The sequence below is a fragment of the Roseovarius salis genome (assembly GCF_044472985.1).
Classification (GTDB): Bacteria; Pseudomonadota; Alphaproteobacteria; order Rhodobacterales; family Rhodobacteraceae; genus Roseovarius; species Roseovarius salis.
In genome coordinates this window covers 55,279-147,905 of sequence record NZ_JBISDG010000001.1, presented here as the reverse complement: position 1 = coordinate 147,905, position 92,627 = coordinate 55,279, and the positions used below count along the sequence as shown (strand labels likewise).

95 protein-coding genes, 2 tRNA genes, 1 other RNA gene, 3 pseudogenes and 1 riboswitch (1 of these 102 running past the window's edge) are annotated in these 92,627 nt (G+C 65.9%); of the genes and pseudogenes, 64 read left to right on the top strand and 37 right to left on the bottom strand.

Annotated elements, in window-relative coordinates; genetic code table 11:
- Nucleotides 1-224 (bottom strand): hypothetical protein (locus tag ACH13J_RS00765; RefSeq protein ID WP_397541395.1); only part of this gene is annotated, 224 nt, incomplete at its 3' end.
- Between the two features lie 16 nt (nt 225-240).
- On the opposite strand from ACH13J_RS00765, the gene ACH13J_RS00760 reads away from it, so the two are divergent.
- From ACH13J_RS00760 to ACH13J_RS00740, 5 genes are all read left to right on the top strand, one after another.
- Entirely contained in the window at nt 241-1,410 is a 1,170-nt protein-coding gene (locus tag ACH13J_RS00760; protein WP_397541390.1) for a 2OG-Fe(II) oxygenase, read from the top strand.
- Between the two features lie 29 nt (nt 1,411-1,439).
- Nucleotides 1,440-1,982 carry a sigma-70 family RNA polymerase sigma factor gene (locus ACH13J_RS00755; RefSeq protein ID WP_397541389.1) on the top strand — a complete coding sequence of 181 codons (543 nt, stop codon included), beginning with the start codon at nt 1,440-1,442 and terminating at the stop codon, nt 1,980-1,982.
- The gene (locus ACH13J_RS00750) at nt 1,966-2,733 is read left to right on the top strand and encodes a hypothetical protein (protein WP_397541388.1); all 768 of its coding nucleotides are present in this window, start codon (nt 1,966-1,968) and stop codon (nt 2,731-2,733) included. Before ACH13J_RS00755 ends, ACH13J_RS00750 begins: the two co-directional genes overlap by 17 nt.
- A 96-nt stretch (nt 2,734-2,829) precedes the next feature.
- A complete protein-coding gene (locus ACH13J_RS00745) occupies nt 2,830-3,339 on the top strand; it encodes a hypothetical protein (protein ID WP_397541387.1) in 510 nt (169 codons plus the stop codon).
- Between the two features lie 70 nt (nt 3,340-3,409).
- Entirely contained in the window at nt 3,410-3,880 is a 471-nt protein-coding gene (locus ACH13J_RS00740; RefSeq protein ID WP_397541386.1) for a hypothetical protein, read from the top strand.
- A gap of 315 nt (nt 3,881-4,195) precedes the next feature.
- On the opposite strand, the pseudogene ACH13J_RS00735 reads toward ACH13J_RS00740, so the two are convergent.
- A pseudogene (locus ACH13J_RS00735) lies at nt 4,196-4,360 on the bottom strand (transposase domain-containing protein); the annotation flags it as partial.
- Between the two features lie 91 nt (nt 4,361-4,451).
- Here ACH13J_RS00735 and tnpA point away from each other — a divergent pair.
- The 12 genes and pseudogenes from tnpA (at nt 4,452) to ACH13J_RS00675 (ending at nt 16,737) form a co-directional block, all read left to right on the top strand.
- The gene (gene tnpA / locus ACH13J_RS00730) at nt 4,452-4,856 is read left to right on the top strand and encodes an IS66-like element accessory protein TnpA (protein WP_397541385.1); all 405 of its coding nucleotides are present in this window, start codon (nt 4,452-4,454) and stop codon (nt 4,854-4,856) included.
- Nucleotides 4,853-5,206 (top strand): IS66 family insertion sequence element accessory protein TnpB, encoded by a 354-nt coding sequence (gene tnpB, locus ACH13J_RS00725; protein WP_397541384.1) that lies wholly within the window; start codon nt 4,853-4,855, stop codon nt 5,204-5,206. The genes tnpA and tnpB overlap by 4 nt, the downstream gene beginning before the upstream one ends.
- 54 nt (nt 5,207-5,260) lie before the next feature.
- Nucleotides 5,261-6,604: pseudogene (gene tnpC / locus ACH13J_RS00720) on the top strand (IS66 family transposase); the annotation flags it as partial.
- A gap of 52 nt (nt 6,605-6,656) precedes the next feature.
- A pseudogene (locus ACH13J_RS00715) lies at nt 6,657-6,755 on the top strand (DUF2924 domain-containing protein); the annotation flags it as partial.
- A complete protein-coding gene (locus ACH13J_RS00710) occupies nt 6,752-8,062 on the top strand; it encodes a recombinase family protein (RefSeq protein WP_397541394.1) in 1,311 nt (436 codons plus the stop codon). The pseudogene ACH13J_RS00715 and the gene ACH13J_RS00710, both read left to right, overlap by 4 nt.
- The gene (locus tag ACH13J_RS00705; RefSeq protein ID WP_397541383.1) at nt 8,059-8,466 is read left to right on the top strand and encodes a hypothetical protein; all 408 of its coding nucleotides are present in this window, start codon (nt 8,059-8,061) and stop codon (nt 8,464-8,466) included. The genes ACH13J_RS00710 and ACH13J_RS00705 overlap by 4 nt, the downstream gene beginning before the upstream one ends.
- A gap of 261 nt (nt 8,467-8,727) precedes the next feature.
- Nucleotides 8,728-10,101, top strand: coding sequence for a hypothetical protein (locus ACH13J_RS00700; RefSeq protein WP_397541382.1), 1,374 nt, complete (start codon nt 8,728-8,730; stop codon nt 10,099-10,101).
- Nucleotides 10,102-10,332: 231 nt separating this feature from the next.
- Entirely contained in the window at nt 10,333-10,479 is a 147-nt protein-coding gene (locus ACH13J_RS18560) for a hypothetical protein (RefSeq protein ID WP_449619221.1), read from the top strand.
- A gap of 216 nt (nt 10,480-10,695) precedes the next feature.
- Entirely contained in the window at nt 10,696-12,000 is a 1,305-nt protein-coding gene (locus ACH13J_RS00690; RefSeq protein ID WP_397541381.1) for a DNA (cytosine-5-)-methyltransferase, read from the top strand.
- A complete protein-coding gene (locus ACH13J_RS00685) occupies nt 12,000-13,577 on the top strand; it encodes an ATP-binding protein (protein WP_397541380.1) in 1,578 nt (525 codons plus the stop codon). Before ACH13J_RS00690 ends, ACH13J_RS00685 begins: the two co-directional genes overlap by 1 nt.
- Nucleotides 13,567-15,768, top strand: coding sequence for a Z1 domain-containing protein (locus tag ACH13J_RS00680; RefSeq protein ID WP_397541379.1), 2,202 nt, complete (start codon nt 13,567-13,569; stop codon nt 15,766-15,768). Before ACH13J_RS00685 ends, ACH13J_RS00680 begins: the two co-directional genes overlap by 11 nt.
- Before the next feature lie 6 nt (nt 15,769-15,774).
- The gene (locus ACH13J_RS00675) at nt 15,775-16,737 is read left to right on the top strand and encodes a PD-(D/E)XK motif protein (RefSeq protein WP_397541378.1); all 963 of its coding nucleotides are present in this window, start codon (nt 15,775-15,777) and stop codon (nt 16,735-16,737) included.
- 704 nt (nt 16,738-17,441) lie between these two features.
- Here the strand turns inward: ACH13J_RS00675 and ACH13J_RS00670 are convergent.
- Nucleotides 17,442-17,531 (bottom strand) — tRNA-Ser (locus tag ACH13J_RS00670).
- 209 nt (nt 17,532-17,740) lie between these two features.
- On the opposite strand from ACH13J_RS00670, the gene ACH13J_RS00665 reads away from it, so the two are divergent.
- Genes ACH13J_RS00665 through ACH13J_RS00635 form a run of 7 tightly spaced genes read left to right on the top strand, consistent with a single transcriptional unit; the run spans nt 17,741 to nt 24,118 of the window.
- Nucleotides 17,741-18,634 (top strand): SPOR domain-containing protein, encoded by an 894-nt coding sequence (locus ACH13J_RS00665; RefSeq protein WP_397541377.1) that lies wholly within the window; start codon nt 17,741-17,743, stop codon nt 18,632-18,634.
- A 13-nt stretch (nt 18,635-18,647) separates the two neighbouring features.
- Nucleotides 18,648-19,817: a serine hydrolase gene (locus ACH13J_RS00660; protein WP_397541376.1), complete on the top strand. Its 1,170-nt coding sequence runs from the start codon at nt 18,648-18,650 to the stop codon at nt 19,815-19,817.
- The gene (gene tmk / locus ACH13J_RS00655; RefSeq protein WP_397541375.1) at nt 19,814-20,440 is read left to right on the top strand and encodes a dTMP kinase; all 627 of its coding nucleotides are present in this window, start codon (nt 19,814-19,816) and stop codon (nt 20,438-20,440) included. Before ACH13J_RS00660 ends, tmk begins: the two co-directional genes overlap by 4 nt.
- Nucleotides 20,437-21,588, top strand: coding sequence for a DNA polymerase III subunit delta' (locus ACH13J_RS00650; protein ID WP_397541374.1), 1,152 nt, complete (start codon nt 20,437-20,439; stop codon nt 21,586-21,588). The genes tmk and ACH13J_RS00650 overlap by 4 nt, the downstream gene beginning before the upstream one ends.
- 6 nt (nt 21,589-21,594) lie before the next feature.
- Nucleotides 21,595-22,386: a TatD family hydrolase gene (locus tag ACH13J_RS00645; protein ID WP_397541373.1), complete on the top strand. Its 792-nt coding sequence runs from the start codon at nt 21,595-21,597 to the stop codon at nt 22,384-22,386.
- Nucleotides 22,386-23,183, top strand: a complete 798-nt coding sequence (locus ACH13J_RS00640) for an MBL fold metallo-hydrolase (protein ID WP_397541372.1) — start codon at nt 22,386-22,388, stop codon at nt 23,181-23,183. The genes ACH13J_RS00645 and ACH13J_RS00640 overlap by 1 nt, the downstream gene beginning before the upstream one ends.
- A 5-nt stretch (nt 23,184-23,188) precedes the next feature.
- Complete coding sequence (locus tag ACH13J_RS00635; RefSeq protein WP_397541371.1) at nt 23,189-24,118, top strand: AEC family transporter; 930 nt, start codon at nt 23,189-23,191, stop codon at nt 24,116-24,118.
- A gap of 34 nt (nt 24,119-24,152) precedes the next feature.
- Here the strand turns inward: ACH13J_RS00635 and ACH13J_RS00630 are convergent, their stop codons facing one another.
- The 7 genes from ACH13J_RS00630 to ACH13J_RS00600 form a co-directional block, all read right to left on the bottom strand.
- Nucleotides 24,153-25,385 (bottom strand): enolase C-terminal domain-like protein, encoded by a 1,233-nt coding sequence (locus ACH13J_RS00630; protein WP_397541370.1) that lies wholly within the window; start codon nt 25,383-25,385, stop codon nt 24,153-24,155.
- A gap of 40 nt (nt 25,386-25,425) precedes the next feature.
- Entirely contained in the window at nt 25,426-26,511 is a 1,086-nt protein-coding gene (locus tag ACH13J_RS00625; RefSeq protein ID WP_397541369.1) for a Zn-dependent alcohol dehydrogenase, read from the bottom strand.
- A 143-nt stretch (nt 26,512-26,654) separates the two neighbouring features.
- Entirely contained in the window at nt 26,655-27,443 is a 789-nt protein-coding gene (pcaD, locus tag ACH13J_RS00620; protein WP_397541368.1) for a 3-oxoadipate enol-lactonase, read from the bottom strand.
- A gap of 75 nt (nt 27,444-27,518) precedes the next feature.
- On the bottom strand, nt 27,519-28,688 hold the full coding sequence (gene pobA / locus ACH13J_RS00615; protein ID WP_397541367.1) for a 4-hydroxybenzoate 3-monooxygenase: 1,170 nt from the start codon (nt 28,686-28,688) through the stop codon (nt 27,519-27,521).
- Nucleotides 28,689-28,963: 275 nt separating this feature from the next.
- Nucleotides 28,964-29,950, bottom strand: a complete 987-nt coding sequence (locus ACH13J_RS00610; protein ID WP_397541366.1) for a pyridoxal-phosphate dependent enzyme — start codon at nt 29,948-29,950, stop codon at nt 28,964-28,966.
- Entirely contained in the window at nt 29,947-30,780 is an 834-nt protein-coding gene (locus ACH13J_RS00605) for an alpha/beta fold hydrolase (protein ID WP_397541365.1), read from the bottom strand. Before ACH13J_RS00605 ends, ACH13J_RS00610 begins: the two co-directional genes overlap by 4 nt.
- Nucleotides 30,780-31,463, bottom strand: coding sequence for a haloacid dehalogenase type II (locus ACH13J_RS00600; protein ID WP_397541364.1), 684 nt, complete (start codon nt 31,461-31,463; stop codon nt 30,780-30,782). Before ACH13J_RS00600 ends, ACH13J_RS00605 begins: the two co-directional genes overlap by 1 nt.
- A 184-nt stretch (nt 31,464-31,647) precedes the next feature.
- Here ACH13J_RS00600 and ACH13J_RS00595 point away from each other — a divergent pair, with 184 nt between their 5' ends.
- Both ACH13J_RS00595 and ACH13J_RS00590 read left to right on the top strand, forming a co-directional pair.
- Nucleotides 31,648-32,076, top strand: a complete 429-nt coding sequence (locus tag ACH13J_RS00595) for an FKBP-type peptidyl-prolyl cis-trans isomerase (RefSeq protein WP_397541363.1) — start codon at nt 31,648-31,650, stop codon at nt 32,074-32,076.
- A gap of 45 nt (nt 32,077-32,121) precedes the next feature.
- Nucleotides 32,122-32,706 (top strand): hypothetical protein, encoded by a 585-nt coding sequence (locus ACH13J_RS00590; protein ID WP_397541362.1) that lies wholly within the window; start codon nt 32,122-32,124, stop codon nt 32,704-32,706.
- Between the two features lie 126 nt (nt 32,707-32,832).
- On the opposite strand, the gene ACH13J_RS00585 is transcribed toward ACH13J_RS00590, so the two are convergent.
- Together ACH13J_RS00585 and irrA are read right to left on the bottom strand one after the other, a co-directional pair.
- Complete coding sequence (locus ACH13J_RS00585) at nt 32,833-33,822, bottom strand: zinc-binding dehydrogenase (protein ID WP_397541361.1); 990 nt, start codon at nt 33,820-33,822, stop codon at nt 32,833-32,835.
- A gap of 43 nt (nt 33,823-33,865) precedes the next feature.
- Complete coding sequence (irrA, locus tag ACH13J_RS00580) at nt 33,866-34,333, bottom strand: iron response transcriptional regulator IrrA (RefSeq protein WP_397541360.1); 468 nt, start codon at nt 34,331-34,333, stop codon at nt 33,866-33,868.
- A 169-nt stretch (nt 34,334-34,502) separates the two neighbouring features.
- Between irrA and fabA the strand changes: the two genes are divergently transcribed.
- From fabA to ACH13J_RS00555, 5 genes are all read left to right on the top strand, one after another.
- Nucleotides 34,503-35,012 carry a bifunctional 3-hydroxydecanoyl-ACP dehydratase/trans-2-decenoyl-ACP isomerase gene (gene fabA, locus ACH13J_RS00575; protein ID WP_397541359.1) on the top strand — a complete coding sequence of 170 codons (510 nt, stop codon included), beginning with the start codon at nt 34,503-34,505 and terminating at the stop codon, nt 35,010-35,012.
- Nucleotides 35,013-35,041: 29 nt separating this feature from the next.
- Entirely contained in the window at nt 35,042-36,271 is a 1,230-nt protein-coding gene (fabB, locus tag ACH13J_RS00570) for a beta-ketoacyl-ACP synthase I (protein WP_397541358.1), read from the top strand.
- 7 nt (nt 36,272-36,278) lie between these two features.
- Nucleotides 36,279-37,070, top strand: coding sequence for an SDR family oxidoreductase (locus tag ACH13J_RS00565; RefSeq protein ID WP_397541357.1), 792 nt, complete (start codon nt 36,279-36,281; stop codon nt 37,068-37,070).
- Between the two features lie 65 nt (nt 37,071-37,135).
- Nucleotides 37,136-37,456: a hypothetical protein gene (locus tag ACH13J_RS00560; protein ID WP_397541356.1), complete on the top strand. Its 321-nt coding sequence runs from the start codon at nt 37,136-37,138 to the stop codon at nt 37,454-37,456.
- A 106-nt stretch (nt 37,457-37,562) separates the two neighbouring features.
- On the top strand, nt 37,563-38,822 hold the full coding sequence (locus tag ACH13J_RS00555; protein WP_397541355.1) for a glycine cleavage T C-terminal barrel domain-containing protein: 1,260 nt from the start codon (nt 37,563-37,565) through the stop codon (nt 38,820-38,822).
- Between the two features lie 37 nt (nt 38,823-38,859).
- Here the strand turns inward: ACH13J_RS00555 and ACH13J_RS00550 are convergent, their stop codons facing one another.
- Nucleotides 38,860-39,729: a hypothetical protein gene (locus tag ACH13J_RS00550; RefSeq protein WP_397541354.1), complete on the bottom strand. Its 870-nt coding sequence runs from the start codon at nt 39,727-39,729 to the stop codon at nt 38,860-38,862.
- A 116-nt stretch (nt 39,730-39,845) separates the two neighbouring features.
- Here ACH13J_RS00550 and miaB point away from each other — a divergent pair, with 116 nt between their 5' ends.
- The 9 genes from miaB to ACH13J_RS00505 all read left to right on the top strand — a co-directional run bounded on the left by miaB (nt 39,846) and on the right by ACH13J_RS00505 (nt 48,611).
- Nucleotides 39,846-41,174, top strand: a complete 1,329-nt coding sequence (gene miaB, locus ACH13J_RS00545; protein WP_397541353.1) for a tRNA (N6-isopentenyl adenosine(37)-C2)-methylthiotransferase MiaB — start codon at nt 39,846-39,848, stop codon at nt 41,172-41,174.
- A 223-nt stretch (nt 41,175-41,397) separates the two neighbouring features.
- Nucleotides 41,398-41,976, top strand: a complete 579-nt coding sequence (locus tag ACH13J_RS00540) for an OmpA family protein (RefSeq protein ID WP_397541352.1) — start codon at nt 41,398-41,400, stop codon at nt 41,974-41,976.
- Nucleotides 41,977-41,986: 10 nt separating this feature from the next.
- The gene (locus tag ACH13J_RS00535) at nt 41,987-42,286 is read left to right on the top strand and encodes a hypothetical protein (RefSeq protein ID WP_397541351.1); all 300 of its coding nucleotides are present in this window, start codon (nt 41,987-41,989) and stop codon (nt 42,284-42,286) included.
- A gap of 145 nt (nt 42,287-42,431) precedes the next feature.
- Nucleotides 42,432-43,445: a PhoH family protein gene (locus ACH13J_RS00530; protein ID WP_397541350.1), complete on the top strand. Its 1,014-nt coding sequence runs from the start codon at nt 42,432-42,434 to the stop codon at nt 43,443-43,445.
- A gap of 21 nt (nt 43,446-43,466) precedes the next feature.
- A complete protein-coding gene (gene ybeY, locus ACH13J_RS00525) occupies nt 43,467-43,955 on the top strand; it encodes an rRNA maturation RNase YbeY (RefSeq protein WP_397541349.1) in 489 nt (162 codons plus the stop codon).
- 53 nt (nt 43,956-44,008) lie between these two features.
- On the top strand, nt 44,009-44,893 hold the full coding sequence (locus tag ACH13J_RS00520) for a transporter associated domain-containing protein (protein WP_397541348.1): 885 nt from the start codon (nt 44,009-44,011) through the stop codon (nt 44,891-44,893).
- A 5-nt stretch (nt 44,894-44,898) separates the two neighbouring features.
- Nucleotides 44,899-46,413 carry an apolipoprotein N-acyltransferase gene (gene lnt / locus ACH13J_RS00515; RefSeq protein ID WP_397541347.1) on the top strand — a complete coding sequence of 505 codons (1,515 nt, stop codon included), beginning with the start codon at nt 44,899-44,901 and terminating at the stop codon, nt 46,411-46,413.
- Between the two features lie 30 nt (nt 46,414-46,443).
- Nucleotides 46,444-46,493, top strand: a riboswitch (SAM-SAH riboswitch).
- Nucleotides 46,494-46,499: 6 nt separating this feature from the next.
- Nucleotides 46,500-47,681: a methionine adenosyltransferase gene (gene metK / locus ACH13J_RS00510; protein ID WP_397541346.1), complete on the top strand. Its 1,182-nt coding sequence runs from the start codon at nt 46,500-46,502 to the stop codon at nt 47,679-47,681.
- A gap of 192 nt (nt 47,682-47,873) precedes the next feature.
- The gene (locus tag ACH13J_RS00505; RefSeq protein WP_397541345.1) at nt 47,874-48,611 is read left to right on the top strand and encodes a tRNA (guanine(46)-N(7))-methyltransferase TrmB; all 738 of its coding nucleotides are present in this window, start codon (nt 47,874-47,876) and stop codon (nt 48,609-48,611) included.
- Nucleotides 48,612-48,626: 15 nt separating this feature from the next.
- Here the strand turns inward: ACH13J_RS00505 and argE are convergent, their stop codons facing one another.
- A complete protein-coding gene (gene argE / locus ACH13J_RS00500; RefSeq protein WP_397541344.1) occupies nt 48,627-49,790 on the bottom strand; it encodes an acetylornithine deacetylase in 1,164 nt (387 codons plus the stop codon).
- Between the two features lie 299 nt (nt 49,791-50,089).
- Here argE and ACH13J_RS00495 point away from each other — a divergent pair, with 299 nt between their 5' ends.
- Nucleotides 50,090-51,346, top strand: a complete 1,257-nt coding sequence (locus ACH13J_RS00495; protein ID WP_397541343.1) for a M24 family metallopeptidase — start codon at nt 50,090-50,092, stop codon at nt 51,344-51,346.
- Nucleotide 51,347: 1 nt separating this feature from the next.
- On the opposite strand, the gene rnpB is transcribed toward ACH13J_RS00495, so the two are convergent.
- The 6 genes from rnpB to ACH13J_RS00465 form a co-directional block, all read right to left on the bottom strand.
- Nucleotides 51,348-51,709: RNase P RNA component class A (rnpB, locus tag ACH13J_RS00490), an RNA gene on the bottom strand.
- Between the two features lie 11 nt (nt 51,710-51,720).
- Nucleotides 51,721-52,335 carry an N-acetylmuramoyl-L-alanine amidase gene (locus ACH13J_RS00485; protein WP_397541393.1) on the bottom strand — a complete coding sequence of 205 codons (615 nt, stop codon included), beginning with the start codon at nt 52,333-52,335 and terminating at the stop codon, nt 51,721-51,723.
- Between the two features lie 82 nt (nt 52,336-52,417).
- Nucleotides 52,418-53,134: a hypothetical protein gene (locus tag ACH13J_RS00480; protein ID WP_397541342.1), complete on the bottom strand. Its 717-nt coding sequence runs from the start codon at nt 53,132-53,134 to the stop codon at nt 52,418-52,420.
- A gap of 35 nt (nt 53,135-53,169) precedes the next feature.
- Nucleotides 53,170-54,657, bottom strand: a complete 1,488-nt coding sequence (gene gatA, locus ACH13J_RS00475; RefSeq protein WP_397541341.1) for an Asp-tRNA(Asn)/Glu-tRNA(Gln) amidotransferase subunit GatA — start codon at nt 54,655-54,657, stop codon at nt 53,170-53,172.
- A 4-nt stretch (nt 54,658-54,661) separates the two neighbouring features.
- A complete protein-coding gene (gatC, locus tag ACH13J_RS00470; protein ID WP_397541340.1) occupies nt 54,662-54,949 on the bottom strand; it encodes an Asp-tRNA(Asn)/Glu-tRNA(Gln) amidotransferase subunit GatC in 288 nt (95 codons plus the stop codon).
- Between the two features lie 41 nt (nt 54,950-54,990).
- On the bottom strand, nt 54,991-55,653 hold the full coding sequence (locus ACH13J_RS00465) for a ceramidase domain-containing protein (protein WP_397541339.1): 663 nt from the start codon (nt 55,651-55,653) through the stop codon (nt 54,991-54,993).
- A 56-nt stretch (nt 55,654-55,709) separates the two neighbouring features.
- On the opposite strand from ACH13J_RS00465, the gene ACH13J_RS00460 reads away from it, so the two are divergent.
- Nucleotides 55,710-56,402, top strand: a complete 693-nt coding sequence (locus ACH13J_RS00460; protein WP_397541338.1) for a metal-dependent hydrolase — start codon at nt 55,710-55,712, stop codon at nt 56,400-56,402.
- A 13-nt stretch (nt 56,403-56,415) separates the two neighbouring features.
- Here the strand turns inward: ACH13J_RS00460 and ACH13J_RS00455 are convergent, their stop codons facing one another.
- Entirely contained in the window at nt 56,416-56,865 is a 450-nt protein-coding gene (locus ACH13J_RS00455; protein WP_397541392.1) for a deaminase, read from the bottom strand.
- Between the two features lie 62 nt (nt 56,866-56,927).
- Here ACH13J_RS00455 and ACH13J_RS00450 point away from each other — a divergent pair, with 62 nt between their 5' ends.
- Nucleotides 56,928-57,722: a pseudouridine synthase gene (locus tag ACH13J_RS00450; protein WP_397541337.1), complete on the top strand. Its 795-nt coding sequence runs from the start codon at nt 56,928-56,930 to the stop codon at nt 57,720-57,722.
- On the opposite strand, the gene ACH13J_RS00445 is transcribed toward ACH13J_RS00450, so the two are convergent.
- Nucleotides 57,709-58,731 carry a helix-turn-helix domain-containing protein gene (locus ACH13J_RS00445; RefSeq protein WP_397541336.1) on the bottom strand — a complete coding sequence of 341 codons (1,023 nt, stop codon included), beginning with the start codon at nt 58,729-58,731 and terminating at the stop codon, nt 57,709-57,711. The genes ACH13J_RS00450 and ACH13J_RS00445 overlap by 14 nt on opposite strands.
- Nucleotides 58,732-58,829: 98 nt before the next feature.
- Between ACH13J_RS00445 and dtd the strand changes: the two genes are divergently transcribed.
- The 4 genes from dtd (at nt 58,830) to ACH13J_RS00425 (ending at nt 62,252) form a co-directional block, all read left to right on the top strand.
- Nucleotides 58,830-59,267 (top strand): D-aminoacyl-tRNA deacylase, encoded by a 438-nt coding sequence (dtd, locus tag ACH13J_RS00440; protein ID WP_397541335.1) that lies wholly within the window; start codon nt 58,830-58,832, stop codon nt 59,265-59,267.
- A gap of 842 nt (nt 59,268-60,109) precedes the next feature.
- Complete coding sequence (locus ACH13J_RS00435) at nt 60,110-60,475, top strand: helix-turn-helix domain-containing protein (RefSeq protein ID WP_397541391.1); 366 nt, start codon at nt 60,110-60,112, stop codon at nt 60,473-60,475.
- Nucleotides 60,476-60,878: 403 nt separating this feature from the next.
- Nucleotides 60,879-61,517: a hypothetical protein gene (locus tag ACH13J_RS00430; protein WP_397541334.1), complete on the top strand. Its 639-nt coding sequence runs from the start codon at nt 60,879-60,881 to the stop codon at nt 61,515-61,517.
- Nucleotides 61,518-61,739: 222 nt separating this feature from the next.
- Nucleotides 61,740-62,252, top strand: a complete 513-nt coding sequence (locus ACH13J_RS00425; RefSeq protein WP_397541333.1) for a DUF2244 domain-containing protein — start codon at nt 61,740-61,742, stop codon at nt 62,250-62,252.
- 3 nt (nt 62,253-62,255) lie between these two features.
- Here ACH13J_RS00425 and ACH13J_RS00420 read toward each other — a convergent pair whose 3' ends face one another.
- Nucleotides 62,256-62,714, bottom strand: coding sequence for a GatB/YqeY domain-containing protein (locus ACH13J_RS00420; RefSeq protein WP_397541332.1), 459 nt, complete (start codon nt 62,712-62,714; stop codon nt 62,256-62,258).
- 173 nt (nt 62,715-62,887) lie between these two features.
- Between ACH13J_RS00420 and carA the strand changes: the two genes are divergently transcribed.
- Together carA and ACH13J_RS00410 are read left to right on the top strand one after the other, a co-directional pair.
- Nucleotides 62,888-64,036: a glutamine-hydrolyzing carbamoyl-phosphate synthase small subunit gene (carA, locus tag ACH13J_RS00415; RefSeq protein ID WP_397541331.1), complete on the top strand. Its 1,149-nt coding sequence runs from the start codon at nt 62,888-62,890 to the stop codon at nt 64,034-64,036.
- Between the two features lie 93 nt (nt 64,037-64,129).
- Nucleotides 64,130-66,070, top strand: coding sequence for a glycosyltransferase family 2 protein (locus ACH13J_RS00410; protein ID WP_397541330.1), 1,941 nt, complete (start codon nt 64,130-64,132; stop codon nt 66,068-66,070).
- On the opposite strand, the gene ACH13J_RS00405 is transcribed toward ACH13J_RS00410, so the two are convergent.
- Nucleotides 66,011-66,655, bottom strand: a complete 645-nt coding sequence (locus tag ACH13J_RS00405; protein WP_397541329.1) for an FCD domain-containing protein — start codon at nt 66,653-66,655, stop codon at nt 66,011-66,013. The two genes, ACH13J_RS00410 and ACH13J_RS00405, sit on opposite strands and share 60 nt — an antisense overlap.
- A gap of 113 nt (nt 66,656-66,768) precedes the next feature.
- On the opposite strand from ACH13J_RS00405, the gene ACH13J_RS00400 reads away from it, so the two are divergent.
- The 3 genes from ACH13J_RS00400 to ACH13J_RS00390 all read left to right on the top strand — a co-directional run bounded on the left by ACH13J_RS00400 (nt 66,769) and on the right by ACH13J_RS00390 (nt 68,992).
- Nucleotides 66,769-67,413 carry a pyrimidine 5'-nucleotidase gene (locus tag ACH13J_RS00400; protein ID WP_397541328.1) on the top strand — a complete coding sequence of 215 codons (645 nt, stop codon included), beginning with the start codon at nt 66,769-66,771 and terminating at the stop codon, nt 67,411-67,413.
- Between the two features lie 93 nt (nt 67,414-67,506).
- A complete protein-coding gene (locus tag ACH13J_RS00395) occupies nt 67,507-67,728 on the top strand; it encodes a hypothetical protein (protein WP_397541327.1) in 222 nt (73 codons plus the stop codon).
- Nucleotides 67,729-67,789: 61 nt separating this feature from the next.
- Nucleotides 67,790-68,992, top strand: coding sequence for a UbiH/UbiF family hydroxylase (locus tag ACH13J_RS00390; RefSeq protein WP_397541326.1), 1,203 nt, complete (start codon nt 67,790-67,792; stop codon nt 68,990-68,992).
- A gap of 55 nt (nt 68,993-69,047) precedes the next feature.
- Here ACH13J_RS00390 and ACH13J_RS00385 read toward each other — a convergent pair whose 3' ends face one another.
- From ACH13J_RS00385 to ACH13J_RS00375, 3 genes are all read right to left on the bottom strand, one after another.
- Nucleotides 69,048-70,175 carry an aminotransferase class V-fold PLP-dependent enzyme gene (locus ACH13J_RS00385; RefSeq protein WP_397541325.1) on the bottom strand — a complete coding sequence of 376 codons (1,128 nt, stop codon included), beginning with the start codon at nt 70,173-70,175 and terminating at the stop codon, nt 69,048-69,050.
- 76 nt (nt 70,176-70,251) lie between these two features.
- The gene (locus tag ACH13J_RS00380; protein ID WP_397541324.1) at nt 70,252-70,710 is read right to left on the bottom strand and encodes an Lrp/AsnC ligand binding domain-containing protein; all 459 of its coding nucleotides are present in this window, start codon (nt 70,708-70,710) and stop codon (nt 70,252-70,254) included.
- A complete protein-coding gene (locus ACH13J_RS00375) occupies nt 70,707-71,162 on the bottom strand; it encodes an AsnC family transcriptional regulator (protein ID WP_397541323.1) in 456 nt (151 codons plus the stop codon). The genes ACH13J_RS00380 and ACH13J_RS00375 overlap by 4 nt, the downstream gene beginning before the upstream one ends.
- A 130-nt stretch (nt 71,163-71,292) precedes the next feature.
- Here ACH13J_RS00375 and ilvC point away from each other — a divergent pair, with 130 nt between their 5' ends.
- Both ilvC and ACH13J_RS00365 read left to right on the top strand, forming a co-directional pair.
- Nucleotides 71,293-72,315 carry a ketol-acid reductoisomerase gene (ilvC, locus tag ACH13J_RS00370; protein ID WP_397541322.1) on the top strand — a complete coding sequence of 341 codons (1,023 nt, stop codon included), beginning with the start codon at nt 71,293-71,295 and terminating at the stop codon, nt 72,313-72,315.
- An 85-nt stretch (nt 72,316-72,400) separates the two neighbouring features.
- A complete protein-coding gene (locus tag ACH13J_RS00365; RefSeq protein WP_397541321.1) occupies nt 72,401-73,339 on the top strand; it encodes an EamA family transporter in 939 nt (312 codons plus the stop codon).
- Here ACH13J_RS00365 and folP read toward each other — a convergent pair.
- The 3 genes from folP to ctaD all read right to left on the bottom strand — a co-directional run bounded on the left by folP (nt 73,336) and on the right by ctaD (nt 77,217).
- Complete coding sequence (gene folP, locus ACH13J_RS00360) at nt 73,336-74,352, bottom strand: dihydropteroate synthase (RefSeq protein ID WP_397541320.1); 1,017 nt, start codon at nt 74,350-74,352, stop codon at nt 73,336-73,338. The genes ACH13J_RS00365 and folP overlap by 4 nt on opposite strands.
- Nucleotides 74,353-74,433: 81 nt before the next feature.
- Nucleotides 74,434-75,363: a dihydroneopterin aldolase gene (locus ACH13J_RS00355; RefSeq protein WP_397541319.1), complete on the bottom strand. Its 930-nt coding sequence runs from the start codon at nt 75,361-75,363 to the stop codon at nt 74,434-74,436.
- Nucleotides 75,364-75,543: 180 nt separating this feature from the next.
- Complete coding sequence (gene ctaD, locus ACH13J_RS00350; RefSeq protein ID WP_397541318.1) at nt 75,544-77,217, bottom strand: cytochrome c oxidase subunit I; 1,674 nt, start codon at nt 77,215-77,217, stop codon at nt 75,544-75,546.
- Nucleotides 77,218-77,548: 331 nt separating this feature from the next.
- On the opposite strand from ctaD, the gene ACH13J_RS00345 reads away from it, so the two are divergent.
- Entirely contained in the window at nt 77,549-77,923 is a 375-nt protein-coding gene (locus ACH13J_RS00345) for a hypothetical protein (protein ID WP_397541317.1), read from the top strand.
- A gap of 64 nt (nt 77,924-77,987) precedes the next feature.
- Here the strand turns inward: ACH13J_RS00345 and lipB are convergent, their stop codons facing one another.
- Nucleotides 77,988-78,779: a lipoyl(octanoyl) transferase LipB gene (lipB, locus tag ACH13J_RS00340; RefSeq protein WP_397541316.1), complete on the bottom strand. Its 792-nt coding sequence runs from the start codon at nt 78,777-78,779 to the stop codon at nt 77,988-77,990.
- 55 nt (nt 78,780-78,834) lie between these two features.
- On the opposite strand from lipB, the gene ACH13J_RS00335 reads away from it, so the two are divergent.
- The 4 genes from ACH13J_RS00335 to ACH13J_RS00320 all read left to right on the top strand — a co-directional run bounded on the left by ACH13J_RS00335 (nt 78,835) and on the right by ACH13J_RS00320 (nt 83,234).
- A complete protein-coding gene (locus ACH13J_RS00335; protein WP_397541315.1) occupies nt 78,835-80,442 on the top strand; it encodes a peptidoglycan-binding protein in 1,608 nt (535 codons plus the stop codon).
- Nucleotides 80,443-80,589: 147 nt separating this feature from the next.
- Nucleotides 80,590-80,676 (top strand) — tRNA-Leu (locus tag ACH13J_RS00330).
- 184 nt (nt 80,677-80,860) lie between these two features.
- Nucleotides 80,861-82,795 (top strand): ATP-dependent zinc metalloprotease FtsH, encoded by a 1,935-nt coding sequence (gene ftsH / locus ACH13J_RS00325; RefSeq protein ID WP_397541314.1) that lies wholly within the window; start codon nt 80,861-80,863, stop codon nt 82,793-82,795.
- Between the two features lie 109 nt (nt 82,796-82,904).
- Nucleotides 82,905-83,234, top strand: a complete 330-nt coding sequence (locus tag ACH13J_RS00320; protein ID WP_397541313.1) for a hypothetical protein — start codon at nt 82,905-82,907, stop codon at nt 83,232-83,234.
- Nucleotides 83,235-83,244: 10 nt separating this feature from the next.
- Here the strand turns inward: ACH13J_RS00320 and polX are convergent, their stop codons facing one another.
- The 3 genes from polX to ACH13J_RS00305 all read right to left on the bottom strand — a co-directional run bounded on the left by polX (nt 83,245) and on the right by ACH13J_RS00305 (nt 85,931).
- A complete protein-coding gene (gene polX / locus ACH13J_RS00315; protein ID WP_397541312.1) occupies nt 83,245-84,963 on the bottom strand; it encodes a DNA polymerase/3'-5' exonuclease PolX in 1,719 nt (572 codons plus the stop codon).
- 52 nt (nt 84,964-85,015) lie between these two features.
- Nucleotides 85,016-85,207: a hypothetical protein gene (locus ACH13J_RS00310; RefSeq protein WP_397541311.1), complete on the bottom strand. Its 192-nt coding sequence runs from the start codon at nt 85,205-85,207 to the stop codon at nt 85,016-85,018.
- A 64-nt stretch (nt 85,208-85,271) separates the two neighbouring features.
- Nucleotides 85,272-85,931, bottom strand: a complete 660-nt coding sequence (locus ACH13J_RS00305) for an endonuclease (RefSeq protein WP_397541310.1) — start codon at nt 85,929-85,931, stop codon at nt 85,272-85,274.
- Nucleotides 85,932-86,152: 221 nt separating this feature from the next.
- On the opposite strand from ACH13J_RS00305, the gene ACH13J_RS00300 reads away from it, so the two are divergent.
- A complete protein-coding gene (locus ACH13J_RS00300) occupies nt 86,153-86,845 on the top strand; it encodes a class I SAM-dependent methyltransferase (RefSeq protein ID WP_397541309.1) in 693 nt (230 codons plus the stop codon).
- Nucleotides 86,842-87,552: an FkbM family methyltransferase gene (locus ACH13J_RS00295; RefSeq protein WP_397541308.1), complete on the top strand. Its 711-nt coding sequence runs from the start codon at nt 86,842-86,844 to the stop codon at nt 87,550-87,552. The genes ACH13J_RS00300 and ACH13J_RS00295 overlap by 4 nt, the downstream gene beginning before the upstream one ends.
- 27 nt (nt 87,553-87,579) lie before the next feature.
- Here the strand turns inward: ACH13J_RS00295 and ACH13J_RS00290 are convergent, their stop codons facing one another.
- Both ACH13J_RS00290 and ACH13J_RS00285 read right to left on the bottom strand, forming a co-directional pair.
- A complete protein-coding gene (locus ACH13J_RS00290; RefSeq protein WP_397541307.1) occupies nt 87,580-88,368 on the bottom strand; it encodes an alpha/beta hydrolase in 789 nt (262 codons plus the stop codon).
- Nucleotides 88,365-89,207: a hypothetical protein gene (locus ACH13J_RS00285; RefSeq protein ID WP_397541306.1), complete on the bottom strand. Its 843-nt coding sequence runs from the start codon at nt 89,205-89,207 to the stop codon at nt 88,365-88,367. Before ACH13J_RS00285 ends, ACH13J_RS00290 begins: the two co-directional genes overlap by 4 nt.
- A gap of 132 nt (nt 89,208-89,339) precedes the next feature.
- On the opposite strand from ACH13J_RS00285, the gene ACH13J_RS00280 reads away from it, so the two are divergent.
- The 3 genes from ACH13J_RS00280 to ACH13J_RS00270 all read left to right on the top strand — a co-directional run bounded on the left by ACH13J_RS00280 (nt 89,340) and on the right by ACH13J_RS00270 (nt 92,002).
- Nucleotides 89,340-90,422, top strand: coding sequence for a GSCFA domain-containing protein (locus tag ACH13J_RS00280; RefSeq protein ID WP_397541305.1), 1,083 nt, complete (start codon nt 89,340-89,342; stop codon nt 90,420-90,422).
- Nucleotides 90,412-91,227 carry a hypothetical protein gene (locus tag ACH13J_RS00275; RefSeq protein WP_397541304.1) on the top strand — a complete coding sequence of 272 codons (816 nt, stop codon included), beginning with the start codon at nt 90,412-90,414 and terminating at the stop codon, nt 91,225-91,227. Before ACH13J_RS00280 ends, ACH13J_RS00275 begins: the two co-directional genes overlap by 11 nt.
- Nucleotides 91,228-91,327: 100 nt before the next feature.
- Entirely contained in the window at nt 91,328-92,002 is a 675-nt protein-coding gene (locus tag ACH13J_RS00270; RefSeq protein WP_397541303.1) for a methyltransferase domain-containing protein, read from the top strand.
- A 10-nt stretch (nt 92,003-92,012) separates the two neighbouring features.
- Here ACH13J_RS00270 and ACH13J_RS00265 read toward each other — a convergent pair whose 3' ends face one another.
- Nucleotides 92,013-92,627, bottom strand: partial view of a hypothetical protein gene (locus ACH13J_RS00265; protein ID WP_397541302.1) — the final stretch only. Its footprint extends 1,395 nt past the window's final position; only the last 615 of its 2,010 coding nucleotides appear in the window; its start codon lies off the right edge, out of view — the gene reads right to left on this strand; it ends in the stop codon at nt 92,013-92,015.

Sequence of the window (92,627 nt, the reverse complement as noted above, 5' to 3'; positions counted from 1 at the left end):
CGCCAGAGACCGAGCTGCGTCAGCGGCTGCACGATCTGGCCAATGAACGTCGCAGGTTCGGCTATCGGCGCCTGTTCGTGCTCTTGCGCCGCGAGGGTGCACGGCGCTGCGTTCACCCGATTTACGGAGCCACCAGGCACTCCCATCCGCCGAAAGAAGTGCGCCAAGAATTTTCCGGCATGCGGGATGGGATCGACCGACGCCTCCGTATGCACATCGAACACGATAAAGAGGGCCGGAATGGATTCACCGCTCCAGATCGACGCGACGACGCTGCTGACGCCCGGCGACCCTGCGCCGAGCTTCATTCAACGCAGCGTTTCAAATCCGCGCTATGCCTTCGACAGCGCGGCGGGACGCTACCTTGTCCTCTGCTTCTACGGCAGCTCCGGCGATCCCCATGCGCAGGCGGCGCTCGAGGCCGCCCACGCCCGGACGGACATCTTTGACGACGATCGGGCCTGTTTCTTTGGCGTGAGCGTCGACCCGGAGGACGAGACCACCGGGCGCGTGGAGAACCGCCTCCCCGGCTATCGCCACTTCTGGGATTTCGACCTGACCGCGTCGCGGCGCTACGGTGTCGCCGACAAGGAGGCGGATCCAGCGCGCGGGCCCGTGGCGCTGGCGCGGCAGTGGGTCATCATCGACCCCACGATGCGCGTGATCGCCGCGATCCCCTTCCGGAAAGATCGCAGCGACCTGGCGGAGGTGATGGGCGTTCTGGACGATCTGCCCCCGCCCTCGCGCTTCGCCGGGGTCGAGATCATGGCCCCGATCCTGTTCTTGCCGCGCATCTTCGAGCCCGAGCTCTGCCGCCACCTGATCGGCCTCTACGAAGCGCAAGGCGGGCGCGAGAGCGGGTTCATGCGCGAGATCGGCGGCAAGACGGTGGGCGTGACCGATCCGGGCTTCAAGCGGCGCAAGGACTACGACATCGAGGATCGCGACCTGATTTCCGCCCTCCAAGGGCGGTTCCTGCGCCGGGTCGTGCCCGAGATCGCGAAGGTCCACCAGTTCAGGGTCACGCGGATGGAGCGCTACATCGTCTCCTGCTACGCAGCCGAGGACGGCGGGCATTTCTCGGCCCACCGCGACAACACGACGAAGGGCACCGCGCACCGCCGCTTCGCCGTCTCGGTCAATCTCAACGACGATTTCGACGGCGGCGAGGTCAGCTTTCCCGAATACGGTCCGCGCAGCTTCAAGGCGCCGCCCGGCGGTGCCGTCGTGTTCTCCTGCTCGCTGTTGCACAAGGTGAGCAAGGTGACCCGCGGACTGCGCTATGCCTTCCTGCCCTTCCTTTACGACGACGCGGCGGCGCGGCTGCGCGAGGAAAACGCGCGGTATGTGGGCGAAACCGGATCGTCGTATCGTTCGGGACAGCAGGCCCCGGCGGAGAAATCTGCATGACGTGCGCCCGAAAGGAGACGTGAGCCGCCATGGCCCGTGACGACCTCGACATCGTCGGACAGCTGGAGGCCCTTCGGCGCTACGCGCGAGTGCTCACCCGCGACGCCGAGGCGGCAGACGACCTGGTACAGGCGACCTTCGTGCGGGCGCAGGAGCGGCGCGCGACCTTCCGCGAGGGGGCGGATGTGCGGGTCTGGCTGATGGCGATCCTGCACAACCTCTTCATCGACAGCCGGCGCAGCGCGCAGGCGACGCAGGCGCGCGAACAGGCCTGGGCGGAGACGCGCCCGTCCTTCGTGGAGGCGTCCGGCGAAATGGCGGCGCGGCTCGCGCAGCTGCGCGCGGCGTTCCTGTCGCTGACCGCCGAGCAGCGCGAAGCCCTGCACCTGGTGGCGGTCGAGGGGCTGGGGCCGGCCGAGGCCGCGCAGGTTCTGGGCGTGCCCGTGGGCACGGTGATGTCGCGCGTCGGCCGGGCCCGCGCAGCGCTCCGGGCCTTCGAGGACGGCGCGGTCGACGCAGGCGCGGCGAAACCCTTCAGGATCGTGGGAGGACGCGATGAGCGACAGGACTGAGTCCGACCCGGAACTGGAGGCCGATCTTCTGGCGCTTCTGGAGGGGCGCCTGGACCCCGACCGCACTCTCGCCGTTGCCAATTACCTCAAGGAGAGGCCGGAGCGGACGGCGGACCTGCTGGCCGATGCAGGCAACACCGCGGCGCTGCGCATGGCGTTGTCGGCGGCGGACGACCCCGCGCCGCCCCGGCTCGTGGCTGAGGCGCGCCGCCTGCAGGATAGGCTGCGCGGACAGCGCCTCTTGCGCCGCGCAGCCCCCTTCGCGGCTGCCGTCGTCCTGTTCGCGGCCGGCTGGACCGGTCATGTCGCCTGGCAGGCTTCTGGTCCGGCGGGCGCGCGCCCGCTGGTCGAGGCGGCCCTCGACGCGCAGGCCGCGCTGGACCTGCGGCACTGGATGGTGTCGCAGCCCGAAAGCGCGGAGTTGAACGCGCAGGAGATCGTCGCGGCGCTCGGCATCGACCTGCCACCCCTGCCGGAGGACTGGACAGTGCGCGACGTGCAGATCGTCGCCACCCCCGACCGCCCCGCCATCGCCATCGCCGTCGATGCGCCGGACCTCGGGCGACTCCTACTCATGGCCGTCGCGCGGAGCGCCGAGGATGCAGAAGACCCGCCGACAGCCTTCGAATACCAGGGACGCACCATCGCGCTGTTCGAGCGCGGGCGATCGTCCTTCGTTCTCGTCGACGAGTCCGGTCATCCCGAGCAGCTGGCGCTCGGCGCTGACAGGCTGCTGTCCCGCGGCAATTGACTGTGCCCGCTGTCTCCCAAGGTCGACTGACGTGAACGACCGAGCCAACAAGCGGCGGCATCCGCGTCGCCGTCGAAACCCGCGAAGAAGGATGGAATGTCACCGCCAATACAAACCAGCGATACAGACGAGGCGTGCGATCCGCAGAAGGCCTCGAAAGTCGCGCCATACGGAAAATCGATGCCGCGCCTGCTCGCCCGCGGCAGGTTTCTTCACCCCAACGTCTCGATCTGGCTCCTCGCCGTCTGCATCGCCGTGGCGCTGATCCTGCGGACGACCACGGCGGCCGAGTCGCAGGAGCGTTTGCAGGGCTGGTTGCCCGAAGTTCTCGAACTGCCGGAGGATGTCGAGGTGCTGGCCGACCGCCAGATCGGGTCAACCTTCCGCATGCTCACGCTCCGGACCTCGGTGGACGTCGAAGACCTGCTGATAGAATGGGAAGAGGCCCTGCGGGAGAACGGGTACGCTATCGGGCGCGGACGCGACGAGCCGCTCGACGGTGTCATAGAGTTCAACGGGACCGGGATCGTAAATGAGAAGATCATCGTGTCTCCGGGTCGCGACGACGATGGCCGGGTGATCGAAATCGACGCCACCCTACGCTGATCGGAAGGCTGCTTCGGTGATTTCTTGCCGACAGCTTTGGAACTGGAGCGCCAGGAGATACTTACCCGTCATGTCCAATATCTGCATTGCCCCCGAAAACCGCCCCTTGTTTCCGGCAGTCCCGCTCGGACGTGCCCTTTGCCTGTGCATGGCCTACCTGCGCCTGTCAATCAGGGATGCGCTCGTTGCAGCCTGGCTCGTGGTGGCCGCTTCGGCTGTCGTCTACGCCGACGAGCACCTGCAGGACTGGATTCCCGACGTGCTGACCTTTCCGGACGACACGGAGGTCGTGACGGACCGCGCCATCGGGTCGACCGTGCGCATGTTCTCGATCGAGACGGGAGCCGATGTCGATGTTCTCTTTGCGGAATGGGAAGAGAACTTGAACGGCAACGGTTATCCCGTCGCACAGGGCGCGGACGACTTGCTGGAGCGGTCGATCGAGTTTTCCGGGCCGGGCATTGCCAACGCCAAGATCATCGTCGCGCCAACCTCCGAGGATGAGCGGAGCGTCATCGAGTTCGACGCGACGTTGGACTGACGTCACACCGACGCGCGGTCGTCTGCCGGGCGTCGGGCGTTCGTGTGTCCGAACAAATGGCAGGGATCGCTCCCGCGCTTCACGGCGCTCGCGCGGACGTCATCTTGAAGAACTTCATTGCGCTCCAGCAGCCGGCGAAACCGCGCTTGGTCAAGCACCAGCAGCGTCGAGGGCACGATGGCGCGAACGGAGCCATCCACCCAATCCGCGTCTAGCCGCTGCTAGCCTGAGAGTATTACGGCATCGCTTCGGTGGCGACTTGGGCGCAGTGGACGTTCGATACTTTGTAAGCGGTGTCTGGAAGCCACTGGGCTTTCAGCTTGACGGCTGGAAGTTCCAGGGAAGCAGATCATCGATCCGGCTCTGCGGGTGTCCGGCGGCAATGGCTTCCAGCGTCACCTTGAGGTAGGCGAAAGGCTCGACGCCGTTAATTTTCGCGGTTGCGATGAGCGAGGCGATGCGGGCCCAGGAGCGTCCGCCTTGTAAGCGAGGTTTTCTCCCCATCGGCTTTGCGGCTTCCGGCGTGATCTGAAGCCGCGCATTCTGGCCGGGTGCAGGCGCGGAGGGCGGAATGAAGGATGGATTTGCGGGACATTTCGACGTTCTGGAGGAACCGACGGGGCGGCGGACCTGGCCGGACGAGGCGAAGGCGCGGATCGTTCTGGAGAGCTTCGCGCCCGGAGCCCGGGTCGGCGAGGTCGCCCGTCGACATCGGTTGTTGCCGTCACAACTGACGACTTGGCGCCGGCATGCCCGGGAGGGACGGATCGCCTTTCCGGTGGACGCGCCGGGTCTGCCGGGCGCAGCGGAGTTCGTGCCGCTGATCGTCGATGCACCGGCAGCCCCGCCCAGGTCCGGCCAAGGCGAGGACCGGATCGAGATAGAGGCGGGCAGCCTGGTGATCCGGCTGCCCGGCACGACGTCGGCGGCCCGGTTGGCGGAGATCGTCACCGCCCTGGGGGCGACGCGGGCATGATCGTTCCGGGGCAGCGCATGCCGATCGTCGTCGCCACGCGCCCGGTGGATTTCCGGCGCGGCCATGACGGGCTGGCGGCGACGGTACAGAACGAGCTGGGCCTCGATCCGCATTCCGGGCTGACGGTCGTGTTCCGCTCGAAGCGGGGCGACAGGCTGAAGATTCTCGTCTGGGACGGCAGCGGTCTGGTTCTGATCTACAAGCGGCTGGAGAGCGGCAGCTTCGCCTGGCCCAGAGTTCGGGACGGGGTCATGCGGCTCAGCCGGGCGCAGTTCGAGGCGCTCTTCGAGGGTCTGGACTGGCGGCGGGTGACGACGCAACGAGTGCTTCCGCCAGCTGCGGCGAGTTGAATCAGCCCTCTGGTTTCGTTGGGTTTTCCCGGCGGCATCGGGTAAATCATTCCCATGTCGCACGCGCTCGATCCCGATCTCCTGGCCCGGCTGGCGCCCGACCTGCGGGCCGCGGTCGAGGCGCAGCTGCGACAGGCGCTGACGGCCGAGGCCGAGCTGCGCCAGCATCTCGAGGCGGAGAATGCCGATCTGCGCGCGCGCAATGACCGGCTCGAGCACCTGGTGCGCGAGTTCCAGCGGGCCCGCTTCGGGCCGCGCTCCGAGAAGCTCCACCCCGACCAGATGGAACTGGCCTTCGAGGATATCGAGGTGGCGATCGCGACCGCCACCGAAGAGCATGACGCCGCCGCGCAGGCGCGCACCGGGAAACGGCCGCCCCGCCAGCCCCGGGGACCGCGCAACCTGCCGAAGGAGCTGCCGCGGGAGGAGCAGGTCATCGCGCCCGAGGACCTGACCTGTCCCTGCGGCTGCGGGCAGATGGTGCAGATCGGCGAGGACCGCTCGGAGCGGCTGGACGTCACCCCGGCCCAGTTCCGGGTAATCGTGACGATCCGCCCGCGCTACGCCTGCCCCAGGGGGCGCAGCGGCGTCGCGCAGGCCAAACCCCTGCCGGCGCTGATCGAGGGTGGGCTGCCGACCGAGGCGCTGCTCGCCCATATCGCCGTGTCGAAGTTCTCCGAGCACCTGCCGCTCTACCGCCAGTCCCGGATGATGGCACGGCACGGGATCGGCATCGACCGCTCCACGCTCGCCGACTGGATGGGCAAGGTCGCCTTCCATCTGACCCCGGTCGTCGAGCGGATCGCCGAGCACATGAAGGGCTCGGGCAAGCTCTTCGCGGACGAGACCACGCTGCCGGTCCTGAACCCCGGGGCGGGAAAGACCAAGACCGGGTTTCTCTGGGTCATGGCGCGCGACGATCGCCCATGGGGCGGCACGGCGCCGCCCGGGGTCGTCTTCACCTATGCGCCCGGCCGCGGGGGCGCCCATGCCGAGGAGATGCTGAAAGGCTTCGAGGGGATCCTGCAGGTCGACGGCTACAAGGGCTACGACCGCCTGGCCGATGGCCGGCGTGCCGAGGGCTCGCCCCTGACACTGGCCTTCTGCTGGGCGCATGCCAGGCGCAAGCTGATCGACGCGCGTCCCAGGGCCGGATCGCCCCTGGTGGACGAGGCGCTCGAGCGCATCGCGGCGCTCTACGCCATCGAGAAGGAGATCCGCGGTCAGCAGCCCGACCAGCGCCGGTCCGTTCGGCAGGAACGCACGGTGCCGCTGCTCGAGGACCTGCACGGCTGGTTGAAGGACCAGGCCGCCCGGATCTCGACGAAGTCCGAGCTCGGGACCGCCCTTGCCTACGCGCTGGACCATTGGGACGGCCTCGTCCTCTTCGCCGGGGACGGCCGCGTCGAGATGGATTCCAACTCCATCGAGAATCGAATTCGCCCGGTGACCCTACAAGTCGCTCTCGGCCATCGCCCGCGCGATCACCGGGACGCGCTGGAACGGGCTGGTGTTCTTTGGCTTGAAGAACCGGCGGAGGCGGACATGACCAAGCCCATCGTGCGCAAGCAGCGCTGCGCGATCTACACACGCAAGTCGTCGGAGGAAGGGCTCGAGCAGGAGTTCAACTCGCTCCACGCCCAGCGGGAAGCCTGCGAGGCGTTCATCGCCAGCCAGCGCTCTGAGGGCTGGGTGCTCGTCCGCGATCAGTATGACGACGGCGGGATCTCCGGCGGCACGCTGGAGCGGCCCGGTCTTCAGCGGCTGCTGGAGGATATCGACGACGGGCTCGTCGATGTCGTGGTGGTCTACAAGATCGACCGCCTCAGCCGCTCGCTGGCGGATTTCGCCAAGCTGGTCGAGGTGTTCGACCGCAACGGCGTGACCTTCGTCTCGGTGACGCAGAGCTTCAACACGACCACGTCGATGGGTCGGCTGACGTTGAACATCCTGCTGTCCTTCGCCCAGTTCGAGCGTGAGGTCACCGCCGAGCGCATTCGCGACAAGGTCGCCGCGAGCCGAAAGAAGGGCATGTGGATGGGCGGCGTCCCGCCCTACGGCTATCGCGTCGAGAACCGGAAGTTGGTGGTCGAAGACGACGCTGCCGAACACGTCCGATGGATCTTCGCGCGGTTCCTCGAGATCGGCTCGGGCACGGAACTGGCGCGGGAGGTGGGCAAGCGTGGCATCCGCACGCCGCGTGGCAACCGGATCGACAAGAAGTACCTCTACCGGATGCTCAGCAACCGCGCCTATATCGGCGAGGCGATCCACAAGGGCGAGAGCTATCCCGGCGAGCACGAGGCCATCATCGACCGCGAGACGTGGGACCGCGTCCATGCCATCCTGCAGGAAAGTCCACGCAAGCGGGCGATGCGGACTCGCGCCGACACGCCGGCGCTGCTGAAGGGGCTGCTGTTCGGTCCGGACGGCGCCGCGTTCTCCCCGACGCATACCCGCAAGGGCGACAGGCTCTACCGGTACTACGTCAGCCAGACGGTGCTGAAGCATGGCGCCGGATCGTGTCCCGTCGGCCGCGTGCCCGCGGGCGAGATCGAGGCGGCCGTCATCGACCAGCTGCGCGCCGTGTTCCGCCAGCCCGAGATTATCGCGGGGACGTGGAAGGCGGCGCGCGCCCATGCCGACGACATCACCGAGGCCGATGCCCGCGCGGCCCTGCAGCAACTCGACCCGTTGTGGGAAGAGCTGTTCCCTGCCGAGCAGGCGCGCATTGTCACGCTGCTGGTCGAGCGCGTCGATATCGACACAGGCGGGTTGAACGTCCGGCTCCGGATGGACGGCCTCGGCGGGCTCGCGCGCGAGATGCTGTCTGGCAGCATCGGAGCAGCGGCATGACCCGCGCGACGGCAGTCCCCGAAACGGTGACAGTCCACGTGCCATTCCGCATCGTGAAGCGCGGCGGGCGCAAGGAGATGCAGTTGCCCGAGGGCGTGACGCAACCCCGGCGGACCGACAATACGCTCGTCAAGGCACTCGCCCGCGCCTTCCGCTGGAAGCGCATGCTGGAGTCAGGCGAGTTCGCCACCATCGCCGAACTGGCCGAGCGCGAGGGAATCGCGCCGTCCTACATGACGCGCGTCCTGCGCCTCACGCTACTCGCGCCCGACATCGTGGAGGCGATCCTGGACGGGAAGCAGGGGCCGGAGGTGACGCTGGCGCGCGTGCTGGAGCCGTTGCCGCTGGAATGGGGGCGGCAAGTTGAATGCTGGGCGCTGGACCTATCCAGTCGGAAGATTTGAGCCGGGTGGTCCACAATAACAACTCGGCATCGGCCATCACGCCCAAGACCAACAACGCCGCGCCCGCCGCCCTTTACCTGGTGCGGTCGAGATCGGCGCTGCCTTCGACGGTATCTGCGCCACCAGCGACGTTTAGGGATTGACCGCCAAACGCGGATTCCCGATCCTCGGTATATGCTTCAATTCTCAAGCGAGTTTCCTGTCCGACCAAGTGACAACCGGGCCGCCTTCGTGTCGGAAGTGGTAGCCTGGATCCGTGGCATGCGGCATCAGACGGTGCTTTCGAGCGACTCGGAGGCGGAGCTTGATGGCGCGAATGTTCACATCCGCTCGACTACTGGTACTGGCGAAGAACTCCGCATGCGAGAGTTGCGGTCCAGCGAAGGCTGGAGCGCGATCGGTGCTCGGCACGATCTACCCGATGATCTCGGGCGTGTTTGGCGCACGGAGTGTGTCCTGAAACGCTCCGCGGCGGAGGGGGGACAGGATCTGGTTCGCCTCCGAACCCAGTGCATCGCTAAGACACCGGGTGCGCGGCTCGACACCCCGCGCAAGCCCTACATCATCAAGGCACTCTTGCAGAACGGATGGGGCGGGACCGACCAGATATTCAGGGTCACCGACCAGCCTGTTTGGCTCGAGAGCAGCGATGACGGTCTCGCGACGGCCAAATCAGTGACTTTGGGCGAAGCGGCGAAATGGCTTCCGACCGTCTACGTTTCGGCTACGGGGAACTCGTCCTGGCTTCTCAGCCAGCAGGAAATCGAAAAATTGGCCTACGATCTCGGCGGGATCGCCCATGTGGTTGTCGAACCGGATCGAACGTTCTCGTTCGATCTACGTGATGAGAGTGAAGCTCGCAACGCCTACGGGGGCACGGTTGGCCTGTCAGTCCCCGGCCAGGGTATCATCAGGCGATACTACCTCGGGTGGCAAATTCAGAACGGGGAAGAACTTGCTGCTGCGGTCAGAGCGGCGGCATCCGCTCTGCGGAGTCAGATGCCGACCTTCGGTTGGGACTGGACCGAACTGCAGGAGCAGGCTCTCCGCGCCCAGCGCGAGCGCGACAGGAACCGGCTGACTGCAGCGGAAAGCGAACAACTCTACCTCGACGAAATCGAGAACCTACAGGACAAAATCCGCCAACTGGAACAGCAGTTAATCGTCGGTCCGGCTGCAAGTGTCGGGACAGATGAAGCCGAGTTCTCGACCGACAACCTCGTTAACCGGGTTGGGCCAGAAGTTTATGCTGGAGAAATCTCCGACAGACTTCGGTTTGCGGCGAAGACGACGTTGTCTGTCGCAGATCAGATCGGGCTTGATCCAAGGTCGAAGACTATTCTTCAGCGTGTCGTCGAGCGATTGCCAGCGTCGCCCGCACTTGCGGAACTCTCGCAGGACCTCGCGCGAGCGACGAAGGATCCGAAGCGAGTTGCGGCTGAATTGACCTCTCTGCTTGGCCGCCACGGCTACTCTGAAAAATCCGACAACAAGCACCCCCGGCTAGAGGCGAACAAGGGCTATGACGGCCTCGGATCAATCACGCTTCCGAAGACCCCGAGCGAACACAAGGGCCTCAAGAATCTTCGGAAGCAGATCGAGCGCACACTCGGCATTACCAGGCTTGGCGATTAAGTTAACGTCACGCCGCCGCCACGCAGCCCAGCGGCACCAAAACTCTGGCGGCGCCTTCACCAGCGGACTCGACGGTGACGCCAATGGGGAAGCGATCGACGTCCGGCGTGGTTACTATACTGGCAGATTCGTCCCATGCCACGCGCGCGCGGCCGGCGCCCGGAAGTCGCGCAGGCGAATTCACGACCACCAACGAACTCGCAGAGCGCGAGGGGGATCGCGCCGTCCTACATGACCCTCATAATGCGGCTCACGCTACTCGCGCCCGATATCGTCGAGGCGATCCTGGACGGGAAGCAGGGGCCTGAGGTGACGCTGGCGCGCGTGCTGGAGCCGTTTCCAGCCGGATGGGAAGCGCAGAAATTCGATCTCTCCTAGCGTCGTCGCGGTGCAAAGCGCTGCTCCGCAGCTGCGCGGGACTGGTCATTGAAATGCCGATGGCGCACCTGAGACATCCCCTAGCATGCGCCAGACTTAGCCTATCTGGTGCCCCAAAGTCGTACTCGATCCACATCATGCGTCCTCGCTTCATTTTCTTGCAGTAGCCGATGCATGCGTGTAGGCTGAATGCAAGAAACGATCAGGCGTAACCATATGAAGTTCATAGATTTATTCGCCGGGCTGGGTGGGTTCCACCAGGCGCTAGGCCAACGTGGAGGAGAGTGCGTCTTTGCTTCCGAGCTCAATAAGCATCTCGCAGGGCTGTATGAAAAGAATTTCGGGATTCGCCCTGCTGGCGACATTAGGTCCGTCGACCTGAGCGCCATACCTGATCACGATGTTCTTTGCGCGGGCTTCCCCTGCCAGCCATTTTCCAAGGCTGGCGACCAAAAAGGCCTTGAGTGCCCGCAATGGGGCAACCTCTTTGATTACGTTGTCGCGATACTAAAACTCAAGAAGCCGCGTTTTTTTATCATTGAGAATGTCCCGAATCTTATCCGCCATAACGGAGGAGAGACTTGGTCTATAATTTGTGATCAACTCAAAGCTGCAGGATACGCGATCAGCTTCGCGCGTCTGTCGCCGCACATGTTCGGCGTTCCGCAGAAGCGCGAGCGGGCCTTCATCGTCGGTGATCGTCAAGGGCTGGACAATTTTGCATGGCCGATCCCGGACGAAATTCCGCAGACGTCGATCCGCACTGTCCTCGACGAGGATCCGCCTGAAGCCCATGGCTTGAACAGTGATCATCTCCGGTATCTTGAGACATGGCAGGAGTTTGTCGCGGCCTTCCCAAAAGATCAGCACCTGCCATCCTTCCCGATCTGGGCGATGGAGTTTGGTGCGGATTACCCGCTCGATGGCCTTACGCCCCATGCACGCAGCTACAAACGGCTTGGCAAGTTCAAGGGCGCGTTTGGGATTCCTTTGGCGGGATTGTCGCCTGAGAAGACCGAAGTCGCATTGCCGTCTTATGCGCGCACGACGCTTGACAATTTTCCGGCATGGAAGATCGACTTTATTGCAAAAAACCGAGCGTTCTACGCGGAACATCGCGGGATCATCGATCCCTGGATCGACAAGATCAAAGACTTTCCCCCAAGCTTTCAGAAACTCGAATGGAATTGCAAAGGCGCTGAACGCAATATTTGGAAACATATCATCCAGTTTCGCGCGAGCGGGATCCGGGTGAAGAAGGAAGATACCGCGCCGTCTCTTATTGCCATGACAACAAGCCAAGTCCCCATCATCGCGTGGAAGAAGCGCTACATGACTCCGCGCGAGTGCAGCCGCTTGCAGAGCATGGGTGGACTAACCTATCTGCCCGGCACCAAAAACGGTGCCTACAAAGCATTCGGAAATGCCGTCAATGTCGATGTGGTTGGCAATATCTACGATGCCCTCGTGGGCAACGCTGACGCGGAGGGCGCGGTTCACGCAGCCGTGGCGGCTGAGTAATGGTGCAACTTAACTCCGTTAATATCCGCCCCGGCGTCAACGTCCTCTCGGTCCTGCCGCACCTGAACTACAAGGCGTGGTACGCCTTGGCCGAGTTTGTCGATAACGCCATCCAGAGCAGCCTGGACCGACAGCGGGACCTCAAGGCGACTGATGGAGCGGATTACCGCCTCCATGTCGATATCCGTTTCGAGCCGCAGGAGAACTGTATCACGATACGCGACAACGCGGCGGGTATCGCTGCGTCCGATTATCAGCGCGCCTTCCGTCCCGCTGAAATCCCCCCCGATGCGTCGGGCTTGTCTGAATTCGGCATGGGGATGAAGAGTGCGGCGTGCTGGTTTGCGCCAAACTGGACCGTGCGGACAACCGCGCTTGGGGAGAATGCTGAGCGGACCGTGATCTTCGACATCGACAAAATCGTCGAAGACAGCACTGAAGAATTGCATGTTATCTCGACGCAAGTCTCCGCAGACAAGCACTACACAGAAATCCGCCTCGACAATATCCGCCGCTTCCCGCGCACGAAAACGGTTCAGAAGATCAAAGACCATTTGTCCAGTATCTATCGGATCTTTATTCGCGATGGTTCGATGCTTCTTACCATCGATGGCGAGCCGCTCGCTTACAAAGACCCGGACATTTTGGTTGCCCCGAGCTATCGAGACCCTGACGGGCCTCCCATCACCTGGAAGAAAGACATCGCCATCGATCTGGGAGATGGTCGCGCAGCAACGGGCTTTGTCGCGATCCGCGAACCCGCAAGTACGCGCCTCGCGGGCTTGGCGCTCTTCCGGCGCAAGCGCTTGATCATGGGCAGCTTTGACGAGACCTATCGCCCCGAAGACATTTTCGGACGCTCGAACAGCTTCGCCTTCCAGCGCATCTTCGGCGAAATCCACCTCAAGGGTTTTCACGTCAGCCACACCAAGGACGGGATCAAGTGGGAGGAAGCCGAGGAAACCTTTCTGAAAGAGCTCCGCGAGGAACTATCGGGGGAAGCCTTCCCGCTGCTCCAACAAGTCCGCGAGCACAGAAGTAAGAAGGACGCGAAGGCCACACGCAAAGACGCCGCCGCCGCGCTTAAATCCATGGCGGAGCGGCTGAACAATCAAAGCCTGACATCGCAGGCCCATGCAGGCGCGCAAGATCAGGCTGATCTGCCGCTCTCTGACCCCGAGCATGATGACAGCGAGCCGCTTCCCGATTTGCCGGACGCAGAGAATGAGTATGTCCGTTTTCGGATGCGGTTTCGGAGCGAGGACTGGATCGTCGCCGTCGAACTGTCCTATGCCGACAACGGGGCGGACTGGCTGGATATCCGCAATCGTCCATCCATCACTGACCCGGAGCCGCGCCAGATCACTATTCGGCTGGCCATGCTCCATCCCTTCATGGCGCAATTTCCAACGCTGGATTCCGAAAGCTTTACCGCCGTCCTGAATATTGCCGCCGCGATGGCGCTTGCCGAAGTCGAGGCAGGGGAGCTTGCTGACCGGAACCCCTCCGCTATTCGCCGTTTCACCAATGAAATTCTCAGAAACCAAATGTCCAAGAGGCTGTCCGATGGCGAATGATCCCCGAACGATCACAGTCGCGCCGAGCCGCGCAGACCCAGATGGCGGTTGGTCGCCCACCCAGGGGGCTGCATTCACCGATTTGCTGAACGCCAACACAGCCTTGTCGGATGACGAGAAAGAACGGCTTGTTCAGGAAACCGTTTCCATCATGAGCGATTGCGTCCCGCCCGAGGCAGCGGACGCCGTGAATACCGGACTCGTGATTGGCTATGTCCAGAGCGGCAAGACCTTGTCGTTCACGAGCCTTGCGGCCCTCGCACGGGATAATCGATTTCGGCTCGTGATCCTGCTTGCAGGGACCACCAACAACCTCGTCGAACAGAGCTTTGACCGCCTGAAGGGCGATCTGGATATCGCAGGCACCCGTGAGTGGAATCTGTTCACGACACAACAGAAGGCGTTCCAACAAAGCGAAGTGGAGCGCGTGAATACCGAACTTGCTCGCTGGCGCCGCGGTAGCCCCCGCGCGCGGACGATCATGATCATCTCGATGAAGCAGCACCAACACCTGGACAACCTCGCCAGACTTCTTGGTGGGTCAGATTTTTCCGACGTACCGACGCTGATCATCGACGATGAGGGTGATCAGGCCGGCATGAACACCAAGGCCAAGCAAGACGACGAGAGCACGACCTATGCGCGGATCAAGGCGCTGCGCGCCTTGTTTCCGCATCACAGCTATATTCTCTATACGGCAACGCCCCAGGCTCCGCTTCTGATCAGCCGCATTGATGCGCTCTCGCCTGATTTTGGACGCGTCCTGACTCCCGGTACGCATTATGTCGGCGGGCAAGAATTCTTTGTCGATGGAGCGGACAAATACGTCAAACTGATCCCCTTGAGTGAAGTGCCCGACAAGAACGATCCTCCACATGAAGCGCCGGAGAGTCTGCGCGCAGCACTTAGAGACTTCTTTATCGGCGTTGCGATTGGCTTGCTCGAAGATGAGTTTCAGAAGGGGCGAAACCGTTCAATGATGATCCATCCCGCCGTCGCCAAAGACGAACATTTGATGTTCAAGCGATGGACGCAGCAGATCAAGGATCATTGGTCGGCGGTCCTGCAAGACAGCACGCATCCTGACAATGCGGGGCTTCTGGACCAGTTTCGCACGTCCGCAGACGGCATCTTCAAGACCTACGACACGTCCCTGACCTTTGAGGATATCGCCCCGATCCTGTTCGAAGCGATGGAAGAAACCGCCGTTGCCGAACTTAATACTCGCGAGAAAAGCCGCATCGTCCCAGTCGATTGGGCAGGTGAATATAGCTGGATTCTGATCGGTGGCATTGGCCTTGATCGGGGTTTCACTGTCGAGGGCCTGACAGTCAGTTACATGCCTCGATCAACGGGCGTCGGCAACGCGGACAACATCCAGCAGCGCGCCCGCTTTTTCGGCTACAAGAAGCGATATCTGGGGCTTTGCCGCATCTATCTGACCAGCGCGAATACCGACGCCTTTACCGACTATGTGAAGCACGAGGAATCCGTTCGCGGCTCTATCCGCAATCATCTCGAAGATGGCGGGAGCCTGAAAGACTGGCGTCGCACTTACTTCCTGGATCAGAAGCTGAAACCCACACGGTCCTCGGTCATCTTGCTGGAGATGTATCAGTCTAAGGGCCAAGGCGGCTGGATCGTTCCCGATCATCCCTTTGATGACAGCGAAACAGTTGCTGAAAACCGGGAGCTCGTTGAACAGATTCTCGGGTCATTCGATTTTGCGCCTTATGCGGAAGATGGCTGGAACGACAAACAGATCGTGCCCGCCTTCAGCGACACGCTTGCCCTCGCCGACATTCTCCCGATGATCGGCCAATTCCGCTATCGCTGGCCCGACGACAACCTCCGGCACAGCGCACTTATGCTTGGGCTGGAACGAATGGTTTCCGAAGAACCGACTATGACATGCAGCTTCTATGCCCTTGCCGGGCCATGGTCGGGCGTAGATTACAAACGGACACTGACCGAAAAGTCACCACCAAAGGTCAAGCAGCTTTGGCAGGGTGCGAACGCTCCGACCAATTACCCTGGCGCGCGCGCATTGGTGTCTTCTGAAACAGTGACGTTCCAACTCCACCGCTACGATATCCAGACCGCTGACAAAAAGCGCACGGTGCGCGACGTTCCAATCCTCGCTGTCCACATTCCCGATCCGTTGATGGAGCGTGTCTGGGTTGAACGGTAAGCACCCATGCTGACTGATCTGTACCCGACGCTTTGCCAAACGATCCCCGAGGATGGCGCAGCGCTCTTCGGAATGCCAGTGGACGGCGACTATCCCTATTGGCTTGCCATCGATTCCCAAGCCTTTCCTGCGCTTCTGCTTCCCGCCCAGGTGGATGACCTCCGACCAGACATCACATTGCGCGCGGTCGATGCCTTGTTCTCCCGCACCTGCGTCATCGAAACGGACACGCCAGACCCGCATGAGGGATGCTACTCGCTTATCCGCCTAAAGGAGAGCGACCCGGCAATTGTCCGCCTGTTTCTGAGAGTACTGGAAGAAAGCCTCTGCACCACGAGCCCGCCAACCACCAACGCCGAGATTGCCGCTCGTGTACAGCGAGTTGCGGCACTCTTCAGCCGGATCGAAGACAACACTCGTGATCTTATTGGCCTGTGGGGCGAGCTTACTGTTATCGCCCATGCACAGAACACCGACGCTGCAGTACGATGCTGGAGTACTCGTAAAACCGCCAAGTATGATTTTGTTTCCGAGCACTTCGTACTCGACGTGAAGACCACATTAAAATCTGTTCCGCAGCATCGATTTTCGCTCGATCAGCTGCGACCATCGGGCTCATTTGACGCCTATATCGCATCACTCTGTGTAATCGAAGTGCAAAGCGGACAGACGGTTGCCGAGCTTATGGAGACACTCGCACCCAGGATTTCAGATAATGAACTGCGCAGCGCTTTCTTGATTCAGTGCCTCACCAAAGGTGGCCGCGACCTGTACCGCAGTGATTTGACCATTCAGACCTACCCGGGCAACGCGTCACTGAGTCTCTTTCGGGCAGAGGAAATCCCTGTGCCGCACGTGCGTACGAATGAGCCAATTGAGAACATTCGCTTTGACGTTGATCTTTCAGAAATCGTACCGCTACCAGATCAATTCCGCACATCAATTCTGACGTTTGAGACTACCAAGTGATTTCCCAAGACATCAGCGTGTCTCGACGGAAGGTCTTTAGCCTGTCATTGACAACAAGACCAAAGCTCTATTCATCATGCCATCGGTCCATCTCGACGCGGCCGTCGCGGCTGAAGAGGACAAGGCTGTCTAGTGCTCCAGCGCGTATGCCAGACCTTTACCAAGGTCAGATTTCGTCGAGATACGAGATACCTGCCGTTTCAACCATTCGTGCAGGTCTTCGACAAGGCGCAACGCGTGCGCCAGACGGGCGGCCCGGCCCAGCGCTCCACAGTGGCTGGCGGCTGATGCCCTTCTCGATGGCATAGAGTGCCGTGGTGCGCTTGATTTTTCATGATCTGGCATATCCGCTTATGGTTCGTCAGCGGCTCGCCTCTGGCGAAAGAAATGTCCGTCAGAGAGTTCCAGAAGCAGAGGACGGTACCCGCTTTGACCTGAGAGGCTTCGATGCCAGTCGCGCCAGACGCAATCGCGACCCCAATCCAAACACTTTCGGAGACTAGTATTTTTTGTTTTTTAACAATTACTTGAAGGAAATTCACCAAATCCACGCAGTCATGAGGTCGGGAGAATATAGCCCCCGAGAGACCACTTCCGGGCCGCCCAGAGCTGGTGCCAGTGCTCAGCCCCAACCGCATAACCCACGAAAACAACGGAAAAATCCGGCCGGAGCCGGATCGGGAGAACGCTTTCGCAAGGGCAAGTGGCGGAGGAGGTGGGATTCGAACCCACGGTACGCTTTCACGTACGCCGGTTTTCAAGACCGGTGCATTCGACCGCTCTGCCACTCCTCCGCGCAGGGATTGGTTAGAGGGCCGGGCGCGATTCTGGAAGGTGCGTTTTCGGGGAATTCCGCCGCAGCGTTCTTGCGCACTTTTCTTGCCCGCGGCGGGGCGCTAGACTGCGCCCGGGTCTTGGTCGCGTGCCGTCCCGGGCAGTGGCGGCCGGCCGAGAAAGAACCGACAAGGCGCGTTACGGCGCCGGGACAGGCAGGGAACGTGACATGCTCGATATTCACAACCGGCGCAGATTCCGTGGACAGGGGAAGGGGGCTTTGTGTCTTGCCTTGGTGCTCGCGCTCGGCGCCTGCGCGGAGGGGGAGACGCCGTTCGGCTTTCTGAGCTCGGACGAGCAGGCCGCGCAGGACGGGCCGGCCGGGGCCGCGGCCACGGAAACCCGTCTCGTGGAACGCGATGTCGAGGCGCCGGAGGTGTTCGAGGTCACCGCGATGGGCCTGTGGGACGGCCGGCCGTCGCTCGGCGGTGTCTGGGTGGCGCATCCGGACGTGGACGAGCCCGAGCGTGTCATCATCCGCAACACCACCAATTCGAAATTCGTGATCGGCGCGCTGTTCCGGCGCGAGCGCGACAATCCGGGACCGCCGATACAGGTGTCGTCGGATGCCGCCGAGGCGCTCGGCATGCTGGCCGGCGCACCGGCCATGCTGAACGTCACGGCGCTGCGGAAGGAACAACAGCCCGCCCCGGACGCGGAGGATGACGCCGCGCCCACCGAGGAGATCGCCACGCCCGAGGACGTGGAGGAAACCGCGCTCGACCCGGTGGCCGGGGCCGCCGCCGCCATCGCGGAAGCCGAGGCCGCCGAAGCCGGCGCCGACGCGGCCGAGAACCCCGCGTCGCGACCGGCCGGGCAGGAATCTTCGCTGGAAAAGCCCTATATCCAGATCGGGATCTTCAGTGTCGAGCAGAACGCGCGGAACACCGCCACGGCCATGCGTCAGAACGGCATGGTGCCGGTGGTCAAGAAACAGACCTCCCGCGGCAAGACGTTCTGGCGCGTCATCGTCGGCCCGGCCGCCGACAAATCCGAGCGCGCGGTTCTGCTACGCAAGATCAAGGGCGTCGGTTTCGAGGACGCCTATCCCGTCACCAACTGAGGCGTGAACCCAAATGATCCGTTTCCTTTCAAGGCTGCTTGCCTCGTTCCTCCTGCTCGCCGTGATGATGCTGCCGGTGCGGGCGTTCGAGTCCAGCGCCAAGGCGGCGTTCGTCGTGGACATCACGACCGACACGGTGCTTTTGTCCAAGAATGCCGATGCGCCGCTGCCGCCGGCCTCGATGTCCAAGCTGATGACGCTCTACGTGACCTTCGAGGCGATCCGCGACGGTCGGCTGTCGCTGGACGAGAAGCTGCCCGTGTCGGAGCACGCCATGAGCTACGGCGGCTCGACGATGTTCCTTGACACCACCGACCGGGTGACGGTGGAGGACCTGCTTCGCGGGATTATCGTGCTGTCGGGCAATGACGCCTGCGCGGTGCTGGCAGAGGCGCTGAGCCCGGACGGCACCGAGGCCGGCTTTGCCCGTTACATGACACGGCGCGCCCAGCAGATCGGCCTGACGAACTCCACCTTCAAGAATTCCAACGGCTGGCCCGCCCCCGGCCACAGGATGAGCGTTCGCGACCTCGCGCTGCTGGCGCGCCGGATCATCGAGGATTTTCCCGAGTTCTACCCGATGTTCGCCGAAACCGAGTTCGCGTTCGACGGCCGCGCGCCGCAGAATACGCAGAACCGCAACCCGCTTTTGCGCCTCGGTATCGGCGCGGACGGGCTCAAGACGGGGCATACCCAACGGGCGGGCTACGGGCTGGTCGGGTCGGCCGAACAGGATGGACGGCGCATCATCATCGTTCTTTCGGGGCTCGACACCGCGCGCCAGCGGGCCGAGGAGGCAGAGGCGCTGCTGACATGGGGATTCCGCCAGTTCGCCGAGAAATCCCTCGTCAAGGCCGGCACCGACGTGGCCAGCGCGGATGTCTGGATGGGGGCAAAGCCCAGTGTCGGCCTTGCCCCGGCCGAGGAGGTGCGGGCGCTGGTGCCCGTTCTGGGCGGCGACACGCTGGAGGGGCAGGTGGTGTATACCGGTCCCGTGCGCGCCCCGGTGAGCAAGGGCGACGAACTGGCAAAGCTGGTGTTCTCCCCAAAGGGCCTGCCGGAGAAGAGCGTGCCGCTCTATGCCTCTGACGACGTCGCACCCGGCGGGTTCCTCGTGCGGCTCAGGACCGTTTCGGAGATCCTGCTCGAACGGTTGCGGCGCGGCCCCGAGGGGCAGCTTTGAGCGGCTCCGGCCTGTTCGTCTCGTTCGAAGGCATCGATGGCTCGGGCAAGTCCACGCAGGCCCGCCGTCTGGCCGAGGCGTTGCAAGGGCAGGGCGTCGAGGTGGTGCTGACGCGCGAACCGGGCGGCAGCCCGGGGGCCGAGGAGATACGCAAGCTGCTGCTTGAGGGAGAGAGCGATCGCTGGTCGCCGGAGACGGAAATCCTGTTGTTCACGGCCGCGCGCCGCGATCATCTCGAAAAGGTCATCACGCCGGCGCTCGCCGCCGGACAGGTGGTCATCTGCGACCGTTTCGCAGACAGCACGCGCATGTACCAAGGGTTGCGCGGGGCTGATCTTCGGGTGCTTGTCGACCGGCTCCACGAGCTGATGATCGGCCGTGAACCCGACCTCACGCTTGTGGTCGATATCGACCCGGCAACCGGTCTGGAGCGGGCGCTCGGGCGTCGCGGCGGCGAGGAACGGTTCGAGTCGTTCGGGGTGGAGCTGCAGCAGACGCTCCGCGAGGGGTTCCTGCAGCTTGCATATGCGTGTCCGGAACGGTTCAGGATCATCGACGGCGCACGCCCCGTGGATGAGGTTGCCGCCGATATCCGCACCGTCGTATCCTCGTGTCTCGAATGATGGACGAGACTGCCCCGGAACCCGACAGGATCGAGGGCGCGCCGCATCCGCGCGCCGCGGGCGTCCTTTATGGCCAGCGCCGGTCCGAGACGGCCTTCCTCGATGCCTACCGCTCTGGCCGGTTGCATCACGCGTGGCTGCTGACGGGGCCAAGGGGGGTGGGCAAGGCCACGCTGGCCTGGCGTATCGCGCGGTTCCTTCTTGCGACGCCTGAAACGGAGGATAGCGGGTTGTTCGGTGATACGCCGCCCCCGCCCGACACGCTGGATGTCCCGCCCGAGCATCCGGTGGCGCGCCGCGTTCTGTCCCTGTCGGAGCCCGGGTTGTACGTCGTGCGCCGGGGCGGTGCGGGCAGCACCGACGCCGAGCGCGAAAAGAACCGGCGGGAGGGGCGGTTTTCCCGCGATATCCGCGTGAGCGAGGTGCGCGAGCTTGCCAGTTTCATCAATCTCAGCGCGGCGGATGGCGGTCGCCGGGTCGTGATCGTCGACAGCGCCGACGAGTTGAACACCGCGGCTGCGAATGCCCTGCTGAAGATGCTGGAGGAGCCGCCGGCGCGCACCGTCCTGCTGCTGGTGTCTCACCAGCCCTCCAGGCTGTTGCCCACGATCCGTTCGCGTTGCCGGGATCTGCGGCTGGAACCGCTGTCGCCGCCCGATCTGGAGGCGGCGCTGGACCAGGCGGGGGTAGAGGCCGGCGCGCGGGCCACGGCATTGGCCGAGCTGTCCGGCGGATCGGCCGGCGAGGCTGTCCGGCTTGTCAATCTCGGCGGGCTGGAACTTTATGACGAGTTGCTGACCATCGTCCGCGGCTTGCCTGCTCTGGACCGTCCGCGTGCAATCGCGCTGGCCGAGGCAGCCGCCGCGCGCGGGGCAGAGGAGCGGCTCGACCTGCTGTTCGGGCTGACCGACCTTCTGCTTGCCCGGCTTGCCCGCACCGGCGCAACCGGCGCGCCACCGCCCGAGGCCGCGCCGGGGGAGGCGGAAATTCTGGCCCGTTTGGCGCCGGGTCCGGATCGCGCCCGTGCCTGGGCGGACCTTGCACAGCAGATCGGGGCGCGTGCGCGCCACGGGCGGGCGGTGAACCTTGACCCGGCCGCGCTCGTCCTAGATACGGTCTTCAAGCTGCAATCCTGTGCCACAGCCTGAGGTTTCATGTCCGATACCGTCGAGATTACCGACAGCCACTGCCACCTGGATTTCGACACTTTCGACGATGAACGGGACGCCGTGGTGGCGCGCGCGGTCGAGGCGGGCGTGACCCGCATGGTGACGATCTGCACCAAGCTGCGGAACGAACCCCGGGTGCGCGCCATCGCGGAATCGTATGACCCTGTCTACTACGCGGCCGGAACGCACCCGATGAGCGCCGCAGAGGAGCCGCTGGCGACGGTGGACGAGCTGGTGAAACTTGCCCGGCACCCTAAGTTCGTCGGGATCGGGGAGTCGGGACTGGACTACCACTACACTGCCGACAGCGCGGAGAAACAGCAGGAGAGCCTGCGTGTCCACATCGCCGCCGCGCGCGAGACCGGCCTGCCGCTCATCATCCATGCCCGCGACGCGGACGAGGACATGGCCCGCATCCTCGGCGAGGAATATCAAAACGGCGCCTACGGCTGTGTCATGCATTGCTTTTCCTCCGGGGCGGCGCTGGCGCGGGCGGCGCTGGAGCTGGGGTTCTACCTGTCCATGTCCGGTATCGCGGCCTTTCCCAAGAGCCGGGAGTTGCGCGATATTTTCGCCACGGCGCCGATCGACCGAATACTGGTGGAAACGGATGCGCCCTACCTCGCGCCGCCCCCGTATCGCGGCAAACGCAACGAACCCGCCTACACCGTGCATACGGCAAAGGTCGGCGCGGAGGTGTTCGGCCTCGACTGGCCGGCGTTCGCCGCGCAAACGCAGGCGAACTTCAACCGGCTGTTCAGCAAGGCGGTGGCGTGATGGGGCAGACACGGTTCACCATACTCGGGTGCGGCTCCTCCGGCGGGGTCCCGCGGCTTGGCAACAACTGGGGCGATTGCGACCCCGGGAACCCAAGGAACTACCGCCGCCGCTGCTCGATGCTGGTTGAGCGCGAGGGCGAGGAAGGCACGACGCGGGTTCTGATAGACACCTCTCCCGACCTGCGCAGCCAGCTTCTGGGGGCCGGCGTCGGGACGCTCGATGCCGTGATCTATACACACGATCACGCCGATCACGTGCACGGCCTCGATGATTTGCGCATGATCGTTTTCAACATGCGCCAGCGTGTGCCCGTCTGGGCGGACGGGGACACGCAGAATACGCTGTATTCCCGGTTCGGATATGCATTCATGCAACCTGAAGGGTCGCCTTATCCACCGATTCTGGAGATGCACACCATAAATGGCGATGTCACCATCGAAGGGGCAGGCGGGGCGTTGACCTTTCGACCCGTGCGCGTGCAGCATGGCACGATCGACGCGCTGGGATTCCGGATTGGTGATCTCGCCTACATGCCGGACGTGGTCGAAATACCGCGCGACAGCTGGCCGCTGCTGGAAGGACTCGATTGCTGGGTGCTGGATGCGCTGCGCCGTACACCGCACCCCACCCATGCCCATCTCGACAAGTCGCTGGAATGGATCGCACAGGCCCGGCCGCGCCGTGCGGTGCTGACCAACATGCATATCGACCTCGATTACCAGACCGTGGCCGACGAAACCCCCGACCATGTCACCCCGGCCTATGACGGCATGGTGATTTCTTACGCGGACTGAGGGTTTTGCAGGCGCTTCTTGATGTCGTCCTGCCGGTCTTTCTCGTCATCGGTTTCGGCTATGTCGCGGTCTGGCGCGGCTGGTTCTCGCAGGCTGGCGTGGACGGACTCATGCGTTTCACGCAGACATTTGCCATTCCCTGCCTGCTCTTTACTGCCATCGCGCGCCTTGATCTCGGCCAGAGCTTCGACTGGCGACTGCTGACAAGCTTCTACACGGGGGCGCTGGGCGGGTTCCTGATGGGCCTGTGGGGCGCGCGCTGGCTTTTCTCGCGCCCGTGGGAGGACGCGGTCGCCATAGGGTTCTGCTGCCTGTTCTCCAACTCGGTGCTTCTTGGCCTGCCGCTGACGGAGCGCGCCTATGGTCCGGACGCGCTTCAGGCCAATTATGCCATCATCGCCTTGCACTCGCCCTTTTGCTACGGGATCGGGATTTCGGCCATGGAGATCGTCCGGGCGCGGGGGCAGGCCGGCCACGCGGTTGTGATGCAGGTGCTGCGTGCCATGTTTTCCAATGCCCTCATTCTGGGGATCGCGGCGGGGTTCGCTGTCAACCTGTCCGGCATCGCCCTTCCGGCCGTGCTGAACGACGGGCTTGACCTGATGGTGCGGGCCGCGCTGCCTGCGGCACTCTTCGGTCTGGGGGGCGTGCTGGTCAGTTACCGCCCGGAGGGCGACCTGCGCGTGGTGCTTTACATCTGCCTTGTCGCGCTGGTCATCCATCCGGGGATCACGCGGCTTCTTGGCATCTCGTTGAACCTGTCGGCCGAGGCCACGCGGTCGGCGGTGCTGACGGCGGCGATGGCGCCGGGGGTCAACAGCTATATCTTTGCCAGCATGTACGGCCGGGCCAAGCGGGTTGCCGCGACGACCGTGCTGCTGGGCACGGCGCTGACCATCCTGACGGCCTGGGTCTGGTTGATGTTCCTGCCGTAAGGCATTGAGGAAACGACACGTTCTGGCCGCCATGCTACGCCGTGTCGGGCGGTGCGCCCCCGGCAAAGCTGTTGCCGTTGACATAGTCGCACGGTGCTTCCTGCATCTCCAGGTGCAGCCCGTCACTCTCGTACGGGTTGGCGCGGGCAAGTGCCTCGTCCACCTCGATGCCAAGGCCAGGCGCGTCCGGCACGGGGATGAAACCGTTCTCCACCCGGAGCGCCCCACCAATCAGGCGGTCGTGAAATTCCGTCTCGATCGTCTCGCACATCAGCAGGTTCGGGATGGAGGCGGCGAGATGCACATTGGCCGCCCATTCCACTGGACCGGCATAAAGATGCGGCGCCATCTGGGCGTTATAGACCTCGGCCATCGCGGCGATCTTCTTGGTTTCCCAGATCCCGCCGGCGCGGCCAAGGGCGGGCTGGAGGATGGCCGCCGCGCCCTCCCGCAGCACCGGGGCGAACTCGGCCTTGGTGCTCAGCCTTTCCCCCGTGGCCACGGGGATGCGCACCCGCGCGGCCACCTGCGCCATCTGCCCGACACTATCGGGTGGCACGGGCTCCTCGAACCAAAGCGGAGAGTACGGCTCCAGCGCCTGGCCGAGACGGACCGCCCCGGCCGTCGTGAACTGGCCGTGCGTGCCGAAGAGCAGGTCGGCCCTGTCGCCCACCGCCTCGCGCACGGCGCGGCAGAAATCCACAGACCTCGTGATGTCCGACATAGCCGGCATGTGCCCGCCGCGCATTGTGTAGGGCCCCGCCGGGTCGAACTTGACCGCCGTGTACCCGCGCGCCACGCAGTCCGCCGCGCTTTCGGCGGCCATCTCGGGCGATGTCCAGAAATCGGCGAGGGTGTGGCGGGGCAGGGGGTAGAGATAGGAATAGGCACGGATGCGGTCGTTGACGCGGCCCCCCAGCATCGCCCAGACGGGCCGTCCACGCGCCTTGCCCAGAATGTCCCAGCACGCGATTTCCAGCCCTGAAAACGCGCCGATGACCGTGAGGTCGGGGCGCTGCGTGAAGCCGCTCGAATAGGCGCGGCGGAACATCAGCTCGATGTTCTCGGGGTTTTCCCCCTGCATGTGGCGTGCGAACACGTCCTCGACGACGGCGCGCATGGCGGCCGGCCCCACCGAGGCGGCATAGCATTCGCCCCAGCCGGTGATGCCGTCATCGGTGGTCAGCTTGACGAGAATCCAGTAGCGTCCCCCCCAGCCTGGCGCGGGTGGCGACGTGACGATGATGTCGAGATCCTGCAGTTTCATGCGCTCGGGCCCCCTGGGTGTGGTCTGGTCATGCGCCCGTTCATTCGTCGAACACGATGACGTTGCGCCGCGCGCTCCCGGTGTTGGTGTCCGCGATCGCGTCGTTGATCTGGTCGAGCCGCCAGCGGGTCGAGATCAGTTCATCGAGCTTGAGCCGCCCCTGATCATAGAGGTCGATCATCCACGGGATGTCGCGCTTGATGACCACCTCGCCCATCTTGGACCCGATCATGCCCTGCCCGGTGGCGGCGAAGTTCACGGGTTCGTAGCGCGCCGTGTCGCCGGAATGGGGCATCCCCACCATGACGACACGCCCCCCCGCGGCAAGGTAGCGCGGCGCCTGCTCGTAGGCCGCAATGGCGCCTACCGTCACGATCACCGCGTCCGCGCCGCGACCGATTTCCTGCTTGGCTGCGCGCCAGGGCGTCTCTTCGGTGGCCAGAACCCCGTCCGTCGCGCCGAACTCGCTTGCGGCGGCCAGCTTCTCGGCGCTCATGTCCACCGCCACGATCCGGCGCGCGCCAGCGATGCGCGCGCCCTGGATCGCGTTGAGCCCCACGCCGCCAGCGCCGATCACGACCACGTCCTGGCCGGGCCTGAGCCCGGCGGCGTTCACGACAGCGCCGATGCCGGTAATGACGCCGCAGGCCAGCAGGCAGGCCCGGTCCCGCGGCATCCCGTCCGGGATCTTCACGACCTGGCTCTGGTCAATGACAACCTTTTCCGCGAACGCCCCGCAGGACATGGCCTGATGCAACGCGCCGCCATCGGCGGTTCTCAGGGGGCCGTCATCGTCGGGGGGCGCCTCGCACCCGGTCGGCCGCCCGGCGCTGCAGCTCGGGCATTGTCCGCAGGCCCGGATGAGCGTCACGACGACAGCATCCCCCACGGCCAGGCCCGTCACGCCCGCGCCCACGGCGCTGACCGTCCCCGCGGCCTCGTGCCCGTAAACGGCCGGCAGCGTGCCGCCCCACGCCCCTTCGGCATAGGAGATGTCGGAGTGGCAGATGGCCACCGCGTCCAGCGTCACCTCGATCTCGCCCGTGCGCGGTGCGCGCAGCTGAACCTCCTCTACGACGAGCGGTTCGCCGAAGGCGTGGCAAACCGCCGCCCTGATCTTGCGCATGGCTCCCTCCTTGCTGTTGCGGCTAGCCTGACCGCGATTCTCTCCTGTATTCAAGGGCAAACCCCCGCGGTTCATGCGCCGTGTTCAGCCCTGGTCCGGATCGCGGGCCGCGCGGGCCGCGCCCGTCCGCTCCGGCCATCGGGCTATACGTGGCCGATTTCGCGCAGGAAGCCCGCCAGCACCTGCGCATATTCCTCGGGGCGTTCCACGCAGGGCAGGTGACCCGCCCTTCGCATGAGGCGGAACTTCGAGCCGGGTACCAGCTCGACCGTTTCGCGGACGAGGTCGGGGGGCGTCGCGCCGTCCTCTGATCCGGCAATGCCGAGAACCGGGAGCCGCAGGCCGCTGGTGGGGGTATAGAAATCGGTGCCGGCGATCGCGGCGCAGCACCCGATATAGCCTTCGGGCTGCGTTCCCACCAGCATGTCATGCCAGGTTGTCACCTCGCCCTTGGCGAGGAAATCGCGCGAGAACCAGCGCGCAAGCACCGCCTCGGCTAGCGCCGCGATCCCGCCGTCCCGCACCGTGTCGATCCGGTCCTGCCACATCCGCTTGGTTCCGATCTTGGCCGCGGTGTTGGACAGCACCAGCGCGCGGATCTGGTCGTGCCGCTTGACCGCCAGCCCCTGGCCGATCATCCCGCCGATCGACAGCCCGACAAAGACGGCGTCGCGTACGCCGAGGTGATCGAGCAGCGCCTCGGCATCGCGCACGAGCGCGCCCATGGCGTAAGGCGCCGGCGGAACCGAGCTGTGGCCGTGTCCGCGCTTGTCGTACCGGATGAGGCGCAGGCCGTGGGGCAGATGGGGCAGCACGGCGTCCCACAGATGCAGGTCAGTGCCCAGAGAATTCGCGAAGACGACCGGCGCCCCGTCCGGTTCGCCGTCCTCCCGGTAATGCAGCGTCACGTCGTCCAGTGTCAGCTCAGCCATCGCGCGCACCTTGCATCGTCCCCGATGACCGACTGTGACGCGCGCCGCGTCACGGCGCAAGGCAATGCAGGCGCGCTAGTAGGGCAGGCCCACGTAATTCTCGGCCAGGGCTTTCTGGGCCGCGGTGCTGTCGGACAGGAAGTCGAACTCTGCCCGCCGCATCCGCAGGTCGAAGTCGGACTGCTCGGGGAAGCGGTGCAAGAGCGCGGTCATCCACCAGCTGAACCGTTCGACCTTCCAGATGCGTTCCAGCGCGGTCTGTGAATACCGGTCCAGACCTTCCGTATCGCCGTCCTCGTAATAGCGCACCATTGCACGGTAGAGATAGTTGACGTCGCTTGCCGCCGTGTTCAGCCCCTTGGCCCCCGTGGGTGGCACGATGTGCGCGGCGTCGCCGCACAGGAACAACCGCCCCCACCGCATCGGTTCGCACACGAAAGAGCGCAGCGGGGCGATGGATTTCTCGATGGAGGGGCCGGTGACCAGTTTTTCGGCCACCTCGCCCGGCAGTCTCCGCTTGAGCTCGTCCCAGAAGATCCCGTCCTCCCAGTCCTCGGGGCTGTCGGACAGGGGGCACTGGATGTAATAGCGGCTGAGGGTTTCGTTGCGCATTGAGCACAGGGCGAAACCGCGCTCGGAGTCGGCGTAGATCAACTCCTCGGCCACGGGCGGGGTCTGGGACAGCACACCCAGCCAGCCGAACGGATAGGTTTTCTCGAACTCGGTGCGCACCTCCTCGGGGATCGCCTGACGGCAGGGGCCGTGAAAGCCGTCACAGCCGGCGATGAAATCGCAATCAAGACGGTTCATCCTGCCGCCGTGCAGGAACGTGACGAAAGGCTGGTCGCTGTCAACGTCGTGCGGTTTCACCCCCGCGCATTCGAACAGCGTGGTCGCGCCGGCCGCCTCCCGCGCGTCGTAGAGATCGCGCGTGACCTCGGTCTGGCCGTAGACGAGCACATGCTTGCCCGTCAGCGCGTCGAAGTCGATCCGGACCGACCCCGCGGCATGCGCGATGGTGGCCCCGGTGTGAACCTGTCCCTCGCGGTCCATGCGATCCCCGACGCCGGCCTCGCGCATGAGATCGGCCAGCCCGGTCTCCAGCACACCGGCACGGATGCGCGACAGGACATGTTCCTTTGTCCGCCTTTCAAGCAGGACCGTGTCGATCCCCTTTTCGTGCAGTAGCTGCGATAGCAGGAGACCGGCCGGCCCCCCGCCGATTATGGCAACCTGTGTTCGCATGATGGTCCTCCCTGCATCATGTCGGGCCTGCCGCCCGCGGGCGTGTTCGCGTGACAGGGCGCCATATCGGACGCGGCCTGTCCATGATCTGACTCAAGTTTGTTGCCCCCAACGGCAAAACCGGTCCCGCGTGGCGGGCCCGTGCCCATGTCTTGCAACAGCCGCGCGCGATACGGGATTAGCCAAGTGTCGATGTTGGGAAAAATAAAGATGCGGGGCAAAAAAATGGTATCATCATGCGCTCAAGATCGCCTTTTCAAAATATCGCCGTTTCTCTATCCAGCTGTTTCCACTTGGTCGAGCGCGCTTTGGAACACGCGGGAGTCCACGTTGCCCCCCGAGATCGTGCAAATCACGGCATCCCCCGTCAGCGCGTCGGCGTGATAGAGCGCGGCCGCCAGAGCGACCGCGCCGCCCGGCTCGGCCACGATCTTCAGCCGCTGGAAGGCAACCGCCATTGCGCGCAAAACCTCGTTCTCGCTCACCACGATCCCCGGCCCGCAAAGCCGCCTGAGCACGGGAAACGTGATCTCGCCGGGCGTGGGCGTCAGGATGGCGTCGCAGAGGCTGCCCGCTGCCGACGCGTTGCGCTGGCGTCGGCCGGAGGCCAGCGAGCGGGTGGTGTCGTCGAACCCCTCCGGCTCGCACGGGCGGGCGCGCAGACCCGGCGCCTCGGCCTCCAGCGCCAACGCGATGCCGGCGGTCAGCCCGCCGCCCCCGCAGCAAACCAGTACGTCGGCGGCCTCGATACCTTCCGCGCGGGCCTGAGCGGCGATTTCCAGCCCGCATGTGCCCTGCCCGGCGATGACCTGCGGCTCGTCATAGGGCTTGATCAGCGTAAGCCCGCGCTCTGCGCGGATGGCCTCGCCCAGCCTCTCGCGGGAGTCGCCGCCTTGCCGGTCGTAGAGAACGACCTCTGCCCCAAGGGCCCGCGTATTGTCGATCTTGAGACGTGGTGCATCGTCGGGCATCACGATCACGGCGGGCACGCCGAACTCGGCCGCGGCCCTGGCCACGCCTTGTGCGTGGTTCCCGCTGGAATAGGCGATAACCCCCTTAGCCCGCGTCTCGGGGTCCAGCGCCGAGACCGCCGCGCGCCCGCCGCGGTACTTGAAGCTGCCGGTGTGTTGCAGGCATTCGGGCTTCACCAGAACGCGGCGGCCCGCGATATCGTCGATGAAAGGCGAGCAGAGCAGTGGCGTGCGGCGCACATGCCCCTCCAGGCGTTCCGCGGCGGCGCGGATCATGTTGATATCCGTCATGAAAGCTGCTCCATGACCGCCTGTATCGCCGCGAGGGAGGCAGGCTCGTCGAGGAACGGCACATGGCCCCTGTCAGGGACGGTGGCGACGATGAGCCCGGGGTGCCGCTCGGCCATCCGGCGTTGTGTCTCCGCGCTGAAGAGATCCGAGTTTTCGCCCCGGATCGAGGCCACGGGCAGACCGGCCAGCCCGTCGAAGAGCTGCCACAGCTCAGGGGCATGGCCGGCGCCGGCCTCGCCCACCAGCGCGTCGCGCAGGCGCCGGTCATACCTTAGCCCGACGCCGCCGTCGGGCTTTTCGAACCACATGAACTCGGCCTGTTCGCGCCAGCGCGCATAGGGCACGCCCGGGAAATCCCGGGCATGGCCGTCCATCAGGGCCCGGGCCGCGGTGTCGAGATCGGGGTAAGGGGGCTCGCGGCCCACATATGCCATGATACGCTCCAGCCCGGCCTCGGCCACTTCCGGCCCGATATCGTTCAGCACCACGCCGGCGAGCCGGTCCCGGTGCGTCGCCGCAAGGGCCATGGCGATGAGGCCGCCGCGCGAGGTCCCGATCAGCACGACCTCCCGCACTCCGAGGTGATCCAGCAGCTCGATCGCGTCCTGCCCCTCGCGCAGGACGTTGTATGTCGTGTAATCCTCGGCATGCTCCGACTGCCCGCGCCCGCGGTAATCCAGTCGAATCAGTCGTTTGCCGGTCAGGTGTGGCAGCAGATAGGTGAAGTCCGCGCTGTTGCGCGTCAGCCCCGAAAGGCACAGCACCGGCAGTCCGGCCCCGTCATCCTCGTAATGCAGCGTCAGCCCGTCGGAGGTCGTGAAGCGCGGCATCAGGCGGCGAGCCCCGCAATACCGCTAAGGTCGTCCAGCACCGTGTCGGGGTGGGCGGGCAGCCGGTCCATCGGCTCGCCCGCACGGTTGACCCATGCCGTCCGGAAGCCGTAGCCGGCCGCGGCCGCGGCATCCCAGCCATTGGAAGAAACGAAAAGCACCTCCTGCCGCGCGCAGCCGAAACGCGCGCCGACCATGTCGTAGACCGCCGCGGCGGGTTTGAAGATGCCAACGCTTTCCACCGACAAGACATCATCCAGAAGGTTTTCCAGGCCGGCCGACGCCACGGCGGCCTGCAGCATCCCGGGCTCTCCGTTGGACAGGATCGCCGTGCGCTTGCCGTGCTCCCTGAGCGTCCCGAGCATCTGCGGCACTTCGGGGTAGGCATCGAGCTCACGGTAGAGCTGCAGGAGCCGTTCGCGGAGCTCCGTGTCGCCTGAAAGCCCCTGAGCCTCCAGCGCCCAGTCAAGCCCGTCCTGCGTAACGGTCCAGAAATCCGTGTGCTGCCCCATGACCGCACGGAGCCATGTGTATTGCAGCTGCTTCTGCCGCCAGTGTGCCGCGATTGCCGGCCAATGCTCGGCAAATACCGTGCGCCCCGGCTCTTCGGAGGCGCGCCGGGCGGCCGCGGACACGTCGAACAACGTGCCATAGGCATCGAAGACACATGTTGTGATCGGCATGACACTCTCCCTTCGACGGCACAGTGTCACGACTTTTTCGGTCGCGAAAGTCCCTTGCGAGCCCCGCGGCTGGCGGCCCTCTGATTGCAATCCATCATGCGCGTTGCTAAATTTGGGCGATGCACCCAAGCACCCGCGCAGAACGCGGCCTTGAAAACTCAACTCCCCAAAGATTGGACGACGCATGACCGAAGTCAAAACGGGCGACACCGTACGTATTCACTATACCGGCACGCTTTCGGACGGCACCACCTTCGACAGCAGCGAGGGGCGCGAGCCGCTGGAATTCACTGTCGGCTCGGGGCAGATCATCCCGGGTCTCGACGCGGCGCTGCCCGGTATGACCGAAGGAGACAAGAAGCAGGTCGACGTGCCTGCCGACGAGGCCTATGGACAGCCCGACCCCGATGCCAAGCAGGCCGTGCCGCGCGCCGACATCCCCGATGACATCCCGCTCGACATCGGCACGCAGCTGCAGGTTCAGACGCCGCAAGGCCAGGTGATGCCGGTGACGGTGGCCGAAGTGACCGAGGAACAGGTCATCCTCGACGCCAACCACCCGCTTGCGGGCAAGGACCTGACCTTCGCGATCGAACTTGTTTCCGTCGGCTGAAACAGGGCGGCACCGCGGCAAACGGGGGGCATGCGGAGATTTCGCATGCCCCCTTTTTCATGTTATCCCCCGACCAACGCGGGCCGTCCCGACGGGCCGGGTATCCCGCGCCACGCCAAGGGCCCCGCGATGAAAACCGATACCGAAAAGCTGCTGGAGCGGATCCGCGCGCTTCAGGATGAACTGGAGGACGAGCTGCGCCGCCGCAGCGAATACTTCCGTTACCAGTTAGAGAACGGCCGCGTGGTGTTCGAGGAAGGCGTGCGTGAACGGCACCGTGCCTTTCGCGTGCGCCTGACGACGTTTCTGCGCCATACCCGGCCGCTTGTGCTGATCACGGCGCCGGTCATTTACGCGATGATCATACCGTTCGTGATGCTCGATCTTTTCGTGACCGTCTACCAGCGGATCTGTTTCCCCGTCTACGGGATCGAAAGGGTCAGGCGGGCCGATTTCATTCGCATCGACCGTCATCACCTCGCCTATCTCAAGGCCTTGCAGAAACTCAACTGTGTCTATTGCGGGTATGCCAACGGGCTGATTGGCTATGTTCAGGAAATCGCGGGCCGAACGGAAGCTTACTGGTGCCCGATCAAGCACGCGGCGCGCATCGGGGCCCATCACGCCTAATACGCGCAGTTCTTGGATTACGGCGATGCCGAAGGGTTCGAGCAGGGGCTGGAGGCCGCGCGCAAACACATCACCCGGCCGGGGCTGTCAGGGCACGGGGCGGGCGGTTAGAGGATTCTGCGCGCTTCAGCCGATCTCGAGCAGGACCGCACCTGCGCGGCCGGGGGTCAGAACCGCGTCCTGTGCCGCCGCGCAGTCGTTCAACGGGTAGCGCGCACCGATCGCGGGGCTGAACGCCCCGTCGGCCAGCGCCGCGTGCAGCCGGGCAATCGCCGATTGTCGCGCGGCATCGGGGAGGATGTAGATCAGCGTGATGTCGATCTTGAGCGCCTTGAACAGGAACGGTCCGAACGGCAGTTCGGGGGTCATGTCCTTGGCCGACCCATAGGCTGCCACGGTTCCGAGCGGCGCCATCACCTCGGCCAGAACCGCCGCGTTGCGGCCGAATTCCACCTCGACCGCGCGATCCACGCCGGCGCCATCGGTGATATCCATGATCCGGGCGGAAAGCTCCGGGTCGGCGTAGTCGAGGACATGGTCGGCGCCGGCTGCCCGCACGCGCCCGGCCGCCGAGGCGGAGGCCGTGGCGATCACCCGCGCGCCGCCCCATTTCGCAAGCTGCACGGCGTTGTGCCCCACGGCGCCGGCGCCCCCCGAGACGAGCAGCGTAAGGCCCGCGACGTCGCCGCCGCCGAACACGGTTTGCGCCGCGGTGAGCCCGGGAATGCCCAGTGTCGCGCCGGTATCCAGCGATACGCCGTCGGGCAGCGCAACCGCCTGGTTTTCGGGCAGGGCAATATATTCCGCCGCCGTGCCGAAGGGGCGCTGCCACTGGCCGTTCCAGATCCACACCCGCTCGCCCACGCGCGCGGGGTCGACGCCATCGCCCGCCGCCTCGATCACGCCAGCGCCGTCGGAATGGGGTATGATTCGCGGAAACGGCGGCTTGGTGACACCGGGCCGCGTGCCCGCCCGCGCCTTGGCGTCCGAGGGATTGACGCCGGAATAGGCCAGCCGCACGAGCACCTCGTCCGAGCCGGGCTTCGGCGTCTCGACCTCGCCGGCGGTCATCACGTCACGCGCCGTGCCGAAGCGTTCGTACCAGACTGCACGCATCTTGGCTTTCCTTGTTGACTGATCGGTTATTGCCGCGACCGGCCTATCGCTCGTGTCGCCGCAGGCGGATCACCACATCGACGCTGGCCACCTCGGCGCCGTCGGGGGCCTTCGGCAGATTGGTGATTTCCAGCTCGTCCGCCGGAGCATCGGTCAGCTGACCGTCGTCCTCCCAGTAGAAATGGGGGTGATCGTGGGTGTTGGTGTCGAAATAGCTGCGCGTGCCGTCCACCATGACCTCCTGCACGAGGCCGGCGTCGCAAAAAGCCTTGACGGTGTTGTAGACGGTGGCAAGCGACACCTTTTCATCGGCGGCCTTGGCCGCGGTGTAGAGGGTCTCGACCGTGAAATGGCGATGCTGACCATCGCCGATCAGCAGCGCCGCCAGCGCCACGCGCTGCCGAGTGGGGCGCAGTCCCGCGCCGCCAAGCCACTCCGCGCCGCGCGTCTGCGCCGCGCTTTCGCGATCCGGGATGTCCGCGTGCCGTGTGTCAGCTTCGGTGTCTGCCATTCCCAACCCCTTTCTCAGCGGTGAATATAATGCTCTGCCCCGCTGGATTTCAAACAAAATTCATGGCCCTGACGGACGCCGCCGGGCTCTGGCAAGGCTTGCAAGCCGCTTTCGCGCGATGATAGAGGATCATGAACCACGCCGCAGCAGACACGAAAGGGCCAGCCGTATGGCCGACTACCCCACAAGTTTCGACAAGGAAGACCTGTTGAAGTGCGCGCGCGGCGAGCTGTTCGGCCCCGGGAATGCACAGCTTCCCGAGCCACCCATGCTGATGATGGACCGCATCACCGACATATCCGGCGAGGGCGGTCCGCATGGCAAGGGGCATGTCGTGGCCGAGTTCGACATTCACCCGGATCTCTGGTTCTTCAAGTGCCATTTCCCCGGCAACCCGATCATGCCGGGATGTCTGGGGCTGGATGCGCTGTGGCAACTCACGGGCTTCAACCTGGGCTGGCGCGGCTGGCAGGGGCGGGGCTACGCGCTTGGCGTGGGAGAGGTGAAGCTCACCGGCATGGTGCGCCCCGACCGCAAGATGCTGACTTATTATGTCGACTTCACCAAGGCGGTTCAGACACGCCGCCTCACGATGGGGGTTGCGGATGGCCGCGTCGAGGCCGATGGTGAGGAGATCTATCAGGTCAAGGACATGAAAGTCGCCTTGTCGGAAAACTGACCGCCACCAGGGGATTAAGGAGAGCGCAGATGCGTCGCGTCGTCGTCACCGGGCTGGGCATCGTCTCCAGCATCGGCAACAACGCCGGAGAGGTGCTGGCCTCGCTCAAGGCGGGCCGCTCGGGTATTGCTGCCAGCCCCGAGATGGCCGAACACGGGTTTCGCAGCCAGATCGCCGGGACGCTGGATATCGACGTGGCCGATCACGTCGACAAGCGGACCCTGCGTTTCATGGGGCCCGGGGCGGCCTATGCCCACATCGCGATGGACCAGGCCATTGCAGACAGCGGCCTTGAGGAAGACGACGTCGTGAACCCGCGCACCGGGCTGGTGGCCGGGTCGGGCGGGCCGTCGACCTCGGCGATGCTCGCGGCCCACCAGACCGTGCTGAAATCCGGCGGCACGCGCCGTATCGGTCCGTTTGCCGTACCCAAATGCATGTGCTCGACCGTTTCGGCCAACCTTTCCACGGCGTTCCGGATCAAGGGGATCAACTACTCAATCACCTCCGCCTGCTCGACCTCTCTGCACTGCATTGGCAACGCCGCAGAGCAGATCATGATGGGCAAGCAGGACGTCATGTTCGCCGGCGGCGGAGAGGAGCTGGACTGGACGCTTTCGTGCCTTTTCGACGCGATGGGCGCGATGTCGTCGAAGTTCAACGACACCCCCGACAGGGCCAGCCGCGCCTTCGACGCGGACCGCGACGGGTTCGTCATTTCCGGCGGCGGCGGGATCGTCGTGCTGGAGGATCTGGATCACGCGCTGGCGCGCGGGGCGAAGATCTACGCCGAGGTGACGGGTTATGCCGCCACGTCGGACGGACACGACATGGTCGCGCCCTCGGGCGAAGGGGGCGAGCGCGCCATGCGGCTGGCCATCGGCCAGCTGGGCGAGGGGCGCAAGGTGGGATACATCAACGCGCACGGCACCTCGACCCCGGTGGGTGACGCCGGCGAGGTGGAGGCGGTGCGCCGCATCTTCGGCGAAGGCAATACGCCGCCGATCAGTTCGACCAAGTCCATGACCGGCCACGCGCAGGGGGCGGCCGGGGCGCTTGAGGCGATATTCTGCCTGCTTGCCCTGGAAAACGACTTCATCATCCCGTCGATCAACATCGAAACGCTCGATCCGGCGATCAACGCGGGCGAGATCGCGACCGAGTGCACAGAGGGTGCCGGTCTCGACACGGTGATGACAAACTCTTTCGGCTTTGGCGGCACCAACGGCTCGATGCTGCTCAGCAAGTATCACGGATGACATGCAGATGAACACGTCGATGAAGGGGATGCGCGGGTTGGTCATGGGGGTGGCCAACGAACGCTCCATCGCCTGGGGGATCGCGCAGGCCATGCACGCCGCCGGCGCGGAACTGGCCTTCTCGTACCAGGGCGAGGCCTTTGGCAAGCGGGTCGAGCCGCTTGCGGCCTCGCTGGAATCGGATCTGCTTCTTGATATCGACGTGACCGACGAGTCGTCGCTCGACGCAGCCTTTGCAAAGCTGTCCGACAACTGGCCGTCCATAGACTTTCTCGTTCACGCGATCGCCTACTCGGACAAGTCCGAACTGACCGGCCGGTTCATGAACACCAGCCGTCACAACTTCAAGCATTCGCTGGACATTTCCTGCTATTCCTTCATCGAGGTGGCCCGCCGGGCCTATCCGTTGATGAAGGACGGGGGCGGCACCCTGCTTACCCTGACCTATCAGGGTTCGAACCGGGTGGCGCCGAATTACAACGTGATGGGGGTGGCCAAGGCCGCGCTGGAGGCCACCACGCGTTACCTCGCCAACGATCTCGGCCCCGACGGCATCCGCGTGAACGCGATCAGCCCGGGCCCGATGAAAACCCTTGCCGGCGCGGCCATCGGCGGCGCACGCCGGACCTTCAAGCATACCGAGCAGAACGCGCCGCTGCGCGCCAACGCCACACTGGACGCCATCGGCGGCACGGCGGTCTACCTCGCCTCGCCCGCCGGCGCCTGCACCACCGGCGAGATCATCCATGTCGACGGCGGATATCACGTGCTGGGGATGCCGCAAGCCGACAATCTGTAAGTCCCGCCCGATTCCGGACATCGAATTGCCCCGCTTTGGCCCATGGGCCCCGGTATGGTCCGCGCATGGAGCACGTTCACGAGGCAACGGCCGAGGCCCGCACGACCGCGTACGCCGCCCGCGCAAGGGCGGCGCGCGTCTGGGCGCGGCGTGTTCTGCTGCTCCTGACGGCGGTGTATCTCTTCGGTGTCTGGCAGAACCGGCCGCTTGCCCCCGATATCCATGACGGCATGAGAACGCTTGCAGGGCGCGCCGTCTATGTGGCGGAGAACACCGACAAGGTGCGCGCCTATATCCGGCAGGCGTTGACCAGCCCCACGGGCACCAGCGCGGAACCGCGGTACAACGCGATCACGCGGTGGCTCTTGAAATGGAAGGACTGGTGAGCGGGCAGCGGTTGACCCGTTACACGGTAATCCCCACCTCCACAATATGAGCTTGCAAAACAGATCACACCCGAACGTTCCGGGCGTGGATCAATCGGATCGCCACGTGCCGGCAAACCTCCGCCAGAGCGGTCCCACCCCGGTGCAGATGCTCGTCTCCACCCGTGTGCGCAAGTCGCCGTTCTGGCACCTGTCGATCGAGGCGGGGGCTTGGCGTGCCACCGTCTACAACCGCATGTATCATCCGCGGGGGTACGTGAAACCCGAGGACGGCGGCGCGATGGCCGAATACCGCGCGCTGGTGAACGGGGTGACGCTCTGGAACGTCGCCGTGGAACGCCAGATCCGCGTCAAGGGCCCGGATGCGGAAGATTTCGTCAATACCGTCATCACGCGCGACGCGACGCGCATCCGGCCGATGCACGGCAAGTACTGCATCCTGTGCAATGACCGTGGCGGAATCCTCAACGACCCGGTGCTTCTGCGCCTCGGTGCGGACGAGTTCTGGTTTTCCGTATCGGACAGCGACCTGATGCTGTGGTTGCAGGGCGTCAACACCCCGCGCCGCTGGAACGTCGAGATCGACGAGATCGACGTCGCACCGTTGCAGATACAGGGGCCGTTGTCCGAGGACATGATGGTGGATCTCATCGGCGACGAGTTGCGCGAGATCCCGTATTACGGGCTGATGGAGGCCGAAATCGGCGGCTGCCCCGTCGTCATCAGCCAAACAGGCTTTTCCGGGGAGAAGGGCTACGAGGTCTATGTCCGCAACGCGACGGAAACCGCCGAGCCGGTGTGGTATGCGCTGCGCGGCATCGGGGCGCGCTATGGGCTTCGCGTCATTGCCCCCGCGCACCACCGCCGGATCGCGGCCGGCATCCTCAGCTGGGGGCAGGACATGGATGCCGAGACATCGCCGTTCCAGGTCAACCTGGCCTATCAGGTTCCGCGCAAGAAACAGGCGGACTACATCGGCAAGGCCGCGCTCGAAAAGCAGCGCGAGCAGATCGAGGCGGGCGGTTATCCGTTCAGCCTGAAGCTTGTGGGCATGAAGATGGGCGGCAGGCCGATCACCGATTACGCGCCCGATTTCTGGCTGATCCAGAACGACGAGGGCACACGGTGCGGCTATGTCACGTCGCCATGGTGGTCGCCCGAGCTGGAAACCAACATCGCCCTTGGCTACGTGCCATGGGCACGGTCGAATATCGGCACGAAGCTGTGGGTCGAGTTGCCGCAAAGCTACTGCGACGACCCGGATCATCCCGTTCCGGCGGAGGTAGTGGAGGTGCCGTTCCGGCCCTCAGCGCATCCAAGCGCACGCGAGCAGGCACGCCAGAAGGGCGCCGAGAGCAACGACTAGCCCGGCAGGACCGGGCCCCGGGCAGTACCGGGGCCGGTCAGAACCACTGACCCGGCTCCATCAGCCCGAGATCGAGCAGCTGGCGCGAATGCCATTCGAACGGGACGGAGTTGTGCCAGCGGAAATCCTCGATGTCGAAGGTCGAGCCGGGATTCCTCTTGAGAGCCTTGGCCGTGCGGAACGACATGACCGCCGCGGTCAGGTTGTTGTGCCACGGACACGCATAGGTGTTGTATTCCTCGTCGCTGAAAGTGTGGTTCTCGCGCAGGGCAAGGCCGGGCTTCGCGCGAAACAGCGATATCCTGTCGATCTTGCGCCGCGAGAGCGGTACATGCTGCTCGTAGCGCCATCTCAGCCCGCCGAAGAAATCCAGTTGCCGCTCCTTGGGATGGTTGTGGTTGTCCGGGTCGGTCCGGGCCAGCGCGTAATAGCCGGACCGGTCAAGATAGGCGTCCTCGAGCGACACGGCGTTGGCGTGCCGTGCAAGATCCCCGGCATACATGTCTATCACGTAGGTCAGCATCGCGTCGCGGCGTTCCTCGCCGTGGAAGGTCAGCATCTCGCCCACGGTGCGTGTCTCGCAGAACGGAAAGAAAAGGTATTCCGCGTTGAAACAGTAATACATCCAGATTCCCGGCGCGGCGGAGATCACCCTGTTCACGACGGCCACGGGCCCCGCATCCTGCGTAAGGTCATGGTCGATCCGGCGGATGCGGTCGGCCACGTCCCCGGCCACCGCGAAGGCGGCGGGCATGAACACCAGCAGTTCGCGGAAACCCGTGTCGAGATGATGGCGCAGGGTGCTGTCGATCTCGACCTCGTCCTCGACGAAGATCATCGCCACGGGCCCCTTGGCGAGCGCATCGCGCCCGTCGGACAGGAATGCCCCAAGGCTTGGATACCGCATGATTTTCCCTCGATCTGCCCGGGGCGGAGAGTCGGCCAAATCGCAACGCATTGCAAGTGACCCGGGCGTTGGTGTACTCAGGCCCCCTGACAGCACAGACAGGACCGGGCGGGACGATGGCCGAGGCGAAGAAACTCTACATCAAGACCTATGGATGCCAGATGAACGTCTACGACAGCGAGCGCATGGCAGAGGCGCTTGCCGGGTCGGGCTATGTCGAGACATCGACGCCCGACGAGGCGGACATGATCCTGCTCAACACCTGTCATATCCGCGAAAAGGCCGCCGAGAAGGTGTATTCCGAACTCGGCCGGTTCCGCGGGCTGAAGGAGGCCAAACCGGACCTGCAGATCGGCGTGGCCGGCTGCGTGGCGCAGGCCGAGGGCGAGGAGATCATGCGCCGTCAGCCCATGGTCGATCTGGTGGTGGGGCCGCAGAGCTATCACCGCCTGCCCGAACTGGAGGCCAAGGCACGCGGCGGGGGCAGGGCGCTCGATACGGATTTCCCCGTCGACGACAAGTTCGACACGTTGCGCCACCGCCCCAAGGCCCGGCGCGGCCCGACGGCCTTCCTGACGGTGCAGGAAGGGTGTGACAAGTTCTGTGCCTTCTGCGTGGTGCCCTACACCCGCGGTGCCGAGGTCAGCCGCCCCGCGGCGCGCGTGCTGGAGGAGGCGCGCGAGCTCGTCGAGAGGGGCGTGCGCGAGATCACCCTGCTGGGTCAGAACGTGAACGCGTATCACGGCGAGGGCCCTGACGGCGGCGACTGGTCGCTGGCGCGGCTGATCTGGGCGCTGAACGACATCGACGGGTTGGAGCGTATCCGCTTCACCACCTCGCATCCCAACGACATGACCGACGACCTGATCGCGGCGCACGGGGAATGCCCCAAGCTCATGCCCTACCTGCATCTGCCGGTGCAGTCGGGCAGCGACCGCATCCTCAAGAGGATGAACCGCAACCACACCGCCGAAAGCTACATCCGCCTGATCGAACGCATCCGCGCGGCGCGGCCTGACATCCTGATTTCCGGCGATTTCATCACCGGGTTCCCCGAAGAGACGGAGGCCGATTTCCAGGCCACGCTTGATCTCATCGAAGAGGTGAATTACGGCTATGCCTTTTCGTTCAAGTACTCGCCCCGGCCCGGGACACCGGCAGCCGAACGCGCGCAGTTGGACGAGGATGTGAAATCCGACCGTCTTCACCGCCTTCAGGCGCTGCTGACCCGCCAGCAGCGGGCCGCGCAGGATGCGATGGTGGGCCGCCGCGTCAACGTGCTGTTCGAGAAGCCGGGCCGGATGGAGGGCCAGATGGTCGGCAAGTCGGACCACCTGCATGCGGTGCACGTGGCCGGTTCCGATGCCGCTCCGGGTGATCTGGCGGCCGTGGAAATCATCGAGAGCGGTCCGAATTCCCTTGCCGGGCGCCCGGCCGTGGCATGATCACCTGAAGGCTGGTCCGTAACGCCGCCCCGGCCGCGGACAAAGCGTTTCCGCAGGCTTTGGGGCACAGTGCCGAACGGCGTCGTTTCCGACCGGGCGACAATGCAGGGTCATTTAGGCTTCACAAGGAAGCGAAACTTGTTACACTCAAACAATAAATTGTCGCCTCCCGGATTCTCTGCGCCGGGTGGCGATTGGGGGATTGATAAAGAGGACAGGGACTGTGACCGGAATATTTTCGAAAACGGTTCGCGGCATTATTGGCGGGATTGCTGCCGCCGCCATCGGTGCCACCATGATGATCGGCCCGGCCGCGGCGCAGGGCGGCGAGCGCGTGGTTGTCGGCGAACGCTACGTGCCGACGATATGGGTCGATCCTGACGGGTGCGAGCACTGGGTGATGGACGACGGTTGGGAGGGATACATGACCCCCCATGTCACCCGGCAGGGCATACCGGTCTGCCGCCGCGGCAACGTGTGTGGCGTGATGAACACCGATACGCTCTTCGCCACCGACAGCGCCCACATCAACGCGGCAGGGCGCCAGCGGCTGGCGGAATTCTTCCGCCAGGCCAATGCCGTCTCCTACGTGATTACCGGGCACACCGACAGCCGCGCATCGGACGAGTACAACCTCGACCTGTCCCTGCGCCGTGCGAACGCGGTTGCCCGCGTCGCCGCGCAGACCGGCGCGCGTATCGCGGATGTCCGAGGTTACGGCGAGCGGATGCCGAAGGCACCGAACAACACCGCGGCGGGCATGCAGAAGAACCGTCGCGTCGAAATCATCTGCATCCGCTGAGGGGGGCATCATGAAACTCGTCAAACTGGCCGTAATGCTGTCCGCCGCCGTCGTCGTGTCGGGCTGCGTTGGCTCCAAGCAGAACAAGACCGTCGACCGGGGTTTCGACAGCAAGCATCTCAGCCAGCTTCAGGCCGGCATCTGGGTCGATCCCAATGGCTGCGATCACTGGATCATAGACGACGGGATCGAGGGTTACCTCAGCCAGCGGCTCGACAAGTACGGCAAACCGGTCTGTTCCGGCACGGCCCCGCCGACCGTCGCGACCGGCGCCTTCAAGCGTGGCTCGCCGGTGTCGGACCCGATCTGACCTGACCCGATGTGCAGCGGGCAAGGCCGCGGGCAGCGTGCCCGCGGTCCGTTCATGGCATGGGCATGACATTTCCGCCCTTTATCTTGCAGTCTTCGCGCCAACTTGGCACCATATCTTCACATTGCCGGTTCAGGAGATCTGCTTGGCTACACCAGCGCTGCCCCCCGCCGCCGACGCTTCGGAAGCATACGAAGAAGTCATTGAGTTTCCAGACAATTTCCTGCTCATAGACCTATGCGGAGAGCATGACCGCAATCTTGCCGAGATCGAGCGGCAACTTGGGGTCCAGATCATGCGGCGCGGGAATCAGCTGGTCGTGGTCGGCGACGAGGCGTCGGCCAAGGCAACGGTCGGGGTGTTGACGGCTCTGTACGAGCGGCTGGAAACCGGCCGGGGAGTGGATCATGCCGACGTGGACCGCGAACTTCGGATGGGCGGCGGCACGGCCGATGATGGCCCCGACGACGGTGACGGCGATCAGCTCGAAATGTTCCGCGGCGGCCGGATCGAGATCAAGACGCGCAAGAAACCCGTCGAGCCGCGCACCGACGCGCAAAAAGCGTATGTCCTGTCGCTTTACAATAACGAGCTGGCCTTTGGCATCGGGCCGGCGGGCACCGGCAAGACCTATCTCGCCGTGGCCGTCGGGGTGTCGATGTTCGTCGAGGGGCGCGTCGACCGGATCATTCTCGCGCGTCCCGCGGTCGAGGCGGGCGAAAAGCTGGGATACCTGCCGGGCGACATGAAGGAAAAGGTCGATCCCTACATGCAGCCGCTCTATGATGCGCTGAATGATTTCCTGCCGGGCAAGCAGGTCGCCAAGCTGATCGAGGAGCGCCGGATCGAGATCGCGCCACTGGCCTTCATGCGCGGGCGGACGTTGTCGAACGCCTTCGTCGTTCTGGACGAGGCACAGAACGCGACCTCCATGCAGATGAAAATGTTCCTGACCCGTCTGGGCGAGGGCTCGCGCATGGTCGTGACGGGCGACCGAAGCCAGGTGGATCTGCCGCGCGGGATCACCAGCGGCTTGCACGACGCCGAAAGGTTGCTCAAATCCATCTCGGGCATCTCGTTCAATTATTTCACGGCACGCGACGTGGTGCGCCACCCGCTCGTCGCCGCGATCATCGACGCGTATGATAGTGACGTCTGACGGGGGGTGGGCCGCACGCCGATGCTGACAGACCTCATGATCGAGGATGACCGTTGGCGCGAGGTCGACCTGGCAGGGCTGGCCGAACGGGCCGCCCGGGTGACACTGATCGATCTGGGGCTCGAGCCCGGGGACTGGGAAATCTCTGTTCTGGGATGTGACGACCTCCGCATTCGCGCGCTCAACGCCGACTTCCGTGGCCGGCCTCAGCCCACGAACGTGCTGTCGTGGCCCAGTGCCGAAAGGGGTGCCCGAAGGGCAGGGGCCGTGCCCGCCTTGCCCGCGCCGGGACCGGACCCGGAGCTGGGAGATATCGCCATCGCCTATGACACCTGTGCACGCGAAGCGGCGGCGGCGGGAAAGGCGCTCTCGGCGCATGCCACGCATCTGATGGTGCACGCCACGCTGCACCTGTTGGGATACGATCACGTTCGTGACCCCGATGCCACTTTGATGGAAAGAACAGAGGCCCGGATACTTGGCAAACTGGGTCTTCCTGACCCATATTGACATATCTGCGGGGCGGGGGCTGCTCCCCCCGTGTTTTCTTGGACAAGGGACTGATGGGCGACAGTACAGAGGCATCTTCTAACGCGGCGCAACGCGCGCAGGCGGATAGCCAGGACAGTGACGATGAACAGGGCGGGTTCTTCCGCCGCATCTTCGACGCCTTCAATCCGAACGGCGACACCGAAGAAGACGATGACACCCAAGCGACGGCACGCGGTGCCCTTGGCATAGGTAACCTGCGCACCCTCACGGTGGAGGATGTCAGCGTGCCCAAGGCCGATATCGTGGCCGTGCCGGTGGATATCGCCAAGGACGATCTCGTGCAGGTTTTCCGCGAAAGCGGGATGACGCGCCTGCCCGTTTACGAGGGCACGCTCGACAGCCCGGTGGGCATGGCGCACCTCAAGGATTTCGCGCTCAGCCACGGTTTCAATGGAAAGGGCGGCCGCTTCTCGCTGCGCAAGCTCTTGCGCCCGTTGCTCTACGTGCCCCCGTCCATGCCCATTGGCGTGCTGCTGCAGAAGATGCAGACGGAACGCCGCCACATGGCGCTCGTCATCGACGAATACGGCGGGGTCGACGGGCTGGTGACGATCGAGGACCTCATCGAACAGGTGGTGGGCGAGATCGAGGACGAGCACGATATCGACGACGACACGTTCTGGGTCCAGGAAAAGCCGGGCACCTATCTCGCTCAGGCCAAGGTGCCGCTTGACGAGTTCGAGGCCGAGATCGGCCTGTCCCTGACGGACGCCGAAGAGATCGACGAAGAAGAGATCGACACGCTCGGCGGGCTGGTCTTCATGCTTCTTGGCAGGGTACCCGTGCGCGGCGAGATGGTCGAGCATCCGGGCGGCGCCGTGTTCGAGGTTGTCGAGGCGGATCCGCGGCGGATCAAGCGCTTGCGCGTGCGCCTGCCCGGCCACACGGAAGGCTGAGGCGCGTGGCCGTTCCGGCGGCCCGGCTCGTGATGTTGCGCGGGCGAAAGCGGCTTGCCATGGCCGCGGTCACCGGGGCGTTCGGCGCCCTAGGCCACGCGCCGCTGTGGCTCTGGCCCTTCACGCTGGTGGCGCTCGCCGTGGTGTTTGGGCTGGGCCGCGCGGCAACGGGTTGGCGGGCGGCGTTCTGGACCGGGCTGGCGGCGGGAACAGGCTATTTCCTGGTGGCCCTGTCGTGGATCGTGGAGCCGTTTTTCGTGGATGCCGCGCGCCACGGATGGATCGCGCCCTTCGCGCTGGTGTCCATGGCAGCGGGTATGGGGCTGTTCTGGGCCGTGCCGCTGGCGCTCATGCGCGCGGCGGGCGGGTCAGCGGGGGGGTTCGTGTCCGCCTTCGTGCTGTCCGAGGCGCTGCGGACCTATGCGTTCACCGGCTTTCCCTGGGCGCAGACGGGTCATGTGCTGATCGACACATCGATGCTTTACTGGGCGTCGTGGGGCGGTGCCCTCGGGCTGACGGCGATCATGCTGACCGGTGCGGCGGGGGTGTGGTATATTGCCACGGGCAAGCTGCGCGGCGCGTGGTTTCTGCTGGCGCCGACGGCGCTGTTCGTTCTGGCCGGCCCTCTTTCCCCGGACGCGGGGGCGTCGTCCGGCGCGCCGCTGGTCCGATTGGTTCAGCCCAATGCCCCCCAGCACCAGAAGTGGGACCCCGCCATGGTGCGCACCTTCTTCGAGCGGCAGATCGCGTTCACCGCGGCCGCACCGGCGCAGGCCCAACCCGACATGATCGTCTGGCCTGAAACGGCCGTGCCCTGGGTTCTCGACCGTGCGGGTCCGGCGCTCGAGGCGATTTCCCGCGCGGCCGGCGACACGCCAGTGGTGCTGGGTATCCAGCGTGTCGAGGAGCGGCGCTATTACAATTCGCTCATCCGGCTGGATGCCGCCGGCACGGTCAGCGCGCTCTACGACAAGCATCACCTCGTGCCGTTTGGAGAATACATGCCCTTTGGCAATTACCTGGAACGGTTCGGTATTCGCGGTCTCGCGGCGAATGAGGGACATGGCTATTTGGCCGGTCCCGGGCCGCGCGTGATCGAACTCGGCACGCTTGGCAGCGCGTTGCCGCTGATCTGCTACGAGGGCGTGTTTCCGCAGGATGTCGGCGGGTATGCGCGCCGGCCCGATCTCTTGCTGCTGATCACGAACGACGCGTGGTTCGGTCGGGTTTCCGGCCCCTATCAGCATCTCGCGCAGGCCCGCCTGCGCAGCGCCGAGCAGGGGCTGCCGATGATCCGCGTGGCCAATACCGGCGTGTCCGCGATGATCGACGCGACCGGTCGGGTCACGGCCCGGCTGCCGCTTGGACAGGCCGGCTGGACCGACGCGGTCCTGCCGCCGCCGTTGCCGCCCACGCCATATGCCCGCACGGGGGACGCGCCGATGATCGCCTTGGCCGCCATCCTGCTGGCCTTGTGCTTTCTCTTGCGGGGTGAAGCGGGGCTGCCATTTAGGCGTTGACGGCCCCGCGCCCCCGGCCTATGCAATTGCGATCCGTCACAACGGCTTCCTGGCGTGACGGCAGAGATCTTAATGGAGCACTTCTCATGACCCGTCAGAGCTATATTTTCGCCTCCGAATCCGTTTCGGAGGGGCACCCCGACAAGGTGTGTGACCGTATTTCCGATGCCGTGCTGGACGCTTTCCTCGCCGAGGATCCGTTGGCACGGGTTGCTTGCGAAGCCTTCGCCACGACGAACCGCGTGGTCATCGGCGGCGAGGTCGGGCTGACGGATCAGGACCGTCTGCGGGACTACATGGAGCGTATCGAGGATATCGCCCGCGACTGTATCCGCGATATCGGGTACGAGCAGGAAAAATTCCACTGGAAGACCTGCGAGGTCACCAACCTGCTGCACGAGCAGTCCGCCCATATCGCCCAGGGCGTGACCGGCGAGGGCGACCGCGACGAGGGGGCGGGCGATCAGGGGATCATGTTCGGCTTTGCCACCAACGAGACGCAGGCCATGATGCCCGCGCCGATACAGTTTTCGCACGCCATCCTGCGGCGGCTGGCGGAGGCGCGCAAATCGGGGGCAGAGCCGGTGCTTGGCCCCGATGCGAAGTCGCAGCTCTCGGTTCGCTACGAGGGGGGCAAGCCGGTTGGCGTGACCTCGATCGTGCTGTCGACTCAGCATTTCGATGCCGACCTGTCCAGCGATCATATCCGCGAGATCGTGGAACCCTATATCCGGGAAATCCTGCCCGCGGACTGGCTGACCGATGAAACCGCCTGGCATGTCAATCCCACCGGCACTTTCGTCATCGGCGGGCCGGACGGCGACGCCGGCCTGACGGGCCGCAAGATCATCGTCGACACCTATGGCGGCGCGGCCCCCCATGGCGGCGGCGCGTTCTCGGGCAAGGACCCCACCAAGGTGGACCGCTCTGCCGCCTACGCCGCGCGCTACCTCGCCAAGAACGTGGTTGCCGCGGGGCTGGCCGAACGCTGCACGATCCAGCTGTCCTACGCGATCGGGGTGGCGCAGCCCTTGTCGATCTACGCCGAAACCCACGGCACGGGCGAAGTGCCACCGGAAGAGATCGAGAAGGCGATCCGCGCCTCCATGGATCTTACGCCGCGCGGCATCCGCGAGCATCTGCAACTCAGCAAGCCCATCTACCAGCGCACGGCGGCCTATGGCCATTTCGGCCGCGACCCCGAGGCCGATGGCGGATTCAGCTGGGAGAACACGGATCTCGTCGAAACGCTGAAAAGATCGATCTAGCCAGGCCCTGGCCGCTGCCCTGTCCGGCAGGACAGGGCAGGTGGTCCGGCGCGGTGCGCGAACGCCGTGTCAAGGTGGGACGACCTTTGCGGTGGTGTGGCGGAAGATATCGCTTTTGGGCAACCAGAACGACAAGAACCGTGCACAAAATTGTGCGTCCCGAATGTTTTGTGATAAATCACGGTCTTTGAGATGACGAGAGAATCCCCATCATCCGGCGTTCCGTGGCGCAATTTCTACGGCCGTCTCAAGGGCAAGGCGCTGCGCAAGTCACAGCAAAGATACATTGACGAGGATCTCGGAAAGCTTTCGATCGGGGCGGTCGATTGGGACATCAACCCTGACAGGGAACCGATTGACCTGGAAGAGATATTCGGAAAACGGGAAATCCAGCTGGAAATCGGATTCGGCGGCGGCGAACATCTGGTGCACCAGGCCATGCGCAACCCCGATGTCGGGTTCATCGGGTGCGAACCCTATATCAACGGCGTGGCCATGCTGCTCGGCAAGATCCGTGAAACGGGATGCAAAAACATCCGGGTGCATCCCGGCGACGTGCGTGATCTTTTCGATGTTTTGCCGGACAACTCAATATCCTGTGCGTTTCTTTTGTACCCCGATCCGTGGCCCAAGAAACGCCATCACCGGCGCCGTTTCGTGACGGCGGAGCATCTGGGCCCGTTGGCGCGCGTGCTGTCCCCCGGGGGCGCGTTCCGCGTGGCCACCGATATCCCCGGCTACGTACGCCAGACCCTCGTCGAGGTGCCGGCTCACGGCTTCGACTGGCTGGCCGAGCGCCCGGCCGATTGGCGCGAGCCTTGGTCCGACTGGCTGTCGACCCGGTACGAACAAAAAGCCCTGAGAGAAGGCCGTGTGCCGCATTACCTGTCGTTCCGCCGTCATGAAAACGAAGCGGAGACAGGACACTAACAGCTGACGTTGCAGTTATGCAGCCAGCTTGCCACACAGCCGGTCAAGCATGTCGAGGCATTGCTGAAGCTGATCGATCGAGACGAACTCGTCCGGCTTGTGGGCCTGTTCGATCGAACCGGGGCCGCACACCACCGATGACATGCCGAAACTCTGGAATATGCCGGCCTCGGTGCCGAAAGGCACGACATCGGCCGAGTTGGCGCTGGTGAGTTCCATCATGATTTCCTTGGCCTCGTTCTCGTCGGTCGGTTCCAGACCCTCGACTTCGCCGATGGTTTCGGTGGTGATGTCCGCATCCGGACAGACGGCCCGCATCGCCGGCAACAGGCGGTTCTCGCACAGGTCCCGCAACTCCGCCTTGACGAAATCCGCGTCAGACATCTGAACCGGGCGCATTTCCCATTCCACGGCGGCATGGCTGGCGATCACGTTGTGCGCGACCCCCCCTTGCAGGCTGCCGGTGTTGACGGTGGTCCAGGGCGGGTCGAAACGGCTGCCCGCCGGCGCGCGAGTTCTGAGAGTGTCCTTGAGTTCGAGGAGGCGGTTGACGTAGCGCACGGCATACTCCACCGCGTTCACGCCCTTGTCCGGTGATGAGCCATGCCCGGCCAGGCCGGAAAAATGCGTGGTGTATTCGTAGCATCCCTTGTGGCCCTCGATGATGCGCATCGAGGTCGGCTCGCCGATCACGGCGATGCCCGGGCGTATGCCGTGCGCCGCGAGGCTCTTCACCAATGATTGCGCCCCGAAACACCCCACCTCCTCGTCATAGGTGAAGGCAAAATGCACCGGTCGGTTCGCCGCGCGTTCGGCGAATACCGGCGCCATCGCCGTGGCCGCGGCGATGAAGCCTTTCATGTCGCAAGAGCCACGGCCATAAAGGCGGCCGTCGCTCTCGATCATCTGGAACGGGTCGCTGGCCCAGTCCTGCGGGTTGGCGGGGACCACGTCGGAATGCCCCGACAGCACGATTCCCCCGTCAACTTCGGGTCCTATCGTCGCGAAAAGATTGGCCTTGTGCCCGATCTCGTCGTGAAAGATGTCGACCTTTGCCCCGGCCTCCTCGAGCCGGTATGCGAGAAACGCGATCATGTCGAGATTGCTGACCTCGGACACCGTTGGAAACGCGATCAGGTCGCCCAGCAGCGCCACCGTATCGGAAAGCTGTGTCGTCACGCCCGCCTCACCGAGTTGTTGGAAAACCTGCGCGACTCTGTTGAGGCGGAGCAGGCCCGTCAAGTCAAAATCGCCCGTTTGCGCGCTGCACGGCACCGGTCACGCAGCATCGGCCGGACAGCCGTTCGGCGAAAAGACGTCCCCGGCTGAACGAACCGGCGACAGAGGGGATAAAAATGCCGTAAATCCTCCCGAAACGCCCGGAGAGTGGCGGCTGATATGGAAACGTCTTGCGGATACTGCCGGTCTGTTGCACGGCATTCGAACCGCGCCATGCAGCCGAGCAGGAGACGGGAAAAATGGCAGAATTCGACTGGCACGCCGACCGCAGTGACCTGGAGGGGCTCACGCTGCTTGATCGCGCGCCACATGACGATGACATCAACCTCAAGGCGGTGCGCTTGTACCGTCAGGCGCGTCTTCGGGCGCAGATGGCGCACCATGGGGTCGAGGCGGTGGTTCTTTGTGATCCCGTCAACATCCGCTACGCGACCGGCACCCGCAACATGCAGGTTTTTTCCATGCGGAACGGCCCGGCGCGTTACCTGCTGCTGACCGCCGATCGGTCGATCCTGTTCGAATTCACCGGCTGTCTTCACCTCTCCCAAGGGTTCGAAACGGTTGACGAGGTGCGTCCCGCGAAAACCGCGAGCTTCGTTGCCGCGGGGCCGGGCATCCAGGCGCGCGAGGCCGGTTGGGCGCGCGAGATGGCCGCGCTCGTCGAGGAACTCGTGGGCAAGCGCCCCGTTGTCGGGCTGGAGCGGATGAACGCCGGCGCGGCCATTGCCCTTCGTGACGAGGGTGTGCACGTGGTCGATGCGCAGGCGCCGGTGGAAATGGCCCGCGCGATCAAGTCGCACGAAGAGATGAAATGCGTCAACGCCTCCTTGCGCGCCACGGAGCACGGCGTGACCGAGTTGCGCGCGGCCATTCGACCCGGCCTGACCGAGGCGCAGCTGTGGTCGGTGCTGCACCGGTCGATCATCGCGCAGAACGGCGATTACATAGAGACCCGGCTGCTCAACGCGGGCGACCGCACGAACCCGTGGTTTCAGGAGACGTCGGACAACGTGATCGGGGAAAACGAGCTGATCGCGCTGGATACCGACGTCGTCGGCTGCCACGGGTATTACTCCGATTTCTCGCGCACGTTCCATTCCGGGCCTGAGACACCGACACCCGCGCAGCGAGACCTCTACAAGGTGGCGCACGAACAGGTGACACACAATATCGGCATCCTGCGGCCGGGGATGTCTTTCCGCGATTATGCCTGGGCCGCCTGGGACATTCCGGAAAAATACCACGCAAACCGCTACTACCTTTCGGCCCACGGGTGCGGGATGACGGGGGAATACCCCTACCTCTACCACAAGGGCGATTTCCCCGACGCCGGCTATGACGGCGAGATCTGCCCCGGCATGACCATCTGCGTGGAAAGCTATATCGGCGAGGAGGGCGGCCGCGAGGGCGTCAAGCTCGAACAGCAGGTTCTGATAACCGAAACCGGCGTCGAGGTCCTGTCGCGCTTCCCCTTCGAGGACGAGCTGCTGGCCTGATTCGCGCGGAGGGCCTGTAAGCCGGATTCTGTCCCGGGTTGCCCCGGGGATGACCATTCCTCTGGGCCTGCTGTTGCCAGCAGGCTCTAGCTGCCTACCCGGGCCGCGGGGCCAAGGCCGGCCCGTGATGCGACCCCTATTCGGCATTGCTCCCGGTGGGGCTTGCCGTGCCGGTCCGGTTGCCCGTCCCGCGGTGGGCTCTTACCCCACCGTTTCACCCTGACCCCGGGCTGGCCGGGGCGGTCTGTTTTCTGTGGCGCTTTCCCTCGGGTTGCCCCGGCCGGGCGTTACCCGGCACCGTCGCCTTGTGGAGTCCGGACTTTCCTCGACACCGTCAGGAGCCGCGGCCATCCGGCCCTCCGCGCAATATCCAGTTAGGCACTCACGTCACCACGGTCAACGGGAAAGCGGCGGGCGAGATCGGCGGCAAGCGCCGTATCGGTGGCGTCCTGCGGCCCGGTGGCCCAAGGGCGGAACCGCAGGCGGAACGCGGCCAGGAGCACCTCGGTCGGTACATCAGCGGTGTACCCGAAGGCCCTGGCATGATGCCGGAAATCGCCATCGGATGGGCCGATGTCAGGCCAGACGCCCAGCCCCTCGATCGCCAGCCGCCGCCAGTCGAAGCGCGGGCCCGGATCGGATTTGCGCGCCGGGGCCATGTCGGAATGCGCGATCACGCGTTCGGGGGCGATCCGCCAGCGGGCCATCATGCCGCGCATGAGATCCTCCAGCGCGGCGAACTGTGGTTCGGGATACGGCGCGTCGCCGGGATTGGCCAGCTCGATTCCGATCGAGCGGGAGTTCACGTCGTCCACCGCGCCCCAACGCCCCGCGCCGGCGTGCCATGCCCGCCGTGCCTCGGGCACGAGCTGCCAGAGCTGCCCTCCTTCGGCGACGAGATAGTGCGCCGAGACCTCGGCGCCGGGGTCGCAAAGACGCGCCAGGGCCGCCTGCGGGCTCGGCATCGCCGTGTGGTGCAGCACGATCAAGTCGGGAGAGGCCGCGCCGCGGCGCGGGCCGTGGTTGGGGGACGGCCATGCCTTTGCCGTGGGGTGGTCCGGGGTCACCGCGCTACCGGCTGACAGCCTTGCGGAACGGCGTTGGATCCCAGCCGCAGGCATAGCCATCGCCGTCGGGGTCGAGCCCGAGCCGGTCGCGCTGCGGGCCGCCGCGATCGAGGAAGTCCAGCTGAGCCTGATCGGCGGAGGCGTACTTGGCACAGTTGCGCTGGTAGCGCGCCTGCTTGTTGAATCCGATCCTCGTGTAGAGCTTCGTGCCAACCGGGTGACTGGTCGACAGCGCGTATTCCACGATGTTCGGGCCCACATCGGTGCTGCGCGCCGGCAGCGCTTTGGGCTGGACAACCTCGTAGCGTTCACGGTTGCGCGCGATGAGTTCCGCGTCGCTTTCGATCGAGCGGACATCATCCACCGCGTCGAAGTCGTTTTCCTCGGATATTCCCGTGGGCGTGCTCACGGTCCGGGGGGGCGGGTTGTTGGGGTCGGCCTCGAGCGGCTTCTCGCCGGAATTGTTCCGCGTTGCATCGAGCGCCGCCTGTGTTTCCGCGGCAAGGGCGGCGCTTTCGCTTTCCGCGTCCGTTCCGGCGGTATCCTCGTCGGACATCGCGCCCGCGGGGGGCAATGGCCCGGTGCCCTGTGGTGGCGCGCTATCGGAGGTCGCCCGGTATTGGTCGTAGTCATCCATTCCCACACTCGCCGCGCTGTCGGGGACGCGCGGCGCGCAGGCAGAGGCGGCCAGGAAAGCCGCGACAAGCGGAATGAAACGCATCTGCTGTGATCCTGCCATTCTTGTTTTGGCGCAGATTACCACCATTTCGAGGGCTTGGCCACAAACCCTGCCGCGCGTTCCAGCGTGTAGGCGGTGTTGAGCAGGTCGCCCTCCTCCCACGGCTGACCGATGAGCTGCAGACCAAGCGGCAGCCCGGTCGCATCGGTGCCGGCAGGCACGGATACACCCGGCAGGCCGGCGAGGTTCACCGTCACGGTGAACACGTCGTTGAGATACATCTGCACCGGATCGGCATTGGCCATCTCGCCCAGCCCGAAGGCGGCCGAGGGCGTGGCCGGCGTCAGGATCGCGTCGATGCCGTCGGCAAACACATCCTCGAAATCCTTCTTGATGAGCGTGCGCACCTTGCGGGCGCGGTTGTAATAGGCGTCATAGAACCCGGCGGACAGCACGTAGGTGCCCACCATCACCCGGCGCTTGACCTCGTCGCCGAACCCCTCGGCACGGGTCTTTTCGTACATCTCGGTGATGCCGTCACCCTGCGCCAGCTGCGCGCGGTGACCGTAACGCACCCCGTCATAGCGCGCGAGGTTCGAAGAGGCCTCCGCCGGGGCGATGACGTAATACGCGGGCAGCGCGTACTTGGTATGGGGCAGGGTGATGTCGCGGATCTCGGCGCCCGCGTCGCGCAGCATCGCGGTGCCGTCCGACCACAGCTTCTCGATCTCCTCGGGCATGCCGTCCATCCGGTATTCCCGGGGAATCCCGATGACCTTGCCCTTGATATCGCCCGTGAGCATCGCCTCGAAATCGGGCACCGGGATGTCGGCCGAGGTGGAATCCTTGGGGTCGTGCCCGCACATCGCCTGCAGCATGATCGCCGCGTCGCGCACGGACTTGGTCATCGGTCCTGCCTGGTCGAGCGAGGAAGCAAAGGCAACGATGCCCCAGCGGGAGCAGCGCCCATAGGTGGGTTTCACCCCGGTGATGCCGGTGAAGGCCGCCGGCTGGCGAATGGAGCCGCCCGTGTCGGTCCCCGTGGCGGCGAGGCAAAGGTCGGCCGCCACCGCGCTGGCCGACCCGCCAGACGACCCGCCCGGCGTAAGCGGCGTGTCATCGCCCGCACGCCGCCAAGGGTTCACCGCGTTGCCGTAGACGGACGTTTCGTTGGAACTGCCCATGGCGAACTCGTCCATGTTGAGCTTGCCCAGCATGACGGCGCCGCTCTCGAACAGTTTCCGCGTGACCGTCGATTCGTATTCCGGCCTGAAACCGTTCAGTATCCCGCTTGCCGCCTGGCTCGGGATGCCCTTTGTGCAGAAAAGATCCTTGATCCCCAAAGGGATGCCGCACATTGCCGGTGCGTCGCCAGCCCTTATTCGGACGTCCGCCTCGGCGGCCTGTTGACGTGCCGCGTCCGGGGTGGGGTGAACATAGGCATTCAGCGCCGCTGCGCCGTCTGCCGCGGCGAGGCAGGCGTCGGTGAGTTCGGCGGCGGTCGTATCGCCCTTGCGCAGCGCGTCGCGGGCCTCGGCGATGGTGAGGGTGTTCAGCTCGGACATGCGCTCACTCCACGACCTTGGGCACGGCGAAGAATCCTTCGCGCGCGTCGGGCGCGTTGGACAGCACCTTTTCTGGCATGTGCCCATCCGTCACCGTGTCGTCGCGGCGCTTCAGACGCATCGGGGTGACGGACGTCATCGGCTCCACGCCTTCGACATCGACTTCCTGAAGCTGCTCGATGAATCCAAGGATCGTGTTGAATTCCTCGGCCAGAACCGGCAGGTCCGCGTCGTCAACGCGGATGCGCGCCAGCTTGGCCACTCTTGCGGCGGTCTCGGTGTCGATCGACATGGGGCACTGGCCTCTTGGGGTGGTGATACGCTGGCCCGCGTTTACCCCCCGTGCACGCGGCGCGCAAGCATGTGGCGGCGATAGACCTCGATCATCCAGCCCAGCATCACCGCGTTCAGCAGATGCCAGCCGAAATGGGTTCCCGTCGGCAGAGCGGTGCATAACGGCTGGTCGAGGCTGCGCAGGGTCACCGACACGACCAGCAGACCCGCCCCGATGGCGAGCCCCCGCGCCGTGACGGGCGCGACGCGCCACAGATACGCCGCCACGCCCGCGATCAGAACCACCACCGGCATGTAGCCCGCCGAGACGCCAAGCACCGGCACCAGCCGGAACAGTGGCACGAGCACGGCCGCGAACGGGAAGAACAGAAGGACCAGCCCGAGGCTCTGCCCGCGCGACAGGCCGAGATAGTCGCGCCCGGCCGCGAACAGGTACAGCAAGATGAAGCACAGGATCGGCACCACGTCGGCCATCGCCGCCCAGCCCTGCGCGTGCGTGTGAAAAAGGAAGCTGCCGATGCCGATCAGGGCCAGCAGCACCACCATCGCGTTTGCCAGCGGTAGATGCGCGTATCGCAGCCGCCGCACCATCACCGCCGCACCCACCAGGAAGGCGGCATTGGTAACCGCGTTCACCGGCTCGGCCCAGTAGCCGGGGTCCAGTCGCTCGCAATAGGCATCTATGGGGGCAAACCAGTCCAACGGGCTTTCCTCGCGCTGACGAATTGATACGCTGGAGCGAAACATAGGAGGTTCTCATGCAAATCACATGGCTCGGACACGCATCCTTCAGGATCGCGATCGGTGGAAAGGTCCTGCTCATCGATCCGTGGCTCGACGGCAACCCGGTGCTGCCCGAGGCAAGCCACGAGGCGGCGCTCGAAGGGGCGACGCATATCCTGCTAACCCACGCGCATTTCGACCATGCCGCGGAGCTGCCGGGGCTCGCGCAGAAGCTCGGCATTCCCGTTCTGGGCCAGTTCGACCTGATGTCCCACTGGGAGGAGAAGGAAGGGATCGAGGCCGTCGGCTTCAACAAGGGCGGCACGGTCGATCTGGACGGCGTCAGGATAACGATGGTGCATGCCACCCATTCCAGCAGTTTCGGTGGCGAGAACGGCCCCCACGTCCCCGGCACGGAATGCGGCTACATGATCGCGGGCGAGGGGCGCACGGTGTATGTCTCGGGCGATACCGACGTGATGGCGGACATGAAGGTGTTCAACGACCTGCACGCGCCGGATATCGGCATCCTCTGCGCGGGGGGGCATTTCACCATGGACATGAAGCGCGCGGCCTATGCCGTGAAAACCTTCTTCGACTTCAAGACCGTCATCCCGTGCCATTACAAGACCTTTCCGTTCCTTGAGCAGTCTGCCGAGGCGCTGGCCAAGGCGCTGCCCGGGGTGGACGTCATCGAGCCCGAGGTGATGGAGCCCATAACCCTGTGACCTGCCGCGGCGGTCAGCGGCGTGCCGCGAAGAATTCCCTCAGCAGCGCCTCGCACTCCGCGGCGGCGAGACCGTCATAGACCTCGGGGGCGTGGTGGCATTGCGGGTGGATGAAGACGCGGGCGCCATGGGCCACGCCGCCCGACTTGGGGTCCGCAGCGCCGTAGTAGAGCCGCGCGATGCGGGCGAAGGAGAGGGCCGCCGCGCACATCGGGCAGGGTTCCAGCGTCACCGTGAGGCTGTGGCCCGGCAAACGCTCGCTGCGCGCGGCGCAACAGGCCGCGCGCAGGACAAGGATCTCGGCATGGGCGGTCGGATCGTTCAGTTCGCGCGTGCGGTTGCCCGCCCGTGCCACGATGCGGCCCCGCGGGTCCGACAGTACCGCGCCCACCGGCACCTCGCCGCGCGCCGCGGCGGCCCGCGCCTCCTGCAGCGCGATATCCATGTGCGAGGTGAAGCTCATGCCCCTGAGTGCACCGCGCATCCTGCTTTCGCAAGGGCAGGGTTTGCGGTAAGCGCCCTGTCATGAGCAAGACGACACCAGATGGCGAGCGCGTTGCCAAGGTCATCGCCCGTGCCGGGCTGGCCAGCCGGCGCGAGGCGGAACGCATGATCGCCGCCGGGCGGGTGGCCGTGAACGGCCGCGTGATCGACCGGGCGGCGCTGAACGTGACGGAAAAGGACACGGTCAGCGTGGACGGCAAGCCGGTCGGGGCCGCCCCGCCGCCGCGTTTGTGGCTCTACCACAAGCCCGCCGGCCGCGTGACCAGCACGCGCGACGAGCAGGGCCGGCCGACCATCTTCGACGATCTGCCCGAGGACATGCCGCGGGTCCTGAGTGTCGGGCGGCTCGACCTGAACTCGGAGGGGCTGTTGCTGTTGACCAATGACGGGGCGATCAAGCGGCGGCTGGAACTGCCTTCGACCGGCTGGCGGCGGCGCTACAGGGTGCGGGTCAAGGGACGGCCGGCCGACGATACCTTCGAGCCGCTGCGCGCGGGGCTGGAGCTGGATGGCGAGCGGTTCCAGCCAATGACGGTGACGCTGGACCGGCAGCAGGGCGCGAATGCGTGGGTCACCGTGGCGATCCGGGAGGGAAAGAACCGCGAGATCCGCCGCGCCATGGAGGCGGTGGGCCTGACCGTGAACCGCCTGATCCGCGTCTCTTACGGCCCCTTCCAGCTGGGCCAGCTCAAGCCCGGCGCCGTGGAAGAGGTGCGCCCGCGCATCCTGCGCGACCAGCTCGGTCTGGACGCGCCCGAGGCCGAACCATCCGGCCGGCAGACGCCGAAGCGCACCCGCCGGTCTAGACGCCGGTGATCGTCTTGACCCAGCCCTTGCGATAGGCGCTGGGCGACTTGCCGTAGCGTTTGCGGAACCTCTGCGAGAGTTGCGACGAACTGGCAAAGCCAGTCGCGGCAGCAATTTCCGCCACGGTCATGTTGGTCTCGTTCAAAAGCGCGTGTGCCCGCGTGACGCGCAGGTCGAGGTAGAACTGCGCCGGCGTCACCGTGATGTACCGGCGGAACAGCCGTTCCAGCTGGCGCCGGGACAGGCCGATATGGCGGGCCACCGCGGCCGTCCCGACGGGCTCCTCGAGATTGTCGCGCATGAACTCCACCGCCGCGATCAGGCGGCGGTTGCGGCTGCCGATCGCAGCGGCATAGGCAGAGCGTTGCGGGATCGCGCGGTTATCGGACCGGCCGTGCAGGCACATGTCCGCGACGATGGTGGCCAGATCGGCGCCGTGGTCGCGCTCGATGATTTCCAGCATCATGTCCGTGGCCGCGCTGCCCCCGCCGCAGGTGAAAAGCCCGTTGTCGGACTCGTAGAGCGTTTCCGTGGGGGCGAGCGCGGGGAACGTTTCGGCAAAGGCGGGCTGGTTTTCCCAGTGCAGGGTAAAGCGGCGCCCTTCCAGCAGGCCGGCCCGCGCCAGCGCGAAGGCACCGGTGCAGATGCCGCCGACATTGCGCCCGAAGGCGCGCTGCCGGCTGATCCATGACACCGGCCGCGCCGTCAGCGTCTCCAGCGGCTCGATCCCGGCGCAGACAAAGGCCGCGGCCCCGCGCGGCACGTCGCGCAGCGGGGTGTCGGGGGTGATCGTGACGCCGCAGGAACAGGTGACCGGGGCGCCGTCGGCGGTCATCACGTACCAGCGGTAGAGCTCCTTTCCCGCCACCTGGTTGGCCACGCGCAGCGGCTCCAGCGCGGAGGTGAAGGCCAGCAGCGTGAGCTTTGGCAGGAGCAGGAAATAGTAATCCCGGGGCGGGCCGTCATAGGCCACCCGGAAGCTGGCCGCGCCGCGCGGGACGAAGCTGCGGTTGTCCATGCATCTGCTCTAGCACGCGCGGTGGCCAAGTCCAGACCGCCCTTGCGCGGTGCGCCCCGGTGGGGCATGGCTCTGGCGGGAAAAAGGGGGAATTCCGGATGAGGGCATTGCTACAGCGGGTCACGCGGGCCTCGGTCACGGTCGGGGACAGGGTCATCGGGCGCACGGGGCCCGGGCTGTTGATCCTCGTCTGCGCGATGCAGGGCGACGCCGACGCACAGGCCCGCCAGATGGCTGCCAAGATCTCGAAACTGCGTATCTTTCCGGACGGGGAGGGGCGGATGAACCGCTCGGTTCTCGACATGGGCGGCGGGGCGCTGGTGGTCAGCCAGTTCACGCTGGCGGCCGACACCGCGCGCGGCAACCGGCCCGGCTTTTCCGCCGCCGCCCCGCCGGAGGAGGGCGCGCGGCTCTACGAGCTGTTCGCGGCCGAACTGGCCGGGCAGGGGGTGCCGGTGGAGACCGGGCAATTCGGCGCCGACATGCAGGTGGAGCTGGTCAATGACGGGCCGGTGACCATCTGGATGGAGTCGTGAGCGCGCCGGAGAGGCGCCGCGCCGGGTAACGGCCTTGCATTGCGGGCGTTGGCGGGTCGGCAGCGGGTCGGGGTCACGTCGGTATCACGTCGGTGCCGGGGTCGACGGGGCGCGGGATGAATGCGCCGCGCGGCCCGCAACGCCACGAGATGTGGGGTGGGGGCGGAGGCGTGGGAGTGACGGGGAGCAACGCGGGACGGACGGTTGCACCCTTGGGATTTGCGCGTGTGGTATCGCACAGGAAGTGCAGGGGGCGGAAGTTCGCTGCACACGCATAATTGTCTCCTCGATTTCAACAAGACGGATATTAACTGAACGACATGCCATGTAGAGGTTCCGTACAAGGATTTATGCGCCTTCGCACCAGAATTTGCGGCATTGCGAAGTGGGCACCACAAGGCTTAGAGATAAAATATTGCTAAAAGTGATACCGTACTTGCAACCCGGATGGTTTGGTCCTATATTGAATACCGTGATGAACCTTTCGTATGCAGAACCCGACGAGTCCTGGGGCCAGAGGCCCTGTGAAGGCTTAGTGCCTTCGTCTCTCACCTGCGTCTCGGAACGGGGGCTGGCCGCGCGCCGCACCCATCCGGGGTTGGGTGCGGCATGTAAAGGGTCAAACGCCGCTGATCTGCTTCCTCATTCCTACGGGGGCCACCTGAGGCCGGAATCGAGGAGTAAAAGCCATGCGAAAGAAAGACGTTCAGCACCAGCGGCGGCATCGCAAGAAACCTTCAAGGCGGCGGTTCGTTTGGATCGTTGTGACCATAATTGCTCGCTTGTTGAGCATGGACTGGGACTTCTGGGAGTGATCCCGGAGGTTTTGAAGGTTGGCGGCGGTGACCCTTTCACAGCCCAAGGGTTACACCATGCCTGAAACAAAAAAGCCAATGATCAACGAAGCACTGACGCTTGCGCGCCTCTACTGGGGTTACTCTCAAGTTGAAATGGCTGAAATGCTTGGACTATCGCAGGCGATGGTCTCCGAAATCGAACGTGGGTCTAAGGCGGTCACCATCGAAACCCTGAACAGGTACAGCGAAGTGTTGCGTGTGCGAAAGTCACAGCTCATGTTTTTTGCCGAAGAGATCGAAGGTGAAGCCCCAATTCGGCGAGGACGACTGATCGTGGCTCGGAAAGCACTCGATCTCCTCGAAAAGCTAAAACCTGCGGACTTCGACATTGCCAAGACGACGAGTTCATAAATCATATGAACGCTATGACCTGACGCGGTCCCCCTTTGCGCAAAGGCCAACGCAGAGGGACATCGCTAAGCTCGTCAAGGAAACTAGAGACGATCTGCGAAGGTTTGCGACACCCCGCTTCAAGGAACAATTCCTTGTACGCCGAGAAATTGATTCAGGCGGCAAGACCCGACAACTTGTTTACCCCGTGTCGTACCTGCGGGCCGTCCATGAGCGGCTGAAGTTTCACTTCAATAAGATAATCCAGCCCAGCTACCTGATGAGTCCTCGCAAGGATCGGTCACAAAGAGACAATGCCGCCGCACACCTGAACGCTCAGCAATACCTCACTCTAGATATCAAGCAGTTCTACCCCTCAACGACTTTGAGTATTATCCGAAAGTCGCTTGTGGATCAGTTTGGGATGGAGAGCGACGTTGCTGGTCTGATCGCACATGTTGCGACTGCCGATGAGCAAGTATGCTTCGGCTCACCTTTGACACCGGTTCTTGCAACCCTTGTGCATCGTCCGATGTTTGATGCCATCGCTGATCTCTGCGCGGAGTTCGACCTGGATCACAGCATTTGGGTCGATGACATTACGATTTCTGGAACTCGTATTCCAGGAAGCTTCATTGCCAGAGTCCGTCAGATTATCTCCTCTAGTGGGCTGAAATCGCATAAGTTTCGATACCGTACCGGGAATAAAGTCGTTTTCATAACTGGTGTAGGCATCGTTGGCAGCAATTTAGTTGTTCCAAGGCGGGTGGAGTTGCGATCCAAGGAGCTTTGGAAGGAATTTCAGCTTGCCAGAAGCCTTGATGATATCGACACCGCCTCCGCGCGTCTCTTGGCGCACCTTGGCGGCATCAGGCACGTCGTTGGTAAGACTTCCATGCGGGGGCAAAAGATATCCAACGAGATGAACTCGATCCGACAGAAACGTGAAAAGGCGTTCCGCTTAAATACTGAACGCTTGGTTAAGGAAAGTTCCGGTGGGCGCTTGCTGACACCAGAGGAGCAAGAAGCCCGTAAGGAGGAGATCGCGCAAATTCCATTTTAGGTTTTTTCGCACGCGCGAATTCAGCCTGAATTGGATCACATACCGGCCGCGAAAGGCCGCTTTGGGTAGCTGCGGCGCAGCAATTACAACTTGTTTTAAAGGTGCGGATTGGGCAGGTCTCCACCGCTTGACCCCCGCGATGGCCCTCGGTCTTGCAAAGCCCCCCGCATATCGCCCACCCCGCCCCTTTTCCTTTCCGGCGGGCGTATTACACTCCGCCCCATGCCGTATGAATGGAGCGAGTCGGACACCGTGACAGGCGTGGAGCGCCGTCTTTGCGCATGGCCGCACCGGTCGTTGCCGCGCCGGGGTTTCGCGGCGTTCATCCTCGCCACCTTCACGCTCATCACCATCCCGCTCTACCCGCTGCTGGGGACGGTCGTGCTGTGGGGGCTGCTGCCCTTCCTGCTGCTGGCCGTGGGCGGCATCTGGTGGGGGCTGGAGCGGTCCTATCGCGACGGGGAGCTGCGCGAGGAGCTGACCATCGATCCCGAGCATGTTCACCTGCGGCGCACCGACCCGCGCGGCGCGGTGCGGGAGTGGGACTGCAACAGCTACTGGGCCACGGCGCAGATTCACGCCACGGGCGGGCCGGTGCCGCATTACCTGACGCTCAGGGGGAAGGGCCGCGAGGTGGAACTCGGCGCCTTCCTGTCGGAGGACGAGCGCAAGACGCTGTTCGCCGAGGTGTCCGAGGCGCTGGCAATGGCGGCCCGGCCGGGGCCGGCCGTGTAAGCCTCAGCCGAGCCGGTCCTTGACCATCGGGCCCACCGCGCCGAAATCCATCTGCCCGGTGTAGCGTTCCTTGAGCTGGTTCATGATCCGGCCCATGTCTCGGATCGAGGTGGCCCCGGTCTCGCGGATCGCGGCGTCCACCGCGGCGCTGACCTCCTCCTCGCTCATCTGGCGCGGCAGAAACTCGGAGATCACCTCCATCTCGTGCTGCTCGCGCTCGGCCAGGTCCAGCCGCCCGCCCTCCTCGTAGGCGCGCACGCTTTCCTGCCGCTGCTTCACCATCTTGCCGAGGATGGCAAGGATGTCGGCCTCCTTTAGCTCGTTGTCGCCGTCGGCCGTGCGCCGCGCGATGTCCTGGTCCTTGATCGCGGCGTTGATCAGCCGCAAGGTGGCCAGACGGGCGCTGTCCTTGTCCTTCATCGCCTGTTTCAAGGCGTCGTTGACTTGCTCTCGCAGTCCCATGCCAATGCATCCCCGTGGCCGGTCACAAGTTGGCGACCCTACCCCAAGTCGCGGCCAGTGACAACATGCCGAGGGCGCGGCGCGGCCGCCGCGCGGGGCCGCGATGCCGCTTGACCATGCGCCGGGGGCGCCATAGGTTCGCGGCGATTTCGGTTTCCGGAGAATCCCCGTTCATGGCCCAGCTGTCCCGTCCGCGCCCGACCGCCTGTCTCGCCCTGGCTGACGGCTCGCTGTTCTACGGGCACGGTTTCGGCGCCGTCGGGCAGGTGACGGCCGAGCTGTGCTTCAACACCGCGATGACCGGCTACCAGGAGATCATGACCGACCCGTCCTATGCCGGGCAGGTGGTGACGTTCACCTTTCCGCATGTCGGCAATGTGGGGGTGAACCCGGAGGATGACGAGACCGCCGATCCCGTCGCCGACGGGATGGTCGTGAAATGGGATCCCACCGAGCCCAGCAACTGGCGCGCGAGCGAACCGCTGTCCGACTGGCTGGCGCGGCGCGGCCGCGTGGCGATCGGCGGGGTGGACACGCGGCGGCTGACCCGCGCCATCCGGCAGCAGGGCGCCCCGCACGTGGCGCTGGCGCATGATCCGGAGGGCCAATTCGACGTCGCGGCGCTGGTCGCGGCCGCGCGCGGTTTCGCCGGGCTGGAGGGAATGGATCTCGCCCGTCAGGTGAGCTGTGCCCAGTCCTACCGCTGGAACGAGATGCGCTGGGCGTGGCCGGATGGTTATGTCCGCCAGACGCAGGCGCGGCACAAGGTCGTGGCCGTCGACTACGGCGCCAAGCGCAACATCCTGCGCTGCCTTGCCAGCGCGGGGTGCGAGGTGACGGTGATGCCCGCCACTTCCACCGCGCAGGACGTGCTGGCCCAGGATCCCGACGGCGTTTTCCTGTCCAACGGTCCCGGCGACCCGGCGGCGACGGGAGAATACGCCGTGCCCATGATCCGGGGCGTGATGGACAAGGGGCTGCCGGTGTTCGGTATCTGCCTGGGCCACCAGATGCTGGCGCTGGCGCTCGGGGGGCGGACGGTGAAAATGAACCACGGCCATCACGGCGCGAACCACCCCGTCAAGGAGCTCGCGACCGGCAAGGTCGAGATCACGTCGATGAACCACGGCTTCGCGGTCGACAGCCAGACCCTGCCCGAGGGGGTGGAGGAGACGCATGTCTCGCTCTTCGACGGGTCGAACTGCGGCATCCGCGTCTCGGGCCGGCCGGTCTTTTCGGTGCAGTATCATCCCGAGGCCAGCCCCGGCCCGCAGGACAGTTATTACCTGTTCGAGCGCTTCGCCGCCTCCATGGCCGGCTGAGACCCGGCGTCGAGGCGTTTCAAGTATTTGTTTACGCTTCGTTAACCATGAGTGCGCATCCTCGCTGCCAGAAACTCGTGCGAGGCGAGGGCGATGGGCGTTTCAGAACTGCGGCACCTGGAGCTGCCGGACGACGTGTTGGCCGAGGCGGGTCATTCGCTGGACCGTGACCTTGTGCGGCGCGGCGCCGTGGCGGCACAGGACATGGCCCGTGCCCGCGTGGTGCAACGCGCCTGCGACACCACCATTGACCGGGTGCTGACCGCCGAGGGGCTCGTGCGGCGCCAGGACGTGCTCGAGGCGCATGCCAGGCGTTTCCGGTCGCGACAGCTCACGACGCCCGATCTCGCCGGGCTTGAGGCGTATCCCGTCACCGTTGCCCCCGAACTGCTCCTGCGCCATGCCGTGCTGCCCGTGACCGACCGGGACGGGGCCCGCGCGCTGGTGTGCAGTGATCCCCAAAACCGCCGCGCCATGCTGCCCCACCTGCCGCCCGCGCTGGCGGAGGCGCGCGTGCTGTGGGCGCCGCGGACCGTGGTGCAAGAGCGGATCGCCGCGTTGCACCGGCCGGCCCTTGCCGCCGCGATGGTCACGCGCGTGCCGGAGGGGGAAAGCTGCCGCTCCTGGGGGCGGCGGCCCGTGCGCCGCGTCGCGGTGGTGGCTGCCGGGCTGATGGTGATGGCCGCCGTCACCGTCATGTTCCCGCAGGCCGTGCTTGCCGGCCTCGCGATCTGGGCGGTGGTTACGCTGGTTGTTTCCGCCGTGTTCAAAACGCTCGCCTTCTCTGCGCAGCTTGTTACGCGGGACCCGGAGGCCGGGGCGGGGCCGCGCGACGACGGGGCGCCGCTGCCGCGCGTGTCGCTGCTTGTCCCGCTGTTCCGCGAGCCGGAAATCGTGCACGCGCTGGTGGCACGGCTTGGCCGGTTGACCTACCCCAAATGCCTGCTGGACGTGGCGCTGGTGCTGGAAGAGGAGGACGCGGCGACGCGCCGGGCGCTCGCCGCCATCGACCTGCCGCCATGGATCCGCCCGGTCGTCGTGCCGGACGGGCAGCCGCGGACGAAACCAAGGGCGATGAACTATGCGCTCGACTTCTGTGAGGGCGATATCATCGGCGTGCTGGACGCCGAGGACGCGCCGGACCCCGACCAGATCGCGCAGGTGGCCCGACGGTTTCACGCGGTGCCGCCGGACGTCGTCTGCCTGCAGGGTTACCTCGATTACTACAATCCGCGCCAGAACTGGATCGCGCGGTGCTTTTCCATCGAGTACGCTGCATGGTTCCGGCGCCTGCTGCCCGGCATGGCGCGGCTGGGCTTCGCGATCCCGCTGGGGGGCACCACGCTCTATTTCCGCCGGGACGCCCTGGAAAAGCTGGGCGGGTGGGATTCCCACAACGTGACCGAGGATGCCGATCTGGGCTTTCGCCTCGCGCGGCACGGCTACCGGACGGAAATGCTGGCCACCACGACGGAGGAAGAGGCCAACTGTCATCTGTGGCCGTGGGTCAAGCAGCGCTCGCGCTGGCTCAAGGGGTACATGACCACCTACCTCGTGCACATGCGCCGGCCACGGCGGTTGCTGCGGCAACTGGGCGGGTGGAGGTTCCTGGGGTTCCAGGCCCATTTCGTCACCGCGCTGTCGCAGGTCATCCTTGCGCCGGTGCTCTGGTCCTTCTGGCTGGTGCTGCTCGGGCTGCCGCACCCGCTCGACCCGTATGTTTCGCGCGGCATGATGACGGCGCTGGGGTCGGGGTTTCTCGTGGTGGAGGTGATCAACCTTGCCATCTACGCCTCCGCCGTGACGGCCTCGCGCCACCGCCACCTGATGGCGTGGACGCCGACGATGCATTTCTATGCGCCGCTCGGCGCGGTAGCGGCCTACAAGGCGGTGTACGAGCTGGCGCTGAAACCCTTTTTCTGGGACAAGACGCGCCATGGCCTGTCGCTGGGAACGGTGCCGGTGCACCGGCCGTCAAACGGTGCTCTCGACCTCTCCGGAGTCGAGCTTGAGCCGCGTCACGAACGCCTTTGAGATATGAGCGCGCAGCGCCTCGCCGGCCGTGTCGGCATCATGGGCCTCGATCGCCGTGACGATCGCGTCATGCTCGCGCAGCGCGTCCTCGTCGCGGCCCGCCGCCGCGAGCGAGGTGGTCGCCATGAGCGCCATGGACCGGTGCACGAGGTCCAGCTGCTGGACGAGGAAGCGGTTGTGCGAGGCCAGGTGGATCTGCTTGTGAAAGCGCCGGTTGGCGCGGGCCATGGCCTGCGGGTCGCCGATGAGCCTGCGGTCATCCTCCACCATGTCGCGCAGCACGCGGACCTCTTCCTCGGTGGCGTGCCGCGCGGCAAGGCTGGCGGCCAGCCCCTCCAGCTCGGCCCGCACCACGTAGAGCTCCGCCAACTGGTTGTGATCGAGCGAGGCGACGATCAGGCTGCGCCCGTCGCGGGTCAGCAGGGATTGCGTCTCGAGCCGCTGCAACGCCTCGCGTATGGGGGTGCGCGACACGCCGAACCGCTCCGCGAGGTCGCTTTCGACGAGGCGGTCGCCCGGCTTGTATAGCCCCATGTCGATCGCCTCAAGGATGAGCGTGTAGGCGTCTTTGATCGGCGCTTTCATCTGGTTCATGTCCCCGTGGCCCGTGCCGTTGATCCCGGCAGCTTACGCGGCGCGCGCCCCGGCGATCAAGCCTCGCCATTGCACGCGGTGTCGCAGCCACCTATTCTTTGAGCATGCCCAAACAGCACTTCTTGCATGTCGCGGCGTGGGTGTTCGACCTCGACAACACGCTCTATCCGCCGCAGGCACGGCTCTTCGACCAGATCGAGCGCCGCATGACCGACTACGTCATGCAGACGCTCAAGCTGGATCGCGCGCAGGCCGACCGTCTGCGTCACGCCTACTGGGCGGAACACGGCACCACGCTGGCCGGGCTGATGCAGGAGCACGGCGTCGACCCGGGGCCTTACCTCGCGCATGTGCACGACATCTCGCTCGATCACCTTTGGCCCGACACCGAGCTGCGCGCCCGGATCCGCGACCTGCCGGGCCGCAAGATCGTCTACACCAACGGCTGCGCCCCCTATGCCGAGCGGGTGGTCGAAAAGCGCGGGCTTGGCGGCGTGTTCGACGCGATATACGGGGTGGAACACGCCGGCTACCGTCCCAAGCCGCAGCGCGCGGCATTCGACGCGGTCTTTGCCCGCGACGGCGTCACCCCGCGCCGCGCGGCCATGTTCGAGGACGATCCGCGTAACCTCGCGGAGCCGCATGCCATGGGGATGCGCACGGTGCACGTGGCACCGCGGCGGCACCAGGCCGACCATATCCATCACCACACCGACGACCTGGGCGGGTTCCTGGCGCGCCTGCTGTGACAGACCGCCGCGCTGCGGCAAAATGCACCTTTCGGCCGGGCCGGGCCGTGGGCATGTGACAGGGACAAGATCACCCGAACAGCAAGGCGAGACATGACCGCGACAGACCTTTCCCAACCCGACACGCAGCACGCCAAGGCCCCCTCCAGCCGTGGCGAGGCGCTGCTGGCGGCCAAGATCCTCCTGACCGTGCTGGTCGTTCTGGCCGGCTGGGCGACCAGCGTGATGACATGGGGCATCCCTGGGCTCTACATACCCGCGCTTGCGGCCGTGCCGGTGATGTGGGCCGTTCTGTTACTGATCGTCCGCGGCTGAACTGCGTGGGCTGGCAGACCCGGTCCCGTCGCCCTAGGATACACGAAAAGGGAGCAGGGCCTTGACCGGTTTCGACTGTGACATCGTGGTTTCTGGCGGCGGAGTGGCCGGCCTGTCCGCCGCCTGCGTGTTCGGGCGGGCCGGGTTCCGCGTTGTGTGCGTGGACCCGGCGCCGCCCGTGACAGAGCGCGACGCCGACGGCGCGGACCTGCGTACCACGGCCTTCCTGCAACCCGCGCGCGATCTTCTCGACGAGGCGGGACTTTGGGCGCGTCTTGCGCCCGAGGCCGCGCCGCTGCAGGTGATGCGCATCGTGGATGCCGGTGGCCCGGAACCCGAGCCGCGAATCGTCAAGGAATTCGACGCCGCCGATATCTCCGACCGCCCGTTCGGCTGGAACCTGCCCAACTGGCTGCTGCGCCGGGAGATGGTGGCGCAGCTGGAGACGCTGGAGACCGCCGAGTTCCGCCCCGGCACGGGGGTGGCGTCGCTCTTCACCCGCGAGGGCGAGGCGCGGGTCGGCCTGTCCGACGGGTCGCGGCTGCGCGCCCGTCTGGTCATCGGCGCGGACGGTCGCGACTCCGCGGTGCGGGAGGCGGCCGGTATCGGCGTGAAAACGACACGCTACGGGCAGAAGGCGCTGGCCTTTGCCGTCACGCACCCCGTCCCGCACGAGAACGTGTCGACCGAGATCCACCGGTCCGGCGGCCCGTTCACGCTGGTGCCGCTGCCCGATTACGGCGGGCGCCCGTCCTCGGCCATCGTTTGGATGGAGGAGGGGGCGGAGGCCGCGCGCCTTGCCGGGTTGCCGCAGGATGCGTTCGAGGAGGCGATGACCGCGCGGTCCTGCATGCTGCTGGGCCCCCTGTCCCTGGCCTCGCGTCGGACGGTTTGGCCGATCATAAGCCAGTTGGCGCACCGCATGCAGGCCGAGCGCGTCGCGCTGGTGGCCGAGGCCGCGCATGTCGTGCCGCCCATCGGGGCGCAGGGGTTGAACATGAGCCTTGGCGACATCCGCGCATTGCTGAAGCTGGCACAGGAGGCGCCCGGCCGGCTGGGTGATCGGCGCATGCTGGAGGCCTATCACCGACAGCGTCACTGGGAGGTCATGGCGCGGGTCGGCGGCATCGACGTGCTCAACCGTGCCTCGATGGTGCATGCCCAGCCCCTGCGCGACGCGCGGGCAATGGGGCTGGACATGCTCTATTCGCTGGCGCCGGTGCGCCGGACGCTCATGCAGCTGGGGCTCGGGGCCAGGGGGTAGCCGCTCATCAAGCCCTTGCGGGCTTTCTTCGCGATGACATGCTTGTCGCGACGGCTCAGAGCACCTTGTCGAGCACGTCTCTAAGGCGAGCCTTGGCGCCCTCGACATCGTACAGCTTGTCCAGCCCGAACAGGCCGAGGCGGAAGGTCATGAACCCCTCGGGCTCCTCGCAGGCCAGCGGCACGCCCGCGGCGATCTGCATCCCCTCTGCCGCGAACTTGCTGCCGTTCTGGATGGCCGGATCGGTGGTGTAGCCGACGACGACACCCGGCGCGCCGAAACCGTCGGCGGCGACCGAGGTGACGCCCTTTTCCGCCAGCATGGCGCGAACCCCGTCGCCCAGGGCCCATTGCGCCGCGCGCAGCTTCTCGAAGCCGTATTCGCGGGTTTCCAGCATCGTGTCGCGGAAGGCGCGCAGCGCGTCGGTGGGCATTGTGGCGTGGTAGGCGTGACCGCCGTTCTCATAGGCCTGCATGATCTGGTGCCATTTCTTCAGATCGATGGCGAAGCTGTTGGAGGTGGTGTTTTCCAGCCGCTCCAGCGCCCGGTCGGACATCATCACCAGCCCGGCAGAGGGCGGGGCAGACCAGCCCTTCTGCGGGGCCGAGATGAGCACGTCCACGCCGGATTTTTCCATGTCCACCCACGCGCAGCCCGAGGCGATGCAGTCGAGTACCATCAACGCGCCGACCTCGTGTGCGGCCTCGGCCATCCGCGCCACGTAGTCGTCCGGCAGGATGATCCCCGCGGAGGTTTCCACGTGCGGGGCGAAAACGGCGTCGGGTTTCGCCGCGCGGATCTGCGCCACCACCTCCTCGATCGGGGCAGGGGCGAAGGGGGCCTGCGCCCCGTTGCCGGTCTGGCGGGCCATGCAGACCGTCGTGTCGGCCGTGAACCGCCCCGCGTCGAAGATCTGCGACCAACGGTAGGAGAACCACCCATTACGCACGATCAGCGCATGGGCGTCCGCGCCGAACTGGCGTGCGACAGCCTCCATCGCGTAGGTGCCCCCGCCGGGAACGAGCGCCACGCCCGTGGCGCTGTAGACCTCTTTCAGCATGGCGGAGATGTCGCGCATCACCTGCTGGAATTCCCGGCTCATGTGGTTGAGCGAGCGGTCGGTGAAAACCACGGAATATTCAAGCAGGCCATCGGGGTCGATATCGTCACGCAGGGCGGTCATCGGTGTCTCCTTCGTTTTGGCGGAGTGCTACCGCGCCGCCGACCGCGGTGCAAAGCGATATTCCGCCGCGCAGGCGTCATCCGATGGGGCCGGGGCGGCGCTCTTCGCTCAGCAGCACGTTGGCCTCCACGTCGCCCACGCCGGGCAGCATCATGATCCGGCGTCGCAGCACCCGCTCGAAATCGGGGATGTCGCGGGCCACCACGCGCAGCCTGTAGTCGTAGAGACCCAGGATGTGCTCGACCGTCTGCACCTCGGGTATGGCGGCGACGGCGCGTTCGAAATCGGCGATGCTCACCCGCCCCTTGGTGGCCAGCTTCACCCCGAGGAACACGGTGACACCGAAGCCGAGCCGTTCCAGATCGAGGTCCAGCCGCTGTCCCTTGATCGCCCCGCTCTCGCGCAGCCGGCGGATGCGCCGCCATGTCGCGGGTTGCGACAGGCCCAGCTTGCGCCCGAGCGTGCTTGCGGACTGGCCCGCGTCCGCGCAGAGTTCGCGCAGCAGCCGGCGATCGGTGGTGTCCAGCTCTATCACAGCGGCAAGATCTCGTCGGACTTGATCCGGGCCACATGCATCAGCGCCTCGATGTCGGCGATGTGGGGCAGTTCCAGAATGGCGGTGCGGTAAACCTCCTGGTAATGGGCCATGTCGCGGGCAATCACCGACAGGCGCGTGTCGACGCGGCCGAGGAATGTCTGGATCTCGATGACCTCGGGCACCTCGCGCGCGGCGGCGATGAAATCGTCGAAGGCGCGCGGCGCCGTCTTGTCCAGCGTGATCCGCAAAGAGACCTCGACCTCGTAGCCAAGCGCGCGCCAGTCGATCAGCGCGCGATTGGCCCGGATGACACCGCCAGACCGCATCCGTTCGAGCCGGCGGGCACAGGTCGCCTGCGTCACGCCGGCCATCGCGGCAAGGTCGGCCGTGGGCATGGCCGGGTCGTGCTGGTAGTGGCGCAGTATGCGCCGGTCCGTGTCATCGAGCATGATATTATCGAGGATTCCAATTTCGGAGAATGAATAACACGTTCATGCGCGAATTTAAGCGGGATTTGTTCGGATTTTTCCATCCTGCCGGAAAATATTGCGGGCATACGGACAGTGAAGGGAGAAAACCATGCGTGTCTATTACGATCGCGATTGCGACATCAATCTGGTGAAGGACAAGAAGGTCGCCATCCTCGGCTACGGCAGCCAGGGCCATGCCCATGCGCTGAACCTGCGGGATTCGGGCGCCAAGAACGTCGTCGTGGCGCTGCGCGACGGCTCGGGCAGCGCGAAGAAGGCCGAGGCCGAGGGGCTGCAGGTGATGGAAATTTCCGAGGCCGCGGCGTGGTGCGACCTGATGATGTTCACCATGCCCGACGAATTGCAGGCCGAGACCTATCGCAAGTATGTGCATGACCACATCAAGCCTGGCTCGGCCATCGCCTTTGCCCACGGGCTGAACATCCATTTCGGCCTGATCGAGCCCAAGGAAGGCGTGGACGTCATCATGATGGCGCCCAAGGGGCCGGGGCACACGGTGCGCGGCGAATACGTCAAGGGCGGGGGCGTTCCCTGCCTCGTGGCCGTGCATACCGATGCCAGCGGCAAGGCGCTGGAGCTGGGCCTGAGCTATTGCTCGGCCATCGGCGGCGGGCGCTCGGGCATCATCGAGACCAGCTTCCGCGAGGAGTGCGAAACCGACCTTTTCGGCGAGCAGGCGGTGCTCTGCGGCGGCCTGGTCGAGCTCATCCGCATGGGCTTCGAAACGCTGGTCGAGGCGGGTTATGCGCCCGAGATGGCGTATTTCGAATGCCTGCACGAGGTGAAGCTCATCGTCGACCTGATCTACGAGGGCGGTATCGCCAACATGAACTATTCGATCTCCAACACGGCCGAGTACGGCGAGTACGTCTCCGGCCCCCGGGTGCTGCCCTACGAGCGCACCAAGAAGGAGATGAAGGCGATCCTGAACGACATCCAGAGCGGCGCCTTCGTGCGCGACTTCATGCAGGAGAACGCCGTCGGCCAGCCATTCTTCAAGGGGACGCGGCGCATGAATGACGCCCACCAGATCGAGGAGGTGGGCGAGAAGCTGCGCGCCATGATGCCGTGGATTTCTGCCGGCAAGATGGTGGACCGCGAGAAGAACTGAGCCTGATCAGGTGACATGGCGAGCAGGTGCGGCGCTGCGGCATCGCGCCTGTCTTGCCATTGCATGCAACGGAAGGATGGCGGCGATGACGCGCGCGCAGACATCCGCGGCGCCGGCCGGGCCGGCGCTGTCAGACTGGCTGCTGATCATGCTGCTGGGGCTGCTGTGGGGCGCCTCGTTCATGGGGGCCAAGGTGGCGCTGGCCGATTTCGGGCCGCTGGTGCTGGCGGCCGGGCGGATCGCGCTGGCGGCCGCGGTGCTGGTGGCGGCGATCATTGTCACCGGCCGGCGCCTGCCCGGGCTTCGCGGCGGGCATGACCGCCGCGCGTGGCTGTTCTGCCTCGGCATGGGGGTGTTCTCGAACGCCCTGCCGTTCTTCCTGCTGAACTGGGCGCAGCAGACGGTGGCCTCGGCCTTTGCCGGCATGACCATGGCCAGCGTGCCGCTATTCGTGCTGCCGCTGGCGCACCTGTTCGTGCCGGGCGAGCGGATCGGGCCGGTCAAGCTGATCGGGTTCGTGACCGGGTTCCTTGGGGTGATCCTGCTGATCGGGCCGCGCGAGCTGTTGCAGCTGGACGCCGGTGGCTGGCGCCTGACGCTGGCGCGGCTGGCCTGCGTGAGCGCGGCCTGCTGTTACGCCATCGGGTCGGTGATCACGCGGCGCGCGCCGCCCGTGGACCGGCTGGTGTTCGGCGCCGGGGCGCTGCTGTGTGCGACGGTGCTGATCGCGCCGGTCGCGTTCTGGCTGGAGGACTGGCCGGACACCGTGACGCTGATGCCCGCCATCGGGTTCGTCTATCTCGGGCTCGGGCCGACCGCGCTGGCCACGCTGATCCTGGTGCGGGTGATCCGCAGCGCGGGGCCCAGCTTTCTCAGCCTGACAAATTACGTCGTGCCGCTTTGGTCGATCGGCCTTGGCACGATGTTCCTTGGCGAGACGCTGCCGCCGCTCTTCCTCGCCGGGTTCGCGCTGATCATGGCGGGGCTGGCGGTCAGCCAGTGGCGTGCGATCCTGCGACGCTAGGGGGGCGTTGCAACGCCCCGCGTCGCCGCCTGCCACAGGCGCAGCGCTTCCGCCGTCTCGCGCACGTCGTGGATGCGCAGCATCTGCACCCCCTGTGCCACCCCGGCCAGAGCCACCGCGATCGAGCCGGGGGCGCGGTGGCGGGCGTCCTCGGTGCCGCCGACCGTGCCGATGAAGCGCTTGCGCGATGCCCCCAGCAGGACGGGACAGCCGAGGCCATGGAACAGCGCGAGGTTCTGCAACAGCGCCAGGTTGTGCTCCAGCGTCTTGCCGAAGCCGATACCGGGATCAACGATTACGGCCTCGCGCGGGATGCCCGCGGCCGCCAGCGCCGTCACGCGCTCCTCCAGCCAGTCGTAGATGTCCAGCGCCACGTTGTCGTAGCGCGGGTTCTTCTGCATCACATCGGGCGTGCCCTGTGCATGCATGACACAGACGGGCAGGCTGACCTTGGCGCAAAAGGGGGCGAGGGCGGGATCGAAGGTGAAACCGGCCACGTCGTTGACCAGCCGCGCGCCGGCCTCGTGCGCGGCGCGGGCGACAGGGGCCTTGCGCGTGTCGATGGAAACGGGCGTGTCCACCTGCTCGCGCACGGCCGAGATCACCGGGGCGGTGCGGCGGATCTCTTCGCCGATCGCGACCTCGGTCGCGCCGGGGCGGGTGGATTCGCCGCCGATGTCGATGATGTCCGCCCCGCTTTCGCGCATGGCGGCGGCGTGGGCGATGGCGACTTCGGGATCGAAATGCGCCCCCCCGTCAGAGAAGCTGTCGGGTGTGACGTTGAGGATGCCCATCAGGCGCGGCGCGTCGAAGGACATGCCGGCGATCGGCGCGCGCGCGGCGGTGAGCCTGTCGAGCGTCTCCCGCGGGAGGTCGGCGGCAGGTATCAGCCGCGGCGGTGCATCGCGGCGCAGCACCTCGACGGTGTCGAACCATGTCCAGCCGCCCGCGAGGGGCAGGGCACGCGCGGGCCGGGCGTGGTCGGTGCGGGGTATGGGGCGGTAATAGGTCATTTCGTCGTGTCCCGGGTGGCGCTTATCGGTCCCTTGCGGTCCCTCTTCGCGACGGGCGCCGCGGGGATGGTGCCCAGCCTCTCACAGTCCCGATTGCGCGATGTCCTGCACCAGTACCGGCACGGGCTGGACCGCCGGCGGCGCGGCCCCGATGAGCAGCAGGTCCGACGCCTCGATGTGGCCGGCGAACCACGCCGCCAGCGCAACCGGGTCGTCGGGCCCCGTGGCCGGGCCATCGACGGCGTCGAGCACGATCTTCGACGGCGCCCACACGCTGATCTGGCCGTTTTTCATGGCCCAGTCGAGCTCGGTCCGGGTGCCGACCACCACGCAGCGGTCGTCGCGGCCGGCCAGCACCCACGCGTTCTGTTCCAGCGCCAGAAGATCCACCCGTCGCTGCGTCATCCGGTGGCCGGTCTGCGGGGCGGGGGTATCCGGCAGGCCGAGGCAGAGAATGACCGGCTCGGCCCGCGCCTCGAGCTGGTCGAGCCAGCGCCCGAGGTTGGCAGAGCGGATCGCCGCGTTGCTGAGATAGACCACGTGCGGGTGCGGGGCGGTATCGTGATGGGGGCTGACCGGCTTGGTCCGCAGATCCTCGACGGAGCGGACGATCTCGACGCCGAGCGCCCCGGGGCCGCGGTCGAGTTTCTCGATGCGCACGAAAGTGCGCACGGCCTGCTCTTCCCACAGGATACGCTCGGCGATGCGCTCCGCGAGGGTTTCCAGCAGGTTGAGCCGCTCCTCGGCCAGCGCGGCCTCGATCGCTTCCGTCACCTTGTCATAGGACAGGATGCGGTCGACGTCGTCGTCCACCGGCTCGGCCAGCGGGCGCACCTCGACGACCACGTTGAAGGAGATGCGCTGTGTCGTGCCGCGCTCGGCCTGAAAGGCACCGATCTCGACCTCGACCACGTGATCGCGCACCGAGATGCGATCCAGCGGGCCATCGGGCGCGGTGGCGTCGGCGCGGGCGGCAGGGTGCGCGAAGGCCAGGCGGATCTCGTTCGACATGGGCGTGTCCCTTCTTTTCCGGGCGCGGCTTAGCACGGGCGGACGGCGCGGCGGAAGGCGGAATGCGACCGAACGCGCGGGGGATGCGCCGCGCGTCGGGTATCGGCGCGGCCCGGCCGCGGGGAAAGAAAAGGCCCCGGCGGTGCCGGGGCCTGATCCGTTCGGTGGGGCGTGGGCCGGTCAGTGCGCGTGGCCCTTGTCCCATTCCTCCTGCTTGGGCAGGATTTCGAAGGTGTGCTCCGGCGGGGGCGAGGACACCGTCCATTCCAGCGTGTCGGCGTACTCGTTCCAGTAGTTCGCCTCGGTCACGCGGGCCCCGCGGAAGAGCGAGTAGAACACCACCCCGAAGAAGAACACGAAGGACGCGAAGGCGATGAAGGCGCCGAGCGAGGACCACCAGTTCCAGAAGGCAAACGCCTCGGGGTAGTCGATGTAGCGGCGCGGCATGCCCTGGCGGCCGAGGAAGTGCTGGGGAAAGAACGTCAGGTTGGACCCGATGAACATTGCCCAGAAGTGCACCTTGCCGGCCCATTCGGGATACTGGCGTCCCGTGATCTTGCCGAAGTAGAAATAGATGCCGGCGAAGATGGCGAAGACGGCGCCGAGGCTCATCACGTAGTGGAAATGCGCCACGACGTAGTACGTGTCGTGATAGGCGCGGTCGATGCCGGCCTGGCTGAGCACGATCCCCGTCACGCCGCCCACGGTGAACAGGAACAGGAAGCCGAAGGCCCAGAGCATCGGCGTCTTGAACTCGATGGACCCGCCCCACATCGTGGCGATCCAGCTGAACACCTTCACGCCGGTGGGCACCGCGATGACCATGGTGGCCAGCATGAAGTAGGACTGCTGGGTGAGCGACATCCCCACGGTGTACATGTGGTGCGCCCAGACGACGAAGCCCAGCACGCCGATCGCGATCATCGCCCAGACCATCGGCAGGTAGCCGAAGATGGGCTTGCGGCTGAATGTGGCGATGACGTGGCTGATGATGCCGAAGCCCGGCAGGATGATGATGTAGACCTCCGGGTGGCCGAAGAACCACAGGATGTGCTGGTAGAGGACCGGGTCGCCGCCGCCGGCCGGGTCGAAGAAGGTGGTGCCGAAGTTGCGGTCGGTCAGCAGCATGGTGATCGCGCCCGCCAGCACCGGCAGGGCCAGCAGGATCAGCCAGGCGGTCACGAAGATCGACCAAGAGAACAGCGGCACCTTGAACAGCGTCATGCCGGGGGCACGCATGTTCAGGAAGGTGGTGATCATGTTGATCGCGCCCAGGATCGAGGAGGCACCCGAGACGTGGACCGCGAAGATCGCAAGGTCCATCGACATGCCGGCCTCGTTGGTGGACAGCGGCGGGTAGAGCACCCAGCCCACGCCGGACCCAAGCTGGCCGTTCCCGCCGGGCGCAAGCATGGACGCGATGCCAAGGCAGGTACCGGCCACGTAAAGCCAGTAGCTGAGGTTGTTCATCCGCGGAAACGCCATGTCCGGCGCACCGATCTGCAGCGGCATGAAGAAGTTGCCGAAGCCCCCGAACAGCGCCGGGATCACCACGAAGAACATCATGAGCACGCCGTGATACGTGATCATCACGTTCCACAGATGTCCGTTGGGCGTGCATTCCCCGGCCGCGGCGGCGGTGAACCGCGCGCCTTCGAGGCACATGTACTGCACCCCCGGCTCCATCAGTTCGAGCCGCATGTAAACGGTAAAGAGAACGGCGATCAGGCCGGCGAGGGCCGATGTCACCAGGTAAAGGATCCCGATATCCTTGTGATTGGTGGACATGAACCAGCGGGTGAAGAACCCCCTGTTGTCCTCATGGCCATGGCCGTGAACGGCTGCATCTGCCATTGGCTGCCTCCTGCTGATACGTCTTCTGGCGCGTGACCGGACGAGTCATGCGCCGGTCGTCATCCGTGTTTCTAGAATGCAACGGGGGGCGGGGCAATGCGAGAGTTTGATCCAGATCAACTAATATTGTCGCACCCCCGCGCGGCCGCGTGCGCCGCGCGATCCCCGCGGCGAGGCCGCAGTCACGATGCGGTCACGCCGGCTTGAGCCGGGGTTCATGATGCCGACGTGCCAATTACGTCGCCCTCAGACCGCGGGGCAAAACCCGGCAAGGGCCGGGCGCCGGCCCCGCGGACAAACCGAATTGCGTAACTTGTGAAAGGAGTTAGCTATGAAACGTATTACTACCCTGACCAGATCGACCGCCATCGCGGGTGTCGCCGCGCTGCTGGCCATGCCGGCGCAGGCGATGACCTGTGCGGACTTCAACCAGATGGAAGAGGACGCGCAGAAAGCAGCGCTGATGGGCATCGAGGCCGGACGCGCCGAAGCGCGTGAAATGGCCCGCAGCGACGCCATGGAAGACGCCGAGGAAGGCGTGCTCGTCACCGAGGACGATGACATGGATGGCGGCCGCGAGGAAAAGCGCGAACGTGCGCGCGGCGTGGATGACGCGATCTTCATGCAGGCGGTCGACGACTGCAAGAACGATCCCGACATGGACGTGACCAGCGCCATGCCGCCCGCAGCCGCGGACAAGTACTAATACCGCGGCTCGCGCAGCCTTTTCAGCCTGGGCGGCCCCTTCGCACGCGGCGGAGGGGCCGTTTTCATGTTCGGGTCCGTTCCAGTGCGAGCGGCGCGAAGACCGTCGGGAACGTCTTGCGCAAGGCCACGTCCACGTCACCCATCTGGACCGGCAGGCCTAGATCGACGAGGCTGGTCACCCCGTGTTCGGTGATGCCACAGGGAACGATGCCCGAGAAATGCTCCAGCTCAGGCTCCACGTTGATGGATATGCCGTGGAAGCTGACCCAGCGGCGCATCCTGATGCCGATGGCGGCGATCTTGTCCTCCTGCTGCCGCCCCGCGGGCGTGAGCGGCTTGTCGTCGCGCACCACCCATACACCGACCCGGCCCGGGCGGATTTCACCCTGCACGTTGAACTGGTCGAGCGTGGCGATGACCCATGCCTCCAGCTGTTCGACAAAGCGCCGGACGTCGCGGCCGCGACGCCCCACGTCCAGCATGACGTAAACCACGCGCTGGCCGGGACCGTGATAGGTGTACTGCCCGCCGCGGCGTGTTCGGTAAACGGGAAAGCGGTCGGGCGTCTTCAGGTCGGCGGGATCGGCCTGCGGCCCGGCGGTGTAGAGCGGCGGATGCTCCACCAGCCAGATGGCCTCGTCAGCCGCGCCGCGCGCGATGGCCGCGGCGCGCGCCTCCATCTCCTGGCAGGCGTCGTCATATCCGGTCAGGCCGGGGGATGTGATCCATTCCACCATGTCGTGCGCCCAATGGCTGTGCTCTGATTCGATCCCGTGCAGGATGAGCGGTTCCCTATAGTATTGGCGGCAAATCGCAAATTCCGCTCCAAAAAGTGCTGCCCGATTCGCTGCCATGCGTGCTAGGCTGCACCGTGAAAAGGATGTTTTGCATGTGTGGAGGATTGCTGAAATGGCATTGAAACGGATCACGGGCGCAGTGGTGATGACGGCCATGCTGGCAGCTCCGGTGCAGCGCGCGCAGGCAGACGAATTCGTCGGCGGGCTTGTCGGGGGGCTGATCGGCGGCGCGATCGGCAGCGGCATCGCCAACCAGCAGCGGCAGAAACAGTCCAGCCGCACGGTATATGTCCAGCCCCGCGCCAGCAGCGCGCAGCGCCAGCAGACCCGGGAAATCCAGACGTCGCTCAACTATTTCGGCTTCAATGCCGGGGTCGAGGACGGCGTCATGGGGCGCAACACGCGCGCCGCCGTCTCGCGCTACCAGGGGTACATGGGCTATCCCGCAACCGGGGAGCTGACCGAGTACCAGCGGACCCTTCTGCTCGGGGCGTATCACCGGGCCGTGGCCGGCGGTCCCGAGGTGACGCGCATCATTTCGCGCTCGGACCAAGGGGCGCGCGCTGTCCTGATCGCGCAGCGCGACGGTTCGGCGGGCCGTCGCACCACGGGGTACGCCGGCCTGCCTTTGGAAGTGTCGCGCGCCGTGGACGAGGTCGCCGAGAGCAGCGACCCGTCGGCCGAGCAGCTGCTCCAGCGGTCGGGTTTCATCCAGCTGGCAGACCTCAACGGCGACGGCAACAACGACTACATCATCGACACGGCGCTGGCGGGTAGCAGCTTCTGGTGCAACGCGTCGCAGTGCAAGACGATGGTGTTCGCCTCGACATCGGACGGCTACCGCCGCAACGACTTGCTGGTGCATCAGCCCACCCCGGACAAGCTCGACTGCATGGGCGGGTCGTGCCGGGTCAAGGCCGCGCCGGCCGCGCAGCCCTCGGGGGACAGCCAGACGCAGATGGCCTCGGCCCCGCAGGCGCAGGATCAAAGCGGCGCCGCCTCCGGGTTGAGCCTGCCCGTGTTCGACACCGCGCCGAAGCAGAAATCGCTGAGCACCTTCTGCGGCAAGGTCAGCCTGCTGACGAGTTCCAACGGCGGTTTCACCAAGGCCGCCGATGTCACCGACCCCGACTTCGCGATCAGCGAGCAGCTCTGCCTGACGCGCACCTACGCGGTGGCGGCGGGTGAGGACCTGATGGCGACGATCCAGGGCGCGGACGACGCGGCGATCCGGCAGCAATGCGATGCCTTCGGCAAGAGCCTCGCCGCGCAGGTTGGCGCGTTGCCCTCGCAACCCGCCAAGAGCGTGCTCGGCGGCGTGAACAAGCTGATCCTCGACAGCGGGATGACGCCGCAGCAGCTGCGCACGACCGCCAAGGTGTGCATGGCCAGCGGGTACAAGGGCGACCGGATGGCGCCGGCGCTGGGCGGCGCGCTGCTGCTGACCGGCCTGGGCGACAGGGCCTATGCCGAACTTGTCGGTCACCACCTGCATGGCGGGTTTGGCACCGCCAAGAGCACGGACATGGCGCTGACATGGTACGAGATGGCGTTCGACGCGCTGGACGGCGGGCAGCCGCCTGCCTTCGCGCCGGGGCAGCCCGAACGCATCGACGTGGTGCGCAAGGCGGCGATGTCGCTATCGGGGCACAGCGGCGCAGCCACGATCCCGGCCTCGGGCGACGATGGCGCGATGCCCGTCTTCACCCTGTCGGAGTGACCGCGCGCGCGGGTCGCGACGCGCCGCGCACCATGGCGCGGCACCCCGGATCGTGCCGCGCCGGCCCGGGGTGCCAAAAAGACGGAAATTTCCCCTTCACAACGCCGCGGCGATTGCGTATATCGCCGCGTGCCTACCGGATCACGTGCGGTCGTGGCGGAATTGGTAGACGCGCAGCGTTGAGGTCGCTGTGGGGTAAAACCCGTGGAAGTTCGAGTCTTCTCGACCGCACCATCACTTTTTCGGTGTTTTCACCGCCACCCGGTATCCTCATCGGTTCCGAATTAAATCTCTGCCGCGTGGTCATGAACAACTGTCGTGTTTGGGCAGCGCGGTACGATGGCGCGAGTGCCCCAGCGGAATTCTGCTTGCACAGGCCGTGCGTCGCCGCGCGCGGCCGGGCCTATGGAGGTCATTGATGGCGGACGAGCCTCGGCAGACGCCGGACCCGGGCACCCCGCCGCCGGGCGGGGCGCGGGCGGCGATCGTCGTCTGGGTGGCGAGCATCCTGCTGCTGATCGTGTTGGGCGCGTTCTTTGGCGGTCAGCCCGTCGAAACCGTTTCCTACAGCGAAATGAAGGAGATGATCCGCGGGGGCACGGTCGAGCGGGCGCGCCTTTCGGAGCAGGAGATCACCGCGTGGACCGGCACCGAGGGCCCGGGCGAGGGGCCGATGTACCGGGCCGTTACGCCGGTGCAGGACGATCCCGAGCTGCTTGCCCTGCTGCAGGAGCGCGGCGTCGATGTCACCGCCCGGCGCAGCGGGGGCGGGGCGTTCCTGTTGTACCTCATCCCGTGGATTCTGATCCTTGGCTTCCTTGTCTGGTCGCAGCGGCGGATGAGCGACCAGCTGGGCGGGGGGCTCGGCTCCGGACGGCTGGGCGGCCTGTTCAGCGGCCGCTTCTCCAAGCCGACGGAGCAGGCGACGGGGATCACCTTCGACGACGTGGCAGGGCAGGATCAGGCCAAGCGCGAGGTGGCAGAACTCGTGGAGTTCCTGCGCGACCCGGAGCGCTTCCAGGCCGTCGGCGCGGAGGTGCCGCATGGCGTGTTGCTGATGGGGCCGCCGGGCACGGGCAAGACGCTGCTGGCCAAGGCGCTGGCGGGGGAGGCGGATGTGCCGTTCTTCTCGACCTCCGGCTCGGAGTTCATCGAGGTCTTCGTGGGCGTGGGCGCCGGGCGGGTGCGCAAGATGTTCGAGGCGGCGCGCAAGGCGCAGCCGGCGGTCATCTTCATCGACGAGCTTGACAGCATCGGGCGCACGCGCGGCACGGGCCTGGGGGGCGGGCATGACGAGCGCGAGCAGACGCTCAACCAGATCCTGGCCGAGCTGGACGGTTTCGGCGGCAAGGAGGCGGTCGTGGTGCTCGCTGCCACCAACCGGCCCGACGTGCTCGACCCCGCGCTGCTGCGCCCGGGCCGGTTCGACCGGCACGTCACGCTGAACCTGCCTGACAAGGCCGCGCGGCGCGCGATACTGGGAATCCACGCGCGCAAGCTGCCGCTGTCCGATCCGGGGGATCTCGACACCATCGCGGCCGGCACGCCGGGTTTTTCCGGCGCCGACCTCAAGAACCTGCTGAACGAGGCGGCGATCAACGCCGCGCGGCGGCGTGCCAGGACCGTCTCCGGCGAGGACCTGCAGGAGGCGCGCGACAAGGTGATGATGGGCACCGTGCGCACGCTGGCCATCCAGCCCGAGGAGCGCCACAGGCTGGCGGTGCACGAGGCCGGGCACACCGCGGCGGCGTATTTCACGCCGGGAACCGACCCGCTTTACAAGGTCACGATCATTCCGCGGGGCAGCGCCCTTGGCGGGACGCACATGCTCAGCAAGGAAGAGCACCATACCCTGCCCGAGGCGTATCTGCGCGCGCAGCTGGTCGTCCTGCTGGCCGGTCGCGCCGCCGAGAAGTCCCTGATCGGAACGGTGAGTTCCGGCGCCGACGACGACATCAAGCGCGCCACGGGGCTGGCGCGGTCGATGGTTGCACGCTGGGGCATGGCCGACGAGCTGGGCCCGATCGACCTGCGGCAGCGCGAGGATCACCCGTTCCTCGGTCAGTCCATCGCGCAGCCGCGCGAACATGCCGATGAAACCGCGGCCCGCGTGGATGCCGCGGTGATGGCGCTGCTCAAGGAGTCCGAGGCCACGGCGCGGGCGCTCATAGACGACCACAGGGAGGAAATCCTGTACCTCGTGCGTGAACTGGAGGCCAAGGAGTCGCTGGATTTCGGCGAGATCGAGAGGTGCCTTGCCTCCGGCGGCAAGGTGCGTGCGATCGGCCACAAGGACGGGCCCGAGCCCGGCGGGAACAGCGCGGGAGGCGAGGATGGGCGCAACAGCGTCTAGCCTGCGTGGCAGCACGATTGCCGCGCGGTCCGCGCCGGTCTAGGCTGTGCGCGCGGATGCAAAGCGCCCGGGCGCCCGCATGTGAAAATCGCCAGCCTGCGAGGATGACATGAGCGACGAGATCATCAGACTGTCCGACAACCCCATCACCCCGGCCGACCACAGGCGGCTTGAGAGTTACGGCGCCCACGTGATTCAGCACGGATGGGCCACGCGTTTCACGTGGTCGGAAGAGGACGGCGACCCGCGGTTCGACATTTTCCGCGGCGGCGCCGACGAGTGGCTGGCGGTGCGCATCGGCCGGCACCGTGAAAAGCACGAGTTCTTCGCGGTGGACTCGGAAGGGGCAGAGATCGTGGCCGGCACGATCGACCACGTGATGGCGCGGCTCGACGCTTTCTTGCAGGACGGCGGGGACGGGCTGCCACCCGGGGCCTGACCGCCGCGCTTCAACGCCGGAGGCGGGCCAGCAGTTCCTGCAGGGGACGCGTGTTCAGAACGTCGGCGGCCTCCAGCCACCCCCGCTGTGCCTGTGCGATGCCAAAGCGCATCATGTCCAGCCCCTGAACCGAATGCGCGTCGGTCCCCACCGGCACCGCGAGGCCGATGTCGCGCGCCATCTTGCAGCGGCTGTCGTCGATATCCAGCCTGCTGGGATGTGCGTTGAGTTCCAGCCAACAGCCGCGATCCAGAGCGGCGCGCATGATCCTGTCGAGGTCGATGGCGTAGGCCGGTCTCTCGTTGATGAGCCGGCCGGTCGCATGGCCCAGGATCGAGAAATGCGGGTTGTCCATGGCGCGGATTACCCGTTCGGTCTGTTTCTCGCGCGACAATCCGAACTGGCCGTGGATCGAGCACACGGTATAATCCAGACGCGCCAGCAGGTCGTCGGGGAAATCCAGCTTCCCGTCCTCCAGTATGTCCACCTCGCTGGATTTCAGCACCGTGATGCCGTCCAGTTCCTCGTTGAGCGCGTCTATCTCGTCGATCTGCGCGGCCAGCGCCTCCGCGCTCAAGCCGCCGGCCACGCGCTGGCTGCGGGAATGGTCGGTGATGCCGATATAGGCATAGCCGCGGTCGCGGGCCGCCTCGGCCAACTCGCGGATCGAGTGGCTGCCGTCACTGGCCGTGCTGTGGCAGTGCAGGTCGCCACGGATGTCCTCCAGCCTGACGGGAACGGGCAGCGCGCCGTCCTCCGCCGCCGGGATCTCGCCACGGTTCTCGCGCAGGGCGGGCGGGATGAACGGCAGGCCGAGCGCCTCGTATAGCCCTTCCTCGGTTTCGCCGGCGATGCGGTTGCCGTCCTCGAAAAGCCCGTACTCGTTCAGTTTCCAGCCTCTGGCAACGGCGCGGCGGCGGCAGGCGATGTTGTGTGCCTTGGACCCCGTGAAATAATGCAGCGCCGCGCCGTAGCTGACGGCGGGCACCACGCGCAGATCCACGCTGAACCCCGATTGCAGGATGACCGTGGCGCGCGTGCTGCCCTGCGAGACGATGCGCGCCACCTCTCCATACTCGGCGAAACCGCCGGTGACATCGTGCCCGCGTTTGGCTGTCACCAGAATGTCGAGATCGCCCACGGTTTCTTTGCGCCGGCGGTAACTGCCCGCGATGATCGCCTTCTTCACCCCTTCGAGGGCCTCGACATGGCTCATCAGCGGGGCGGCGATATGCTCGGCATCGATAAGACGCCGCCGCGTGCCGGCGCTCTCCAGCCGCTGCAGGCCGTCAAGGATGTTGGCCTCGGATTTCGCGCCGAACCCCTTCAGCTCGCGGACCTGCCCGGCCTCGGCGGCCTTTCGCAGCTCGTCCGGGGATTCAACGTCTAGCGCCGCGTGCAGCGCGCGCACCCGTGCTGGGCCCAGCCCGGGCACCCGCGAGATATCCGAAAGCCCCGGCGGCACGCGGGCCTCGACCTCGTCGAGCAGCGATAGCGACCCGGTTTCGACCAGCTCCGCGATCTTGTCGGCGAGGTCCGCGCCGATGCCGGGCAACTCCGTGAGGTCGGCGCCGTCGGCGATCATCGCACCGGCATCGCGGGGCAGGCCGGCCACGGTCGAGGCGGCGGTGCGGTAGGCACGGACGCGGAACCGGTTCGCCCCTTCGATTTCCAGCAGGTCCGCGAGCCTGCGGAAGCGTTCTGCGATATCGGCGTTGTGCAGGGTCATGCGCGGTATCGCGCGGCCGGCGCGGCAGGCCGGGGCCTGCACGCCGTCCGCGTCAGACCTCGTCGGGCGGGGTAAGCGGCTGTTCACCCGGCGGCAGCGGCACCTCGCCCGGCTGGCCGGGCGGTGTCTCGGTCGGGGGCGCCGGGGTTTCTTCGGGCCGTTGCGGTGTCTCGTCGGGTTGGTCAGGCTCCTCCGGGGGCACCTGCGGCTCGTCGGGGCCGGGCTCTTGCTGGTATGCGGTCATGTCGTCGCTCCTTTCCGGATGCTTGCAACCACGCCGGTCATGATCCCAAAATCGCGGTGTCTTGTCACCGGTCCTCCGCCTCCGTGCGCAGTGTTTCGAGATCGTCGGCCAGATCGGCCCGCACCAGCGCGGCCACGAGGCGCGAAAACTCGGGGCGCGGCACGAGGCGGGCCAACCCCTCGGCGGTGTCCGGCAGGCCGAGTGCGCGCGCCGCGGCCAGCGTCTTGCGGTCGGCGTAGGGATAAAGCTCGTCCCAGACGGCCTGCACCTCTCGCAGGAAGATGTCGGCACCCACGTCGCCGATGCCCTTGAACGCCTTGAGCCGCCGCCGTTCGTCGGCCACGTCTTGGCCGGCACGCTCGCGCAGGCGCCGCAGGTCGCCGCCGTACTCGGTCAACAGCTGCTGCGCCGTCTCGCCCAGCATGCGCGCGGTGCTTTCGTCAAAACGGCCATAGCCCGCGCCGCCCAGCACGCGCACGCGGTCCTGCCAATGGCTGTCTGCCATCTTGGCGGGGGTGGTCCATCCCGCGTCCTTCAGCGCGCGGGCGGCCCGAACGGCGGTGCCGGCCGATATGCGCGCACTCATCAGAAGCGCGGCGCAAAGCCATTGGAACAGGGGTGCCGGCGTGCCGCGGTCGAGCCTGATGCGCAACTCGGTGCAGAACGTGCGGCCGTGGCGATCGAGCAGCAGCGCGACCAGCCCGGTGTGCAGCGCGGGCCTCATGCGGCCTTTCCGGCCTGGCGGTCGCGGGGTGGGGTCATCATCCCTCTGTTTCTTGCAGTAAACAGCGTCTCATGATGGTCAGCCTGCCACAATGCTGCCGCTTGGGCCATGACGTGCCGCCGGGCGCGGGTGGCGGGCGGTCAGAATTCACTTGCCCGGCCTTCGCGACAGGCCCTAGGATTTCCGCCGAGGCACCGGGTCGGCAAGCAGGGGGCATCGGCGTGCGCGCTAGGGTTCAAAAGGCATTCGAGGACCGTGACTGGTCGGTTGGCGGAAAGTGGCCGGTTTCCGGTCGCGGCTCGACGCTGGAGAACACCGAGCGGCTGCGCGCCGCGTTGCCGGGCCTGCTTGGGCGCTACGGGGTCGCGACGTTCATCGACGCGCCCTGCGGCGACTGGTCATGGATGCAGCACGTGGATCTGGGTGGTGTGGAGTATGTCGGGGCGGACATCTCCTCGAAGCTTGTCGATGCGAACAGGACCCGCCACGCCGGGCCGGGCCGGACATTCCTGCATCTGGACATCACCTCCGATCCACTGCCCGAGGGCGACCTGCTGATGTGCCGCGACTGCCTGTTCCACCTCAAGACGTGGCTGCGGTGGGAATTCTTCAGAAACTTCGCGCGGTCGGGGATCGGCTACCTGCTGACCACCGTCGTGCAGACCCCGCAGAACCGCAACCTGCGCAACAACGGCGGGTTCGCCGCGCTCAACCCGATGCTTGACCCCTACAATTTCCCCGAGCCCGTCGAGATCGTGCCGGAGACGGCCGAGGACCTGACCGTGGCGGAGATGGCGCGGCATAACGACGGCCCGCGCCACCGCGCCTCGTTCCTTTGGCGGCGTGACCAGGTTGCCGCAGCGGTGGCCGCGCATGACGCGCGCACGGCGGCGGGCACCGCCGAGGGCGCATGACCTCGGATCGGGCGATGGTTCTCTCGAACGGGTTGCGCTTTCCCGACGACCCGAACGTCATGACCGGGCGGCTGAGAACCCTGTTGTCGCGCGGCAACTACGAGGCCAGCGAGGCCCGCGCGCTCAAGGCCTTCGTGGGGGCGGGCTCCTCGGTGGTCGAGCTGGGCGCGGGGATCGGTTATATCTCCACTGCCGCGATGTGCCATCACGGGGCGCAGGCCGTGACCTGCATCGAGGCAAACCCGGTGCTGTGCGATTACATCCGGCGGGTACACGCAGCCAACAACGTGTCGGGCGGGCGGGTGCTGAACGCGGTCGCCCTGCCGGGGCCGCCGCGGCCGGACATGCCGCACAGCCTGCCGTTCCACGTGGCGCGCCCGTTCTGGTCGTCCTCCATGGAGCCGCCGAAGAACCTGCCGAGCGAGGAAATCGAGGTGCCGACCGTTTCGCTCGATGCGGTTCTGGCCGAGGCGCGGGCTGACGCGTTGATTTGCGATATCGAGGGCGGGGAGGGCACGCTGTTCGAAGAGGTGGATCTCGGGCCGGTCCGCTTCGTTCTGGTGGAGCTGCACACAAACCGGATAAAGCCCGAGGGGGTGGTCAACCTGTTCGAGGCCATGCACAGGCATGGTTTTTTCTATCATCAGCAGGCATCGGGGGCCGGTGTTGTGCTGTTCAAGCGGTTCCGCCCGGCGCGTCCGCGTTGACGGTCGAACAGGCCGTGGCGTTCACGTCTAAAGTCCCGCCAGAAACCCCGTGATGCGCCGGTAGGCGTCGCGCGCGGGCTCGTCTCGGGACAGCCTGATACGCCCGTGCTCCTGTTCCGGCGCCTCGACGAGGTCCACCCACGCGCCGCCGCGCGCCGCGATTTCGCGGATCGCGGCGATGTCCACGCGCGGGTCCGAGGGGTTGTGCAGGGCATGCACCGGGGCCAGCGCCGGGGCGTAGAGATCGGGATAGGCAAAGCCGCCCGAAATGCTGACCACGCCGCGGATCGCCGGGCGGCACAGGCCGAAGAACCCGCTGAGATGCACCACGTTGAAGGCCGTGATCGCCCCCGCGGAATTGCCGCCGAGCGCCACCCAGCCGGAGAGGCCGAACCTGTCGCGGTTGTCCATCAGCCAGTCCAGCGCCGTCAGCGCATCTTCCATCGCGGCGAGCGCGGAGGCGCCCGAAAGCCCCTTGCGGAACCATGGCAGGCGGTGCTTTTGCAGCGCCTCCAGACGGTCGGCAACGACGGGCGACAGGTCGGGGCGCGCCGCGCGAAGCCGGTAGTTGATCGCGGCATAGGCATAGCCCGCCTTGGTCAGCCAGCGCGAATCCGTGCGGTGCCCGGCCCATGCCTTGTCGCCGTGTGAAAACCCGCCACCATGAATCCAGACGACCAGCGGGACAGGTTCTCCGGCCCGTCTCGGCAGGCTGAGGTCGAGATGCAGCGGCTCCGCCGCGCCGCGGCAGGGCGCGCGGCCATACGCAACGTCTTCGTGCCGGATGTAGTGATCCCCGGTTTCCACCCGCGTCATGCGCGGTCCCTGAGCGGGGGCACGGGGGCGGCCTCCGGCGCGATGCCGTGCTTCTTCAAAAGCGCGTCGATATAGCTGCCTTCCTCCGGCAGGCCGCCCAGCCCGGCGAGGAACTGCTTGATGCGGCGTCCGTAGAAATGCACCGAGTACGTGTCGGGACGGATGAAGCTCTCGATGCGGTCCCGCTTGGAGGCAAAGCCCATCTTGCGCCTGTGCTTGAACGGCACCGGGTAGAGCCCGTGGACGGGCAGGGCGTGCCGTGCCTCGCCCGTCTTGTGCAGGTAATGGGTGATGGCATGGGGCCCCCAGACGCCCCACGGCATCTCGCTGACATGCACCGGATCGCCCGCGGCGGCGCGCTCCTCCAGCCGTGCAAGCTCGGCGCCGGCGTACCACTCGGGGATGGCGTGCTCGTCCTCGGTCATCCGCAGCAACGCCGACAGGGCAGGGCTGTCCGGGGGCAGCCCCAGCACGCCGCCATTGATATGCTGGCCGGATTCCCAGCCGAAGAAATGGCCCGTCCGGGTCGCGAACGGTCGCAGGCAGTAGGCATCGGTGTCGGCCCAGATCACGCCGGCGCGCTTGCGCAGCAGGTGGTAGCGGAACACGTCTGAAAAAAGCGCCGGGCTGCCGGTGCGCCCATGGGTCAGGAACTCGTCGCGGGGCAGGATCTCGTTGCCGTCGGAAAGCACGATGCCGTCGGGGATATTCTGTACCGACCCGTAGTGATACAGCCGCACCCTGTGCCCCGCGTCGCGGAACGACACCGCGCAAAGCTGTTCCATGTAGGACAGCGGCCCCCCGACCCACAGCATCGCGATTTCGATATCCGTGCCCATGCAGCCCGCGCTCGCGCCCCGTGTCCACTCGTGTTTTGCCCAAGCAATAGCCTGTTTCGGGTGTCTGAACAATGCGCATGACATGACGGCCATGCAGGGTTATCATCCGCCCAGAGAGCAGACCACGATACCATGACGGGCACATCCCCCTATTCGGATCTCGAACCGGCCGCGTTCTGGCGCCGCGCGGTCGCCGAACCCGGGATATTCGGGTTGAGCGGGCTTTGGCGGTCCTGCTGGGTTCTGCCGTCGGATGCCCGTTTCGTCACCTACGGGTCATGTTTCGCGCAGCATATCAGCCGGGCCCTCGTTGCGCGCGGCCTGAACTGGCTCAATGCCGAGCCGGCGCCACCCGGCCTGCCGGAGGCGGAGGCGCGCCGTTTCAACTACGGAATCTTCTCGGCCCGGACGGGCAACATCTATACCGCGCGGCAGCTGTTGCACTGGGCCCGGCTTGCGGCCGACCCGGCGCGCGCCGGGCAGGAGGAGATCTGGACCGAGCCGGAGGGCCGTCACCGTCCGGCGCTCTGCCCGGTCATCGAGCCTGACGGTTTTGCCAGCGCGGCCGAGGCCGCGGCCGCGCTTGAGGGCACGGCGCGTGCCTTTCGCCGGTCGGTCGTCGAAGCGGATGTATTCGTGTTCACCTTGGGCCTGACGGAGGGCTGGCGCAACCGGCAGACCGGGGCGCCCTACGCCATGTGCCCGGGAACCATCGCCGGCAGCTTCGACGCCGGGCAGCACGTTTTCGAGAATGCCGGCTACCCGTCCGTGCGTGCCGATCTGGAAGAGGCGGCCGGGCTCCTTCGGGGTCTGAACCCCGCGCTGCGGGTGCTTTTGACGGTTTCGCCCGTGCCCCTGACCGCCACCGCGTCCGGCAGCCATGTCCTGCCCGCGACGGTCTACTCGAAATCGACCCTGCGCGCCGTCGCCGGCGATCTGGCAGCCGACATGCCGGAGATCGATTACTTCCCCTCCTACGAGATAATCGCCGCCCCGCCGGCCCGGGCGGCTTTTTTCGCGCCGAACCTGCGCAGCGTCGAGCCGCCCGGCGTGTCGCTGGTGATGTCGCATTTCTTTGCCGGGCTGGACCTTGGCGGGCCGGCGCGTGGCGGCCCGCCCACACGGCCGGCCGACGCGGCGGACATAGACGCCAGCCTCGCGGAAGAGGATGTCGTGTGCGAGGAGTCGTCGCTGGGGGCTGCCCATGACGTATGATCCCCTGCCCGGACCCGTGCCTGACGGGGCGATGCCCCGCGCGATACTGGTGGGCGACAGCCACGTTCTTGCCTTGCAACAGGGGTGCGAGGCACTTGGGATTCCTGTCGCCATGCTCAAGAGCGGCGGAATTCACTGGAACGCCGGCAAGATCCGGGTGTTCGCCCCGAGGCGCCGCAGGACGCCGGTGATGCCCAAGCTGGAAAGCGCGGTGCGGGCACTGGAGCGGCAGCTTTCCGTGACGGACGTTTTCGACAGTGGCCTGCCGGTCATCGCCTCGGTCGGGTTTCATGTCGGTCATCTGGCGCGCGGCTTCGGCGGGGCGGGCCATGTTGCCGGACGCCCCCCCGCGGGCTTGAGCGTGGAGGAAACCGACGGGTGTCTCTTTGCCTCGCAGGCGGTTTTGGAGGCATTCGTGAACGCCCGGCGCGCGCGGCATTTCAAGCTGCTGTCCCATATCGCGGGTAAGTGCCGCCTGACGGTGGTCCTGCCGCCGCGTGCGCCGAAGAACGAAGGCAAGATCAGGTTCCGCCACAACATCGAGGCGCTCACGAGCTGTATTGCCGGCCGGCTGACGCGCATGGGGCTGGAGGTCTACGACCCCAACGCCGAATTCGCCTGGGACGGCACGCCGCTGCCCTGGAGCCTCGTCAACGAGGACGGTTTTCACGGTACGCCGGAGTATGGCCTGCGCGTGGTCGAGCGTCTGGTGGCGCGGGGCGCGCTGGAGACCGGGGCCGCCCCGGCCCGTCTCGTCGGCCAAAGCGCACCGCGCGGGTCGGGCGCCCTTTCCGGCGGAGGTTGATCCGCGCCTGCATGGGCCGCTAAAGGAAAGGGATGATACGGCGCCGGGCGGCGATACGGCCGGCGCGCTTGCTTGGACGGACGTACCAGAGAGGGCCCAGATGAATTCGGACAATCCGCTGCGGTCGCCGGGGTTCACGGCGGACGGGACCTTCGGCAAGGTGGAGGGGCAGGGCTTCAGCCTGTTCCAGTATCCTGATTACGCAACCTACCGGGAAATCCAGCAGGAGGGTAACCGCCGCAAGCAGGGCTGGCAGTTCGTGCCGCAGCGCCACATCACGCTGTGCGCGGAATTCGTGAACGCGTCGGTGGGGCCGGTAAGCTTCGGTATCTGCCACGGAACCCGCTCCGGCGCCGAACAGGCATGGTTTGCCGAGGCGCTCGGCGGCGCGCGGGTTATCGGAACCGAGATATCGGAAACGGCGCACGAGTATCCCGACACGGTCCAGTGGGATTTCCACGACCCAAACCCCGATTGGGAGGGCGCGGCGGATTTCGTCTACTCGAACTCCTGGGATCACGCGTTCGAGCCGCTGCGCGCGTTTTCGAGCTGGCTGCAGAGCCTGCGGCCGGGCGGCGTGATGTTGCTCGATCACACCGACGGGCATTTCCCCCGCAACGCCAACAAGCTGGATTCCTTCGGGATCAAGCGCCGCCGTTTCCAGCGCCTGCTGGACGAGGAATTCCGTGAGGTCGCCGAATTACTCGAGCCGCTGGATTTCACCGAGGTCAACCCCGACTATCCCGCGCACGTGATCGTCCTGCGGAAACGCTGACGCCCGCGGGCTATTTCGCCGCCTGCTTGAGGTAGCGTTCCTTGCGGTTCACGAATTTCTGCTGCGTGGGCGCGATCTCGGCCGCGCGGTCGAGCGCGGCGGCCGCGGCTGCGCCGTCGCCCATGTCCCGGCACAGCTCGGCAAGCTCGGCATGGATCAGCGCCGTGGTCTGATCGATGGCCGACGCGGCCTCCCACGCGGTGCGCGCGCCCTGCGCGTCGCCCGCCATGCGCCGGAACCGCCCCAGCAGGTAGTGCCAGTAGGGCTGGTGCTTGCTGGCCTCGGCCAGCGGCAGAACCAGATCCGCCGCCGCCCCGGGCTGCCCGGCCATGGCGCGGATCTCGGCCTGTCTCTTGGTCACCAGCGGGGCGCCGGGCATGGCCTCGACGCTGCGGGCATGTCGTTTCAGCGCGCCCGGCGCGTCGCCCATCCGGGCCTGCACCAGCGCGCAATAACTTTCCCTTTCGGCCGCGCCGGCTTCGTCCTGCTGCGCGGCGAGCTTGTCATGGATTTCCTGCAGGGCCTTTTCGTTCTTCACCACGCGCTCGGCCTTGCCGTCCATGACGAAATAGGGCCATTCGACAACGAGGCTCGAAAAGTCGAAGGCCCGTCGCCGCAGGAACTT

Excerpts from the sequence above, each read along its gene's own strand:
- ACH13J_RS00760 (WP_397541390.1), top strand. The coding sequence starts at position 241 with ATGGATTCACCGCTCCAGATCGACGCGACGACGCTGCTGACGCCCGGC.
- ACH13J_RS00755 (WP_397541389.1), top strand. The coding sequence starts at position 1,440 with ATGGCCCGTGACGACCTCGACATCGTCGGACAGCTGGAGGCCCTTCGG.
- ACH13J_RS00750 (WP_397541388.1), top strand. The coding sequence starts at position 1,966 with ATGAGCGACAGGACTGAGTCCGACCCGGAACTGGAGGCCGATCTTCTG.
- ACH13J_RS00745 (WP_397541387.1), top strand. The coding sequence starts at position 2,830 with ATGTCACCGCCAATACAAACCAGCGATACAGACGAGGCGTGCGATCCG.
- ACH13J_RS00740 (WP_397541386.1), top strand. The coding sequence starts at position 3,410 with ATGTCCAATATCTGCATTGCCCCCGAAAACCGCCCCTTGTTTCCGGCA.
- tnpA (WP_397541385.1), top strand. The coding sequence starts at position 4,452 with ATGAAGGATGGATTTGCGGGACATTTCGACGTTCTGGAGGAACCGACG.
- tnpB (WP_397541384.1), top strand. The coding sequence starts at position 4,853 with ATGATCGTTCCGGGGCAGCGCATGCCGATCGTCGTCGCCACGCGCCCG.
- ACH13J_RS00710 (WP_397541394.1), top strand. The coding sequence starts at position 6,752 with ATGACCAAGCCCATCGTGCGCAAGCAGCGCTGCGCGATCTACACACGC.
- ACH13J_RS00705 (WP_397541383.1), top strand. The coding sequence starts at position 8,059 with ATGACCCGCGCGACGGCAGTCCCCGAAACGGTGACAGTCCACGTGCCA.
- ACH13J_RS00700 (WP_397541382.1), top strand. The coding sequence starts at position 8,728 with ATGCGGCATCAGACGGTGCTTTCGAGCGACTCGGAGGCGGAGCTTGAT.
- ACH13J_RS18560 (WP_449619221.1), top strand. The coding sequence starts at position 10,333 with ATGACCCTCATAATGCGGCTCACGCTACTCGCGCCCGATATCGTCGAG.
- ACH13J_RS00690 (WP_397541381.1), top strand. The coding sequence starts at position 10,696 with ATGAAGTTCATAGATTTATTCGCCGGGCTGGGTGGGTTCCACCAGGCG.
- ACH13J_RS00685 (WP_397541380.1), top strand. The coding sequence starts at position 12,000 with ATGGTGCAACTTAACTCCGTTAATATCCGCCCCGGCGTCAACGTCCTC.
- ACH13J_RS00680 (WP_397541379.1), top strand. The coding sequence starts at position 13,567 with ATGGCGAATGATCCCCGAACGATCACAGTCGCGCCGAGCCGCGCAGAC.
- ACH13J_RS00675 (WP_397541378.1), top strand. The coding sequence starts at position 15,775 with ATGCTGACTGATCTGTACCCGACGCTTTGCCAAACGATCCCCGAGGAT.
- ACH13J_RS00665 (WP_397541377.1), top strand. The coding sequence starts at position 17,741 with ATGCTCGATATTCACAACCGGCGCAGATTCCGTGGACAGGGGAAGGGG.
- ACH13J_RS00660 (WP_397541376.1), top strand. The coding sequence starts at position 18,648 with ATGATCCGTTTCCTTTCAAGGCTGCTTGCCTCGTTCCTCCTGCTCGCC.
- ACH13J_RS00650 (WP_397541374.1), top strand. The coding sequence starts at position 20,437 with ATGATGGACGAGACTGCCCCGGAACCCGACAGGATCGAGGGCGCGCCG.
- ACH13J_RS00645 (WP_397541373.1), top strand. The coding sequence starts at position 21,595 with ATGTCCGATACCGTCGAGATTACCGACAGCCACTGCCACCTGGATTTC.
- ACH13J_RS00640 (WP_397541372.1), top strand. The coding sequence starts at position 22,386 with ATGGGGCAGACACGGTTCACCATACTCGGGTGCGGCTCCTCCGGCGGG.
- ACH13J_RS00630 (WP_397541370.1), bottom strand. The coding sequence starts at position 25,385 with ATGAAACTGCAGGATCTCGACATCATCGTCACGTCGCCACCCGCGCCA.
- ACH13J_RS00625 (WP_397541369.1), bottom strand. The coding sequence starts at position 26,511 with ATGCGCAAGATCAGGGCGGCGGTTTGCCACGCCTTCGGCGAACCGCTC.
- pcaD (WP_397541368.1), bottom strand. The coding sequence starts at position 27,443 with ATGGCTGAGCTGACACTGGACGACGTGACGCTGCATTACCGGGAGGAC.
- pobA (WP_397541367.1), bottom strand. The coding sequence starts at position 28,688 with ATGCGAACACAGGTTGCCATAATCGGCGGGGGGCCGGCCGGTCTCCTG.
- ACH13J_RS00610 (WP_397541366.1), bottom strand. The coding sequence starts at position 29,950 with ATGACGGATATCAACATGATCCGCGCCGCCGCGGAACGCCTGGAGGGG.
- ACH13J_RS00605 (WP_397541365.1), bottom strand. The coding sequence starts at position 30,780 with ATGCCGCGCTTCACGACCTCCGACGGGCTGACGCTGCATTACGAGGAT.
- ACH13J_RS00600 (WP_397541364.1), bottom strand. The coding sequence starts at position 31,463 with ATGCCGATCACAACATGTGTCTTCGATGCCTATGGCACGTTGTTCGAC.
- ACH13J_RS00595 (WP_397541363.1), top strand. The coding sequence starts at position 31,648 with ATGACCGAAGTCAAAACGGGCGACACCGTACGTATTCACTATACCGGC.
- ACH13J_RS00590 (WP_397541362.1), top strand. The coding sequence starts at position 32,122 with ATGCCCCCTTTTTCATGTTATCCCCCGACCAACGCGGGCCGTCCCGAC.
- ACH13J_RS00585 (WP_397541361.1), bottom strand. The coding sequence starts at position 33,822 with ATGCGTGCAGTCTGGTACGAACGCTTCGGCACGGCGCGTGACGTGATG.
- irrA (WP_397541360.1), bottom strand. The coding sequence starts at position 34,333 with ATGGCAGACACCGAAGCTGACACACGGCACGCGGACATCCCGGATCGC.
- fabA (WP_397541359.1), top strand. The coding sequence starts at position 34,503 with ATGGCCGACTACCCCACAAGTTTCGACAAGGAAGACCTGTTGAAGTGC.
- fabB (WP_397541358.1), top strand. The coding sequence starts at position 35,042 with ATGCGTCGCGTCGTCGTCACCGGGCTGGGCATCGTCTCCAGCATCGGC.
- ACH13J_RS00565 (WP_397541357.1), top strand. The coding sequence starts at position 36,279 with ATGAACACGTCGATGAAGGGGATGCGCGGGTTGGTCATGGGGGTGGCC.
- ACH13J_RS00560 (WP_397541356.1), top strand. The coding sequence starts at position 37,136 with ATGGAGCACGTTCACGAGGCAACGGCCGAGGCCCGCACGACCGCGTAC.
- ACH13J_RS00550 (WP_397541354.1), bottom strand. The coding sequence starts at position 39,729 with ATGCGGTATCCAAGCCTTGGGGCATTCCTGTCCGACGGGCGCGATGCG.
- miaB (WP_397541353.1), top strand. The coding sequence starts at position 39,846 with ATGGCCGAGGCGAAGAAACTCTACATCAAGACCTATGGATGCCAGATG.
- ACH13J_RS00535 (WP_397541351.1), top strand. The coding sequence starts at position 41,987 with ATGAAACTCGTCAAACTGGCCGTAATGCTGTCCGCCGCCGTCGTCGTG.
- ybeY (WP_397541349.1), top strand. The coding sequence starts at position 43,467 with ATGCTGACAGACCTCATGATCGAGGATGACCGTTGGCGCGAGGTCGAC.
- ACH13J_RS00520 (WP_397541348.1), top strand. The coding sequence starts at position 44,009 with ATGGGCGACAGTACAGAGGCATCTTCTAACGCGGCGCAACGCGCGCAG.
- metK (WP_397541346.1), top strand. The coding sequence starts at position 46,500 with ATGACCCGTCAGAGCTATATTTTCGCCTCCGAATCCGTTTCGGAGGGG.
- ACH13J_RS00505 (WP_397541345.1), top strand. The coding sequence starts at position 47,874 with ATGACGAGAGAATCCCCATCATCCGGCGTTCCGTGGCGCAATTTCTAC.
- ACH13J_RS00495 (WP_397541343.1), top strand. The coding sequence starts at position 50,090 with ATGGCAGAATTCGACTGGCACGCCGACCGCAGTGACCTGGAGGGGCTC.
- ACH13J_RS00480 (WP_397541342.1), bottom strand. The coding sequence starts at position 53,134 with ATGCGTTTCATTCCGCTTGTCGCGGCTTTCCTGGCCGCCTCTGCCTGC.
- gatA (WP_397541341.1), bottom strand. The coding sequence starts at position 54,657 with ATGTCCGAGCTGAACACCCTCACCATCGCCGAGGCCCGCGACGCGCTG.
- gatC (WP_397541340.1), bottom strand. The coding sequence starts at position 54,949 with ATGTCGATCGACACCGAGACCGCCGCAAGAGTGGCCAAGCTGGCGCGC.
- ACH13J_RS00460 (WP_397541338.1), top strand. The coding sequence starts at position 55,710 with ATGCAAATCACATGGCTCGGACACGCATCCTTCAGGATCGCGATCGGT.
- ACH13J_RS00455 (WP_397541392.1), bottom strand. The coding sequence starts at position 56,865 with ATGAGCTTCACCTCGCACATGGATATCGCGCTGCAGGAGGCGCGGGCC.
- ACH13J_RS00450 (WP_397541337.1), top strand. The coding sequence starts at position 56,928 with ATGAGCAAGACGACACCAGATGGCGAGCGCGTTGCCAAGGTCATCGCC.
- ACH13J_RS00445 (WP_397541336.1), bottom strand. The coding sequence starts at position 58,731 with ATGGACAACCGCAGCTTCGTCCCGCGCGGCGCGGCCAGCTTCCGGGTG.
- dtd (WP_397541335.1), top strand. The coding sequence starts at position 58,830 with ATGAGGGCATTGCTACAGCGGGTCACGCGGGCCTCGGTCACGGTCGGG.
- ACH13J_RS00430 (WP_397541334.1), top strand. The coding sequence starts at position 60,879 with ATGGAGAGCGACGTTGCTGGTCTGATCGCACATGTTGCGACTGCCGAT.
- ACH13J_RS00425 (WP_397541333.1), top strand. The coding sequence starts at position 61,740 with ATGCCGTATGAATGGAGCGAGTCGGACACCGTGACAGGCGTGGAGCGC.
- ACH13J_RS00420 (WP_397541332.1), bottom strand. The coding sequence starts at position 62,714 with ATGGGACTGCGAGAGCAAGTCAACGACGCCTTGAAACAGGCGATGAAG.
- carA (WP_397541331.1), top strand. The coding sequence starts at position 62,888 with ATGGCCCAGCTGTCCCGTCCGCGCCCGACCGCCTGTCTCGCCCTGGCT.
- ACH13J_RS00410 (WP_397541330.1), top strand. The coding sequence starts at position 64,130 with ATGGGCGTTTCAGAACTGCGGCACCTGGAGCTGCCGGACGACGTGTTG.
- ACH13J_RS00405 (WP_397541329.1), bottom strand. The coding sequence starts at position 66,655 with ATGAAAGCGCCGATCAAAGACGCCTACACGCTCATCCTTGAGGCGATC.
- ACH13J_RS00400 (WP_397541328.1), top strand. The coding sequence starts at position 66,769 with ATGCCCAAACAGCACTTCTTGCATGTCGCGGCGTGGGTGTTCGACCTC.
- ACH13J_RS00395 (WP_397541327.1), top strand. The coding sequence starts at position 67,507 with ATGACCGCGACAGACCTTTCCCAACCCGACACGCAGCACGCCAAGGCC.
- ACH13J_RS00385 (WP_397541325.1), bottom strand. The coding sequence starts at position 70,175 with ATGACCGCCCTGCGTGACGATATCGACCCCGATGGCCTGCTTGAATAT.
- ACH13J_RS00375 (WP_397541323.1), bottom strand. The coding sequence starts at position 71,162 with ATGCTCGATGACACGGACCGGCGCATACTGCGCCACTACCAGCACGAC.
- ilvC (WP_397541322.1), top strand. The coding sequence starts at position 71,293 with ATGCGTGTCTATTACGATCGCGATTGCGACATCAATCTGGTGAAGGAC.
- ACH13J_RS00365 (WP_397541321.1), top strand. The coding sequence starts at position 72,401 with ATGACGCGCGCGCAGACATCCGCGGCGCCGGCCGGGCCGGCGCTGTCA.
- folP (WP_397541320.1), bottom strand. The coding sequence starts at position 74,352 with ATGACCTATTACCGCCCCATACCCCGCACCGACCACGCCCGGCCCGCG.
- ACH13J_RS00355 (WP_397541319.1), bottom strand. The coding sequence starts at position 75,363 with ATGTCGAACGAGATCCGCCTGGCCTTCGCGCACCCTGCCGCCCGCGCC.
- ctaD (WP_397541318.1), bottom strand. The coding sequence starts at position 77,217 with ATGGCAGATGCAGCCGTTCACGGCCATGGCCATGAGGACAACAGGGGG.
- ACH13J_RS00345 (WP_397541317.1), top strand. The coding sequence starts at position 77,549 with ATGAAACGTATTACTACCCTGACCAGATCGACCGCCATCGCGGGTGTC.
- lipB (WP_397541316.1), bottom strand. The coding sequence starts at position 78,779 with ATGGCAGCGAATCGGGCAGCACTTTTTGGAGCGGAATTTGCGATTTGC.
- ACH13J_RS00335 (WP_397541315.1), top strand. The coding sequence starts at position 78,835 with ATGGCATTGAAACGGATCACGGGCGCAGTGGTGATGACGGCCATGCTG.
- ftsH (WP_397541314.1), top strand. The coding sequence starts at position 80,861 with ATGGCGGACGAGCCTCGGCAGACGCCGGACCCGGGCACCCCGCCGCCG.
- ACH13J_RS00320 (WP_397541313.1), top strand. The coding sequence starts at position 82,905 with ATGAGCGACGAGATCATCAGACTGTCCGACAACCCCATCACCCCGGCC.
- polX (WP_397541312.1), bottom strand. The coding sequence starts at position 84,963 with ATGACCCTGCACAACGCCGATATCGCAGAACGCTTCCGCAGGCTCGCG.
- ACH13J_RS00310 (WP_397541311.1), bottom strand. The coding sequence starts at position 85,207 with ATGACCGCATACCAGCAAGAGCCCGGCCCCGACGAGCCGCAGGTGCCC.
- ACH13J_RS00305 (WP_397541310.1), bottom strand. The coding sequence starts at position 85,931 with ATGAGGCCCGCGCTGCACACCGGGCTGGTCGCGCTGCTGCTCGATCGC.
- ACH13J_RS00295 (WP_397541308.1), top strand. The coding sequence starts at position 86,842 with ATGACCTCGGATCGGGCGATGGTTCTCTCGAACGGGTTGCGCTTTCCC.
- ACH13J_RS00290 (WP_397541307.1), bottom strand. The coding sequence starts at position 88,368 with ATGACGCGGGTGGAAACCGGGGATCACTACATCCGGCACGAAGACGTT.
- ACH13J_RS00285 (WP_397541306.1), bottom strand. The coding sequence starts at position 89,207 with ATGGGCACGGATATCGAAATCGCGATGCTGTGGGTCGGGGGGCCGCTG.
- ACH13J_RS00280 (WP_397541305.1), top strand. The coding sequence starts at position 89,340 with ATGACGGGCACATCCCCCTATTCGGATCTCGAACCGGCCGCGTTCTGG.
- ACH13J_RS00275 (WP_397541304.1), top strand. The coding sequence starts at position 90,412 with ATGACGTATGATCCCCTGCCCGGACCCGTGCCTGACGGGGCGATGCCC.
- ACH13J_RS00270 (WP_397541303.1), top strand. The coding sequence starts at position 91,328 with ATGAATTCGGACAATCCGCTGCGGTCGCCGGGGTTCACGGCGGACGGG.